Below are 114,865 nucleotides of genomic sequence, written 5' to 3'. Positions count from 1 at the left end.
GTCATCTTGAATGCCCAGGGAATGCCATGCAGAAGGTCCCACATATAGATACGACCCAACGTAATTCTCGGCAACTCCTGTAATAGTAAGCGTGCTTGGCTCACCTGAAGCGTTTCCAATTCTGTCTTGAGCATAGACCTGAATGGTATCTCCCACACCTACACCAAGTCGTTTTGCAAGCTTCTCTGTAATTACTACCGAGTCTTCTCCAAGCTCTATTGCCTGACCAGAAAGGCGATTACGCAGGGTTGCTAAACCGGTGAGGTCTTGAAGAGAATTGCTGGTCATAATAGTTGTTCTTGTCAGCGAGCCTGCCTTTTGTGTAGGTGACTCAAGAAGAACATTTTCTCTTGTTATGCGATGAATATTTGTGGCGCCCACTTGATTGAGCTCTGCATTAATCTGATCCGCTTCTTCGCTTGAAACATCGGAGGTCATTCCCACAATGTAGTCATAATGCGAGATAGCTGGCCATTGGTTATCAATGATGTCGCTAATGGAATCTCTAAGGCCAAAAGCCACTAATAAGAGTGCGGTACATCCAGCAATTCCCACCAGCGTCATAATCAAGCGTCGCTTATAGCGGACAAGGTTTCTGATTGTAACTTTCCACGAGAAAGACAATCTGGACCATAGAGGCTCAACGCGCTCAAGCAAAATCTTTGAGCCCGCTTTTGGAGCTTTTGGCAGCATAAGACTGGAAGGTTCTTCTTTTAGTGATGACAAGACGGCGGCCATTGTAGAGAGCAGCGTAATGCCTATACCGGAAAGTCCAGAGAGTAGCGCACTATCAAGCTGAATAGAATAAGGAGCTCCCCCATTTGGGATGGTATAAATTGACCCGTATGCAGAGATAATAACGCCTGGCAACACTTGACTTAAACATGCTATGCCAATAACGGCACCCAAAAGTGAGGCGAGCAAGGCATATAACAGGTACTTTGCCGCAATCTGAGCAGTTGAATAACCAAGCGCCTTATGAACACCAATAAGCGTACGCTCTTCAGAAACCATTCGCGTCATACTGGTAAGTGAAACCAGAGCTGCAACCAAGAAGAACATCAGTGGGAATACATTAGCAATATCATTGATACGCTCAGAGTCTGCTTGATAAGCTGCAACACCAATCTCTTTTGTGCGATCAAGTACATACACATCAGGTTCTTTAAGCTCATCAATCTTCTTTTGAGCTTCATCGAGCTCTTTCTGACCATCAGCAAGTTGTTTCTCAACCTTAGTGCGTTGCTCCTCAAGGCTTTGCCTTCCCTCAGTAGTCTGGGCTTCAGCGCTTTGAAGTGCTGTTTGTCCTGCGTTTAGGCGGCTAAGCGACGCGGCAAGTTTTTCCTGAGCTGCAGACAGCTGGTCTGCAGTAGCGCTTCTTGCTTCACTCAAGTCCTGGCGCGCCTGAGCTACCTGAGACTCTGCCTCATGCAGTTGAGCCGTACGCTGATCTAGCTCTTCTCGCGCTGCTGCTAAAGCCTGCTGCTGGGAAGCCAGCTCTGCCTCCGCAGCGCTAATCTGCGCCTGTGTGGCGAGAAGAGCGTCCGCTTGCGAGGTTGGTAGACCTAAAGCACTGAGCTGCTGCTGTGCTTCTTCTAGTGTAGAAGCCGTAATTCCTTGCGCAGCAAGTCCCGAAAGAAACGCATCTCTACCCGCTTCAAACGCACTCTTTTGCTGTGTAAACGTTGCTTGTCCTGCATTAAAAGCGGCAAGGCCAGCCTGATACTGAGCCTCTCCTGCACTAAGCTCAGCTGTTCCCTGGGCTATCTGAGCCTCTGAAGCTGCAATCTGAGCTTCCGCATGGGCAAATTGCTGCTCAGCACGGTAGCGCGAAGCAGTAAGCTGCTGACGTCCTGCATCATATTGGCGCTGACCATCAGCCAGCTTTTGCTGCTGAGCGGAAATCTGTGCCTCTGCATCGTCCAGCTTCTTCTGGGCATCCCCTAGTTTATCTGCGGCCTCTTGTCTTGATTGCTCCAGCTTTTGACGAGCCTCATCAACCTGTGCTTGCGCGTCATCTTTGAGCTCTTGCAAACGAAGAGCAGCAAGTGACGGATTCATCTGTGTAATGCGTTTTGCAACGCTATCAACTGCACTCTGATACGCCGATGAACCGCTCTTATACCTGGTAGCACCCTGAACCGTCAAATACACTTCGGTATAAGGGTCATCGTCTGCAAAAGCATCTTCAGTGACATACACAAACTGCTGCACAATGCCATTGCCTAACGATGTGGTGCCAAAATTGCTTACATACGGATAGGTTGGCGCATTTACAAAACCAACAACCGTGTACGAGCCGCCCTTTAAATGAACGCCGTTTGAAGTATCTGGCAGCTCAATCTGTTGGCCAAGGCTAATATCAGCACGTTTCTTGGGATCTGCGCTCATTACGCACTCGTAAGGCCCTTGAGGGAGCCTTCCCTCAACAACTATTGGCTGGTTCAGCTCACCGGGTCTAAAAGAACTCACACGAGCAGTAGATTGCGATGACGTCAACGTAGCCATAACGTCTACCGTGCGAGAAGGCATAACCGCCTCAACGCCCTCAACTGATGCAAGGGCGGAAACGTCCTTTTCGCTTAATCCAAGTGTTGAGATGACGCGAAGGTCATAAAGATGCTGGTTTGCGTAAAACGTATGAGCCGCTTCTTGCATGTCAGGGCTTGCCATTTTGAGTCCCGCAAAGAAGCCGCAGCCCAACGCCACAATTCCTGCAATTGCAAGAAATCTGGCGGGAGACCCTTTGATGGTCCGAGTAATCTCGGTGAAAAGAGCGTGGGGCATAACTACCACTCAACGGTAAGTGCGTCAGCTGGGTGCTGATTAATTTCTACCGATTGAGCCTGACCCTCTTTAACGTGGATTACCCTATCGGCAATTTGAGTGAACGCAAAGTTGTGCGTAACAATAGCCACGGTCTTATGCTGCTCTTTGCACATATCCTGCAAAAGCTTAAGAATTTGCTTTCCTGTTTTATAATCCAGCGCACCTGTTGGCTCATCGCAAAGCAAAAGACGCGGGTTCTTTGCCAAAGCACGCGCAATAGAAACACGCTGCTGCTCTCCACCAGAGAGCTGAGCTGGGAAGTTATCCATACGATGCTCAAGACCAACAGCTCGAAGTGCATCTTCTGGCTGCATGGGGTCAAGACAAATCTGAGAAGCAAGCTCAACGTTTTCTTTTGCAGTGAGATTAGGAACAAGATTGTAAAACTGGAAAACAAAGCCAATGTCGTGACGGCGATAGAGTGTTCTTTCTTTTTCTGAAAGCCTGCCAATTTCTTTTCCGTCTAAATAAATAGACCCGGAGGTACAGGTATCCATACCTCCGAGCATATTTAAGACAGTTGTTTTACCGGCGCCTGATGGGCCGACAATTACGCAAAGCTCGCCCTCTTCTATGGAGAAGTTCATGTCATGGACAGCGTGTACCTTGACGGAGCCCATGGTATACGTCTTTGTTACCTCTTTAAATTCAACAAAAGACATACGGTTCTCCTATAAGTAAGAATTCCTCCAAACAAGAAGAGAGTATGTGGGCAACTACTCCTGTGGAGCCTCAGGTGCTGCTGGAGCTTCTGGAGCTGCAGGAGCCTCAGGTGCGACGGTTGTGACAGTTGCTTCTGGAGCAGGTGCTGCTGTTGCCTCTGCAGTTACAGGGACAACAGGAGCAACTTCTGCGCCCTCAGTAGCAAGAGGCATTGGAGCAACAACAACCTCTTCCTCCTCAAGATCAGCCTGACGCTGGTCAAACTCTTTCTTAGCACGAACCCAAATGAGAAGCGCAAGAAGAGCGGTAAAGAGCAGGAAGGTAACAATCATGACGTTAAGAATAAGGGTGGTGAAGTTCACTGCCTGGCTGATAGAAATCATCACAGAGAGCTCTGTAAGTGCGGAAGTTAAACCAACTACAGAGAGAATGGAGAGACCCCACCTAAGACGAGGACGGAAGCCCCTCAGAAGACCTGAAACCGCAGCAAATAGGTAACACAGGAAAACAATGTAGGTGACACGTGCAAGTATCAGGGAAATTGGACTTGTCTGACGAGTTGCAAAGTTAAATACCGTGTGGAAATAGCTGAGATACTGAACTGGTGCAACAAAATCAATGACGATAAAAATGAGAGCCACAATTGCTGGGATGGCAATTTTTGCTTTGGGGTTCATGAAACCTCCTCGATTTCTTTATACGACCTGTCTATTTTATCGTATAAACCTATGACCAGTGTGGTAAGTCATGAAAGTCTTTTATATGGTCTTGAGCTTCTTGTTCTCTTTCTGCTAAAGCCTCTCTTAAACCCTTCAATGCATCAAAAGGCATGAATATTTTTGCTCTGTTTGCTCGTGACATGCGGGGGTGTCCGTAGTGCATCTGCGATGCAAACGCCTCCTCTTTTGCACCATCTTCCGCTGGCGAGAAATCCTGTCTAGGCTTCATTGGTTTCTTCTCCACTACGGTGTCCTCCAATCTGAGCATTTCTCTGTCGAGCAGTTGCTTCGGGAAGCAAGTCCATAGCTTTGAGCAAAGAGTTCTTTCCAAACTTCTTCTTTATGGCGTTGATGGTATCTTGGCGCTGGCGTTCTTTCTCTAAAACGGTAGTGTCCTGGAAAAGCGACGTCTGAATACCCGATCCCGTTTCTTCTTGAGTGTTTCCAAAGGTAAGGCCAACGCGATGCACGCTTTCTGAAGGTATTACTCGCTCGTCAAAGAAAGACAAAACCTCTGCCATAAGCTCATCTCTAGAGTTAGTAGGGTAAGAGAGTTTCCTAGTACCACTGCTGGAGGGAATATGTCTTCTCCAGTTTCTATAATCTCCGGTTTGCCTCAGCTCTTCCATCTGGCTCTCTGTTGCCGAGTAGCCAATATAGATACCAATAGAAGAGCAGACCAGCTTTTGCGTTACAAGCTCAAGCGTCAACGCCTCGACCATCTCTTTAAAGATGAGGCGTGCACCTTCTGTATCCCTGTTGTGATCAAAGACCTGTGCTGTTGAAACTGAATGGCTTTGAGACTTATAGGACTTAATGTCTGCAATGGTAGTTGGCTCAATGCCCCATGCATGATCAATAAGGATTTCTGCATCAACGCCAAATTCTTTATATAGAGGTTCTGTAGGAGCCATGGCAAGCTGTCCCATGGTGTGAATATTCATTGCCGCAAGACGCTTTTGAATACCAGCACCAATATGCCAAAAATCAGTCAAAGGTTTATGGTTCCAAAGTTTAAGTTTGTATGACTCTTCATCAAGCTCACCAAAGAAATTTGGGCTGTGCTTTGCCGTAATATCAAGCGCAATTTTTGCCAGATACAAATTTGGGCCCAAACCACACGTAGCAGGGATACCAGTGGTTTTTGCTACGTCTGCACGGATCTTCTCGCCTAGCTCTCTTGCTGTGCATCCGTAAAGCGATAAGTACGGTGTTACATCAATAAATGCCTCGTCAATGGAGTAAACGTGGATGTCTTCTGGGGCAATGTATTTGAGGTACACCGAATAAACGTCTGCAGAGCGCTCCACATACAAAGCCATGCGGGGAGAAGCCACCTCGTACGTAAGATTTTTGGGAATCTCAAAAACGCGACAACGTCCAGGAACACCCAACGCACGAAGCGCCGGTGAAACCGCCAAACAAATTGTCTTTTCTGTCCTGGTAAGATCTGCCACAACAAGCTTGGCCTTCATGGGATCAAGGCCCCGCTCAACACACTCAACCGATGCGTAGAAACTCTTTAAATCAATAACCAGGTACTGTTTTTGAGAAGGTGTCATGGCTTAGATAAGCACAATACCTTGAGAAACTTTTTCTGCCACGTCATTACCTACAAGATAACGGACAATCTCTAGGCCAAACTTAAGAGCGGTTCCTGCACCTTGGCTGGTAATGAAAGAACCATCAACACAAACCGCATCTTGCGAAAGATTGGCGCCATTCTCTGAGAGAAAATGCTGGAAACCTGGGTTGGAAGTGGCCTTCTTACCCGTAAGCAATCCGCGCTTTGCATAAATAGAAGGAGCGGCACAAATTGCGGCAAGTGCACGTCCATCTGCTGCAAACGCATCAACTGCCTGCATAAGTGGCTCACAAGCCTCAAGATTAGTGGTTCCGGGAAGACCACCAGGAAGCACCAACATGCTGTAATCATCAAACGAGACCTGACTGAGCAGCTTGTCTGTTAAAAAGGTAACCTGGTGAGAAGAAGTCACGCTCAAAGAATCAGATATAGACACTTTGTCACAGGGAATACCTGCACGATACAGGACGTCAACAACGCTCAGTCCCTCAATCTCTTCACAACCATCAGCAAAAAAGACAGCAACGCGCTTGTCAGTACATGGTGTAAACATCTGACTCCCTTCTCGACTAAAACTAGTACAAGTGTACGCCTTTTTACACAAAAATGGACACTCAAGTTTGTGCTTGAGTGTCCAAAATTTTACCCAGTTAAATTGTTACAGAAAGTACCCGTCAAGCCCCCTATAGCCTGGCGAGAAACCCTACTCCTCGTTAATGCCCTCGTTAATAGCCTGAGCGATAGCTTCCTGATCATTAGAGCCACGAAGTAGAGACTTAAACTCATCTCTCATCAGAAGAACAGCGGTCTTAGAAAGAAGCTTGATGTGAGTGGTGCCAGCCTCTCCGTCTGGAACAAGCAGAGCAATAGCTACATCAACGGGCTTCTCGTCAAAAGAAGGCCACTCAAGAGGGGTGCTGTTCTTGAAGACAAAGACAGCTGCGTCCTTGATAGCAGCATCTTTTGCGTGTGGAACTGCAAAACCGTCAGTCATGCCGGTCTCGCCCATTTCCTCACGAGCCAAAAAAGCATTGTAAACAGCGTCTGCATCGTCAGTTACGCCAGCTTCCAATGATTTATCGGCAATAAAACGCAGGACATCATTACGGCTCGCTGCGTTCTGGTTTACAAAAACATTGTCTGCCTTAACAAAACCGCTCATGAATCTTCCTTCCGTATGTTTGAGCTTTGTGGCTCAGTAACTTCGTATGTAGTAATAATACCCGCAATGAAACAAAATTTGCCTTGAAAAACTTTACTTTAGAGCCATCCTCAGAATCTGCTGAACATCTGCTGTTTTAAGTTGCATAAAGTTGCCTGCATGGTCTCCACCGCGAGCGTCAATAGTGCCCTCAGCCATCTGAAGAATATCCTCTTCAGAAGGGGCAACTCCAAGCTCAGCAAGGGAGGTTGGCATACCAATTGCATGACACCACTGGTTCCAAGCTTCAATTCCTGCAAGGCCTGTAGCGACAGGATTATGGAAATTGTTTTGAACTCCAAAAACATTGACGGCAAACTGCGCAAAGCGCTCTGGATCTTGGTCCATAACGTAGCGAGCCCAGCTTGCCCAAATAGCTGTGAGTCCAGCACCGTGAGCGACGTCATACTTTGCGCTGAGCTCATGCTCAATTGCATGAGAGGCAAAATCGCTTACGCGACCAGTACCGGTAAGTCCGCAGTGAGAAAGCGACGAGGCCCAGAGCAAATCTGCTCGTGCAGCGTAGTTCTCTGGCTCTTTGACAGCAACCAGAACAGCTTCTTTTACGGTACGCAAGAGTCCCTCAGCCAGCTCGTCAGTGAGCGCCACGTCCTTCTCGAGCGTAAAGTAGCGCTCCATGGTGTGCATCATGATATCTGCGCCCGTTGACGCCGTCTGATAAGCGCTTACAGAATAAGTGAGCTCTGGATTCATGATGGCAAAGCAAGGACGACCGCTCTGATGGTGATAAGAACGTTTAAGCACACGACCATCGGCCAGCGTAATGTTCATGACAGAAGAATCTGAGGTCTCAGAGCCAGTTCCTGCGATAGTAGAAATGACACCAATAGGAGCCGCCTTTGAAACACTGACCTTATGCAAATAGAGGTCTTCAAGAGAAACATCATTGGCTAAGCCGTATGCAATAGCTTTAGCAGAATCCATGACAGATCCGCCACCGATAGCCAAAATGAAGTCAACACCCTCGCGTTTACCCAGCTCTACAGCTTCTTCTGCAAGCTCTAAACGAGGGTTAGGAACAACTCCACCACAGTCAACATAAGTAATTCCGGCATCGCTTAAAAGCTGGTGAATCTGGTCAAGCAAGCCGCTCTTTACCACATGATTGCCACCAAAATGCACTAGCACCTTGCTGCCTCCGTGAGCAGAGACAAGCTCTGCCGCACGAAGCTGAGTATCTTTTCCAAAAACCACCTGAGTAGGTACAACGTACTCAAAATTAACCATAACTAAAGACCTTTCTTACCTACTCGAGCAACATCTTAAGCGCGAGGCTCTTCTCCCCACCAGAACGTTGCAACAGTTCCAGGACCAGTATGAACGCCAATTGTTGCACCAATAGTAAAGATGTTGATATCGCCTGTCTGAGGAAGCTTCTCTTTAATAAGCTCTTTAACAGCCTGAGCATCAGAAGCACACTCGGAGTTAGAGATAAACACCTTACGCGCGTAAGCATTTCCCTGCTCAGCGGTTTGAGTCATAATCTCAACAACGCGAGCAATTGCCTTCTTTTTGCCACGTGCCTTCTCTTTAACGGCCAAAGAACCGTCAGCCTCAATATCCATAACAGGACAAATGTTAAGCATGCCGCCAAGCAGGCCAGCTGTCTTAGAAATGCGACCACCACGAACAAAGAAGGTCAGATCTGTTGAGAAGAACCATCCATACACACGGTGACGAGCCTCTTTAGCCCATGCTACCGCCTCGTCAAAAGACAGACCCTCATCGCGCTTATCGGCAAGACCGTCTACCAGCAAACCATAGCCAGAAGATGCCTGAAGAGAATCGACAACCTCAATCTTTCTGTCAGGAAACTCCTGCTCAATTTCTACCTTTGCCTGGCAAGCAGACTCATACGTTCCAGAAACGCCAGAACTCAACGAAACATGAAGAACGTCTTTGCCCTCCTCAAGGAAAGGACGCCAGAAGGCCATGTACTCACCAATTGATACCTGTGAAGTACGGCACTCAGCGCCTGCAAGCATCTTTTTATAGAGGTCAGCTGGTGCATTAGTGCGACCAAAGTCATCCTTGCACTGGACACCATCAAGCTCGTAGTTGAAATATACGTATTTCACATCACGTGACTGAAGGTACTTCTCACTTACATCGGCCGTAGAGCAACAGGTCAGAACGTAGTTGGACATACGAGTCTCCTTGAAATATCTTCTTGCATATAACAAACGCACACACTTATTTTTCTTGCAGATGTGAGTATACTTCTAATCTCATTTTTATGCTGCTTGTGGGGCGCTTCAAGTGCAAAATCACGTATACTTGCACGCGTTTGATTTTCTCAAATCACTACCTATACCTTAACTTTTACCTTCGATGGGAATGGATAGCGCGTGGCATCATCAGATCTTTCTACTAGAAACTCTTCCGGACTCACACTAGATACTTCTTCTACGCTTGTATGGAAGTTTGCTCTTCTTATCTGCGCACTTATCTGGGGCGGGTCATTTGTCGTTATCAAAGATGCAATTAGTTATATCTCGGCAGCTTGGCTTATGACCTTACGTTTTGTCTTTGCCGTAGGTATTGTTGCCATCATCTTTAGAAAAAAACTTAAAGAACACTTGAATGTCACACATATCAAATACGGCGTGCTCTTAGGCGTTCTTAACGGTCTAGGATTTCTGTTCCAAAATGGAGCTCTTGCTTATACCACTGCAGGTAAAGCTGCTTTTATTGCATCAATTTATTGCGCGATGATTCCGTTTGTAAACTGGCTCATTGCAAAGAAAAAACCTCATGGAACCAGTATCTTTGCAGCCTTTTTATGCGTAGCTGGCATTGGTCTTATCTCACTGGGCACTGATTTTTCGTTCTCGTTTGGCTTGGGCGAGCAGATGACATTGCTCTCAGCCATTATTTTTGCCTTCGTTTTTGTGCTTACTGCCGAGCTTACTCACAAATACGACATCATCACACTTACGGTGGTGCAGCTTGGCGTGAGCGCCCTTCCCTGCCTTGCCTACGCGCTTTGCTTTGAAACGGTTCCCAATTTTGCGGCACTGCCCATAAATGCCTGGGTTGCCCTCGCCTACATCACTCTTATTGCAACCGCACTGACTGGTGTTTTGCAGAACCGCGCACAGAAGTCAGTTACTCCTGTTCAGGCCTCACTAATAATTTCTCTGGACAGTATTTTTGCAGCAGTTTTTGGCGTGATCTTCCTTGCCGAAGTTATTACCCCTACAATTTTCCTGGGCTTCATTGTTATCTTTGTTGCTATCTTTATCAGCGAGCTTGGCGAGAAACCCGCAGAGCCCCAAACTTCTTCAGAAAACTAAAGCTCTCTATACAACACGACCCTAAACAAAAAGCCCGCAGACGCGGGCTTTTTGAATGCGATAAGCAGCTTTTACATCTCTCGAGAGCTTAGCATTGGCCCATCGGACCAAAGGGTAACCTCTCCTGAAGCCAGTGTTTTAGGAACATCAATAAGACGCTGATTGGAAGAGCCTCTAAAACGCAAGGTAATATCGTGGAGACTCTGAACCCATGGACCGTCTACGAGAACATCAATATAAGACAGAATGCGGTCAGTGTACTCTGTGTGCCACTTTCCCTCGGTCAGCTGATCCCAAGTGTGACCCGAATACATCCAAATGCTCTTTTGTGGGTAGGTAGCTCTAACCTTCTCGATAAACTCAACAAGACCTTCTTGGTTTTCTGGCTCAAAAGGCTCTCCACCAAGGATGGAAAGACCGTTGATATAGACAGGTGCAAGAGAGTCAATAATCTCTTGCTCAACTTCTGGAGTAAACTCTCCGCCGCTCTTGAAGTCCCACGCCTCGTAATTAAAGCAGCCTTCACAGTGCAGACGGCAGCCTGAAACAAACAGGGTTGTTCTTACGCCAACACCATTTGCAATATCTGAAAACTTAATGTTTGAATAGTTCATACATAACCTTTGATGGGTAACTTCCACATATTGTGGATGTTACCTGATAGAGATAATAAAAACGAGCAGAAGGGCCAAGGCGCTCTTCTGCTCGTTTGTCTAGTACATAAATCTTAGAGGTGAAGGACGCGGTCCTTGATCTCCTGGGTACGGCCCTGGTTCCAGAACTGGGTACCAATGTAGCCGCAGGTACGACGAGCAACATTCATCTTGGTCTGGTCACGGTTGCCGCAGTGTGGGCACTCCCAAACCAGCTTACCGTCCTCCTCGACAATATGAATCTCACCGTCATAACCGCACTCCTGGCAGAAGTCAGACTTGGTGTTGAGCTCTGCATACATGATGTGGTCATAGATGAACTGCATGACGCTGAGAACAGCCTCGATGTTGTCCTGCATGTTAGGAACCTCAACGTAAGAGATTGCTCCACCTGGGGAAAGACGCTGGAACTCAGACTCAAACTGAAGCTTCTGGAATGCGTCAATCTCTTCTGCGACGTGGACGTGGTAGCTGTTGGTGATGTAGCCCTTGTCGGTGATGCCTGGGATAACACCAAAGCGACGCTGAAGTGCCTTAGCAAACTTGTAGGTAGTGGACTCAAGAGGAGTTCCGTAGAGGGAGTAATCGATATCCTCTGCTTCCTTCCACTCGGTGCACTTATCGTTCATGTGCTGCATAACCTGGAGTGCAAATGGAGTTGCCTCTTTGTCAGTGTGGCTGTGACCAGTCATAGCCTTAACGCACTCGTATAGGCCTGCATAACCAAGGGAGATAGTGGAATATCCGCCGTAAAGCAAAGGATCGATAACCTCACCTTTGTCCAGGCGAGCAAGTGCGCCGTACTGCCAAAGGATTGGAGCAGCATCGGACAGGGTGCCCTTCAGACGATCGTGACGAGCGCGGAGTGCACGGTGGCAAAGCTCAAGACGCTCATCAAAGATCTTCCAGAACTTGTCCATATCGCGACCAGCAGAAAGAGCAACGTCAGGAAGGTTGATAGTTACAACACCCTGGTTGAAGCGGCCATAGTACTTAGGCTTGTTTGGCTCATAGTTCTTAGCGCGAGCAACGTTGTTGAAGCCATTACCAGAACGGTCTGGAGTCAGGAAGGAACGGCAACCCATGCAGGTGAAGGTATCGCCCTCGCCTTCCTTCTCGCCCTTAGAAAGCTTGTACTCCTTCATCTTCTTCTCAGAGATGTAGTCAGGAACAAGGCGGCGAGCGGTGCACTTTGCAGCCATCTGAGTGAGGTAGTAGTACTTGGAATCCTCGTAAACGTTGTCCTCTTCAAGAACGTAGATGAGCTTAGGGAATGCAGGAGTAATCCAGACACCCTCCTCGTTCTTTACGCCCTGGTAACGCTGACGGAGCATCTCCTCAATGATGAGTGCAAGGTCCTGCTTCTCCTGCTCATTCTTTGCCTCGTTGAGATACATGAAGACGGTGATGAAAGGAGCCTGACCGTTGGTGGTCATCAAGGTGACAACCTGGTACTGAATGGTCTGAACGCCACGAGAAACCTCATCGCGAAGGCGCTTCTCAACCATCTCGTTGAGCTGCTCAGCAGAGAGCTCAACACCGACGGAGTTCATCTCCTCCATAACGGTCTTGCGAATCTTCTTACGAGAAACATCAACAAAAGGAGCAAGGTGAGCCAGAGAGATGGACTGACCACCGTACTGGCAGGATGCTACCTGAGCAATAATCTGAGTTGCAATGTTGCATGCAGTGGAGAAGCTGTGTGGACGCTCAATCAGAGTACCAGAGATAACAGTGCCGTTTTGCAGCATGTCATCAAGGTTGATGAGGTCACAGTTGTGCATGTGCTGTGCAAAGTAATCGGAATCGTGGAAGTGGATGAGACCCTCGTTGTGAGCAGCAACAATATCCTCTGGAAGGAGCTCACGCTGAACGAGGTCCTTAGAAACCTCACCAGCCATGTAGTCACGCTGAACAGAAACAACGGTAGGGTTCTTGTTGGAGTTCTCCTGCTTGACTTCCTCGTTGTTGCACTCAATCAGAGACAGAATCTTGTCATCGGTGGTGTTCTTGTGACGCTTCTGGTTCTGAATGTAGCGGTAAATGATGTACTTACGAGCAACCTCAAAGCGGTCAAGAGCCATGAGCTGATCCTCGACAAGGTCCTGGACCTCCTCGACGGTGACGGTGTGTCCAGCCTTCTCGCACTCATCGGTAACGTTGAGGGAAGCAAACTGAATCTCACGCTCAGTCAGGCGCTGATCCTCAGGGACCTCTGCGTTAGCCTTAGCGATTGCGTTAACAATCTTCTCTACCTCGAAGGTGACCTCTGAGCCATTGCGCTTGATAATCTTCATGTGCAAACTCCTTGAACAAACGTTGGTGAAAGCAACGCTTTCATGCGTGTTTAATTGGATTATCACTGCGGTTCCTAAGCTTTTGCCTAAGCGAAGTGGTTGGGAACCCGCTTGTGTGATGGGAACTACTATGCCACAACTTATAGTGTTTGAGTTCGAGAACTATAACAATATATTGTGAAATTTCCACACGAATACAAAATTATGTATTGACACGTTATGGCAATCAATATCTCTGCAGGTAGAAAATTAGCTAGAAAGTTCGCTAATTACAAAATTTATTAATGGTCAAAAAATAATTCGATTTTTTGTATGTAGGCATTCGTCGCCTTTCACAAATGCCCCACAATTCGTCCCTCAGCGCTCACTTTTGTTGAGCGTTTGGGGACTAAAAAAGCCGACACAAAATGTCGGCTTTGGTGGCTAGTCTAGTGGAGGTTGTGGACGCCAGGTTGCATCTTTATAGATAAGACGTGCATCCTTCCAACCCTTAATAAGGCGAGAAAGACCAGACGAGAAGTGCGCTCTATCTACCAAAATGAGTCGAATAATCTCTTTTGCAAAGGTGAGCGCAGTGCCAACACCAAAGAGTACGGGATTGTAATCACCGTGAACCTGGAAGTAACGAGCAATATAGCCGCGGTTACGTGTGATGTAATAGCGCGTCATATCAGAAGTTGAATTAAGCTGACGCACAGAACCAATGCTCTGACCAGGAACTTCTCGACATCTTGAGAGAACAAAGTCTGGAATCAAAATAGGCTGCGTCACCTTACTGGCCAAATAGCCGTACAGAGCATCGTCCCAGTAGATAAAGAAACGTGCATCAGGCAGGCCAATCTTCTGCACTACAGAGCGCTTAAAGCAGGCGCCCTCAAAGCACATAACATTGCACTCACGGTACGCAACGCCATCAAAACCGGCCTTTGCCAGCGGATTATAGATGCCCAAAGCGGTACTAAAACGATACTGCCAGAAGAAAGGACCGCCATCAAAGTCGTAGCGCTGGCCCTGGATGACCTCGGCCTTGTCTGACCATGCGTCAAGCTTATCAAGACCATCAGGCAGCACGGCAACATCATCGTCCATAACCCAGAACCACTCAGCGCCCAGCTCATAACCTACGTGCACACCCTCAGAGAAACCACCGGAACCGCCGGTATTTTGCTCCATAGGCACATAGCACACGCGATTAGTGCCCCCGTGGACATCAGGATCTGTAGTGGTTTCTCCCCACAAGGTTTTGACCTTCTCGGAAAAGTCAGACACAAGTGAGGCTGTTTCAGAGGAGTTCTCGTTGTCCACAACAATGATGCGCCATGGTGCCTGCGTAAGCTGCGTAATGGAATTAAGCAGGTTAGAGAGCAGTTCCTGGCGTTTGAAGGTAACTATGACAAGAGCAGTGCGCTTCATATTTCCCCAAAATGTGACTTCGTGAGTGGGTGAGTGCCTCTATAGTATAGAGCAGCAATCAAAAGGAGTTTAGATGAGTCACACGCAAAACCACCAACCCTTGGTTTCTCTTGTTGTGCCTATATATAACGTTCAGGATTATCTGGAGCAGTGCCTGGCAAGCATTCAATCGCAGAGCTATACCAACCTGGAGATTATCTGCTTAAACGACGGCTCAACTGACTCGTCTTTAGCTCTTTTAGAAGCATATGCTGCCCGCGATGGGCGCCTTGTCATCATAGATAAAGCAAACGAAGGTTACGGAAAAACATGTAATCGTGGTATTGCCGCAGCTCACGGCACATGGGTAGGAATTGTTGAGCCTGACGATTACCTTGAGCCAACTATGGTTCAAGAGCTTGTTGATCTTATCCAAGCAAACGGCGGAGAAGACCAGGTAGATATTGCACGTTCTGCGTATTGGCGTGTGTTTGGCAATCAGAAAAACGGTCGAGCAGGAGCAAAGTCGCAGGTAAAGAATGCTGCTGGTTCTGGCGAGCACAGGATTCCATGCGCTTATAAGGGCCGCGTCAAACCCAAGCATCAGCCCTGTTCTATTGACCAGATGGCTCAGCTTCTGTTGCACCATCCTGCCATTTGGACAGCACTCTATCGCAAAGAATTCTTGACCCAGAACAACATCAGCTTTAAAGAAGTCCCTGGTGCAGGCTGGGTTGACAACCCCTTCCTTATTGCCTCACATTGCTGCGAAGCTCGCATAGTGTACACAGACTCTGCGCTTTATAACTATCGCGAGAATGGCTATGCAGAAGCTGCCACCTTTGCGCAGCGTCAGCCCAAAATTCCGCTTGAGCGCTGGAATGACATGATGGACGTTGTGGATGCACGCAACATCACCTCAGACGTAGCGCTCAACGCGCTCACGCTGCGCGGCATCAACTACGCACTGCTTACAAAAGACGCACTTGTCTGGCGAGAAGAACATGATGCTGCAGGTCAGATTGACTCAGAAGTGCGCGATCTTCTCGCCAAGAGCTTTGAGCGCATGGATGCAAAGCACGTGTTTGAAAACCCAGCAATCTCAGGCTCTGGAAAAGCTTTCTTTGCACAAGTGCGAGGTATTGCTTTGCCTAAAGATGATAAGTTTGCTCGCTATGCTTATCTAGCCAAAGAGGGATTTTTCCGTGTCAAAAATGACGGCATTGCACAGACGTTTAAATCGCTCATGGACAGGCGTTAAAGCCGGCAACATCAAGCTGTCAAATACCGGCCAACCTTACACGAAGTTACTTACGCAAGTGGTATACGCATAAAGCGTGCGTACCATACAGCTCTTCGTGCATAGGCATAGCGTGCCTGTACTGTGGTAGACAAAATGGCACCAAGCAAAGCATGAGCAACCAATCGCGGAGAAGTTGCTTCAGTAACAATCAGATGAGCTACAGGATTAGAAAGAATCTTAACAATTAGATTTTCTTTTTCCTCATGGCTAAGCTGGGATTCTCCGTTAAAAACGGGATACATGTTTTTAAGAAGCTTGCTGATCAGATAACGACTAATCAACTTTTGAACTTTCTTGGAGTTTGCAAAGCCAAGATGCTTGGCAAGAGCACCAAGTGCCTGACGCTCTTGGGTAAGTTTATCCATAGCGGCAGTAATAGTTTCTTCTTTCTTAGAAGAATCTGCTGGTACATCAACAAAAATTGCTTCAGGAGCGTACGTGATGTTTTTTGCAATCTCAAAACAATAGCCTACAAAATTGCATTCACCATCAGTCTCTGGCTCATGTTTGATATCGGTCAAAATACGCGTTGAGCACAGCTTTCCGCTCATAGACGTCAAATAAGGAAGCTGTGACTCCTCAAATACCTGCGACAATGCAGAAGCCTTTGCACCAAAAGCCCTTTTGCATTCCATAGGTGAATTGGCAGTTTTCATGTGTGCAATAACAATATCTGCCGCTTTAGGTGAACCAACAGGACCGAGAGCAGTAGCTGCAGTATAGAGCTTCTGCAAAACATGGGGATTAAACCTATAAGAAGGCTCAGTAGTAAGCGTATAAGCTCCACGAGCTCGACCCTGAGCAATCTCAAGCGCAACAAAATGGCTAATGCCCGATTGGCACAGGACATCTAAGCGAGGCTCTTGATTAGCAAGGTTATCCAGCATGCGAGCAATCTGAGGGTCGGAGCTGTTATCAACAATGATGAGCTCCCAATGAGGGTATGTCTGCTCTTGAAGTTGCCTAATTACCGTTCTAATAGCATCAGCATCATTATCAGCGGCCATGAGAACCGAAATCATATGTGGATTGTATGAGCGCTCGTGCATTCCACATCCCCCAAACTGGTCCTAAATTTTAGATACCAGTTTACCCATAAAAAGTGAATTAAAAAGACATTTTTATTCTATCAAAATCTCTCCACACATCGTGTTTAACTGCTGTTATGTGGACATCTGACCTGTTTTGTAGGAGCGGCGCTACACACAACGCCCATAACGTCTATACGAGCATACCAACAAGCTTTCCTAAGGCCGTAGGGTCAACGGTAGTGCCACTTGAACCTTCAACAACAGGAGCTTCATCATGCTCAAGATTAGACACGCCAATTGGCTGCACAATCTCTACAAGCTCAAGAAGCTGATTGGGCTTCATATCGGTAATCATTGAAGACAACAAACTAGAAGCATTGCTTACCAGTGAACGAGCGCCCGAACCAGAAAGTGCCGAGATTTTCTCCCACACATCATCTGTGGCAATGATAACGTGCGTAATCTTAATGTTGGTGACAGAAGCAAGTGCGCTAACAAAAGCGATCTGACCGTCATCTTTGTAAATATCTGCCAGTGTTTTAGCGTTTGAGTCTACTTCTGCATACACATCAGTAGGAATAGACACTATATGGCCGGTTCCCTGCGTACGATCAATGACCAAAAGCCGTACAGACTGAAGCGTCGACTCCCCTGCCTTAAGCGAATTTGTGCTGATAACGGCATAGGTAAGAAAGTCATCATCAGATTGTGTAGTGCCATCCGGATTACCTGAAACACTTTGACTCTTTACAGCCTTGTTAAGCCCATGATCTCCCAAGTGAGACTCAAGCTGCGCGCGATCCCAAAGAGTTACAACAACAATGCCTACAAGAACAGCAACAATGGCAATTACGGCAAGGCCAATCACGTTGGTATAGGGATTCTCACGCGGAACATCGCTGCGCTCAAATCTTTCTCTTTTCCTAAACATACTGGCTCCTTGCCTCACTGTTCATCAGTTCTGCAAGAGCTCCTAAAAAGACGCTCTCTTCTATGATGCTATTTCTTTGCAAAGGAAACCACCGCACACAATACAAGTGGTAGAAAAGACTTCGTAAACGGCGCGAGAAGGACGATGAAGCCGCACTGCGCACAGAAACTGCGAGGCAATCAAAGAACCGAAAGCGCTACCAAGGTTGCAAAACACCCTCTGGATAGCGAACGCTCACAAACGTAAGGCCCTGAGCAGGCGCACAACTGCCAGCAGCAATTCTATTCTGGGCGGCTAGAACCTCGTCGATCCACTCAACAGGCCTGTGACCTCGGCCAATCTCAACCAGCGTACCCACAATCGTACGCACCATGTTATGCAAGAAGGCGTTGCCCGTAATATCAACTGCAATGAGTTTCTCGCCAGCCTCTTCAATTTCTTCAACGGTAAGGCACTCCACAAAACGATGCGTTGGCTTGCCCTCGGCAGAAATTGCCTTGCAGAAGCTCTTGAAATCGTGCTCCCCCACCAACGCCTGCGCCGCCTTGTCCATAAGCTCTGCGTCCAAGTGGCCGTTGTACCACCACACGTGGTCCCAGCCCAGCACGGGACGAGCGCTACCTGCACAAATGCGATAGCGATACGAGCGAGCCTGGGCATCAAAGCGTGCCGAGAAACCCTGTGGGGCACGGAAGAGTTGTCGGATAGAGATGTCATCGTCGGTCAGAGCGGTGAGCGAGCGGACGAGTTTCTCGCCAGACAGTGCCAGCTCAGCGCCGTATACGGGAAGGCTCACGTACTGGGCCTGGGCGTGCACGCCGGCGTCGGTTCTGCCCGCGCAGGTGAGCTCGACCTCTCTGCGCAAAACGGTCTGAAGCGCGCGGCGAAGGTCGCCTGCCACGGTGCGCTGGGTGGGTTGCTCGGCAAAGCCGCAGAATGCAGCGCCGCGATAACCTAGCTGGATAACAAGCGTGGCTTCAGGCTCAGAAGGAACTTCAGCGAGAGTCTCAGGAGCTGAAGGCTCAGCCGAAGACTCCTCGCATGCATCAAAACTGCAATTTGATGCAATATTTTGTGATGTTTCTGAGTTCATGAAGCTCCCTGAAATGACTTGTGCCCGCTAGAGTGATTGTATCGTAGGCTCAAAGTTGACGCACGTATTGTAGCTGCTGGACACAAGACCGCTACAGCAATGCAAGATCACTACAGCCTTGTAAGACCAAGGCACAGCGCAACCCACAGCAGCAACACTACCCAGTCAACAAGCTGCATTTTTGCAGAGATACGTGTACGTTTAGCTGCGCCAAGGCAGCGATCTGTCATTGTTTGCGCCATCTGATCTGCGCGCTGAAAGAGCGAGACGGTCAGCGGTACCAAAAGCGTAAACCACTTTTTGATGCGCTCAACAATACCGCCCGATTCAAAATTGAATCCACGCGCCCTCTGAGCTGCTCTAATTCTGTCGAGTTCTTCTAAGGTAAGCGGAATTGCCCTCAGAGCAATTGAGAGCACAATGCTCAAACCATCAACGTCAACACGAATAAGACGCAGAGGCAGCAACAGTACAGAAAAGCCATCAGCAAGCTGCGTAGGTGTAGTTGTTGACGCAACCGATAAAACCAGCGCCAAGGCAAGCAACACGCGGGCAATGGCTACGGTGCTTCTGTAAAAACCCGCCACAGATAGACCAACTGAGCCGGAGAAAATGATATCGGGATGTCCTATAAACACCAGCGTATTGGCCACAAATGATATAAGCAAAATGAACGCTGCAGGCTTTGCTACGCGCAAAAACTCTGGCAAGCTTACACGAGCACTCCACAAAAGGCTCACGCAAATCAAAGCAAATACCATAAAAGCGAGTGGCTGTTGTACTGAGAAGAGAGCAACAATACCCACAAAAGTGGCAACGATTTTTGTCTGCGCTGTCAATGAAGCAAGCGAGAAGTACTTAAGCAGAGCACAGGGGCACTTAGACATAGCAGGCCTCCAAAAGCTCATGCAATACGCTTACAAACAGCGGGCAATCAAGCTGCGCAACCTCGTATATCTCTGGGGTTGTCTGTGCTTCTTGCACGTTGACGTCTGCAACAACACAGCCCTTCTCGAGAAATACTACTCTGTCAGCAAAAGGAAGCCATTCGCTTACATCATGGGTGATTGCAAGAACCGCTTTGCCCTCGTTTGCCAGCTCGCGAGCAAGATGCAGCACCTGCGAGCGCGCCTCGCCATCAAGTCCAGACGTTGCCTCATCAAACACCACCGCGTACGTTGCGCAGGCCAGCGTTCCTGCAAGCGCTGCGCGACGAGCCTGGCCACCAGAAAGCGTTAGCGGAGACGCATCCATGACCTGCTGATCAAGCCCCACACGTGCTGCCGCATACGCGACAAGCGCCTCAACATCGTCTGGCGAGAAACCCTTGTTAGTTGGACCAAACGCGATATCTTCAGCAACACTTTGGGCAAAGAGTTGATCCTGAGGGCGCTGAAAACACATGCCGACATCTCCAGGGCACACCAGTCGCGCATCGATTGTTGCGTGCCCGGTATCAGCCTCTATGAGGCCAGCGGCTATGCGGGCGCAGGTTGTTTTTCCAGAGCCAGAAGCGCCTACCAGAACAACAAGCTCCCCTGTGGCAGATAGTGTTACGTCATGCAGAACGGGCCTGTCAAACGCGTGAGACACGCCACAAACTGCCAGCTCGTGTTCCTCGCCAAGCGCCTGGATCCCGTCATAGTTGTTTGCTCGCACCACCTCAAGGGCACGCTGATACACAAGGGTATCCAAAGCATCAAACGCAAGGTTGTTCTGAATAAGAAACGCAACAAACTCTGATGCGTTAAAAGGCACATCAAACTTATAGCCAGCCTGTGCAGCTATATGCGCTGTTGCTGTGAGTGCATCATCAAAACCAGCGTTTGCGATTGCATTTGCATCCAAGAGAAACTCTGTGGGAGTTCCCGACCAAACTAACTGGCCTTTCTCCAAAACAAGTACCTGGTCAGCCCCGGGAAGAGACTCAAACGAATGAGAAATCTCAAGCACACCCATCTCGTTTGTAACAAGGGTATTTACCAGGTTAGAAAGGTGATTTCTGAATCGAGTATCAAGCTGAGCAAATGCCTCATCAAGCACCAGATAACGTGGATGCACTGAAAGCGCTGCTGCAATAGAAACAAGCTGCTGTTGGCCTCCAGAAAGCGTATGGGTAGGCGCGTCAATCAAATCGGCAATGTCACAAAGCTCCAGTGTTTGAGTAACACGAGAAACAATCTCTTCTTTTGGCAGTCCAAGATTAGCAGGACCAAAGGCAACCTCGTCAAAGACAGTTGCACATACCAGCTGCGCTGTTGGATCTTGACGAACCATTCCCACAACGGAAGAAATCTGAGTAGACGGCACTACGGTCACTGATTTGCCGTCTACTAAAACCTCTCCGGATAGAGGAAAAAGTGATGCATTACAAAGATTTGCAAACGTTGACTTACCTGAACCATTATGGCCAAGCACAACCGTTCTAGAGCCCGGCTTTAGGGTGAATGAAACGTTATCAAGGGTTAGTGCCATTGTGTGCAGAGATTGGCTCTCAGTGGCTCCTACGGCATCTTTAGAAGCAGAGTCAGTCAAAGATTGTGCTGCAGCTGACGTACCGTATGCGAAAGATACGTTTTTGAACTCAATCATGACAACCCTCCTTTATTTGAAAAAGAGGTCCCAGCAAAAAGCCAGGACCTCTTCAGATTCACTTTGACAGAAGTTACTCTGCAACCTCTTCGGTCTGCTCGGTCTCCTCTGCTGGAGCCTCGGTCTCCTCTTCCTTTACAGGAGCAGGAGCAACCTTGGTAGCCTTAGCCTTCTTGTTAGAAGCCTTTGGCTGAACTGGCTCGGTAACAAGCTCAAGGATAACAACCTCAGAAGCATCGCCCTTACGAGGACCAAGCTTCATGATACGGGTGTAGCCGCCGTTGCGGTCAGCCCACATACCCTGAGCAGCCTTGTCAAATACCTCACGGACAAGCTCTGCGTTACCAACCTTGGCCATAGCAAGACGACGAGCGTGAAGGTCGCCGCGCTTTGCCCAAGTGATGACCTTGTCGACCTCGCCGCGAACTGCCTTAGCGCGGACGTCAAGAGTCTTAATACGATCGTTAGTGAAAAGGGCTTGGATCAGGCTCTTCTTGATGGCCTTGGTGTGGCTAGCATCAGTACCAAGCTTCATGCCCCTCTTCTTATTGTGCCTCATAATTTACATTCTCCTATGCGTGACAAGGCGCGACTAAGCCTTAAGGGACAGGCCCATGCTCTCGAGCTTTTCCTTGACTTCTTCAATAGACTTAACACCAAAGTTTCTGATGTTGAGAAGATCGTTCTCAGAGAAATCAACGAGCTGACGGACAGAGTGAATTCCTGCACGCTTGAGGCAGTTGTAAGAACGGACGGAAAGGTCCAAATCCTCAACCTGCTTCTCAAGCTCGGAATCGTCCTCGACGTCTGCCTTAGCAAAAATCGAAGCCTCTTCCTGAGTCTCGTCAAAATCAGTAAGTCCCATGAATGCGCTCATGTGCTGGTTAATGATGTTTGCAGCCTCAACGACAGCCTCGCGAGGGCTGATTGCACCATTGGTCTCAACCTCAAGCACCAGACGATCATAGTCGGTGTGACGGCCAACACGGCAAGGCTCAACAGCCTTAGCGCAGCGGCGAACTGGCGAGAAGATCGAGTCAACGTGAATGAATCCAATTGGATCGCTCTCACGCTCGTTATCCTCACCGGAAACATAACCGCGACCATTACCAAGGCGAAGTCTCATGGAAAGATGAGCTCCCTCAGCAAGAGTGCAAATGTGCTGAGCTGGGTTAACCAGCTCGTAGCCCATAGGAACATCAAGATCAGCACCAGAGACTTTGCAAGGACCATCAACAGAGATGGAAGCCTCAGCCTCATCAGAGTTGTTGGTGTTGCGGAAAACTAGGCCCTTAACGTTCAGAACGATGTCAGTAACGTCCTCATAGACGCCTTCAACCGTAGTGAACTCATGCTGAACGCCATCAATCTGGATGGCCTCAACCGCAGCTCCCTCAAGAGAGGAAAGCAGTACGCGGCGGAGGGAGTTGCCAAGCGTGTCACCATAGCCACGCTCAAGCGGCTCTACGCTCACACGAGCGACGTTTGCGCCGATTTCATCTACCGACACGTTTGGTCGGATAAATTCGGACATTGCTACCTCCAAAACGGGTCGGGCTTACTTGGAGTAGAGCTCGACGATCAGCTGTGCGTCAATCTCAAGGTCGATCTGATCGCGGGTTGGAAGCTGAAGAACAGTGCCCTGCAGCTTCTCAATGTCAACCTCAAGCCATGCAGGAACTGCCATGTGCTCGGAGGAAATGAGAGCTTCCTTGATTGGAAGAAGATCCTTTGCCTTGGAAGCAACAGCGATAACATCGCCGCTCTTTACGCGATAAGAAGGAATGTCAACACGCTGACCGTTAACGGTGATGTGACCGTGACGGACAGTCTGACGAGCCTCTTTACGTGTACGAGCAAAGCCAAGGCGGAAGATGACGTTGTCAAGACGAGTCTCAAGGATGCTCATCAGGTTGTCACCAGTAATGCCTGGGTTCTTCTTAGCCATCTCATAGTAGCCGTGGAACTGGTTCTCAAGGACGCCGTAAATGAACTTAGCCTTCTGCTTCTCACGGAGCTGCATACCGTACTCGCTCTCCTGGCGACGACGGCGACGTGGCTCACGGTTAGAAGTCTTATTGATCCCCATCACAACGGGATCGATGCCAAGCTGACGACATCTTTTAAGGACCGGGGTCCTATCAATTGCCATTTGCTTGTCCTTTCGTGCTAGTTGCGACGGCGCTTTTTAGGACGGCAGCCGTTGTGTGCAATAGGTGTCTTATCCTGAATACCCGAAACCTCGAGGCCTGCTGCCTGAAGGGAACGGATTGCGGTCTCGCGACCAGAGCCTGGGCCCTTAACAAAAACAGCTACCTTGTGGAGACCGTGCTCCATTGCTGCCTTTGCTGCTGCCTCTGCTGCAAGCTGTGCAGCAAAAGGAGTGGACTTACGAGAGCCCTTGAAGCCGACGGTACCACCGGACTGCCAGGAAATTACATTACCCTGGGGATCGGAAATAGAGACAATCGTGTTATTGAATGTGCTCTTGATGTGGGCCTGGCCCACTGCAATGTTTTTACGCTCGGAGCGGCGGACGCGTGTAGTGCGAGCGTTCTTTTTCTGTGCCATTAGCTACTCCTCGCCTACTTCTTCTTGCCGCCCACCTGACGCTTCTTACCCTTACGAGTACGAGCGTTAGTGTGGGTACGCTGACCGTGGACAGGGAGGCCCTTGCGGTGACGGAGGCCGCGGTAGCAGCCAATCTCCATCAGGCGGGCAACATTTTGACGCACCTCGCGGCGAAGATCGCCCTCGGTGGTGTAGTTAGCGTCAATAAAGTCACGAATCTTAGTGACTTCTTCCTCTGTGAGGTCCTTGACGCGAGTATTTACATCGATACCAGTCTCGTTGCAAATCTTGGTTGCACGAGTCTGACCAATGCCGTAAAGATAGGTGAGTCCGACCTCAACACGCTTATCGCGTGGCAGGTCGACGCCGTTAATACGGGCCAACTTGGTGCTCCTTCCTTAGCCCTGACGCTGCTTGTGGCGCGGGTTCTCGCAAATCACGTAAACCTTACCGTGGCGACGGATGACTTTGCACTTGTCGCACATCTTCTTTACCGAAGGACGTACCTTCATGTGTCTTCCTTTCGGTTCTGCTGATACGAACTATATACTCGCCCAGCCGCTGGCGTGAAATACCGACTGTACTTACGTACATGTGCCCTTGCGACGTGCACAAAGACACAGATAACCTCATGCATGGCACGAGGTTTTTGCATTACTTACTTATAACGGTAGGTAATGCGACCCCTGGTAAGATCGTAAGGAGAAATCTCTACTACAACCTTGTCACCAGGGAGAATTCGAATATAGTTCATTCGAATCTTACCTGAGATGGTGCAAAGGATGGTCTTGCCGTTCTCTAACTCAACGTTAAACATAGCGTTTGGCAGGGGTTCTAGTACCTTGCCTTCAAGCTCAATCGCGTCTTGTTTAGCCAACTTTCATCCTCTCGACACATCGACAGCGGTTATCAATAATACATAAAAATGTGCCACTCGTCTATCACTTATTTTTTCAACACAATTAGATAGCGAGAAGAACAATGTATGTGTTACTCAAGACCGCCTTGCATCTCGCACCATGGACCAACTTCATCTTCTGAAACGATAACGGGACCGTCGGCAGTAATAGCAACCGTGTTCTCATAATGTGCTGATGGCAGGCCATCATCTGTAACAACGGTCCAACCATTTTCAAGAACGGTGCAATCGTAGGTACCCATAGCAATCATAGGCTCAATTGCAATTACCATTCCCTCACGAAGAACAATGCCGTTACCTGCACGACCATAGTTTCTGACCTCGGGGTCCTCGTGAAGATTACGACCAATACCATGGCCAACAAAATCACGAATGACACCATAGCCGTTATCCTCGGCAAGTTTCTGAACTGCATGGCCAACGTCGCCAAGACGAGCACCAGGAACAGCAGCTGCAATACCTGCCTTAAGGCAATCGCGGGTAACCTCACAAAGTGCCTGGGTTTTCTCGTCAACTGTTCCGCAGTAGAACGTCCAAGCGTTATCTCCTGCCCAACCGTTAACGGTAGCACCCGTGTCAATGGTCAGAATATCGCCATCTTGCAAAATGACGTTAGCTGATGGAATACCGTGAACAATCTGCTCGTTAATAGAAGAGCAAACAGATCCAGGGAATCCACCGTAGCCTTTAAAGGTAGGGGTTCCGCCATGAAGTCTAATAAAAGCTTCAACAGCGCGGTCAATCTCGAGCGTTGAAACACCAGGTCTAATCATAGATCCAGCACGGCGAAGAGCTGCCTTTGAAAGGGCGCCCGACACCTTCATTGCCTCGATTTGTTCAGGTGTTTTTATCGTAATCATAGTGCGAGGAGTGTCTTTACGTCGGCGAATACCTCGTCAACAGGACGATCTCCGTTGACCTCCTTCAGAATTCCATGACCCTTGTAGTACTCAATCAAAGGAGAAGTCTGGTTCTCGTATACATCAAGACGCTTACGAATTGTCTCTGGCTTATCGTCATCACGCTGATACATCTCACCAGAACAATTTGGGCAAGTCTCTGTACCAGCAGGTGCAGTATAACCACACTCTTTGCACGTACGGCGAGAAGAAAGACGCTCAACAATAACCTCTGGCTCAACAGCAACAAGCAGAGCTGCATCAAGCTTGAGGCCCATATTCTGAAGCTCAAAATCAAGGGTTACTGCCTGAGCGGTGTTGCGTGGGAAGCCATCAAGAATAAAACCAGCCTTTGCATCGTCTGCAGAAAGGCGCTCTTTTACCAGGTCAATTACAAGCTGATCTGGAACAAGCTGACCAGCATCCATATACTCTTTAGCCTTAACGCCAAGCTCAGACTGAGCTTTAACAGCAGCACGAAGAAGGTCACCGGTTGAGATGTGAGCAAGTCCATACTCTGCAACGAGCTTCTGAGCCTGTGTACCCTTGCCAGCGCCAGGTGCGCCGAGAAGAACAATGTTCATGCTTCGCCTTCCTTTCAAATAATAAAAGGGGCCTGTTTCCAGGCCCCTTTATGCTACGTATTAAGAACTACTTAAAGAAGCCCTCATAGTTGTGCATCTTAAGGTGGGACTCAATGGAAGAGAGTGTATCCATTGCAACACCGACCATGATGAGGACGGAAGTTCCACCAAACGCCTGTATCAACGAATCGCCTGTGAACCAGAAAATAATGGTTGGAACGATTGCAAGAACTGCCATAAAGATAGCACCGGGGAGGGTGACTCTGTCAATAACAGTCTTGATATACGTTGAAGTAGCAGTACCTGGACGAACACCAGGAATAAAGCCTCCCTGCTTCTTAAGCTGGTCTGCTGTCTCCTCTGGATTGAACACCATTGAGGTGTAGAAGTATGCAAAGAAGACAATGAACATAACTGAGAGAACCCAGTTAACCCATCCAGAAGAAAGTGAAGTAGCAAGATTTTGAATCCACTCTACTCCTGGGAAGAACACAGCAACCTGAGCAGGAAGGTACAGGATTGCAGATGCAAAGATGATTGGTACAACGCCTGCAGTGTTTACCTTAATTGGAAGGTAAGTTGACTGACCACCCATCATACGACGACCAACAACGCGCTTGGCATAGTTGATAGGAATACGACGCTGACCACGCTCAATGTAAACAATGAGCGGAATAATAGCGAGCATAACCACAACAGTAACAACGGTAAGAACAATGTTTCCACGAGTAGCTACTGAAGAAATAAGGGCTGTTGGAAGTCCAGCCATGATGTTTGCAAAGATGATAAGACTCATTCCGTTGCCAACACCTTGCTGGGTAATAACCTCACCGAGCCACATAATAATGATGGCACCAACTAGCATGGTAAAGACTACCAGGAAGTTTTCAAGTGCCTCAGGCACGCCCTCCATAGATGCAAAAGATACACCATAGCTCTTAAACAAGAACAGGTAACCAACTGCATTGAGCAGAGCTAGGCCAACCGTAAGATAACGCGTGTACTGCGTAATCTTACGCTGGCCGCTCTCACCATCTTTAGCAAGCTCGCCAAGAGATGGAATAACGGACTGCATCATCTGGAAGATGATCTGAGCCGTAATGTAAGGCATGATGCCCAGACTGAAAACAGACATGCGAGAAAGAGCGCCACCCGAAAATAGGTTAAGCACGGCCATTGCGCCATTCTTAGAAAGACCATTCTGATAAACAGAAAGCATCTGCTGGAATGGAGCACCGGGCACAGGAAGATACGCACCAAAACGGTACAGAAGAAGAATCAGTACCGTAAGGAGAATCTTTCCCCTTAGTTCCGGAACACGAAATGCGTTGGCGATTCCTTTACTCACTACTCGGCCTCAACCTTTCCACCGGCCGCCTCGATCTTAGCCTTTGCGGAGGCGGAAACCTTGTCGACCTTAACAGTGAGCTTCTTAGAAAGCTCGCCATCACCCAGAACCTTGACTGGGATGAAGTTGTACTTAATAACTCCCTTAGCAACCAGAGCCTCTGCGTCTACGGTCTCGCCGTCTGCAAAGAGAGCGTTCAGACGAGCAACGTTGACTGGAGCGTACTCAACACGGTTGTGGTTAGTGAAACCAGGAAGCTTAGGAAGACGCATAGCCAGTGGCTGCTGTCCACCCTCGAAGCCAGCGCCCTTGCCGCCACCAGAGCGGGAGAGCTGACCATTCATACCGCGGCCGGCAAAAGTACCATTGCCTGAAGAATTACCGCGACCTACGCGCTTACGATTTTTGCGCGAACCCACTGCGGGGCGAAGATCATTGAGCTGCATTATTACTACCTCTAGTTCTCTTCAACCTCGACAAGGTGCTTAACCTTGAAGATCATTCCACGAATGCTTGGGTTGTCAGGCTGCTCGACGGTATCGCCGATCTTGTGGAGGCCGAGGGCCTTCACCGTAGCAGTCTGGTCCTTCTTGACGCCTGCAACGGCGCCACGGACAAGCTTGATGCTAAGGTTCTTAGCCATCGTTAGTTCTCCTTTCCGACGAACATATCGCCGACGGTTAGGCCACGACGCTCAGCTGCTTCTTCTGGGCTGGAAAGCTCCTTCAGACCCTCAGCTGCTGCCTTAATCATGTTCAGAGCGTTGTCGGTACCAAGGGACTTAGAAAGTACATTGGTGATACCTGCAAGCTCGAAGAGTGGACGAATAGGACCGCCAGCAATAACACCAGTACCCTCGAATGCAGGCTTAATAAGAACAGAACCTGCACCGTAGTGACCAGTGACTGCGTGTGGTACGGAACCAGTCTCGGTCAGTGGGACCTTGAACATGTTCCTCTTTGCGTCCTCGACGCCCTTCTGAATTGCCAGAGGTACCTCAGCGGAACGACCCTGGCCAATACCAACGTTACCCTTACCGTCGCCAACGACTACCAGAGCAACGAGTGACATACGGCGGCCACCCTTAACGGTCTTGGAAACGCGGTGAATATAAACGACGCGCTCCTGAAGATCCGTATCCTGCTGGCGCTTACGATCACGTGCCATTGAATCCTCCTAGAACTTCAGGCCCGCGTTGCGGGCGCCATCTGCCAAAGCCTTGACGCGGCCGTGATAGAGACGGCCACCACGGTCAAAAGTGACCTCAGTGACGTTCTTCTCGGCAGCGCGCTTACCGATAAGCTCACCTACGAACTCAGCTGCCTCCTTGTTGGAGCCAACCTTGCCAGTAGAACGGAACTCTGGGTCAAGCGTAGAGGCAGAGCAGAGAGTTCTTCCAGAAGCGTCGTCAATAAGCTGTGCATAAATGTTTGCGTTTGTGCGGTGAACTGCAAGACGCGGACGCTCAGGTGTACCAAAGACCTTGGCGCGTACGCGGCGCTTGCGGCGTTCAAGACCCGCCTTTTTCGCCTGCTGCTTGTTCATTCCTTCTCCTTAGAGACATGCCATCACCTAACGGGGTGATGGTCTTTTAGCCTAAAAGTAGGGTTGCTTTACTTAGCAGCCTTACCGAGCTTCCTGCGGATGTGCTCACCTTCGTAGTGAATGCCCTTGCCCTTGTAAGGCTCTGGTGGACGCTTCATACGAATCTCAGCTGCAACCTGGCCGACCTTCTCCTTAGAAATACCCTTAACGGTAAGGTGAGTGTTATCAGGTACCTCAAAGCTAATGCCCTCAGGTGCAACATAGAGAACTGGGTGAGAATAACCAAGGGAAAGGTCAAGATCCTTGCCCTTAAGTGCTACACGGTAACCAACGCCGGTGAGCTCGAGCTTCTTCTCGAAGCCCTCAGAGACACCAACAACCATGTTGTGGATAAGGGTACGGACAAGACCCTGCTGAGCATTGGACTCAGTGGACTCGTCAACGCGAGTAACGAGAATCTCCTCGCCCTCCTGAGCGATAGCAACCAGCTCAGAGAAAGTACGAGTCAGCTCGCCCTTAGAACCCTTAACGGTAACGGTGGTGTTATCAACTGTCACAGTGACTCCAGCAGGAATCTGGACAGGCTTCTTACCAATACGAGACACGGCTGTCTCCTTTCATTCCTGTCAGATTTACCAAACGTAAGCGATGACCTCGCCGCCAACGCCGTTCTTACGAGCGTCGCGGTCGCACATCATGCCCTTAGAAGTGGAAACCACTGCAGTACCAAGACCACCAAGAACGCGTGGAAGCTTCTCAGCGGTGGAGTAAATGCGCAGACCAGGCTTGGAAATACGACGAATGCCGCGGATAACCTTAGCGCGCTTCTTACCATACTTAAGGGTGATGTGAAGAGTCTTCTGAGGCTTAGTATCCTCAACGGTGTAACCCTCGACATAGCCCTCTTCGGTGATGACGCGAGCAATCTCAACGAGCACCTTGCTCGATGGCATGGATACGGAATCCTTGCCAGCTGAGTTTGCGTTACGAATACGCGTCAGCATGTCTGAAATGGGATCGGTAATTTTCATTTGATCCTTCTCCTTCGTTAATGATGAAACTGCGTGTCTGGTTCATCTACACCCGTGGCGCAGATGCCTTGACGCCAGAGCCCTGAGTCCTACCAGCTTGCCTTGCGGACACCAGGAAGCTCGCCCTTGCTCGCTAGCTCACGGAAGCACACACGGCACAGACCAAACTTGCGGTAAACGGAGTGGGGACGTCCACAACGCTGGCAACGGTTCTGTGTGCGCGTAGAGTACTTCGGCTCACGCGAGGCTTTGACGATCATCGAAGTCTTAGCCACAAATCCTCCTTCAAAATGCAACTTGGCGAACGCCAAGATGACTTCAAACAATAGTGCTGGTGACTATGTCACCCGGCATCGAAGATGCCAACAGGAATGCGCTTAATTTAAGCGCAGGTAAAAGTTAGTCCTGCTTGAATGGGAAGTGGAAGGCGTCGAGAAGTGCCTTACCCTCCTCGTTGGTGTTAGCAGTGGTGACAATGGTGATGTCCATACCGCGGGTGTGGTCCATCTTGTCAAAGTCAATCTCTGGGAAGATGAGCTGCTCGGTTACGCCCATGGAGAAGTTACCACGGCCGTCGAAGCTCTTAGCAGAGATACCACGGAAGTCGCGGATACGAGGAATTGCAACTGCGATCAGACGATCCAGGAACTCCCACATACGATCGCCACGAAGGGTAACTTTAGCGCCGATTGGCATACCCTGGCGAAGCTTAAAGGTTGCAATAGACTTGCGAGCGTGTGTAACAAGTGGCTGCTGACCAGTAATGGTACGGAGGTCGTTTACAGCGCCGTCGATTGCCTTGGCGTCTGTAGCTGCCTCGCCAACACCCATGTTGACAACGATCTTCTCAAACTTAGGAATCTGGTTAACGTTGGTGTAACCAAATTTCTCCTTCAGAGCATCACGCACGGATGCGTAGTAAAGCTCTTTAAGGCGAGGTGTGTACTTCTCGTCTGCCATGGTTTCTCCTTAACTCTTGGGGTTTTAAGTGCGGGGATCGCCTCGCACCTCCTAGTTTGGCGAACTAGGAGCCATCTGCATCCTCGAGACATACGTGTCCCATAGAAAGACGCAATGAACAATATTAGACCTTATTGAGCAAAAATGGGGCGAGAATTTCAAGCTAGCTGATATTTTTTCGTGTCATCACACGACTTACACAACACCGCACTTCTCGCCCAAAAAGAAAACCCCGCTATCTGATGATAACGGGGTTTGAAGTAGCTCTGAGATGTTTCTACAAAGCGAGAAACACGTATAACTTAGAGCTCAGCGCCTGACTTCTTGGAGACGCGGACCTTAGTGCCGTCCTCCTTGATCAGGTAGCCAACACGGGTTGGCTTGTCGGTCTTAGGGTCGATAAGAGCAACATTGGAAGCGTCGATTGCTGCCTCTGCCTCAACGATGCCACCCTGCTGGTTAGCTGCGTTTGGCTTGACATGGCGCTTTGCAATTGCAACGCCCTCAACGACAACCTTGTTCTTCTCTGGATATACGCGAAGTACCTCGCCGCGCTTACCCTTGTCCTTACCAGTGAGGACCTCGACCTTGTCGCCCTTCTTGATCTTCATCTTAGGCATGTCGTTCCTCCTTAAAGGGTCTCAGGTGCAAGTGAGACAATCTTCATGTACTTGTGGTCGCGCAGCTCGCGAGCGACTGGTCCAAAGATACGAGTACCCTTGGGCTCACCCTCTTTGTTAACAAGAACGCATGCGTTCTGGTCAAAGCGGATGTAGCTACCGTCCTTGCGACGGGTGTCCTTAGCGGTACGAACGATGACGCAGCGAACAATGTCGCCCTTCTTCACCGAACCACCTGGAGTAGCCTCCTGGACAGCGCCAATGATGACGTCGGCAAGGCCGGCGTAACGACGCTTGGAGCCACCAAGGACCTTGACGCACTTTACGCGCCTTGCGCCGCTGTTGTCAGCGACGTTGAGAATGGTCTCCATCTGAATCATGTGACGTTCCTCCGGAACCTAATTTCTCAGAGGTGCGCGTATTTGCGGACATGAGAAATAATGATAGATACAAAACTAGGTTGAGCTAAAAGCTGTTTCCTAGGTGCTAATTACTTAGCGCGCTCAACGATCTCTGCGAGACGCCAACGCTTGGTCTTGGAAAGAGGACGAGTCTCCATGACGCGGACGGTATCGCCCAGACCAGCCTCGTTGTTCTCATCGTGAACGTGAAGCTTCTTGCCGATGGTCATCATCTTGCCATACTTAGGGTGGTGCTTACGGTACGTAATCTCTACCGTAATCGTCTTCTCGCCAGAGATGGAGACGACGAGTCCGGTACGAACCTTACGCGCATTTCTGCTTTCGGTCTCTGCCATAACTTATCTCCTGCGATCTAGTTCTGCTCTGCGGATGCTTCCGCAGCAATTTGACGGGTGCGCATCTCGGTCTGAACGCGAGCGATGTCACGCTTAACAGCCTTGACACGAGCGGTGTTGTCCAGCTGGCTGGTTGCCATCTGGAAACGAAGATTAAAGAGCTCTGCGCGGCCTTCCTCGAGTTTCTTAGCGAGGTCTGCATCGCTCATAGCCTTGATTTCGGTGTACTTCATTAGTTCTCACCGTCCTGATCGGCCTTGGAGACAATCTTGGTCTTAATTGGAAGCTTGTGCTGAGCAAGACGGAGAGCCTCACGAGCAACTTCCTCTGGTACGCCATCAATCTCGAACATGATACGACCAGGCTTAACAACTGCTACCCACTCTTCTGGGTTACCCTTACCGGAACCCATGCGAGTCTCTGCAGGCTTCTTGGTGATTGGCTTATCTGGGAAGATAGTAATCCAAACCTTACCGCCACGCTTCATCTCACGGGTGAGAGCAATACGAGCAGCCTCAATCTGGCGGTTAGTAATCCAGTGAGCCTCCTCTGCACGGATGCCCCAGGAACCAAAATGCAGCTGGGTATTACCCTTTGCCTGGCCCTTCATGGAACCGCGCTGTACCTTACGGTGCAATACACGCTTTGGAGCAAGCATTAACGGCCCCTCCTCTCATTGCGAGCACGACGAGGACGAGCGGAGCCCTCAAGAGCTGGGTTAGGTGTTGGCTGTCCAGGCATCTTCTCGCCGTAATAAATCCAAACCTTGATACCAACAGCGCCCATGGTGGTGCGGCCTGTAGCGGTACCATAGCCGATTGCAGCACGAAGGGTGTGCAGAGGCACGCGACCCTCACGGTACCACTCACGGCGGCCCATCTCAGCACCGTTCAGACGACCGGAGCACTGGATACGAATACCCTTAGCGCCAGCCTTACGAGCGGACTGAACAGCCTTACGCATAGCGCGACGGAAAGCGACACGCTGCTCAAGCTGCTCTGCGATGGACTGAGCAACAAGGTTTGCGTCAAGCTCAGGACGCTTAACCTCGACAACATCAACGTTGACCTGACCCTTGCCGACCTTAGCAACACGCTCAAGATCTGCACGGAGGCCGTCAATCTCTGCACCCTTCTTGCCAATGACAATACCAGGACGTGCGGAGAAAATAGTTACCTTGACCTTATCGCCAGCGCGCTCGATATCAATACGAGCAACAGCTGCCTTCTCAAGGCGCTTCTCAAGATACTTGCGGATAGCAAGATCGTTGCCGAGCTGCTCGGCGTAGTCCTTATCGGCGTACCAACGAGAACGCCAGCTCTCGGTTACACCAAGACGGAAGCCTGTAGGCTGTACTTTCTGACCCATTCCTACGCCTCCTTTCGAGGTGCAACGACAACGGTAATGTGGCTCATGCGCTTGTTAATGCGGGAAGCCGAACCCTTTGCACGAGGGCGAATACGCTTAAGCGTTGGGCCTTCGTCAACAAAAGCGGTCTTGACTACCAGGTTGTTAGCGCGGAGACCATTGTTGTTCTCGGCGTTAGCAACTGCGGAGCGCAGAACCTTAGCAATATCAGTTGCGGCAGCGCGAGTCGAGAACTGAAGAACCTCAAGGGCCTTCTCGACAGACTTACCGCGGACAAGCGCGACAACTGCGCGAGCCTTACGAGGAGCAACGCGAACATACTTAGCTGTTGCGCGAACCTCAATAGAATCGGTGTTCTTAGCCATTTACTACACTCCCCCTATTTGGCCTTGTGACCGCGGAAGGTACGGGATGGGGAGAACTCGCCCAACTTGTGACCAACCATGGACTCAGTGACGTACACAGGTACATGCTTACGACCATCGTGAACAGCGATGGTGTGACCGACCATCTCAGGGAAGATGGTTGAGGAACGTGACCAAGTCTTGATAACGTCCTTCTTGCCAGCCTCGTTCATTGCAGCGACACGCGCAAGGAGGCGAGTCTCCACAAAGGGGCCTTTTTTGAGACTTCTGCTCATTTATCTACTCCTACTCGTGTCTTACTTGGACTTACGACGGCGAATGATCAGGCGGTTAGAAGCCTTCTTCGGGTCGCGGGTCTTATAACCCTTGGTTGGCTTACCCCATGGGGTGACGGAAGGACGACCAGAAGTGTGGTTCTTACCTTCACCACCGCCGTGTGGGTGGTCAACAGGGTTCATGACAGTACCACGGACGGTAGGACGGACGCCTGCCCAGCGGGAACGACCAGCCTTACCAACAACAATGTTGGAGTGCTCAGCGTTGCCAACCTCACCGATGGTTGCACGGCAGGTCAGAAGAACACGACGGAGCTCGGAGGAAGGCATACGCAGAACTGCATAGCCGTTGTCCTTACCCATGAGCTGGACGGAAGTACCAGCAGCACGTGCCATTGCAGCACCCTTGCCAGGCTGGAACTCAACTGCGTGAACAAGAGTACCTACTGGAATCTGCTCAAGAGTGGTGCAGTTACCAGGCTTGATGTCGACGTCCTTGGTACCAGAAAGAACAGTGTCACCGACGCTCAGGCCCTCTGGGCAAAGGATGTATGCCTTTGCACCGTCTGCATAGTGCAGAAGAGCAATACGAGCGGAACGGTTAGGATCGTACTCAACAGTAGCGACCTTAGCTGGGATGTCATCCTTGCGACGCTTGAAGTCGATACGACGGTACTGGCGCTTGTGGCCACCACCCTGGTGACGGGTAGTGATGCGGCCATTGTTGTTGCGGCCAGCCTTCTTTGGCAGAGGCTCGAGAAGGGACTTCTCGGGCTTATCAGTTGTAATCTCAGCAAAGTCTGAGATTGTCTGGAAGCGCCTGCCTGCGCTTGTTGGCTTTAGATGCCTAACTGCCATAAACAGTATCCCTTTCTTCTCCGTTGGCTAGCCCGCTTAAGGGAAAGTCGAGCTAACACCGGATTACCACGGTACCGCGCGTATCTACTATGCGCGGCATACGAACCCGTACCTCAAAAGAGGCACGGGAGAAAAACCTTACTCAGCAGAGTTATTACCGAAGATCTCGATAGTCTCACCAGCAGCGAGGGTAACAATAGCCTTCTTCCACTGGCGGGTCTTGCCTGCCTGCTGATAACGTACACGCTTGTTCTTTGGCTTAACAGAAAGTGTGTTTACCTTGGTGACGTGTACAGAGAAGAGCTTCTCTACAGCTGCAGCAATCTCTTCTTTACCTGCGTTACGAGCAACCTCAAAAGTGTACTTGCCCTGCTCCATCAGATCGAAAGCACGCTCTGAAACGATAGGACGAATGATGACCTCATAAGGAGAGTTCATTATGCGAGCACCTCCCCAAGCTGCTTAGCGACATCAGCGGACATAACAAGTGCGCCGTTGTCGATCAGGAAACGAGTAGTAACCTCAGAAACGCCGAAAATCGAAACCTTAGGAAGGTTGCGGAAAGAGAGGTAAGTGTTGACGTCGTCGTCTGGGACGATGACGGTAACGCGCTTACCCTCAACACCGAGGTTCTGAAGTACAGCCTTTGCCTGCTTGGTGGAAGGCTGAGCAAACTCGAGAGAGTCAACGAGGACAAGCTCGGAATCTGCAACCTTGCCGGAGAGGACGGACCTCATAGCAAGCTTGACCATCTTGTTGTTAATACGACGTGCGTGGGAACGAGGGGTAGGTCCAAAGATGACGCCACCACCAGTCCACTGACCAGCACGAATAGAACCCTGGCGAGCACGACCAGTACCCTTCTGACGGTAAGGCTTAACGCCACCGCCGGATACCTCGTGACGGTTCTTTGTAGAGTGGGTACCCTGACGTGCGGATGCGTCCTGGCAGACTACAACCTGGTGCACAACAGGGATGTTTGGCTCAATGCCATAGACGTCAGAGGAGAGCTCGGCGTCGCCGACCTTCTTTCCCTCTACGTTCTTAATCTCATACTTGGACATGTTGTCTCCTTGTTAGCCTAAGTGTTTGCCTAAAGGCCCTTAGGCCATGCGGACCTGGACGAGGGCATTCTTGCCGCCAGGAACAGCACCCTTGATAAGCATGAGGTTCTGCTCAGCATCAACGCGGACAAGCTTAAGGTTCTTGACCGTAACGCGCTCTGCGCCCATGTGACCATACATGTGAAGGCCCTTACGAACGCGTGCAGGGTATGCGCACTGACCAATGGAACCTGGACGACGCTGGTTACGAGAACCGTGAGTCATTGGACCGCGAGAGAAGTTCCAGCGCTTAACGGTACCCTGGAAACCCTTACCCTTAGAAGTGCCTGTTACGTCAACAGCGGTGACCTCGGAGAAGTCAGCAACTGTGACAACATCGCCGGTCTTGTGCTCAGAAGCATCCTCAACGCGAACCTCGCGGAGGTAACGCATTGGCTCGACGCCCTGTGCCTTGAAGTGACCAGCCATTGGCTTGTTGACATGCTTCTCAGAGATGTCGCCGAAGCCAATCTGTACGGCATTGTAGCCGTCCGTCTCAACAGTCTTTACCTGTGAAACGGTGCAGGGGCCAGCAAGAACGACGGTAACAGGAACGACGTTGTCGTTCTCGTCCCATACCTGGGTCATACCCAGCTTGCGGCCGAGGATGGTATTAACCATGCTCTTTCCTAACCTTCGGTGGTCATGGGACCTTGAGAGCACATCGGGTACTCTTCCCCAGCGGACCACGTCCTGTACATACTGCCTTTAGACATAATTGTCCTGTTTGAGCAGCCCGTCTACTTTACACTCATTTTTGACAAGAAACAAGCCTAAAATCTCTAAAAGATGAACGCTTTGTGAAGACCGTTTGATACCTTCTAGCTGCGAGATCTTTCTTCTCGCCTATTTTGCGAGGTCAAACCGCTGACCCGGGCGTATCCATTAGCGAGAAACCCGAAGAAATTTGAAAAATTTTTCCAAAAAATTTGTCGGAATGATTTGCCGGAACTAGTTACCGGGAAAATTGCGGTGAAGGCTATCTGGCTAAAATTTTCTTGAGCAACGCTTCGCAGCCTTCTGTAACGTCCTCGTACGTCAGGTCAAAATTACCCGAATACCACGGATCCGCAATGTCGCGAGGCTTCTCTGTCCAGTCAAGAAGCAACGAAACCTTTCCAAGCGGATCATCCTTGAGCATACGCATCATGTTGCGCAGGTTGTTGTGATCCATACCAATGAGGTAATCAAACTCCTCGTAATCTGCGCGAGTCATCTGCCTGGCACGATGATTGCCGCAATGAATCCCCTCTTGCTGCAGTTTTCTACGCGTGCGAGGGTCCACAGGATTGCCGATCTCTTCTGTGGATGTTGCGGCTGAGTCAATGAAGAACGATTCTGCCAGACCGTTTTTCTCGACAAGGTCTTGCATGACATATTGCGCCATAGTTGACCTGCAAATATTTCCATGACACACAAAGAGAATCTTAGTCACGTGGGAGTTTTCCGGTCGGTCAGTATTCTGCTGGTTGCTTGCGTTCAACTGGCTATGCTTCATCTTTTCTCCTGCGCTTTGTGCGAGTATTTGCCCTCTAATTCTACGGGTTTCTCGCCAAGTACGACATCTGCGCTATAAACCAACGTGCCCCTGTACTAAGAGCCTGAATAGTGTATCAAGTCTGAGTAAATTTACTCAGACTTGGCGAGAAAAACCGGCAAATAACTCAGACATGGTGCACTTTTCCGGCAAATCGTTCAGACATGGCGAGAGAATCAGGCGCGAACGGATTCAGCGCGAGCGGGTTGGGCACGATCGGGTTCAGCGCGAGCGGGTTCAGCGTAAACAGGTCAGACGTAAGCTGGTTCGGCGCAAGCGGAAGGCCCACGCAAAAACCCTCCCGCGCGAAGATGCACAGGAGGGTTTGCAAGTTGGATTAAGCCGTGTGCTTAGAGCTTGATCTCGATATCGACACCAGCTGGAAGGTCGAGACGCATAAGCGAATCAACGGTAGAAGCGCTTGGGTCGAGAATATCGATGAGACGCTTGTGAGTGCGCATCTCAAACTGATCACGGGAATCCTTATCCTTGTGTGGTGAGCGGATAACGGTGTAAAGGTTGCGCTCGGTTGGCAGAGGGATAGGACCGGAAACACGCGCACCTGTCTTCTGTGCGGTGTCAACAATCAGCTTAGCGGACTGATCAATGACCTCGTGATCATAGCCCTTGAGGCGAATCCTGATCTTCTGGCTTGACACTTTGGGTACCTCCATAAATGAGCTAGAGCTCGTGGTCGTTTACTTAGGATGCAGAGCCGCCGTTTTTGGCGACAATCTCTTCGCGTACAGCGTTTGGAACAGGCTCGTAAGAATCGAACTGCATGGTGTAGCTCGCACGGCCCTGGGTCTGGGAACGAAGGTCGGTTGCGTAACCGAACATCTCACCAAGAGGCACCTTAGCGCGGATGACCTTGGCGTCCATACGATCGTCCATACCCTCAATCTTGCCACGACGGGAAGAAAGGTTGCCCATAACGTCGCCCATGTACTGCTCAGGTGTCTCAACCTCAACAGACTCAACTGGCTCGAGAAGGACAGGGTTGGACTTCTTGAGAGCATCCTTAATTGCCATAGAACCAGCAATCTTAAATGCTGCCTCAGAAGAGTCGACCTCGTGGTAAGAACCGTCAACAAGGGTGACCTTGATGTCGACTACTGGGTAACCAGCAATGACACCGTTCTCAAGAGCCTCGCGGATGCCCTTATCGATAGATGGGATGTACTCCTTAGGAATGACACCACCAACGATAGCGTTGACAAACTCGTAACCCTTGCCCTCTTCCTGTGGCTCAAGGTCGATGACTGCGTGGCCATACTGACCCTTACCACCGGACTGACGGACAAACTTGCCCTCAGCGTGGCTTACTGCCTTACCAGCAGTCTCACGGTAAGCAACCTGTGGCTTACCAACGTTGCAGTCAACCTTAAACTCACGACGGAGACGGTCAACAATAATCTCAAGGTGAAGCTCGCCCATACCAGCAATGATGGTCTGGCCGGTCTCGTGATCAGTGTGAACCTGGAAGGTTGGGTCCTCTTCAGCCAGCTTAGAAAGGCCGATGGACATCTTCTCCTGCTCAGCCTTGGTCTTAGGCTCAACAGCAACGTCGATAACAGGATCTGCGAAGCTGATGGACTCAAGGATGATTGGGTTCTTCTCGTCACAAAGAGTGTCACCAGTAGTGGTGTTCTTCAGACCAACGCATGCAACGATGTCGCCTGCGGAGCACTCGTCACGGTCAACACGGTCGTTTGCGTTCATCTCAAGGATGCGGCCAAAGCGCTCACGGTTGTCCTTGACGGAGTTGTAGACGTAAGAACCTGCCTCTGCCTGACCAGAGTAAACACGAATGTAGGTAAGCTTACCAACATAAGGGTCAGTCATAATCTTGAATGCAAGAGCGGAGAATGGCTCCTTAACGTCTGCGTGACGGACAGCCTCGTCACCCTTAGGAGTGACACCGTCAATCTCTGGAACATCCAGAGGGCTTGGAAGGAAGTCGATGACTGCGTCCAGAAGCTCCTGGATACCCTTGTTCTTGTAAGCAGAGCCAACAAAGACAGGGTTAATCTGACCAGCAAGAACGCCAGCACGAAGAGCACCCTTAAGGGTCTCAACGTCAACCTCTTCACCCTCGAGAACAGCCATCATGACGTCCTCAGAGAAGTCAGAAGCTGCCTCAAGAAGCTCTTCACGCTTCTCAGCTGCAATCTCTGCAAACTCTGCAGGAATCTCGTCGAGTGGCTCAGGGTAAATCATGCCCTTTGCATCCTCTTTGAAGTCCCATGCAGTGTTAGTGACAAGGTCGATAAGACCCCAGAAGTTGGACTCAGCACCCATTGGGACCTGAGCTGCAATTGCGTTTGCGCCGAGGCGGTCACGCATGGTCTGGATTGCACGGAAGAAGTCTGCGCCTACGCGGTCAAACTTGTTGATGAATGCAATACGAGGTACGCCGTACTTGGTTGCCTGACGCCAAACGGTCTCGGACTGTGGCTGAACGCCTGCAACTGCGTCGAAGACTGCAACTGCGCCGTCCAGAACACGAAGAGAACGCTCAACCTCAGCGGTAAAGTCAACGTGACCTGGGGTGTCGATGATCTGGATGACGTGGTCTTTCCAGAAGCAAGTGGTAGCTGCGGAAGTAATGGTTACGCCGCGCTCCTGCTCCTGAACCATCCAGTCCATGGTTGCTGCACCGTCGTGGACCTCACCAATCTTGTGGGTCTTACCGGTGTAGTAAAGAATACGCTCCGTAGTGGTGGTCTTACCAGCATCGATGTGAGCCATGATGCCGATGTTGCGGAGGTCTTTAAGATTGTACTTAGTCTTAGCCATTTGTTTGCTACTCCTGAATTCCGACTAGAAGCGGTAGTGGGAGAAGGCGCGGTTGGCCTCAGCCATCTTGTACAGGTCCTCACGGCGCTTGACGGATGCACCTACGCCGTTAGTTGCGTCGATGATCTCGTTTGCAAGACGCTCTGCCATGGTCTTCTCTTTACGGCTACGGCTGAAAGTGACCATCCAGCGGATAGCAAGAGTAGTTGCACGACGGGAGTTGACCTCCATTGGGACCTGGTAAGTAGCGCCACCAACACGCTTAGGCTTAACCTCAAGTGTTGGGCGAATGTTATCCATAGCCTTCTTGAAGACAGTGAGAGCATCCTCGCCAGTCTTCTCTGCGACGATGTCAAATGCACCGTAGACAATGCGCTCTGCGGTTGCTTTCTTGCCGTCGAGAAGGACCTTGTTAATGAGCTGGGTTACCAGACGATTGTTGTAGACGGCGTCAGGCATAACCTCACGACGTACTGCTGCTGCGCGACGCGGCATATTAATCTCCTAAGAACTAGTTCGAGTAGTGGACGTGATTACTTAGCACGCTTAGTGCCGTAACGGGAACGGCCCTGAGCACGATTCTGAACTGCTGCGCAGTCGAATGCACCGCGAACAACCTTGTAACGAACACCAGGAAGGTCACGGACACGGCCGCCACGAACCAGAACAATGGAGTGCTCCTGGAGGTTGTGGCCCTCACCAGGAATGTAAGCGGTTACCTCAATGCCATTAACAAGACGAACACGAGCAACCTTACGGAGTGCTGAGTTAGGCTTCTTTGGCGTAGTGGTGAAAACGCGGGTGCAAACACCACGCTTCTGTGGGTTGTGCTGAAGAGCGGCGTTCTTGGACTTTGACTTGACGCTCACGCGGCCCTTACGTACGAGCTGGTTAATAGTAGGCAAGATCTTCTCCTTCTTATACCTATCTACCTGCAGTTTTACATATTCGAAAGGCGACACAGCACTGTCCCCTTGGAATTACGCAGGGAAGTACTTTACGCTGATGAAAGCCACATGTCAACAAGCCACTGTGCCGGGCGTATCCATACTTCATAGAAATTACAAATGCTAGGTAGCCTCAATCTCAGCAAGCTCAATTTCTAAACCTTGGATAAGTTCGGTTTTCTCGCTAGAACAGTAAGGGCATATGCGACCATACGTTACCGTGGCGTACGTTTTATTGCACGATAAACACTGTGTTAGAGCTGGTACTTCTTCAATTTCTAGCTGAGCTCCATGTAACAGCTCCGTGCGATCAGCTGCCCAGCGCCATACATCCAACAAGTACGTTGGAACAACTCCAGATACCTCCCCTAGCTGCAACTTTACGCGCGCAACGGAGGTAAGGTTGTTCTGTTTACCCAGGTCTTCCACCATGTCTATGAGGTAAAACGCAATTCCTAGCTCATGCATATCAGTTAGTTCCAGTGAGCACGCTAGCTTGAAATACCGGTACTGCCCGCAGGAACGGGATTGCCAAGTTCATCGGTTGTCACGTGTGACTGAGGCTTAGGAGTCTTTGTTTTTCTCGCGGGGTTCTTAATAATCTTTACCGCACGTTTTCCAACATACGAGAGAATCTTTCCTGCCTTATGCTCTGCGGCAACCATATCTGAACAGTGAGGATTGTCGCGGAACAGGTGAATTGCATCAAACTCACAGCGTGTAGTACAGAGACCACAACCAATACACTTATTTGCATCAACAATTGAAGCGCCGCACTTCAAGCAGCGAGCGGTCTCGATTCTGATTTGCTCTGGCGTAAAGGTATGGCTAGGGTCTGTCCAGTTGTGTCTAATGTTTTTGACCGTATCGCATGCGGGACGCTGACGACCTGCGTGATCGTATCCACAAGACTCAACTGCTGCGTCAGATTTATCAAGCTCAACATAATGGCGCTGGTTGCGGCCAATAGTCAAAGAAGAGCCTTTCTGCACAAAACGATGTAATGAAACAGCAGCTTCATGACCTGCGGCAATAGCATCGATAACAAAGCGAGGACCCGTGTACACGTCTCCACCCACAAAGACATCGGGCTGAGCAGTCTGATACGTCTGGGAATCAGCGCACGCAAGATTGCCTCGCGTAAGCTCAACCGCCTCTCCCTCCAAAAGACTTCCCCACTCAACGGTTTGTCCAATAGACAAGATTACTGCGTCTGCCTCAAGATACATTGTTTGCTCGTCATCAAAACAAGGCGAGAAACGCTTGTCATTGTCGAAAACACGAGTACAGCGTTTAAACGTCACGCCGCAAACGTGTCCTTGCTCATCTGTGGCAATAAAAGCAGGTCCCCAACCATTCTTGATTGACACACCATCTTCCTGCGCTTCTGTGATTTCTTCTGGTAGTGCAGGCATCTCTTCTGGCTGCTCTAGGCACACCATAGTAACTGACTCTGAGCCACAACGCGCAGAAACTCGAGCCGCATCAATAGCAACATTACCGCCGCCAATGACCACTGTCTTACCAGGTACTTCATGCAGAGGATGCTCGGTTACAAAATGCAAGAAATCAACAGCAGAAATAACCCCATCGGCGTCTTCTCCAGCAATATTGGCTTTTCTACCGCCCTGGCAACCAATGGCAACATAAAAACCAATAAAGCCTTGAGCGCGCAGTTCATCAAGGGTTATGTCTTTTCCTACCTCAATGCCACAGCGAATCTCAACACCCATTTCTTTAAGAATGTCGATCTCTGCGGCAACAACGTTTTTCTCGAGCTTGTAAGAAGGAATGCCATATACCATCATTCCGCCAGGAAGGAGGTTCTTCTCAAAAACGACGGGGTTGTAACCGTGTTCTGCCAGGTAATATGCACAGGACAGGCCGGCTGGACCTGCACCAATAATGGCAATTTTCTGGTTGAATCGGCCTCTATTTGACGGGATAACTGGCTCTGGAATAAAGCGATGCTCTGCCTCTAGATCTTTTTGAGCAATGAATTTCTTAACGTCATCAATGGCTACTGCCTGGTCAATAGTTCCTCGTGTACACGCTGCTTCGCAACGTTTATTGCACACGCGACCACAAACAGCTGGGAATGGATTTTCTTTTTTGATCAGCTCAAGCGCATCTCGATAGCGACCTTCAGCTGCCATACGCAGATAACCCTGAACAGAAATATGTGCTGGACAAGCAACTTTACAAGGAGCAGTACCGGTATCGTGACACTCAATACGGTTGTTGTTCTTATAATTCCAATCCCAATCAGCCTCTCCCCAAAACTTATCATCGGGAAGATCCTGCGTTGGATAGGAAATTTTGCCGGTCCTAGTAGGAAGCTTCTGACCTAATTGAGGGGCTCCAGCTGGGCAAACCTCAACACATCCACCACAAGCAACACATTTTTCTTCATCAACGTGAGCCACAAAAGCGGAACGAGACAAATTAGGCGTATTAAACAGCTGAGAAGTTCTGAGTGCATAGCAAACATTTACGTTGCAGTTGCAAATAGCAAAGATCTTATCTTCACCGTCAATGTTGGTAATCTGATGAACAAAACCGTTTTTCTCGGCCTTTGTACAGATATCGATAACCTCATCGTAGGTGATGTAGTGGCCTTTTCCTGTTTCTACGCAGTAATCAGCCATATCTCCAATGGCAAGACACCAATCTTCTGGATCGTCAGCACAGCCGTCGCCACGAACTCGCTCAGCAAGGCGACAAGAACAGGGAGTTGCAGCATATCTATCGTATTTCTTGAGCCAATGCGAAATATGCTCAACGGTAACGGTGTGATTGACCTGCTCAATAGAGCGCTCAACAGGAATGACGTGCATTCCAACACCCGCACCACCCTCAGGAACCAGCTTAGTGACATTTTTGAGCGGTAGATACGTCATGCGCTCAAACAAAGAAGCCATCTCGGGATGTTCTTCAAGTTGGCTCTCGTTCATCACGGTAAACTCTGCGGAGCCGGGAACAAACATGGGAAGAACATACTGCTTTTGCTTGCTCTTATTTTCCCAGTTGTACTCGATCATGCCCTTTACAGACAGGGTGTCTAGGATAGGTTGAAGCTCTTCTGCAGTTTTACCAGTACGCTTGCAAAGCTCCTCTAAAGTAACTGGCTGTCGCACCTTCATGTGTTTGGTTACCGAGGCCTCTTCCTCAGTCATAATTGCTGCAATTCCCCAATATTCTGGGTCATCTTTTACAATTTTATGACCGAGGCGACTGGTAATTTTTTGAACTTCATCTCTTACAAGAGGCTTAAATTGCTCAGAAGAAGCTGGTCCAGGCTCATTTGGATCTACGGTTTTGTAATGAACTACCTCGTCATTTTCAGTAATGTGATTTTGAGCGAGTATACGAATAGGACCACCAGCAGGGTTAGTAGTTGGCAATACATTTCTGCGTGCAATTTCTTCATCAGTAAGACTGCCACGCATGGCATTTCCATCTTTTGGGGTCTTACGTGCTGGTACTTCCTCTGCCATGACCTCTCCTATCAGGCATAAGACATTCTTTAAGCGATCATCATGAGTTACTGACTGCTTTTCCACTCAGCAACTTTGCGAGAAAGCCATTCAGTCCAAGCATCTAATCCTTCCCCAGTTTTGGCAGAGAAAGGAATAACAAGTGCCTTTGGATTTCTGAGGGCTACATTTTTCTTGAGTTTCTCTAGATCAAAGTCAAAATAAGGTGCTACGTCTATTTTGTTAACAAGCACCACATCACAGACCTGGTACATCAGTGGGTACTTCAGCGGCTTATCGTCACCTTCGGGAACAGAAAGAATAGTGACGTTTACTCCGGCACCGGTGTCAAACTCTGCTGGACATACCAAGTTTCCAACGTTCTCTAAAAAGATAAGGTCTACATCTCCTGCGTTGAGACCTTCAAGACCCTGAGCGCACATATGCGCATCAAGGTGACACATGCCGCCCGTATGCAGCTGAATGGCTTTTACTCCTGTTTCAGAAATAGCAGCAGCATCAACATCTGAATCAATATCAGCTTCCATAACAGCGAGTGAAAGCTTGCCATTCAGAGCAGCAATGGTCTTTTTAAGGGTAGTAGTTTTACCAGAACCAGGAGAAGACATAAGGTTTACCAGCAGGGTTCCCTTTTTCTTCATTTCTTCTCTTAGTTGATCGGCGCTTTTCTCGTTAGCTGCAAAAACGCTCTGCTTAACTTCAATGACGCGATACTCACCCATAAGTTCTCTCCACAGTTCCGATACGTACGTTAGTGTCCCAACAGATGCGCGGCATGTGCAAGGCCAACACGAATCAGCGTTGTGACGTGCTCATCTGCAAGTGAGTAGATAACTTTTCTGCCATCTCTTTTTGCATTGACAAGACCGCGATCTCGCAAAAGACGCAACTGATGAGAGGTAGCCGACTGTGAAACAGAAAGCATTTCCTGCAGCTCTGTCACGCTTTTCTCGCCATTTACCAGGGCACCCAAAATCTGGAATCGAGTGAAATCAGACAGTGCATCAAAAATCTGAGTTGCATCATAGATGATGTCATCGTTTACCAGGTATTCGTTCAGCTTCTGATCAGAAACGTAATCGCACGTAGAATGGGTGTGCTCGCACTGTTCAGAATCGTGGGAATGACTATCCATTGCTCTTCCTATCTTTTGAGAGTCGCAAAGTTCATGGCTACTTAACGGTAATCATAAAAGATTAGTATATACCGATACTCCCCCATCTACGCGCAACTAAAAGAGGACTCCAGCTAACGGCTGAAGTCCTCTTGTGTATCGGAGGCAATCTCCGAAAAAGTTTGATGTATCAGGCGAGATTACTTACTCGTCTTCACCGTCTGCCTCAGCGTCCATGCGGACAACCTGGTTAAGCAGGTCATCCAGAGAACCAAGGTCCTCGTTGATTACATCAGGGCTAACCTCGTCAGAAGAAGAGCCAATGAGTGTCTCGGTGTAATCAGAGTGAGTGGATGGAGCTGCGGAACCCAGCATCAGGCCACCGTCGCCTTCTGGCGAGAAGACCATGTTGAGCAGCTGTGAAAGATCCTCAGAATCAGCCTCATCCTCTTCTGGCTCAAGGATGTAGAGGAGGTTACGAGCCTCAAGGCCATCGCGGAGCTCCTCGATTGCCTTTGCACCAATACCATCGATGCGAAGAAGGTCTTCCTCGGTCTTACCAATAAGATCGCCTACGGTCTCAATGCCAACCTCGCTGAACTTGTTGGTCCAACGCTGTGACACGCCAAGATCGTCGAAGAGGTACAGCTTTGCGTCCTCGCTTGAAAGCGTGCGGCCATTCTTGGAGTAAACGCCACCGTTGTAATCCTCATTGACCCAGTCAAGCTGCTTAGGAAGCTGCTCCTCGATGTCCTTGAGCTCTGCTGGTGCCCAGTCTGGAAGAGACTTAGCAAGAGAAGAGGTTGGGCCATCAATCTTGGTACCGTGGTAGGTAAGCTCAACATCGTTGTATGCGGAGAGACCCGTACCTGCAGGAATCTGCTTACCAACAATAACGTTGGACTTGAGGTCAAGCAGGTGGTCAACATCGCCCTCGATAGCTGCAGAGGTAAGAACGCCTGCAGTACGAATGAACGATGCGCTGGAGAGCCAAGAATCGATAGAGCTTGCAACCTTCAGAGTACCAAGGATTGCTGGCTCTGCCTCTGGTGGAGTACCACCAGCAAGGGCAATGTTCTGGACAGTCTCTGCGAAGACATAGCGGTCCACATACTGACCAAGCAGGTACGAAGAGTCACCTGGGTTGGTAACCTGGACACGACGAAGCATCTGACGTGCGATAACCTCGATGTGCTTATCGTTGAGTTCTACACCCTGGGAGGTATAGACGTCCTTAACGGACTCAACGAAGGTGTGCATAGTGGACTTAATGTCAGTGAGTCGACGGAGCATACGGAAGTTGACGAAGCCGCGGGTAATCTGGTCACCAGCACGGACAACAACACCATCCTCAATGCCAGGCATGAAGCGGACAGATGCAGGTACACGCCACTCCTCGATGACACGGGAAGCATCGTCTGCATCAACAATACGCAGCAGGTACTCGGTGGTCTCTGGGGTAATGTGAAGAACACCAGAGACTGGAGCCAGGTCAGCCTCGCGACCAAGAATCTTCTCGTTGACGTTGCCGACGACGTCGAACATACGAGCAACGGTAGGAAGACCCTGCGTAATATCGTCTGCACCTGCAACACCACCGGAGTGAATGGTACGCATGGTCAACTGAGTACCAGGCTCACCAATGGACTGAGCTGCGATAATACCAACTGCAGTACCAATGTTGACAGGACGACGGGTGGAAAGATCCCAGCCGTAGCACTTCTGGCAGACGCCGTACTTAGACTTACAGGTCAGAAGCGCGCGGAGCTGAACCTTAGCAAGGCCGTGCTCAACAAGACGCTCAAGATCCTGCTTGGACTCAACATAGCCACCAGCAGGGATAAGAACCTCGCCAGTGTTTGGATCGCAGACATCCTCAAGGGTGCAGCGGCCAATCAGGTCAGTATCAACAGAAGTCTGACCAGGCTTAATCAGAGGATAGGTAACTGCCTCATCAGTGCCGCAGTCCTCCTCGCGGACAATGACGTCCTGTGCAACGTCAACAAGTCGACGAGTCAGGTAACCAGAGTCGGAGGTGTGGGATGCTGTATCTACCAGACCCTTACGAGCGCCGTAGGTAGAAATGAAGTACTCGAGAGGCTCAAGGCCCTCGCGGAAGTTTGCCTTAATTGGAAGGTCGATGGTTTCACCGGACATATCCGCCATCAGGCCTCGCATACCAGCAAGCTGGCGAAGCTGTGTCTTAGAACCACGAGCTCCAGAGTCAGCCATCATGTAAATTGGGTTGTTCTCTGCAAAGCCTGTAAGCATCTCAGAGCCGAGAAGATCGGTGCACTCGGTCCATGCGTTAACAACCTCAACGTGACGCTCTCGCTCGGAAAGGAAGCCGTCCTCGTAGTACTCGTTGATCTGGTCAACGCGGTCCTGTGCCTCCTGAAGCAGCTGTGGCTTGTGTGGAGGAATGACAGCGTCCCAAACAGAAACGGTCAGACCAGCAAGAGTTGCATAGTGGAAACCAGTCTTCTTGATGTTGTCCAGAATTGGTTCAACATCAGCCATTGGATAACGGTCGCAGCAATCGTTGACCAGAACACCAATGTCGGACTTAACCATCTTGTAGTTGATGTATGGGTAATCCTCTGGCAGGCACTGACGGTTGAAGATAATGCGACCAACAGTGGTCTCAAAACGCTTAGTACCTTCAGTAACGTCCAGGTCCTCGTACTGACCGCGGCCGGTCATAACGCGGAAGATAGCGCGATCGCTATCAGCAACGTTTGCATCCTTGGAGCTTACGCGGACAACAACCTTTGCCTGGATATCAAGGTCACGGTTGGCCTCAATAGCCAGAAGAGCATCCTCAAAGCTTGCGAAGGTAAGAGTCTTAGCGTCTTCACCGGTCTTCTCGGAAGTGAGGTAGTAGACACCAAAGACCATATCCTGAGAAGGAACGGTCAGAACCTTACCAGAAGCAGGGCTTCTGAGGTTATTGCTGGAGAGCATCAGAATGCGAGCCTCTGTCTGTGCCTGAGTAGAAAGTGGCACGTGGACAGACATCTGGTCGCCGTCGAAGTCTGCGTTGAATGGTGCGCAGACCAGTGGGTGCAGGTGGATTGCCTTACCCTCGATAAGGACTGGCTCAAATGCCTGAATGGACAGACGGTGAAGGGTAGGTGCGCGGTTGAGAAGAACGAGGCGGTCCTGAATGACCTCATCCAGAACGTCCCAAACAACTGGAGTACCACGGTCAATAGCGCGCTTTGCGCCCTTAATGTTTTCAACCTTGCGGAGCTCAACCAAACGACGCATGACAAATGGCTTGAAGAGCTCAAGTGCCATAGCGGATGGAAGACCGCACTGGTGCAGCTTCAGGTGTGGGTCAACAACAATGACGGAACGGCCAGAGTAGTCAACACGCTTACCCAGAAGGTTCTGACGGAAGCGACCCTGCTTACCCTTAAGGGCCTCAGCAAGAGACTTCAGAGGACGTCCACCACGGCCGGTAACAGGACGACCACGGCGACCGTTGTCAAACAGAGCGTCAACGGACTCCTGAAGCATGCGCTTCTCGTTGTTAACAATAATGGAAGGTGCGTCAAGGTCAAGCAGGCGCTTAAGACGATTGTTACGGTTAATAACACGACGATACAAATCGTTTAAGTCGGAAGCTGCAAAACGGCCACCATCAAGCTGAACCATTGGACGAAGATCAGGTGGAATAACTGGTACAACGTCAAGAATCATGTTAGCTGGATCGTTGCCACCCTTAAGGAAGGCGTCAACAATCTCAAGGCGCTTAATGGCCTTCTCGCGCTTCTGCTTCTGAGCATCCTCATTGGCGATAATAGCGCGGAGCTCCTTGGCCTCTTTCTCAAGGTCAATGTTGGAGAGAAGGTCGCGGACTGCCTCTGCGCCCATACCACCCTTGAAGTAGATGCCATAGTAGCGCTTAAGCTCGGAGAACAGACCCTCATCGGAGATGAGCTCTCTGGTCTCAAGCTGCATGAACTTCTCGAAAGCCTCACGACGAAGCGTCTTCTCTTCCTCGTACTCTTCCTCAAGATCAGCGACGCCTGCACGAATCTCGTCCTCAGAAAGAGGCTCAAAATCGCCAAACTCGTCATCCTGTGGCTGGCCCTGCTCGCGAAGACGTGCGATCTGATCGTCACGCTCTGCATCAAGCTCTTCGAGGTCTGCTGCAAGCTCCTCACGAAGATCGTCTACGTCAGCCTCACGTGCCTCAGTGTCAACACTGGTGATTACGTAAGATGCAAAGTAGAGGACTTTCTCGAGATCCTTGCTCTTGATATCAAGAAGACGTGCCAGAGGGAAGCTGGTTGGGCTCTTGAAGTACCAGATGTGGCTTACAGGAGCAGCAAGCTCGATGTGGCCCATGCGGTCACGACGAACCTTTGCGGTGGTTACTTCAACACCGCAGCGCTCGCAGGTAATGCCCTTGAAGCGAATGCCTTTGTACTTACCGCAGGCGCACTCCCAGTCCCTTACAGGTCCAAAGATCTTCTCGCAGAAAAGGCCATCCTTTTCTGGCTTAAGGGTACGGTAGTTGATGGTCTCAGGCTTCTTTACCTCGCCATAGGACCAACCGCGGATATCATCAGCAGACGCTAGAGAAATTTTAATAGCGTCAAATTCAGTGGAATCAAAATCTGCCACAGTCGCTACTCCTTATCGGTGGTCGCGTCGCCTACAAGTGCGGATGCACCCTCAGCGTCTTGGGACAGGTCGGAAGCGGTTACCTCAGTGAAGCCAAGGTCGTTGAGGATCTCAACAGCGTTCTTCTCCTCAGGATCTGTGACCTTTGCGGTATTTGCACGCTTACGATAGGAGATTGGCTCAATGTCAAGTGCCAGGGAGCGAATCTCTTTGACCAGAACCTTGAAGGACTCAGGAATTCCTGCAGTAGGAATGTTCTCGCCCTTAACAATGGACTCGTAGGTCTTAACACGGCCGTTGGTATCGTCAGACTTAACGGTGAGAATCTCCTGGAGGACGTTAGCAGCACCGTATGCATACAGTGCCCAAACCTCCATCTCACCAAAGCGCTGACCGCCGAACTGTGCCTTACCACCCAGAGGCTGCTGGGTAACAAGAGAGTAAGGACCAGTTGAACGTGCGTGGATCTTATCGTCAACCATGTGGCCGAGCTTCAAGATGTAAGAAACACCAACGGTAATTGGGCTCTTGAAAGCCTCACCGGTACGGCCATCGTAGAGGGTAGTCTTACCACGCTCGTTGAGCTGTGGAACAAACTCCTCACGCATGTCCTCGCCGTACTCCTTGAGAGCCTTATTGATCATGTTGATGTTGGTGCGGCGAACAATCTCTGCAACGGACTCATCAGTAGCACCGTCAAAGAGTGGTGTTGCAACAGGGATTGGACCCTCAACGTAACGCTTGGAATCTGCGTCGTCGTCATCCCAACCGTGTGCAGCGCCCCAGCCAAGGTGGCACTCAAGCAGCTGGCCAACGTTCATACGGGAAGGAACGCCCAGTGGGTCGAGAATAACGTCTACTGGGGTACCGTCTGCCATGTAAGGCATGTCCTCAACTGGGAGAACCTTACAAATAACACCCTTGTTACCGTGACGACCAGCGATCTTATCGCCCTGCTGGATCTTTCTGCGCTGAGCAACAAAGACGCGGACCAGGTCGTTTACTCCTGGAGGCAGGTCGTCTCCAGCCTCACGGCTGAAGCGGACAACGTCAACAACGCGGCCATAGGAGCCGTGTGGCATCTTGAGGGACGTATCACGAACATCGTGTGCCTTAGCACCGAAGATTGCGCGAAGCAGACGCTCTTCTGCGGTCAGAGCAGTCTCACCCTTAGGAGTGACCTTACCAACCAGAATATCGCCAGGGCCAACCTCAGCGCCGATGCGGATGATACCGTCATCGTCGAGGTTTGCGAGCATGTCCTCACCAAGGTTTGGAATCTCGCGGGTAATCTCCTCAGCACCAAGCTTGGTGTCACGAGCATCAATCTCGTGGCGGGAAATGTTAACAGAGGTCAGAAGGTCTTCCTGAACAACACGCTCGGAGACGATAATACCGTCCTCGTAGTTGTAGCCTTCCCATGGCATGTAAGCAACGGTAAGGTTTGCACCAAGTGCCAGCTCAGAGTGGTCAACAGATGGACCGTCTGCGATTGGCTGGCCCTTCTCGACCTGTTGTCCAACAGTGACGATTGGACGATGGTTGATGCAAGTGGACTGGTTGGAGCGCTCGTACTTAGGAAGATCGTAGCACTGAGAACCGTGCTCATCGGAGTAGATGACAACGTGAGCTGCATCAACCTCGGTGACCTCGCCGGCAAACTCTGCACAAATAAGCTCACCAGAGTCCTGAGCTGCGCGGCCCTCCATACCAGTTCCAACAAATGGAGCGTGGGACTGAATCAGAGGCACTGCCTGACGCTGCATGTTTGCACCCATGAGGGTACGCTTTGCATCGTCGTGCTCAAGGAATGGAATGAGGTTAGCTGCGACGGAGAGAAGCTGACGTGGAGAAACGTCCATGTAGTCAACGTCCTCAACAGGAACCTGTGCAGGTGCACCGAAGGAACCGTCGAAGTCGCGGGTACGTGCAATAACGCGGTCTGCATCAACAATCTTGCCGTCTGCGTCAACCTCAACAAACTTCTTAGACTTAGGGTCAATTGGGGTGTTAGCAGGAGCAATAATGTGATTCTCCTCCTCGTCTGCAGTCATCCAGACAATGTCGTCAGAGACAACACCGCCTGTGACCTTACGATAAGGAGCCTCGATAAAGCCGTACTCATTTACGTGAGCGTACAGTGCCAAGGAGCCGATAAGACCAATGTTTGGTCCCTCAGGAGTCTCGATTGGGCACATACGGGAGTAGTGCGAGTTGTGAACGTCACGGACTGCGGTAGGAACGTTGGTACGACGGCTGGAGCCGGACTTGTGTCCTGCAAGACCGCCAGGTCCCAGAGCAGAAAGACGACGCTTGTGAGTCAAACCAGCAAGTGGGTTTGCCTGGTCCATGAACTGCGAAAGCTGAGAAGAACCGAAGAACTCCTTGATTGCAGCAACAATTGGACGGATGTTGATCAAAGACTGTGGAGTGATGTCGTCTGCGTCCTGAGATGCCATGCGCTCACGAACAACGCGCTCCATGCGGCTCATACCAATGCGGAACTGGTTCTGGACCAGCTCGCCTACGGTACGAACACGGCGGTTACCAAAGTGGTCAATGTCATCAAGGTGCTTAGACTCATCACCTGCATGCACTGCAAGAAGGTACTGAAGAGCTGCGACAATGTCCTCTTTGGTAAGGACACGAACGTCTGCAGGAATCTCTTCCTCAAGCTTCTTGTTGATCTTGTAACGACCAACGCGAGCAAGGTCATAGCGCTGCTCGTTGAAGAAGAGGCCGTCAAGCAGAGAACGGGCGGAGTCAACAGTTGGTGGCTCGCCTGGACGCTGACGACGATAAATCTCGATAAGAGCCTCCTCACGCGTGGTTGCAACGTCACGCTCAAGTGTGTTGCGAACAACATCGGAATCACCAAGGAGCGAGAGAATCTCGTCATCGGTAACAGCAATGCCAAGTGCACGGAGGAAGACGGTAGCGCTCTGGCGACGCTTGCGGTCAATGGAGACGACCAGGTGGCCGCGCTTATCAACCTCAAACTCAAGCCATGCACCACGTGCAGGAATGAACTGAGACTTGTGGACCAGAACACCGTTGTCCATCTCTGACGAGAAATACACGCCAGGTGAACGAACGAGCTGTGAAACCACAACGCGCTCAGAACCGTTGATGATGAAGGTACCGCGCTCAGTCATCAGTGGGAAATCACCCATGAAGACAAGCTGCTCCTTCATCTCACCAGTCTCTTTGTTGACAAAACGGACGTCAACAAAAAGAGGTGCTTGATATGAAATGTCTTTTGCACGACACTCAGCCATTGAATTGGCAGGGTCGCCGAACTGATGGTCACCAAAGGTGACCTGCATGGTTCCAGCGCTGTTCTCAATTGGCGAGAACTCAGCGAAGGACTCTGCAAGGCCCTCTCCCATAAAGCGCTCAAATGATTCCTTCTGTACAGAAATCAGATTTGGCAGCTCCATAGCTGCGGGAATCTTACTGAACGTCCTGCGTCCAGTATGCGCCTGAGGCGTGGTGAGGGAAGTCTTTTTAGCGGTAGACACCAGGTTGTCCTCCTTCAAAAGGGTGGAAGGTGGCAATTGTCGCAACCTAGTAATTTAGTCAAGATTTTAATGCGCGTCAACAGAAAAACACTTGATTTTTTAAGACGTTTTGACTATATTATCGCGTTTATGTTTTTCAACTGCACAAACGTTATGTTGCAGGTAAATCCTTGACTAACTCGTCTTTTCTAGTTATGAAGATTTTGTGAAGAAGGTCCACGGAGACAGAAATCGCTTTCGGTGAGCGGCGCTCCCCCGCCACATCGCTTCGCATGGCGCTCCGAGCGCACGGGTTTCTCGCTAGGCGCGGGTGCGAGCGCACGGGTTTCTCGCCAGGCGCGCCGACCTTTTACTGCGTGCGCGCTGCGAGCGCCTGCCTTTTGCTGCACGCGCCTGAAAAGTGCAAAGAATCTGTATTTGAGCCACCGATTCTTTTGCAAAATCAGGCAAATCCACAGATTCTTTTGCATTTTTAGGCAAAAGTTACAGATTCTTTGCAGAAATCAGGCGCGAGAAAGCTGGGGTAAGTCACGCAGGAAGCTAGAGCAATCACGCAGGGTTTATGAGCCTGAAATGCACACCAAGTCTGAGCAAAAGTACTCAGATAAGGCGAGAAGAACAGGCAAATCGCTCAGACGTGGCGAGAAAATCCGGCAAAATCACTCAGACTTGATGCACTTTTCAGGCTGCAGCTAAAGCGCCCCAGCTTGATGCACATTTCGGGCTACTGCAAAAGCACCTCAGCTCCATGCGCCCCGAGCGCACGGATTTCTCGCCAGGCAAACAAAAAAGAGGCCAGACCGAAGTCTGACCTCTCCAGTAAGCAATGTAGAATGGACTTACTTAAGGGTGACGGTAGCGCCAGCCTCCTCGAGCTGAGCCTTAGCAGCCTCAGCGTCCTCCTTCTTAGCGCCCTCGAGGACAGCCTTAGGAGCACCCTCGACGACCTCCTTTGCCTCCTTGAGGCCAAGGTTGGTAAGAGCACGGACAACCTTGATGACGCCGATCTTGTTGTCGCCGAAGCCCTCGAGAACAACGTCAAAGTTGGTCTTCTCCTCTGCCTCCTCAGCAGCGCCACCAGCTGCAGGAGCAGCAGCGACAGCTACAGGAGCAGCAGCGGAAACGCCAAAGACGTCCTCAAGCTCGTGAACGAGCTCAGAAAGCTCGAGTGCTGGCATCTCTTTAAGGGCCTCAATGATCTCATCTTTAGTGACAGCCATGTCAATTCTCCTTTTTAAACGATGCAGCCTTTGTGCTGCATCTGGGCAAAAGCCCGGCTTGTATGTGTGCGTTTAAGTGCGTCTACACTCTCACGCGGTTTGCGCCAATGCGCGGGTACAACAAAACGTTGCTTATGCAGCGTTCTTCTGATCTGCGACTGCAGAAAGAGCGGTTGCGAGTCCACGAGCTGGACCAGCGCAAACCTGTGCAATACCGGTAAGTGGGCTTGCAACAACGAAGACAAGCTTTGCAATGAGCTCCTCGCGAGAAGGAAGGTCTGCGTAAGCCTTTGCCTCGTCAGCGGTAAGTGCCTGACCATCAGCGATACCACCAATGAACTCAACTTTCTTGAGCTTCTTGGCCTGATCCTTGATGACCTTAGCGGCCTCGACAGGATCATTCTCATAGAAAACGTATGCGCAGGTACCGGCGAGCATCTCGTCAATCTCTGGCATACCAGCGTTCTTAAGAGCAATCTTGACGATGTTGTTCTTATAGACCTTCATGTGAGCGCCTGCTGCGGTAAGTGCGCGGCGAAGCTCCTGAGTCTCCTTTACGGAGAGACCACGATAGTCGATAACAAACAGGCCCTTGGAGTTGTCGAGAGAAGCGGAAACCTTCTCGAGCAAATCAAGTTTAGACTGAGCTGGCATGTAGTACACCTCCTTTATCATGTCTCGGGCACGAGCGCCAACAGGTGCGGCCCTCACATGAAAAGACCCCACTTTGGCAACCAAAGCGGGGTCTGGATGTACTAATCTCAAGACCACCTCGGCAGGCGGGAATTCCCATTAAGCCTTGGATTCAAGGCGCCGGCTGTCTTTGGCAGCGAACGTGCAACTACAAGACGTCTGTCTTGCGTTGGATATTGTGCAGCAAAAAACTATCCAAGTCAAGGTTGAGCGCGCAATTTCTTTCTCTTCACAAAAATTTGACGAGAAGGGCGGCTAAGCAGCTACGCACAACTCAGCCACACACATCAGCCGCGTGCACGCTTCAAGAAAAATCCGGTACCTGCAAGCAGATACCGGATTAAACGTGCTAGGTACTTCTAAGCGATTAGCTTAGTCCTCCATGAGGTTACGAACCTTGGTTGGATCAACCTTGATGCCAGGGCCCATAGTAGAGGAAACAGCAACGGTCTTGACGTACTTACCCTTAGCGCTGGATGGCTTGACGCGGATGATCTCGGAGATCAGTGCGCCATAGTTCTCAACAAGCTGCTGGACCTCAAAAGAAGCCTTGCCGATTGCAACGTGGCAGATACCAAAACGGTCTGCACGATACTCAACACGACCAGCCTTGAGCTCGTTAACCATCTTTGCAACATCCATGGTAACGGTGCCAAGCTTAGGGTTAGGCATAAGGCCACGAGGACCAAGAACGCGACCAAGACGACCAACCTTACCCATCATCTGAGGGGTTGCGATTGCTGCGTCAAAGTCAAGCATGCCCTTCTCGACCTCTGCGATGAGCTCGTCGCCACCGACGATGTCAGCGCCAGCTGCCTCAGCCTCGCGGGCCTTCTCGCCCTCTGCGAAGACTGCAACGCGAACGGACTTACCAGTGCCGTGAGGCAGAGAGATAGAACCGCGAACGTTCTGGTCAGCCTTACGAGTATCGACACCAAGGCGAATTGCTACCTCAATGGTCTCGTCAAACTTAGCAGTTGCAAGCTCCTTAGACAGGGTTACTGCCTCTTTTGGGCTGTAGAGGTTTGCACCGTCTACCTTGGCAACTGCATTCTTGTAGTTCTTTCCGTGCTTAGGCATTATGTACCTCCTGTGGTTAGCGGGCGTCTGCCCTCCCACTCCTGCATCTTCCGTCCGCAGCTGCGCCCTCTTGGCGAGAAACCCAACTATGTGCACTAACGTCGGATGCTCTGACAAAAACAACCGTCAGCCACACTAATGGCTGACGGGAGTAAACACTACTCGGCGATGGTTACACCCATGGAACGAGCGGTACCAGCGACGATCTTCTTTGCAGCCTCAATGTCGTTTGCGTTGAGGTCAGGCATCTTGATCTCAGCAATCTTGGTGAGCTGCTCCTGGGAGAGCTGGCCAACCTTATCGCGCTGAGGAACACCGGAACCACCCTTGAGGTGAAGCTCCTTCTTGATGAGCTGAGCTGCTGGAGGAGTCTTGGTTACGAAGTCAAAGGAGCGATCCTCGTAAACAGAAATCTCGACTGGGATGATGTCGCCAGCCTTGTCCTGAGTTGCAGCGTTGAATGCCTGGCAGAACTGCATAATGTTGACCTGTGCAGCACCCAGAGCTGGTCCTACTGGAGGAGCTGGGTTTGCCTGGCCTGCAGGAATCTGCAGCTTAATAAAGTTAACAACCTTCTTTGCGGGCATGTTAAGCCTCCTGTTTGAATTCTTGTGAGTCTATTCTCGCGCACTCCCGAGAAGCAATCCACAAGGGACGAGAAGTGCGGGATAAGCCGTTAGTTACTAGTCTATCAGGGAAATCTGATCCATGGTGAGCTCAACCGGAGTCTCGCGACCAAAGATAGTGAGCATTACCTTGATCTTGCCGGACTCTGCGTTGACCTCAGAGACAGTACCGTCGAAGTCAGCGAGAGGACCAGAAAGAACGTGAATTGCCTGACCGACCTCAATATTGGTTGCTGTACGCTTAGGTACAGGGCTACCCGTCTTCATGCCGCCACGACGCATGATCTTATCGAACTCATCGCGACGCAGAGGAACTGGCTTGCCGTCAATGCCAACAAAACCAGTTACGCCTGGGGTGTTACGAACAACAGCCCAGGTATTGTCATCCAGCTCCATGCGAACAAGAACATAACCTGGGAAAACCTTGGACTCTTTGGTCTCGCGCTTACCGCCGTCCTTGACCTCAGTGACTTCCTCGGTAGGAATCTGAATATCAACAACAGCACGCTCAAGGCCATAGGTCTCAATACGGTGCTCAAGGTCTGTCTTTACCTTGTTCTCATAACCTGAATAGGTGTGAACTACATACCAGCGCTTAGCCATTGATTATCCCCTCAGTCCAGTAAAGGCGACGAGACCAGCAACAATGCCAGTATCAACCAGCCAAGTTACCAAGCCAAAGAAAATGATTGTTGCAATTACGGCTACAGAGAAACCAGCAAGCTCAGAGCTTGAAGGCCACACAACGCGGTGCATTTCTGTACGAACGCCTGCAAAATAAGCACCCAGGCGGCCAAAGAAGCCAGGGTTAGCGTTACGCTGAATGGACTTCTCCTGCTTCTTTGCCTCGACCTTAGTGGCCTTAGCAGAAGCTTCAGGAGTAGCTTCAGTCTGAAGGGCCTCACGCTGGGCGCGCTCTTCTGCGCGAGCCTTACGTGCGCTCCTCTTATTGCGCTCCTTATTTGCCATCCTACGCTCCCTTGGATGTTATACCTACATACAAACCGGCCAACCCTTATGGGAAGGCCGGTGAAGTTATCTGGCAGGCCAGGAAGGACTCGAACCCTCAACAAACGGTTTTGGAGACCGCCGCTCTACCATTGGAGCTACTGGCCTAGAACGAACCCACCTAGCCTAGCGGGTCTCGCGATGTACCGTGTGCTTGTGGCACCATGGGCAGTACTTCTTCAACTCCATACGATCTGGGTTGTTGGACTTATTCTTGTCCGTAGTGTAATTACGACGCTTGCACTCAGTGCAGGCGAGAGTAACGAGTGTACGCATTGATCCTCCTGAACACGGTCACGAGATGTATTCTCGAAATGTGACGCGGTTGCTTAGGTTAGCACCCACTACCCAGAGATGTCAATACTTTTCTCTAATTACTCTAGGCGTTCACATATTTTTTCTCGACAAAAAACCCGGCGCGCAAAAAGCACGCCGGGCAAGTTAGCAACTTTAAAAGAAGTTACTCGATGACGGTGGAAACACGGCCATCGCCGACGGTGTGGCCACCCTCGCGGATAGCGAACTTCAGACCCTGCTCAAGAGCGATTGGGTGAATGAGCTCGCAACCAACGGTGATGTGGTCGCCAGGCATAGCCATCTCTACCTTGCCACCGTTTGCATCGGTGAGCTCGTAGATGTCGCCGGTTACGTCAGTTGTACGGAAGTAGAACTGTGGACGGTAACCAGAGAAGAATGGGGTGTGACGGCCGCCCTCTTCCTTAGTAAGAACGTAAACCTCACCGGTGAACTTCTTGTGTGGAGTAACGGTACCAGGCTTGCAGAGAACCTGACCGCGCTCGATGTCCTCGCGCTTAACACCGCGAAGAAGAATACCAACGTTGTCGCCAGCCTCGCAGAAGTCCATGGTCTTACGGAACATCTCAATGCCGGTAGCAACAGAGTTCTGAGTTGGCTTAATACCAACGATCTCGACTGGATCGTTGAGCTTGAGCTCACCACGCTCAACACGGCCGGTAGCAACGGTACCACGACCAGAAATAGTCATGACGTCCTCGATTGCCATCAGGAATGGCTTCTCGTTGTCACGAGCTGGTGTTGGGATGTAGGAGTCAACAGTGTGCATGAGCTCACGGATGGACTCAACCCACTTCTCCTCGCCGTTAAGAGCGCCGAGAGCGGAACCACGGATGATTGGAAGGTCATCGCCTGGGAAGTCGTACTCGGAGAGAAGGTCACGGGTCTCCATCTCGACGAGGTCGATGAGCTCGTCATCGTCGACCATGTCGCACTTGTTCAGGAAGACGACGATGTAAGGAACGCCGACCTGACGTGCAAGAAGGATGTGCTCACGAGTCTGAGCCATAGGACCATCGGTTGCAGCAATAACGAGGATTGCGCCGTCCATCTGAGCTGCACCAGAAATCATGTTCTTGATGTAGTCTGCGTGGCCAGGGCAGTCGACGTGAGCGTAATGGCGCTCCCAAGTCTCGTACTCAACGTGAGCAACGGAAATGGTAATACCACGCTGACGCTCCTCTGGAGCCTTATCGATGTTCTCGAAGGCGGTATAGTCTGCCTTGCAGCCCTCGGTCTCAGAGAGAACCTTGGTGATTGCTGCGGTAAGGGTAGTCTTACCGTGGTCGACGTGACCAATGGTACCGATGTTTACGTGTGGCTTTGTGCGGTCAAACTTTTCCTTGGCCATTGCCAATCCTCCTTCTGGAACTAACCCTCGGGCTAGACCGTGGTGAAAAAACGTCTGTTTATACTCAACGGCGCAAATGTCTAGGACATGTACGCCGTAAAGAGTCTGGTACCGGCGACTGGATTCGAACCAGTGACGTCACGGGTATGAGCCGTGTGCTCTAACCAGCTGAGCTACGCCGGCATAAATGCCGCTTGAAACATGGAGCCCGCGACCGGATTTGAACCGGTGACCTCTTCGTTACCAACGAAGTGCTCTACCTACTGAGCTACACGGGCGTGGTGGGGATACTTGGACTCGAACCAAGGAACTCAGAGAGAGCGGATTTACAGTCCGCCGCAGTTGCCGCTGTGCCATATCCCCAAATGCCGTTTTCAAGCACTCTTGAAGTAATTAATACGCTGTACCTTGTGGTTTAACGTACGCAGAAAGTCTTATTGAACTTCTGTATTACCTCGTAAGCGGGAAAATATTACGATTGAATAAAAATCTTGTCAACGTAATCCACCCAACCGGGCGTATCTTATCAAATTTTTTCCACAATTCCAAGCGATTTTCTCGCCACGATTCCATGCAGTTTTCTGGCCACAACTTCAAGCGGGTTTGTTGCCGCAACTCCACCGATTTTCTCGTCACAACTCCAAGCGGGTTTCTTGCCACAACTTCAAGCGAGTTTCTGGCCAGACGCATACGGGCTTTTACGGTTATCTATAAAAGCCATACGCGATACGTCGCGAATGCCCAAAATTCGCACGAAAAAAGCCAGGCAATGCCTGGCTGAAAATTCAAGTGGTGCCGCCACCAGGCTTCGAACCCGGGACCTACTGATTACAAGTCAGTTGCTCTACCAGCTGAGCTATAGCGGCATCAAGTGCAGAGGATATTCTATAGACTTTTCTGGCTTTGGTCTAGTCTCAATTTTCGAGAAATTTTTCTCCACAAACTGGTCAATGTGGCTCGTAGGAGCGCTGCCCTTCTGTGGGGGTGAACTTGGTACAAATGCGCTGTCTGGTTAAGTTTAGTCAGCCTGAAAAGTACATCATGTCTGAGTAAAACAGCTCAGACATGACGAGAAAAACCGGCAAAACACTCAGACTTGGCGCACTTTTCCGGCAAATCGTTCAGACTTGGCGAGAAAATCAGGCTCGATGAAAGCGCCCATGAACCACACCAGATTCAAAAGTCACGTCACGAAATGCCCGCCTGAAAAGTGCAAAGATTCTGTATTTAAGCCACCGATTCTTTAACAAAATCAGGCAAATCCACAGATTCTTTGCTGTTATCAGGCAGAATTTACAGATTCTTTGCAGAAATCAGGCGCGTCAGTCAAATTGGCGCGTCGGGCGCATTAGCGCGTAAGGCGCGTGAGACGCTGACCTGGTCACCTATTTGCCCAGAAGCTTCCAGAGTTTCTCGCGCTGTTCTGGAGAAATGCGGTCTTCAAGCGTCATGCGCGTACTGACCTGATTGCGACGCATCTCTTCGACAACGTTATCTGCTTGGGAAATCTCATGGACCAGAGATGCGCTTGCAATGCGCGTGACCTCGCCGGGGCCAAAGCCGGCCGTAGCGCGGATGTCCCTGTCCGACGTAACCAGAAATACCTTGCGACCAGCTTCTCGCGCGTCCGTGACCAGGCGCTCAATAACGCTATCCGCGGACTCCCCAGTCTCGGAAAAAACCAGTTGCACGCCAGCGTGGGTGCGCTCCGGGCGCTCGTCGTTTACGTTTCCCTTGCCGTCAAACACAATAACGGCCTCGTAGGTGCCCTGCGCAAACGTGGCAACGTCAGAAATGAGCGCCAAACGGGCGCGATAAAACGGATCGGTGTTGAGGTGATAGGCTCTCTCAGCAGCGGTTTCTTGTGCAGAAGAGCCGCGTTCATCCAGCAACGCCTCATAGCGAGGAGTTGCCAACATGACGTTATAGCCATCGACTACAAGCAGCGATTTTTTCTGAGCCATACCTTACGCTTCCTGGGCTTACGCGTCCTGGGTCCTGCGGAGCCACTCGTAGCACATAACCGTCGTTGCCTGAGCAACGTTCAGGGATTCTACCTGGCCAAACTGAGGAAGCTTGCACGTAAAATCGCACTTCTCGAGCATAAGGCGAGAAATTCCTGAGCCTTCAGAGCCCATTACAAGTGCAAGGCGGCCTCCCATAGGAGCCTCCCACACGGACTGAGTGGCATGCTCGGTGGAGCCACATGTCCAAAAACCTACGGCTTTAAGCTCTTCAAGAGCGCGTGGCAAGTTAGAGACCTGAGCGATTGGCAGGTGAAGCACGGCTCCTGCGGACGTCTTGTATGCTCCAACGCCAACTCGGGCGGCGCGAGCGTTTGCAATAATGACGCCGGCTGCGCCAACTACCTCGGCACTTCTTACGATTGCGCCAAAGTTTCCCTCGTCGGTGACGTGATCCAAGACCACAACCAGCGCGTTTTCAGAACCGGCGCGCTGAATGATTTCAGAGAGGTCGGCGTAGGCAAACGGCTGTGTACGGACAATAACGCCCTGGTGAGCGCCGTGACTTGAAAGCGAGTCAAGCACTGGCTTTGCAACACGCTCGACAGGAATGCCCTCCTGCTCAAGCTGGCGTGCAAGAGCCTCAATCTCCTGGTCCTTCTGTCCGCTAGCGGCCTGTACCAGCGCATTCTTCAAAGGAATACCCACGGTCAGCGCCTCAGCTACTGCGCGACGACCCTCGATAAGATCGGTTGCAGGCTTCTTGTTGCCGGGACGTCCAGCACCAGCACTTCGCTGTGTGCCAGCGCCTTTCTGTCCGCGAGTGCCCTGAGCTGCGCGTGCGCCTTGTGCGGAGCGGCCGCCCTTTGAGCCCTGGCCATTCTTGGCGCCGAAATAACCGCCCCAGTCGGCAGCCTTCTTGGAGCCGCGACCTGCGCCACCACGACCTGCAGCTCCACCGCGACCCGCAGCTCCGCCGCGTCCGGCTGCGCCGCGGCCTGCAGCGCCCTCGGAGCGTGTATTTTTAGAGGTAGAACGCTGATTTCTTGCCATAGTTAGTCTGCCTTACGCTTAAGTCGAGCGCCTGCGGCGGTATCTTCAATCAAAAGCCCAAGCTCGGCAATGCCGTCTCTAATTTGATCAGCAACTGCCCAGTTTTTCTGGGAACGAGCCTCCTGACGAGCAGCAAGCAAAGCCTCTGCAGCCTCGTCAGCTGAAGAGCCCTCATAGCCTGCCACCTGGGCAGCAAGCGTCACAAGCTCCTCTGGCAAATCAGAGGTAGACGCTGCCTGAGTCAAATCGATTCCCAAAGCGCCCGTGAGCTCGCACAACATATCTGCTGCACGAAGAACAGGACTTGCGCCAACGTTCTGGCCAACCTCTGCAAGATACGTATTTGCAGCAGTTACCAGAGCAAAGATAGCAGCGAGTGCTCCTGCGGTGTTGAAATCATCATCCATCTGAGCGTCAAACTCGCTCTGAGCTGTATTGATTGCCTCAGCAAGCGTGCTATCAGCGTCGGAAAGTTCGTGCTGAGCAGAAGACTGCTTGAAAGCCCATCGGAGATTTGCAACGCAGGTCTTCATGCGCTCAAGCGTACCAACAGTGCCCTCAAGGCGCTCAAACGAGAAATCAAGTGGTGCGCGATAGTGCGTTTGAAGCATCAAAAGTCTTACTGCATCTGCAGGGTACTTGTCCAAAACTTCCTTGAGTGTGTAGAAGTTGCCCAAAGACTTGGACATCTTCTCGCCATCAACGCGAAGCATTCCGGTGTGCATCCAATAATTGGCGAGAGGAGCGTGCCAGGCGCAGGATGCCTGCGCAGTCTCGTTCTCATGGTGAGGGAATACCAGGTCAGAGCCACCGCCGTGAATGTCAATTGGAGTGCCCAGGTAGCGATGAATCATTGCGCAGCACTCACTGTGCCAACCTGGACGACCTTCTCCCCAAGGGCTTGGCCAGCTAGGCTCACCAGGCTTAGCAGCCTTCCAGAGTGCAAAGTCAAATGGATCGCGTTTCTCGTCATTAACCTCAACGCGCTCACCTGCGCGAAGCTGATCAAGATCGCGACCAGAAAGCACACCATAGCCGTGGTCAGAACGAACCGAGAAGTACACGTCGCCCGAAGGCACCGCGTAAGCGTGACCCTGCTCAATCAAAGATTGAATCATCTGGAGCATGGCTTCAATCTCGTGCGTTGCGCGAGGACGAATATCTGGATCCAGAATATTGAACCGATGCATCTGCTCAATGAACGCCTGAGAAAACTCTTCAGAAACCTCTTGAGCAGTCCTTCCCTGCTCAATGGCGCGCTGAATAATCTTGTCGTCAACATCGGTCAGGTTTTGAGCAAAGGTGACCTCAAAACCCTTATGCATCAGATAACGGCGAATAACGTCAAACGAGAGGAAGGTACGGGCGTTTCCGATGTGAATCTGATCGTAAACCGTAGGACCGCACACGTACATGCGGATTTTGCCCTCGTCGATTGGCTTGAACTCTTCTTTTTTATGCGTCTGAGTGTTATAGACAAGCATGCATACTCCTCGCAACCATTGTGTATTGGTGTAAGTATAAACGGTTTGTGGAAAACCTTTAAGTTCCATACCTTACTAATCAAGATTCAATTTTGTTACCATTTACGGATTAGTACTGGATTGTTTTTTTTGTTTTACTAAACTTGACGAATAAAAATTTTAAGAATTTATATTTGAATCAAAACTGCAAAGAACTAGAAGACAAGAAATCTTACTCTTAACAACTTCAGAAGGTGATTCGAATGAGTAAGTTTTTTAACATTATCCGCTACTGTATATCTACCATTCTGGATAAGGGCAGTCTTGCAGTTTTTCTCTTTCTGTCATTCTTTGTCACAGCACTTATGGTGATCCAACCTCTTCTTGTTGGATTTGTAATTAATCTTTTTATTACGGGAACTACTTGGAGCGAGATACTTTTCTATTGCGCTGTAGTTGCCGCACTAGGAATCCTTATTGCCGGCTGTTCCTATCTTGCTAAAACGCGCTATTGTCAATTGCAGATTGATTCTGCGTTTACTATTGAGCGACAGCTAATTGACAAGATTCAACATGCAGATTCATCGTTTTTCTCGTCATATGATTCTGGACATTACCGCCAGACAGTAAATAACGATTCTAATGACGTTTCAATTTTTATACTTACACAATGTGTGAGCTTTGTAACAACTATGGTCTCTGTCTTAGGCACACTGGCAATTATTTTATATTTGAACCCATTAACCGCCCTTGTAACGGTTGTTCTGTTGCTAGTGAGTTTTATTATCTATAAGCAAATCCAAGCTTCGGCCTATAAAAGATACAAAGAATCTAAAGAACTGCGGTCCCAGTATGGATCTATTGAGCTCTCCCAATTCACAGACGTAGATTTTATCAGGCGTCATTCTCTCTTTGAGCGTTTCTTTAATCAGCACTATGCCGTCAATCAAAAAGTTCGTAGTGCCATTCATGAGCAGTACAAGCTTGAGTTTGGCGTACAAGAATTAAACAATGCTGTGATTGCCGTATTCCAAGCCATTGTCTTTATTACCTGTGCATATCAAATTTTCCTTGGAGCACTGCAGCCTGGCTATATTGCAACCATTTCAAGCTATTTTGTATCGCTCTTAGGTTCTATTACGCTTCTTATGGAATTTGGTATGGCTTATCAGAGCATTACGGTAAGCCTTAATCGAATTGAGCAGATTCTAGATTTATCTCAAGAATCCGTTGGAACTATCGTTCCATCAGACGATGTCAATCAAATTACCTGCACAAATGTGTCTTTCTCTTATCCACATACCAATAAAGTACTGATGAACAACTTGTCTTGTAGTTTTGCAAAAGGAAATATATATGCCATTACCGGTGGAAACGGTACAGGCAAATCAACATTTCTGAAGCTCATTAACGGAGAGTGGTCTTCTCACCTATCAGGCACTATTGCTATTAATGAGGATTTGTTAACTCAAATTAATCAGTATGAACTTCGAAAAAATACGCTTGGATTTACCGAGCAAGAGCCAAGCATTGTTGACGATACGGTAAGAAATAATCTGACACTGCTGTGCAAAAACCAACCAACAGATGAAGAGATAATCAGCTATATCAAGCTATTCAACCTGGAAAAATTGCTGCTTGGTGACGATCAAAATCTTGATGTTCGCCTGGCTGAACGAAGCTCTGCTATCTCTGGTGGAGAAAAGCAAAAGATTGCAATTATCCGCATGATGCTTATGAATCCAAGTGTCATGTTGCTTGACGAGCCAACTTCTGCGTTAGATCAAAACAGTGTTGATGTCCTTCTTACTCTTCTCAAGAAGGTCAAGCAGGACCACATAATACTTCTCATATCTCATGACCCTAAAGTGGTGGAGGCAGCCGACCATATCGTAGAGCTGTAATTTATTGCGCGCTACGTCCCAACAGTACAACTGCCCAGGCAGCAATGCCTTCTTGAGTGCCTACAAAGCCAAGGCCTTCGGTAGTGGTTGCTTTTACGCCAACTTTATCTGGCGAAACACCCATGACCTCAGCCATGCGGTTTCTCATAGCATCGCGATGAGGGAGCAACTTAGGCGCCTGAGCTGCAACGGTGCAATCACAATCCAGAAGCTCAAAGCCCTCATTACGAACAAGCTGCATAACATGGGACAGGAGCACCATAGAATCAGCACCCTCATAAGCAGGGTCTGTATCAGGAAAAAGCTGACCAATGTCGCCTGCTCGCATAGCTCCTAGCAGGGCATCCATAAGCGCATGAGCTAAAACATCGGCATCGGAGTGGCCGAGAAGACCTTTGGTGTGCTCAATTTTGATGCCACCTAAGATAAGATCTCTGCCCTCTACCAGGCGATGAACATCGTATCCGTGGCCAATTTTAAGCTCTGGCATGCTCACTCTACAGCCCCACTTCCGGTTGCGCCTTCTACCAGGCGACGGCTGAGCGTAGCCTCAACAATTGCAAGGTCAGACGGGTACGTGACCTTCACGTTTTCTCGTCGCGACTCAACGCACAGCACGGTAAGACCAAGTCGCTCAACTAACGACGAGTCATCGGTTCCCTGGTAGCCTTCCTGGCGAGCTACTTCGTGGGCTTCAAGAAGTGTACGTGTCTTGAACACCTGAGGGGTTTGAGCAGCCCAGAACGTTGAGCGGTCAGGCGTATCTACAATGGTTGCACCATCTACGCGCTTTAGCGTATCAGTTGCGCGGTGAGCCAAAATTGCTCCCGCAATCTTAGGCGACTTGCGAACTGTACCAATGACCTGCTCAATAGTCTCTACCTCAATGAGCGGACGAACCGCATCATGAACAGAAACAAAATCATATCCAGCAGGCACTACCTGGAGCGCGTTGTAAACCGATTCCTGTCTGGTAGCACCAGACGTTGCAAAGTGAACAGGCTTGTGGAGTACAAGCTTGCCCACAACACCCTCTTGAACTGCAGCGCGTTTCTCGTCAGAGCAAGCAATCACAATGTGAGCCACACTTGGCGCGTGATCAAACGCAAGGATTGACCAGCTCATCAGCGGAAGACCGCAGACAGAAATAAACTGCTTGCCATCAGGATACCCAAAGCGCTCGCCAATGCCACCGGCCACAATGACGGCAACGGTATCGGCTTTTGCTCCATGTGTAGAAAAGCGAGAAGGACGTGGCTTTGACACGACCTTTGCACAGGTGCTGCTTGCAGCCATTATTCCGACTTACCCCACATTCTGCGGAGACTGTTAGCAAGTGCACCGGGGTTCTCGACACCCAGAGATTTGAGGCTTGATGTATCGTTTTCTGCAACGTGAAGCAGCTGTTGCAGGTTATCGTAAGCGTCAACAATTCTGGCCGCAATCTCATCGTTGACCACGTGAACGCGGGAAAGCGTGCGCAGGCCCAGAGGCTCCATGGATGCATCTTCTCCGCGGCCATCGGAGTAGCCAAGAATCTGGCCAACGCTTTCTGCGGAGCGGAGCTCGGTGTTAGCCGTCTCGTGGAAGCGGCGGCGAATGGCGCGCGCCTCTTCAGCGGAAGAATCTACAGCGTAATCGCGAATCATCAGGTTATAGGCCTCGTCGATACCGCCCAAATATTCCTCGCGCTGCATAGCGGTGGTTTTGCCCTCGCTACCTAGCTCCAAAAGACAAGAATCAAGCTGATCAGCGGCACTCAAAAGAACCTCAAACAGGTAGAAAATGCCTGCTACATCGCCCAGGGTGACGTAGTTATCAAGCTCAAGAGCGGTTAGGCGTAAAAGCGCGCGATCAAGCTGCTGGCGCGTATTTTGCATAGCAACCGAGAGCTGATTGACGGTAGACATAATGGCTGGTACCGACTTTAGCGGAATAACGTGACCATCAACGTAGACCGTAATCAACGAACGGCGAGAAGACACTGCAATCACAATAGACTTGGTGAGCAAGCTCATGCGAGCGGCAGTACGGTGGCGAGTGCCTGTTTCTGCAGTTGGAAGCGTTGCATCAGGATTGAGGTGGAAGTTGGCGCGCAGAATTCTGGTGAGATCTTTGTCCACCACCACAGCGCCATCCATCTTGCAGAGCTCAAACAATCGATTTGCTGTGAAAGAAACATCAAGTTTGAAACCATCTCCGCCCGCAGCAAGGACGTTTTCTGTATCTCCCACGCAAATGAGGGCGCCCAGACGGCCAGCGATAATCATGTCCAGTGCAACGCGGAGCGCTGTGCCAGGGGCAGTCATCTTCAGAGCGGTGGCAATACGGTCCTCGTTTTCTGTTGCGCTTGGATCAAGTTGCGTTGGCTCCATGGCTCTCCCTCAATTACTTGCAGCTTACAGGCTGCGTTTTGCGATCTGGTACGTTTACGGCTTCAATTTGTTTCAACATTTCAAGTATACGGTTTTGTTGCCGGCGCGTGTAGTGACGGTTTGAAGAAGACGGGTTTCTCGCCAAGAGCTTCTGCCAAGAGAACTGTGCGTTTAGCTGCGATACAAAAAGACCCGAGGCAGAACCTCGGGTCGGAGTGTCTTACTCGGCGGAGGACATCAGGTCGGACGAACCGCCTGCACTACCCTGCGGCAGCGAGGATGGTCCCATGCTGACATCCATCTGATCAAGCTGCGCCATTGTCTCTTTCTTGCGAGGCTCAGGGATAACGCCCGTGGTCTTGGTGAACACAAGCTTCTTGCCCTCAGCGTCAACATCAACAGCAACAATGTCGCCTGCGGTCCACTGGCCAGAGAGAAGCTCCTCAGACAGTGGGTCTTCAATCATAGACTGAATGGTGCGGCGCAGCGGACGAGCACCGTAGACAGGGTCGGTTCCGTCTTTGGCAATCAGGTCCTTTGCGGCCTCGGTGAGCTCAATGGACATGCCGTTGGCAATCAGGCGATCGCGCAGCTCAAGAACCATGAGGTCAACGATGCCACGAAGCTGCTCGGTAGAGAGCGACTTGAAAACAACAATCTCGTCCACGCGGTTCAAGAATTCTGGACGGAATCCACGCTTGAGCTCGGACATAACACGGCTGGTAATCTCTTTGTCAGACAGACCCTTAGAACCCTCTGACGAGAAGCCCATAGTATTGGTGCGGGCGATCTCGCGAGCGCCAATGTTGGATGTCATGATGACAACCGTATTGGAGAAGTCCACGTGACGGCCTTGACCGTCAGTCAAGCGGCCCTCGTCCAGAATCTGCAACAAGATGTTGAAGACGTCTGGATGTGCTTTCTCAATCTCATCAAAGAGCAGAACAGAGTATGGACGCCTACGAACAGCTTTAGTGAGCTCGCCGCCCTCATCGTAGCCCACGTATCCTGGAGGTGCGCCAACCAGCTTAGCTACAGTGTGACGCTCCATGTACTCGGACATGTCATAGGATAGCAGGGCGTCTTCAGAGCCAAACAGGAACTCTGCCAGGGCCTTTGCAAGCTCAGTCTTACCTACGCCGGAAGGTCCTAAGAAGATGAAGGAGCCGCCAGGACGCTTAGGGTCTTTGAGAGGACTACGGCTTCTGCGGATTGCCTTTGCAACCTTAACAACAGCCTCATCCTGACCAACAACGCGCTGGTGAAGGATATCTTCTGTACGAAGCAGCCTTGAAGCCTCAGTCTCGGTGAGGTTGGAAACAGGAACACCAGTGATGCCAGAGACAACCTTTGCAATATCGTCCTCGTCAACGGTAACAATGTTCTTGTCTAGCTGCTCACGCCACTCAGTCTCTAAGCGATCCCTCTCTGCTACCAGGGATTTCTCCTGATCACGCAGACGAGCTGCCTGCTCAAACTCCTGAGCGCTTGCTGCCTCAGACTTCTGGGTACGAACGCGGAGAAGATCTGCGTCTACCTGGGCAATCTCTGGAGGAAGGCTCATCTTGTGGATGCGTGCACGAGCGCCAGCCTCATCGAGGACGTCAATGGCCTTGTCTGGCAAGAAGCGGTCCTGGATGTAGCGGCTCGAAAGCGCAACGGCAGCCTTGATGGCAGCCTCTGTATAGTGAACGTGGTGATGCTTCTCATAGCGGTCCTGTAGACCGTGAATGATAGAAATGGTGTCATCGTTGTTTGGCTCACCGATATTGACAGGTTGGAAACGCCTCTCAAATGCAGCGTCCTTCTCGACATGTTTACGGTACTCTTCTGCCGTGGTTGCGCCGATGACCTGGATTTCTCCACGAGACAGCGGTGGCTTAAGGATGGACGCAGCATCAATAGAACCTTCTGCGGAGCCGGCACCAATGACGGTATGAATCTCGTCGATGAAGAGGATGTCATTCTTGGATTTCTCCAGTTCAGCAACAACCTTCTTCATGCGGTCCTCAAATTCGCCGCGATACTTAGAGCCAGCTACCAAGCTTGCCAGGTCAAGCGTCCAAACCTGCTTTCCGCGCAGAATGTCAGGAACATTGCCGGAAGCAATGAGCTGAGCCAAGCCCTCAACAATGGCTGTCTTACCAACGCCAGGGTCTCCCAGGATAAGTGGGTTGTTCTTCTGACGACGCGCAAGAACCTGCATGACACGCTCAATCTCGCGGTCACGGCCAATGACGGGGTCAAGCTTCTTATCTGCGGCAAGCTTGGTAAGGTTACGGCCAAACTGCTCCAGCATGGAGGCGTCATCGTTTGTGTTAGGACGCATCTGACCAGCACCGACGGGCATGCCAAAGATGCCACCTTCAATGCGAGGCTCTGCCATGCGAGGACCAGCAGGCGCGTCTTCTGGAGTCTGAGCAACCAGCTCATCAACGGCGTTTCTTACTGCGTCGCCCGAAACACCCATGGTACGCAGGGCATCCATAGCGCGACCATTGCCCTCAGACACAATGCCTAAAAGCAGATGCTCTGTTGCAATATAGCTCTGACCGTGGGTCATGGTCTCTCTATACGCGTCCTCTAGCACGCGTTTTGCGCGAGGAGTAAACGGAATGTGGCCGCCAGGAATAGGATCTCCTGCGCCTGTAGTGAGCTCTTTTACGGTTGCTAGGGCCTCATCATACGAGACCTCCAGCTTAGCCAAAGCCTGAGCAGCAATGCCCTCCCCCTCTTTGATGAGAGCAAGTAGCAGGTGCTCGGTACCAACATACATCTGGCCAAGACCGCGAGCCTCGTCCTGAGCCAGGCTCATGACTTTACGCGCTCTGTCAGTGAATTTATCAAACATGTGCTGAAACCTCTCAAAACTATCTTGATTTGGATAGGTATGTACCCAAAAGGTAACGTCCACAATCACAAGAAACCGGTACCCGTAAAAGTGCAGGTACCGGCTTTAATTGATGTGACTATCGTGTGAATGCAAAGGATTTTAAGACAGGCGTGTCACAAGCTTTTAAGTCTCATTGTGGATATGTCGCGGGCGTTGAATTCGCAGTGCGCTCAAGCTCTTAGCGCTTCTCGGGCTTGAGCTGTGGGAAGAGAAGAACGTCGCGGATAGAAGGCTGATCGCAGAAGAGCATCATCATGCGGTCGATGCCGTAGCCTATGCCGCCCGCTGGTGGCATACCGTACTCAAGTGCGCGGATGAAGTCGTAATCGTACTCCATAGCCTCTTCGTCACCCTGGCGCTTGGCCTCCATCTGGGCGGCAAAGCGCTCCTCCTGGTCAACAGGATCGTTGAGCTCGGAGTATGCGTTTGCGTACTCGGCGCCGCAGATAATGAGCTCAAAGCGGTCGGTCAGACGAGGATCATCTGCCTTGCGCTTGGTGAGCGGAGAAACCTCTGCAGGATAATCGCAGACAAAGGTTGGGTTTACGATGCTCTTCTCGCCAAGCTCGTCGTAGATCTCAAACAGAAGCTTGCCGGCCTGCCACTCTGGGTTCCACTCAATCTCGTAGCGATCCAGGACTGCACGGAGTTTCTCGACAGGGGTGTCAATGGAGAGCTCCTCGCCGGTGACCTCGGACGCAATCTCTGCGAGGGACGCAACGCGCCAGTTGCCGGAGAGGTCAACCTCGGTGCCCTGGTACGTGATAACCTCGTGGCCCTCCTCGCAGCCGCAAGCCTTGCGGGCAATCTCCTGGAAGAGGTTCTGGGACAGCTCGCGCATGCCGGCCAGGTCAGAGTAGGCGGCGTATGCCTCCATGGAAGTGAACTCTGGGTTGTGCGTGAGGTCGGTACCCTCATTTCTGAACTGGCGACCAAGCTCGTAGACGCGCTCAAGTCCGCCGACAAGCAGGCGTTTCAGCGGGAGCTCGGTTGCAATGCGCAGGTAATTCTCGGTGTTCAGAGCGTTGTAGTGCGTAATGAATGGCTTTGCATTTGCGCCGCCAAGAATCTCCTGGAGAACAGGGGTCTCAACCTCCATGTAGCCGTCTGCCTCCATGAACTGGCGGATAATGGAGATGATCTGGGAACGCTTGCGGAATACGTCGCGGACCTCCGGGTTCATGATGAGGTCAACGTAGCGCTGGCGATAACGGACCTCGCGGTCGGTGAGGCCGTGGAACTTCTCTGGCAGAGGACGCAGCGACTTGGAGAGGACCTCCAGCGAGGTCACTGCCAGGGAAAGCTGGCCGCGGCGCGTACGCATGATAGCGCCGGTTGCGCCGATGATGTCGCCAAGGTCGAGAAGACCCAGGAGCTCCCAGTTCTTCTCGTCAAGGTTGTTGATGCGGCAGAAAAGCTGAATCTGGCCGGTGTAGTCCTCTACCACGACAAACGCGATCTTGCCCTGGTTGCGGATGGCACGGACGCGGCCGGCCACGGAATAGACTTCCTCGCCAGTCTGGCCATCCTCGAGGTCAGCGTAGCGTTCCTCCAGCTCAGCGACGTGAGCGGTGACAGTTGACTTGATTGGGTATGGGTCAACGCCGGCGTCAAGCAGTGCCTGGCGACGAGCTTTGCGCTGGGCGCGCTCGTCGTTGATGGAAGCCTCTGGGGTGGCTTCGGTTGCGTCGGCGCCGGTTGCAGCAGCGTTCTCTGCGCTGGTTGCGGCAGCGTTCTCTGCGGCGACCGAGCTACCAGCGATGTTGTTCTCTACTTCGGACATGTATCCTCCACGTAAAAACGCCCCGCGCCAGACGGACACGGGGCGACCAAATATCTTTTGTGCCAGTCTAGCGAGTAATAGAGGTAATGGTGTACTTCTTCACCTTGCCGTTTGGCGTGGTGAACTCAACCTCGTCGCCCTTCTTGTGACCAATAAGAGCCTCGCCAGCTGGGGACTCGTTAGAGATCTTGTGCTCAAGGGAGTTAGTCTCAGTAGTACCAACAATTACATATTTAGTTGTCTTGCCTTTTGCATCAGCAAGCTCGACGGTTGTGCCGATTGCAACGGTGACGTTGCGCTTGCTGCCGCCCTCGACAACCTTTGCGACAGAGAGAATCTGGCGAATCTCGTTGATGCGGGACTCGTTGTGAGACTGCTCTTCTTTTGCAGCGTCATACTCGGAGTTCTCAGAAAGGTCACCAAAACCACGTGCCTCTTTGATGCGCTCAACAATCTCGTCGTGTTTCTCGCCCTCACGATAAGCCAGCTCATCGACAAGCTTCTGACGGCCTTCTGGGGTAAGTACAATCTCTTTAGTAGTGTCCATCGTGTTCTTTCTGTTGATGGGTCAGTCGGTCTATACGTGTGAGATGGGGTTACTCAGCCTTTTTGGACTCTTCGTCCTCAACGACCTCAGCCTCTGGCTCCTTGGCTTCTTCCTTGGTCTCAGACTCCATGCCCTCGCGAACGCTCTTAACGGTCTCGCCGACAGCCTTGCCGAGCTTTGGAAGGTTCTTAGGTCCAAAGAGAACCATGACGATAACAACAATAATCAGAAGCTCAGGAATACCAAGTCCTAAAATCATATAAACCCCCAGAAAATCTTTTCCTGTAAAAGCGTTCAGAAAAAACGCCGTATCGGCTAGTATAACCGAGGGAAACCTTACTAACAAGGAATTAACATGGTCTTACATGATTTTTGGACATTTTTTATCTGGTCGACCGTAGCGGGGCTTGCCATTATTGGCATTTACCAGCTATTTCTGTTAATTCTGCGTGCTCGAGGCGTTTTTGTGACGCGTACAAAATTTGGCCTCACGATGATTTTTGACTCCGAGGACGCCGACGGTACGCCCATTAGGCTGCTCAACGTTAATGGCACCTTCCAGTCCGTGAGCTACATTGCGCCTGAACTGCGCTTCGAGCTCTGCGTCCACTATCACCGCATGATGGCGAAGGTCATCCAGCAGGTATCTGCTCGGGGTCACGTTGTAGTCATGGGCGGCGGAGGTTTCTCGCTGCCAAAACACCTGGCTACGCACATGAGCGGCGGCGTAATTGACGCGATTGAGATTGATCCGAAAATTGTCTCGCTTGCGCGCGAGCATTTCTTTCTGGACGAAGCGCTGGGTGCAGCTTCAAGCGAGCTACGAGTCATCGAAGATGATGCGTGGAAGGTGTTGCAGGACGCAGAAGATGGCAGCATTGACGTGCTGGTAAACGAAGTGTTTGCTGGTCGAAAATCACTTGGGCCTCTGGGAACAGCGGCTGGCGCGCAAGTGGTTAAAGAAAAACTTGCAGATGGCGGTGTGTATCTGGCCGATGTTCGCTGTCCGCTCGAAGGCCACGGGTCTACGATACTTCCCCAGGTGGCAAACGTCTTTGCGCAGGAGTTTACGCATATCGCTTACGTGCCCGAGTGGCCTGATACTCCTAAAACACCAGGTAACAACCTTTTAATTGCAACCGACGCGGATATCGCACTTCCCGAAGGAGCTGTTGTAGTGAAATAACGTCACTTTGAGGGCTGGCCGCTATCCAATTTACCGAGCAACATCCAATCACCCGAGAAAATTGCATATTCCACCTTGTTTATACGGAGTTTTGTATCAACAATTTGACTCACCAAAATTAGACCCCTCTTTTGGGTAAAAAATCCGTTTAGTTGGAAGTCAAATCACGATCACGGAAATTCCTAACTTGCGTTTGCGCAGGTGACAAAAAGTGTCCATATTTTGCTATTTTTATCCGTAACAAAACCGCAGTTAAATGGCTTGCATAAAAACTAATCGCTACTGCATATTCCAACTAAACGCATTTTTTACCACTTGCATGACAAGCGCTCAGCAAAACCGCAGTTGGCATTAATTCTGTCTTACATTTCTCCGTTAAAACGATTCTTTCAAAAGGATTAGAAAACATCACCTTGGGATTTGAAAACATCACCTTGTCAGTTTAACCAAATTTATATATGCACAGGTGAACATATATGTTTAGTAAGAAAATCTTTTCAAAAAAAGAAGGAGATTTCTTCTAATTCTCGTAAATACGTAACAGAATATGGGTATTGTTATCGCAGATAGAAAACATATTCTATCTGCGCCAAATACGGCAATTATTACAGCTGATGCACTAAGGAGGCATCATGAAGACGGGTTTTGAACTACTGAATGATCCATTTTTGAACAAGGGAACCGCTTTTACGCAGGAGGAGCGTCAGAAGTATGGCTTAGTAGGACTTCTACCTCCAAACATTCAGACCATCGAGGAGCAAGCTGAGCAGGCATACGTGCTTTTCCAGCAATATCCTGACCTCGAGACAAAGCGTCACTATCTCATGAGGCTTTTCTCTGAGAACCGCACGCTGTTCTATAACCTGTTCTCCAAGCACGTTGAAGAGTTCATGCCTATCGTCTACGATCCAACCATCGCACCAGATATTGAGCAGTATTCTCAGCGCTATGTCGATCCACAGTATGCATGCTTCCTGTCAGTTGATCGTCCTGAGGACCTTGAAACCTCGCTGAAGAACGCAGCCGCAGGTAGAGACATCGACCTGATTGTCGTCACCGACGCAGAAGCAATCCTGGGTATTGGCGACTGGGGCACTAACGGTGTCGAAATTTCCGTTGGCAAGCTCATGGTTTACACTGCCGCAGCTGGTGTTGACCCTAATCGCATCATGCCTGTTGTCATTGACGCTGGCACCAACCGCCAGGAACTTCTCGATGACCCGCTATACCTGGGCGAACGTCACAAGCGCGTTGATGAAGACCGCTATAACGCATTCATTGACAACTTTGTAACCACCGTCGAGAAGCTCTTCCCTAATCTCTACCTGCACTTCGAGGACTTCGGCCGCTCGCACGCTGCAGCAATCCTGGACCGCTACAAGAACACCTACCCTGTCTTCAACGACGACGTCGAGGGCACTGGTATTGTTACCCTTGCAGGCATCCTCGGCGGCCTCAATATTTCTGGCGAGAAACTCGTCGACCAGGTATATCTCTGCTTTGGCGCAGGAACTGCTGGTTGTGGCATCGCTGAGCGTGTACTTCAGGAATTTGTGGACCAGGGAATGGACCGTGAAGAGGCTCGAAAGCGCTTCTACCTGGTAGATCGTCAGGGCCTACTCTTCGACGATATGGACAACCTCACTCCACAGCAGAAGCCATTTGCTCGCAAGCGCTCTGAGTTCGCAAACGCTGACGACCTCACCAACCTAGCGGCCGTTGTAAAGACGGTTCACCCAACAATCATGGTTGGAACCTCTACCGTTTATGGAGCGTTCACTGAAGAGATTATTCGCGAAATGGCAGCTCATTGCGAGCGCCCCATGGTCTTCCCTCTGTCCAACCCAACTAAGCTTGCGGAGGCAACCGCCCAGGACCTGCTTACCTGGACTGATGGTCGCGCACTTGTGGCCTGCGGCGTTCCATCCGATGACGTAGAGCTGAACGGCGTAACCTACCAAATCGGTCAGGCTAACAACGCTCTGATTTACCCAGGCCTTGGACTTGGTGCACTTGCATCAAAGGCTCGCCTGCTCACAGACCAGATGATTTCCCTCGCAGCTCACTCGCTTGGCGGAATCGTCGACACCACAAAGCCTGGTGCGGCAATTCTTCCTCCAGTCTCCAAGATTACTGAGTTCTCCGAGCGTATTGCTGTTGGCGTTGCAGAGGAGGCAATTAGGCAGGGTCTGAACCGCGAGCCAATTGCCGATGCAAAAGAGGCAGTTGACGCCCTTAAGTGGTTCCCTGTCTACAAGGAGTTAGAGGCATAGTATGTCTGTCTTTTTGACATCATTACAGAATGTGCTGCCTATCATTTTGATTATTGTGCTTGGCTATATTCTTAGGAAGATCAACTGGCTCAATGAAACATTTGCTGGTCAGGCGTCAAAGCTCATCATGAATGTGGCACTTCCTGCATCAATTTTTGTAGCGGTCCTAAAAAACTTGTCTCTCAATCAGCTGCTCCAGCTTGGTCCCTCGGTGCTTATTGCAGCGATTAGCTTTGCTTTGTCTTATGTCGTAGGATTTTTGGTTATCAACGTTTTCCGCGTCCAACCAGGTCGCCGAGGCTTGATGCTCAATACCTTTGCAAATGCCAACACCATCTTCATTGGTATGCCGCTTAATCTTGCGCTCTTTGGCGAGCATGCCGTACCGTACTTCTTGGTGTACTACATCATGAACACTATTTCTACCTGGGCAATTGGAATCTTCTTCATTTACGGTGATCCAATGCCAACAGAAAATGATGGCGAGAAAACCAACGCCGCTGAGCACAAATTCAATATCAGCAAGTTGTTACCACCACCATTGCTTGGTTTCTTAGTAGCCCTCGTTTTTCTCGTGTTCAACATCCCTGTTCCAGCAGTTGTAAACACTGGTCTTACGTATTTAGGCAACCTAGTAACGCCACTTTCACTGATTTACATTGGCATTATTTTGCAGGAGACGGGACTCTCGAGCATTCGAATTGACCGTGACACGGCAATTGCGCTTATTGGTAAATTTGTTATTGCCCCGCTTATTATGGTCGGCGTAATCATGGCATTTACCGGCGTGTTTGGTACACAGAACGTACTTGAAACTAGAACGTTTATCATCCAGGCCGCAGTTCCAGCGCTAACCGTTCTGCCAATTCTGGCAAACGAGGGTAAAGCTGACGTCAAATTTGCAACTAACGTTGTTGCGACTTCAACGGTGCTCTTTGCGATTGTCATTCCTATCGTAATGACCATCATTGGCTAATTAACGTTACCAACCAGCACTTTTACGCACAACAAAGCCTCTTCTCAATGGCGAGAAGAGGCTTTTTTCTTGTAGGTTTTGGAGCGACGATCTTAGTTCAGCAGCATCTAGTCCAACAGCACACTGCCCTTGCAATACCCTAGTCCAGTAGCACGCCTTCGACCGCGAGGGCGGAGCCGTCGAGGACGTTGCACTTTTGGATCTGGTGGACAAACCAAGTGCGGAATGCCTTTTGGTCGACGCCCACGCATACGGTTGCATTGGGTTTCTCGCCAAGATATCCGGCCAGGTCAACGACGGTGCAGCCAGCGGTTAAGCCTCCAGCGCATTCGACGTCCACAAACACGTCTTTGGTCTCAAACATCTGAGGTGCCAGCAGGTAGGCCACGGCCGTTGGGTCGTACATGCTGAATCCCTCCTCCTGGTAGTGAACGCGGTAGTTGAGAAGCAGCTTGACCAGCATGTCTCCGCTCTTGCCGGAGTTCTGGATGCTCTCGATGTCCTCAGGCATGACGCGAGCGGCGTCGCCCACCTCAAGGCCAACCATGGCCACGTGAACGCCGGATGCGAAGACAATTTTTGCTGCCTCAGGGTCAACACCCACGTTAAACTCGGACATGACGCCAAGGTTTCCACGGGTCAGAGCGCCGCCCATCATAACAATGCGCTCGATATGCTCTTTGACCTGTGGATATGCTTTCAGCAGCAGTGCGATGTTTGTCAGCGGACCAAGCGTCACCAACGTGGTTTTCTCGCCAGCCGAAGCACCCTCCATAATGACGCGACGCTGCGCTTCAAGTGCAGTTTCTTCGAGCAGACAGTCTGGCTGAATGCCGTCAAATTCGTAGCCCCTCATGCCCGAAGCGCCGTGGACGTCGCTTGCGTCCATCGGTTTTCTGAGCAGAGGCTCGGCAGCACCACGCGCAACAGGCACATGCTGATTCCAGAATTTGAGCAGCTTGAGAGCGTTATTGGTGACGTTCTCGATGCCAACATTTCCGCTAACGGTAGTAATAAGCTTGATATCCAGCGCCTTTGCGGCCAGGGCAAATCCCAGCGCAATGGCATCGTCAATGCCGGGATCCGTGTCAATGATGACGCGCGTCTTAGTTGAAAGCGTTGTCATAAGTCTCCTTTGTGCGTTTGAACTGCGTGTACGTTACGTTTGAACTGCGTGTAGACTGCGTTTGGACTTAGTTGGAGCCATTTGAACTGCGTGTAAGCTGCAAATTATGGAGCAACGATCACTGCAATTTTAACCTAAAACTCAACTACCTGCCGATACGTTGGAATTGATTGCTGAGCGCCAACCTTAGTGGTAGCGAGCGCTGCGGCCTTCGCGGCCACGTCAAGCGCCCGCTTGATGTCGTGCCCCTCTAGCTGCCCCGATGCCTGGAACGCAGCAAGCGTACCCATAAACGTGTCGCCCGCACAGGTAGTGTCCACGGTGTCCACGTGGTAGCATTCCTGCTGGTACACGCCGTGCGAGTCAGCAGCAATGGAGCCCTTGAACCCCAGCGTCAACACCGCAGTAGCCACGCCACTTGCAAGCACCTTCTGCACCGCAGCCTCGGGATCTGCCAGCGGGCTAATCTTGCCCTCGCCAAACAAATCTGCAAACTCAATCTCGTTCAGGCAAAGCACGTCCACGCTGGCGAGAAGACCGGTGGTCATGGTGGCCGATGGCGATGGGTTCACCATCGTATAGAGTCCCAGCTCATGTGCGTATCTGATAAGCTCAAACGTAGTCGACAACTCGCACTCAAACTGCGTCAAGAACACATCTCCTGGCTCTGCAATGCGATCGAGCACCGCTTTCACGTCGTCGGTTGTGCGAACGTAATTAGCGCCGTGGTCCAAAATGATACGGTTATCGCCGCCCACGCGCACGATCACAGCAACACCCGTGGAGACTCCAGACAGCTCATCTACCTGCTCTGCATTGACCCCGTAGCCAATAAGCGACTGCTTGAGGTCTTGTCCGAACGAGTCAGCGCCAACCGCGCCAATCATGTGAACGTCCGCGCCCATTCGAGCCGCAGCAACTGCCTGATTAGCGCCCTTTCCGCCTGGGCTGGTGACAAGATTTTTGCCGCCAATAGTCTCGCCCTGCTGAGGCATCTTATCGGCCTCGATGGAGATATCCATGTTCAAGCTTCCAAATACAATTACTTTGCCCATGAGATGCTCCTTCTTAGCAAGAGTGCTGTGTACGGCGTTTGGTCGTTCTGCTTGTCGTTTCTTCTCTGCGTTACTGCTCGACAGGGTTTCTCGCCATATCGCGGCAAATAAATACGCAGATTAAACACGTTATTTATAAGATATATAGTAATAGGTTGACCAAAGTCGTCAACCCAACTACTCTTAGAGATGTCTGAATAGACGTGACGTCCGTCCATCGCAAGATGCCACGCTTTACTGGACGTCCCTTGCAGAACTCCAATATAAGGAGGTGCTTTATATGCCTAGTCGAAGTAGCAGCTTACGTCTGACAGCAGATGCTGACCCTGTTCATTTATGTGTGACGGATATAAAGAAACCTCTTATTCAAAAGCTTTAATTTTTACTGCACCGCAAGCCTATAGGGATATAAATTTGCAGGTTTATAGAGCAATCCTGTAGATATATGAATCTATGTGCCCGGTTTCGGATCATCCGGTTTCAAGTCCCGCACATAACAGAACGCTTTCAGTTTGCGTCATACACCAACCAGTTAGTCATTCGTTTTCGCTAATCATCGGAGGTGCACATGGCAATCATGAAGCGCACAACTCAAACAAAGACAACCCAAACAAAGACAGCTCAGACCACCTCGGGAGAGCTTGGACAGTCATTGACCTTTGCCGCAACACACTCGGTAAAGAGCGTCTGTAGAAAGTTCCATACCACCCCGGACGGCCTTGCCATTGACATTGCGCAGGCAAAATACGACCTCGACGGCCCAAACGTTATCACCAGTGCCGCTGAGGAGCCCTTTATCATCCGCCTGCTCAAAAGCTTTGCAAGCCCCTTCACCTTCATTTTGATTGCGCTCGCAGGCATTTCTTACGTCACTAACGTGGCCCTTGCCGCAGATGGCGAGAAGGACCCGTCAACCGTCGTCATCATCACCGCAATGGTGCTTATCTCCGGCATCATCGACTTTGTCCAGAGCTCCAAGGGAGCCTCGGCAGCGGCCGCGCTCTCCAAAATGGTAACCTCAACGACAAGAGTAATCCGTCGTCCCATCGACTTTAATGACTCGGGTGTGGACCAGGGCGTTGAACAGGGCTCGAATGACGCCGTAAATGCCGCCGTGGACTTCGAGGATGACGCTGCTGATGAATACGCCGCAGATGAAGCTGCCGACTACGCCGAAGACGCTGCCGATGAAGAGGAAGCTCCTGAAGAGCCCAAGCTTGCTTCTGCTCTGGGAGAAGAGATCCCCTTTGAACAGGTAGTCGTTGGCGATATCATCCGCCTTGCCTCGGGAGACATGATTCCTGCAGACTGCCGCGTTCTGGACGCCAAGGACCTCTTTGTCAACGAGACTGCGCTCACCGGAGAATCAGAGTCCGTCGAGAAAACTGCTGGTGTAGTGCACGCTCGCCGTCGCGCGGATGGTACACGCTATCCCCTCTCGCTCTCTGAGTGCACAAACCTGCTGTTTGCCGGTACTACCGTTCAGTCGGGAAGTGCAACGGTAGTGGTAATTACAACAGGCAATAAAACCTACGTAGGCACTATGTCCGAGCTGCTTCAGCAACCTTCTGGCGAGACCAGCTTTGACGAGGGTCTCAAATCCGTCTCTAAGGTACTTGTCTCGTTCATGCTAATCATGTGCCCTATTGTGTTCTTTGCAAACGGTTTCCTTAAGGGTGACTGGTTTGACGCGCTGCTCTTCAGCGTTTCTGTTGCCGTTGGCATTACCCCTCAGATGTTGCCTGTTATTGTTACCACTTGCCTTTCTCGCGGTGGAACACAGATGGCCAAGCAGGACGTTATTGTCAAGAACCCGGCGGCAATCCAGAACCTGGGCGCTATGGACATCCTGTGCACCGACAAGACCGGCACCATCACCGCAGACGAGGTTGTGCTTGAGCGCCACCTCAACATTCTGGGCGAAGAGGATCCTCGCGTGCTCCGCCATGCGTACCTGAACAGCTATTTCCAGACGGGCCTTCGAAACCTCATTGACAAGGCAATTATCAAGACTTCAAACGATGAGCTGCCCACTAACCTGCTGAGCATTGAGTATGAAAAAATCGACGAGGTTCCATTTGACTTTGAGCGTCGCCGCATGAGCGTTGTAGTGAGAAATACAAAAACTAACAAAACGCATATGATCACCAAGGGCGCCGTTGAAGAAGTCCTCAACGCATGCTCCTTTGTTGACCTGGACTCTGAAATCAAACCGCTGACTCCCGCTCAGCGCAAGAACGTTATGGACCGCGTCTACCAGCTCAATCAGGAAGGCATGCGCGTAGTTGGCGTTGCTCAGAAGAGTGACCCTCGTGGTGTCGGCGAGTTTGGTGTAGACGATGAGCGCGACATGGTACTCATTGGCTACCTTGCCTTTTTGGACCCACCAAAAGAAAGCGCTCGCGAGGCAATTGCCAAGCTCAACCAGAGAGGCGTGCAGGTCAAGGTACTTACCGGCGATAACGAAGGCGTTGCCGCTGCCGTCTGCAAGAAGGTGGGTATCCACGTTGACGAGCTCTTGCTTGGTAGCGACGTAGAGAACCTTAACGATGAGCAGCTCAAAGAGCGTGTCGAGAAGACCCAGCTCTTTGCAAAGCTTTCCCCTATGCAAAAGGCTCGTGTTGTCTCTGCACTCAGGTCCAACAACCACGTGGTCGGCTTCATGGGTGACGGCATCAACGATGCTGCTGCAATGCGCTCCTCCGACGTAGGAATCTCCGTTGACACCGCTGTTGACGTGGCAAAAGAGTCCGCTGATATCATTTTGCTGCAGAAGGATCTGCTGGTACTTGAGCACGGCGTTGAAGAGGGTCGCAGAACCTATGGCAACACCATCAAGTACATCAAAGCAACCGCAAGCTCCAATTTTGGTAACGTGCTGTCCGTTTTGGTGGCCAGCTTCTTCCTACCATTCTTGCCAATGAGCGCGCTTCAGCTGCTTCTCTTGGGTCTTGCATATACCGTTACCTGCATTGCGATTCCTTGGGACAACGTTGACGATTCGTTCCTCTCAAGCCCTCGCTCTTGGGATGCACATTCAATTACAAACTTTATGCTTTGGATTGGTCCTATCAGTTCAATCTTTGATGTGCTGACCTTTGCCCTCATGTTCTTTGTAGTCTCTCCCGCACTTGCCGGAGGAACCTGGGCAGAACTTGCTGCAGCTGGAAACACCTCTGCTCAAGCACTCTTTATTCTGTCTTTCCAAACAGGCTGGTTCATCGAATCCATGTGGACCCAGACCTTTGTTCTCCACGCGCTCAGAACCAATAAGATTCCGTTTATTCAGAGCATGCCATCGGCATCGCTGCTTGCTCTAACCACTGCGGGAATCATTGTGGTCAGCGCTCTTCCGTATCTGCCGGTGTTCGCCCAGCCCTTGAGTCTTGTTGCGCTACCTTTATCATTCTTTGGATGGCTAACTGCACTCATGAGCGGGTATATGGTTCTTATCACCATAATTAAGAGCCTCTACGTCAAGCGATTTGGCTCGCTGCTTTAACCTTGCTCTAGGAAGGACCACGATGGACGTAAAAGAAGCTATGGACCAGCGCATATCTCTGCGCGCGTACGACCAAAAGCCTATTGAGCAAGAGAAACTTTCTCAGCTCCAGGAGGCCATTGACGTCGCAAACGCCCAGATGGCAGAGGTAGCACCTGATCACCCCGCAATCCTTACCATCGAGGGTCCTCACCTCGAGGATGGCACTTCCGTTCACATGAAGAACAGGTCTATTGTCGGTCCCATTTACCACTACGTAGCAGGTTATTGTGAAGACGCAATTGCCCGTGAACTCATCGGCTACTATGGCGAGAAGATCGTACTTCTCGCCACCCAGCTGGGCATTGGTTCATGCTGGATTGCTGAGACCATGGACTGGAAGACCCTGGCTCGCGACGAGTACAACGGCCTTAAGCTGGGCATTATTATTTCTATCGGATACGCTCCGGAGAAGATTCCGCTCAAGCAGGAGGGCATTCGTACCGCAATTCGTCTGCGTACCAAAAAGCCCGCGCAGATTATGACGGCAAACGGTACTCCAACTGAGCCGAAGCAGATGCCCGAGTGGTTTAACCGCGGCATTGATGCGGTTTTGGCATGCCCAACCGCCATCAACAAGCTGCCAGTTGTATTTGACCTGACAGATGGTGTGGTAAGCGCGTCTATGCCTAACCAGCGCCACCTCATCCAAGACTATGACCTGGGTATCTCCAAGCTGCACTTTGAGCTTGCCGCTGACCTCAAGGGCACGTGGGAACTTGGACAGCCTGGTCGTTTTATCGTTTCTGAGTAGCCTTCCACGCGTAGCGCCCCAGCTTACAAACGTTATGTTCCCGAGCGGCGCATTCCTGGATGACACTCCCAGCTCAGCGCACCCAGCGCGCCTCTTAGCTCAGCGCAACCAGCTCAGCGCCACACCTCTAACAAGAAAGGACCTCACATGGCCTGTTCCGCACAGTACGTTGCAAACAAAGTTCTCTCATCCTACCAGTGGAGACTTGCAACCAAGAAGTTCGATCCAACCAAAAACGTCTCTAACGAGGACCTTGAGGTAATCCTTGAGGCTGGTCGTCTGGCACCAAGTTCCTACGGTTTGGAGCCTTGGCGCTTCCTGGTTGTTAATTTACGAGAGGATCAGGCTTCTGAGCAGTCACTTCGCCTTAAAGAGAAACTTTATGAGCCATGCTATGGTGCTCGCGCGTCCCTTAACGGTGCTCATTACCTGGTTATTCTTCTTGCTCGCAAGAACGTCAACGCAGAGTCTGCTTACGTCAAGCACATGATGCACGACATCAAGCAGCTTCCTGCAGACTTTGAGCCAACTTACGCTGCAGCCTTCAAGAACTTCCAGGAGAACATGTTTGACCTGGTAGGCAATGAGCGCGCAACCTTTGATTGGGCTTGCAAGCAGACCTACATTGCGCTTTCAAACATGCTCACTATGGCCGCTATGATTGGTGTTGATAGCTGCCCAATCGAGGGCTTCAACCGTGAGGCTGTCGATAAGATTTTGGAAGAAGAAGGTCTTCTCGACGGCGGCCAGTACAACGACTTTGGCGTTTCCTGCATGCTTAGCCTGGGCTATCGCGATATGGATCCTGTCCAGAAGCGTCGCCAGCCAGCTGAGGATGTTATCGTCAAGCTGTAAAGAGCTATTACACTGACTTTTGAGCTGCCTCCTATTTCCCGACACCGAGGAAATGGGAGGCAGTTTGTTAGCAGGCAATTCTTTGCTGAGAGAGAAAGTCTTTGCTTTGTAAGAGCTTATTGCTCATGCGAAACTCGGTCACACACAGCTTGATCGCACACCATTTTGTCGCCAACTGGTCTTTTGTGGCGCGAAGTAGCTTATTCTGATTCAAAAATAGTTTATTTCGGTGCGAAGTGGTAAAAAATGCGTTTAGTTGGAAAATACAGGATTGGCTAATTTCTATGCAAGCGATTTACCAGCGCTTTTTATTGGACGAATTTTTCGTACACATTCACATTATTTCTGAACTGCTCAAACGCAAATGCCAAAATGACAAAACTAAAAAATTATCCCCAACTAAACGGGTTTTTTACCCAAAACAGCACCCTCTGAATGACATATCAATTTCTTGATTAGTTTTTGTGCATATTAGGCGGTCTTTATGCACGCAAGGTGACTTCGTACGTTTTCTAGCGCCTCGCACACCCTGTACACCCCCCCCGAGATCCGGCGCACCAAACACGCCGCGTAACTACGACGCGTATGGTGCGCTCGCGTGATCAGCCAGCAAGAAAACCGCTGGCTACCTGCGGATAAACCTAAAGCCTCGGCCGGAGTGAATGTACGGCAAGAATGCGCGATCTTCTTCGCAGACACTACCTGCAACGTTGTCGCGAGCATCAAGCTCCAAAAGACCTCGAGCAATCGAAAGCTCGCCCGCATAACGGCCATACGCCTTGCTACTCACCAAGATGGCGCCAGTAGCAACAGTTTCCCAGGTAGAAGGCTTTGCGTCGTAAACGGGAGCGTCTTTCCACAGCCTGGACTCCTGCGAGCGGATAATGTACGAGCTGGAATCAGGTCGATCGGTCTGAAGTCTATCGTACAGATACTCAAAATCAGGCTTGAGTTCCGTCTTTAGCTCAATGCAGTTTTGCTCAAGCTGGCCGATGCGCTTCCACGTAGCCTCAGTAACATCTGGGTCGCCAATAAGCACCACGTCAGAGTCAGCGTCGTAAAGCGAAAGCATTGCCTGAATAAGCGCATCACCAGAAAGTCCACGATGTTCCTCGACAGTTGGCAGTCCCTCGTAGAGAGGACCGCGGAAAATCTCGCCAGGAACAAACGAGAAAATCTGGAATCCAAGCGCCGAAAGGCGTGCGTTAATCTGTGCGACGCGCTCCAGCGAAAGGCCCGTGTAACTCTTGGGATAGTAATTGTGGCAGGCAGCAAAACGAGTGAAGTCGGCACCAGCCGCTTGCCATGCGGAAATGTCGTCCTTGGTAATGGTCGAAGCGTTAAAGACCACGTGGAACTTGCGAGAGAGCTCTACGGTCTCCGTCGCATCAAACCCAAAGTCAAGACGCACATACGTAATGCCCAGCTCCGCAAGCTCGTCAAACTTCTGAACGCCAAGTTTAGAAAGAGTAGCAGGAGAAACATCGGCAATGAGGTTGATCTCAGCCTTTTTGCACAGCTCTAAAAGTCGGCGAGCCTCAGTGCGATAATCAATCCCCTCTTCCTCGGGAATCTGTAAAGACGTAAAGGCGTAGTGGCATCCGGCTGCCTGTGCTTTTGCCACAACCTCAGCATTAGCCTCATATCCACTGGCAAAATACAGTGAAATTCCGGTGCGCATAAATCCTCCAAGCAATTGCAAAACGCTTTCTAAAAGACGGGTTTCTCGTCAGGCGAGAAAACCGACGGGCAGCCGGTCGGGTGCCGGGCGAGAAGAAAAATCCCTCTTCCTAGGATACCTAAGAAGAGGGATAAACGTTTCTAAAACGTGTGGTTTTTACTCGCCGAAGACGTCGTTAATACGATCCTCGTCAACGCCGAAGAACCAAGTAAGTGCAAAGCCTGCAGCGTAAGCAAGAAGCATTGCAAGCAGGTAGAAGACCTGGTTACCAGGCTGGACAATCAGCAGACCAAAGAGGCCGGAGACGCCCTGGGAAACGGTACCAAGGTGGAAGAGGTAAGCAATTACGGAGCCAATACCGGAGCCAAGGCATGCGGTGATGAATGGCTTACCAAGAGGCAGGGTAACTGCGTACATAAGAGGCTCGCCGATGCCGAGCATACCAACTGGGATGGACTCGGTCAGGTACTTCTTGACGCGCTTGTTCTTGGTCTTGAAGAGGATTGCAAGACCAGCACCAACCTGGCCGCCGCCTGCCATCATCAGCAGAGGAAGCAGGTAGTTGATGCCCTGAGTTGGGCCCTCTGGGTTGTTAAGCATAACGTGGATTGGGGTAAGTGCCTGGTGAAGACCAACGGAAACCAGTGGTAAGAAGGTAGAACCAAGCAGGTAAGCACCAAAGACGCCAAGCTTGTCATAGAAGAACTGAAGGACAAAGAAGATTGCCTGGGTGAGCCATGCGCCTGCAGGCTGAAGAATCAGGACAGAACCAATAACACCGATGATGACGGTGCAAAGTGGAGTCAGGAAGGTGTCAAGAACGCTTGGCATAACCTTGTGCAGGTTCTTCTCCAGGAATGCGAAGAAGATTGCGCAGATGATTGCACCAATCATGCCGCCTGCTGCTGCGTTGAACAGGTCAGAGGAAGCGACGATAAATGCGCCCTCCTTGAAAGCAACAGTTGGAAGGCTGAATGGAAGGTGAACCAGACGAGTTGCAACGCCGTCAACAGTCTTGGAAGCAAGAAGAGGCATACCAGCGTTAGCAATGGAAAGTGCACCAGCCATAGCACCAAGAACGCGAGAACCGCCAAACTCCTTGGCAGCGTTCTCGCCAGCAAGAACTGGCAGGTAAGCGAAAAGCGCCCAACCCATGGTCCAGATAGCTGCGAACCACCACTCGTTAGCAAAAGCCTTACCAGTGGAGAAGTTGATAACGTTGATGATACCGTTGATCAGACCTGCAGAAATGATGCCAGGAAGCAGTGGAACAAAGATGTTAGCAATCTTCTTGAGGAAGCGCTGAACAGGCTTGTTCTCGTACTTAGCCTTCTGAGCTGCCTTGTTGTCCTTAGCTGCGGAAACAACGTCGTCCTCAGATGCGTCACCAGCAGCAACGCCGGTAAGCTTGGAGAACTCAACAATAACCTTGTTGACAACGCCAGGACCAAGAACAACCTCAAGGTACTCTGCATCCTCGACCAGACCCATGACACCGTCGATAGCCTTGATGTCCTCGGAGTCAACCTTTGAAGGATCTGCGGTCTTAATGCGGAGCCTGGTCATGCAGACCATGTTGCTCTGAACATTTTCTTTGCCACCGACGGCAGCAAGAATCTGTTCTGAAAGCTTGGTGTAATCCATACTTTCCTTCTTTCTCTCGTTGCGATGTTGCAACAAATACCTATCAAGAATACATAAAAAATGAACTTATCGGTACAACAATCCATACCTGTGGTTCATTGTTTCATGTTTTGACCTAATTTGAACGCCTCGTTACTGCAGGTAAATTGAGCGTTTTTCAAAACTTACCGTACGCTTAAGCGTCATGCTGATACCACTGACCGATGCAGTTGAAACAAAATGCTCACGCGTGTGTCATTTGTTACAACTGCGGTTACTGCAGTGCACCTCTGACATGACCATGAGCTGCCTCAAGCTTAGCTTTAGCCTCGTCAACAGGCATCTGAGTCAGCAGCATAACAATAGCAAGCTTTGCGTTACCGTCAGCCTGCTCAAGCGCCTGAGCTGCCTCTTCGCGGGTGCAACCAGTTGCTGCCATGGTAATGTTCTGTGCACGAACTACCAGCTTCTTGTTGGTCTGCTGCACGTCAACCATAAGATTCTGATATGCCTTGCCCACGCCAACCATAGAACCGGTTGAAATCATGTTCAGAATCATCTTCTGAGCGGTACCAGACTTAAGGCGTGTGGAACCTGTAAGAACCTCAGGGCCACAGGAAGGCTCAATAGCAAGCTCTGCCTCTTTGCCCACTTCAGAACCCTTATTGCAGGCAATAGCAACAGTCTTGCAGCCCAGAGAACGAGCATAGCGCAGTCCGCCAATAACGTAAGGTGTGCGACCACTAGCTGCAATTCCAATAGCAATGTCGTTCTTGTTCAGGCCAATCTTCTTGAACTCTTCTTCGCAAAGCTCAAGAGAATCTTCCGCGCCTTCAACTGCACGTACAAAGGCCTTCTCGCCACCGGCGATAAGACCAACAACCACGTCAGGAGAAACGCCAAAAGTAGGCGGACACTCAACCGCGTCTAAAACACCCAGACGGCCTGAGGTTCCAGCGCCAAAATAGACGATTCTGCCGCCAGCTTCTAGCGAGGAAACTGCCCACTCAACTGCCTGTGCTACCTGCGGAAGAACCTCTTTGACGCCAGCTACCACGTTGAGGTCTTCTTGATTCATAACGCTAACCAGCTCAAGCGGGGTCATCTGATCCAGGTCCATGGTGTTGGGGTTTCTTGTCTCGGTGACAAGTTTTGTTAAATCAATCACGTTTTCACCTTCTGTGTTGTGATTTTTACGCAATAACATCGTTGGCTGTACCAGGCAAATCTTGGTCAGAAGAAAGCGTATTGACACGCTCGGCTGAATCTAACTTGCCAATATAGTTTGTCGAGAAACGCTTAACGCTCTTCTCGTAATTTCTATTTACATAGGCTGCAAAGAGCGCATCTACAACGTTGAGCTGGGCAATTCTTGAAGACATGGCGCCACTTCTCATGATGTGCTCTGTTTCTGCAACGCCCAAAACGTAATCGGAGCGGTGAATCAATTCCGAATCAATGCCACCGCGGGTAATGGCAACCACCTTGGCGCCATTTGCTTTTGCAATCCAGGCACACTCAATGGCTTCTCGCGTGAGGCCCGAGTAGCTGATCACAATGGCAAGATCTTCTCGCCCCATGTTTTTGGCGTAGAGCATCTGAGAGTGGTAATCGTCGCTCAAGTTGCAGGTAATGTTGAGGCGCATGAGTTTGAGCTGCAGATCTCTTGCAACCAGAAGCGAAGCTCCCATGCCAAAGAGGCAGATGGAATGAGCTTGCATCATGAGTGAAACAACTGAGTCAACAACCTGAGCGTCAAGCAATTGCCTGGTAAGCTCCAGCGAAGAAATGTTCTTTGCCGTAACTTTTTCGATGATCACATCAGTGGTGTCACCTGCGATAACGCCGCCGACAGCAATATCGTTGCTTTTGTTACTTACTGCCAGCTCGTAAATGAGCGCCTGCTGGAACTCTTTATAGCCACCGCAGCCAAGCTTCTTGCAAAGCCTGACAACCGTTGATGCAGATGTATACGTTTGAGCTGCTAGTTTATGGATTGATTGACCAACTGCTGCCTCTGGATCAGACAGAATATAGTCGACAATATCGCGTTCAGCTGAACTAGCATTCTTGCGATACTCTTCCAGACGTAGACGAACACCTCTCACGCAATCACCTCCGGCCGTCCAGTTGACTAAAACGTTTGACTATATTGTTTCACGATGCCATAAAAATTTCATCTGTAAAGTAGGCAGTGCCGTAAACGGTAGTATTGCATGCGCAAGTGTAAGCGCGCTCCCTGTGCGTTGCATGCGCGACTACTCATGTTTTCCCAGCATAATGCGGGGACAATTGTCGCAAAAACTGAGCCTTGATTTGGGTACGTTACTATCACTTCATAAAAACTTTTACTACCTATTAGACATTTGACCACGTAAAACCTGATTAAAATATTTCATCTTTGCCTAAAAAATTCAAATTTAGATACCATTGACAGCTTTTTTGATACCACTCGCAGTACGTTAACGTACCCATTATTTCATCTTGAGCAAACTAGCTGCAATTTTGATGAAACGCACGTCATCATAAGCGCAAATTATCTCAGCCAATTGAGATACCAGGTGTTTCACCTAAGGCAAAACCGAAGGAGACGATATGCGCACCAACGAAGATTTGCACCAGAATCAAAACGCTCACTCTGAGCACTCATCTAACGCAGGCTCCCCTGCTGGACAGACCAGAAGGCAATTCCTCAGCAGAAGTGCTCTTGGTCTAGCCGCTCTAGCAGGTCTTGGCCTTACCGCCTGCCAGACAAAGGGTGGCGCAACTGCTGCTAAGGGAACCGCAAAGAAAGTTGACTCCGTAGACGGAACCTTCCAGTACGAGAAGGTCTTCCCTGTTCTCAACGACAACGAGGCATTTGACGACTCTCTTGTTACCAACCAGCTCAACAGCTTTGTTTGCTTTGCTGGTCAGGGCACCGTCTATGTAAAGAGCTCCGAGCCTCAGAGCTTTGCGCTCTTTGTAAACGGTCACCAGGTTCCAACCGACAAGCTTGACGGCTCTTCCTGGAACCAGATTGACATCTCTGACGTAACCGTCAACGGCGATAACCGCCTGCAGGTCAGCACCGTTAAAGAGACTCAGGCAACCTTTGAGGTCAAGATTGGCTACCCAACCCTTATTGACGGCACCAAGGATTACGCTGACAACGACAACTTCAAGCTGATTGACCAGATTATCAACGCAGAGATTGCCAACGGCTTTACCTCTGCTCAGCTGGTTGTTACCAGGTACGGCAAGATTATCAAGAAGACTAACTACGGCAACGTCAATTCTTACAACAAGGACGGCTCTCGCATCAAAGACGGCAAGGCTGTTGACGACAACACCCTCTACGACCTGGCTTCTAACACAAAGATGTATGCCACTAACCTGGCAATTGAGAAGCTGGTTACCGACGGTCAGCTGGACGTTTCCAAGAAGGTTCAGGAGTACATTCCAGACTTCAAGGACCAGGAGGGCGATAAGATCCTGGGCAAGAATGACCTTACCGTTCGTGAGATTCTTGAGCACCAGGCTGGATTCCCACCAGATCCTCAGTACCACAACCGCAACTACAACCCAGAGAAGCCTGACGATCCTCAGCCAGACGCAAACCAGAAGCTGTACTCTCAGAATCGCGACGAGATTCTGCAGAAGATCATTGAGACTCCTCTGCAGTACGTCCCAGGTACCAAGACTGCCTATTCCGACGTAGACTACATGCTCCTTGGTTTTATCATCGAGAAGATCACCAATAAGCGCCTTGACCAGTACGTTAAGGAAGCTCTCTACGAGCCACTGGGACTCAAGAACGTCACGTTCAACCCACTGGACAACGGCTTCAAGGCTGACGGAATCGCAGCTACCGAGCTTAACGGCAACACTCGCGACGGCCTGATTACCTTTGACAACATGCGTACCGACACCATTCAGGGTACCGTTCATGACGAGAAGGCCTATTACGCCATGGGTGGTATCTCTGGTCACGCTGGTCTATTTGCCAACGCTTCCGACCTGGCTGTACTTGTCCAGACCGTTATGAACCGTGGTGGTTACGGCAACACCATGCTCTTCAGCGAGGACGTTCACGACCAGTTCATCAAGCCAAAGGACACCAGCGTCACCTACGGCCTGGGCTGGAGGCGTAAGGGTCACATTGGCTACCAGTGGGCCTTCTCGCCAATTGCAAACGCTGCAACCGTTGGTCACACCGGCTGGACCGGCACGCTTACTGTCATTGACGTCTACAACAACACCAGCTTGGTGCTGCTCACTAATACCAAGAACTCGCCTGTCATTGACAACAAGGTCAATCCTAACGACTTTGTGGGCAACCACTTCCTGACCGGCGGCTACGGAGTTGTTTCTACGCTGGCATTTGATGGCCTTGACGACGCAAACGCTGAGGGCAACAACGCCAAGCTCATGGACATGGTCATTGCCAAGTACAAGCTCATTCAGGCCGAGGCAGATTATCAGACTGACCCCGATAAGGCTTCCCTGAAGGCATTGCTTGAGGTCTGCGACCAGAGGAAAGATTCCAAGGTTATCAAGGACTTCCAGGCAAGCGATCTGTACAAGACCATCTCGGAGTTTGTTGGTAAGTAAAGCTCGTGTAAACAACCCGTGTGGCGGGAATAAACGCAGTACACGAACAAGGTACGATACACATCTTGTCTAGCAACGGCCCTCTCCTCCGTCTAGACACACCAAAGCCCGGATGCTATTGCGCGGCATCCGGGCTCTTTTTGTGAGTGCGCGCACGCTGGGCTTTCGAGTGCGTGGGTTTCTCGCCAGGTGCGCCGCGAGCCTGAAAAGTGCAAAGAATCTGTATTTGAGACACAGACTCTTTGATGAAATCAGGCAAATCCACAGTTTCTTTAACGTTTTCAGGCAGAATTTACAGATTCTTTGCAGAAATCAGGCACGCTTTGCGGTCACGAGCTTGCAGGTGCGTTCGCCGGGCGCGCAACTTACAGTGCGGCGAGAAAATCCTCTGCTTGCTGAGCAATTGCCTCGTGAACCTCGGACTCTGGCTCCCAAGTTCCCTCAGTCCAAGCAGTAACAGGAAGCGAGAAGCCATTGAACGGCTCAACTGGCTTAGTGCGCAGAGCCAGGAACTGCTGCTTTACCACGGCGAGCGATCCTGCAGTCTTGTTTCGGCCACCAACACCGCTTGCAGTAACAACCTTGCCAGCAATGGCAGTCTCTGACTTCTTCTCATAATCGGAGGTGAGCGGACGGCTCAGCCAGTCCAAGATGTTCTTAACGGTGCCGGGAATGCTGTAGTTGTACTCCGGAGTAAAGAGCCATACGCCATCGGCGGCCATAACCGCGTCCCTGACTTTTTGGACACCTTCAGGAGCTGGGAATTCTTCATCCTGGTTAAGCAGAGGGACGTCCAAAACGTCAACAATCTTAATCTCTGCCTTGCCCTCGAGCGCCTTTGCCGCAACCTGGCTCAATGTTTTGTTAAACGAGTTCTTTCGGCCAGAACCGATGATAAATACAATTTTCTTCATAAGCAGACCTCTCCGCGAATGCTGTATAAATAAAAATCATGCACGAGCAAATCTGCCCGTACATGATTTGTGTACCCAAACGTTAGCTCTGTAGTCGTATTTAACAGAAGTCCGAGAAATTCACACAGCTCTCAAGCGCTTTTACCACCTGCTCAAGACCTGCGAGGTCTTCCTGGGTAAACCGCGCTACGCTCGGACTATCAATATCCAACACGCCAACTACCTGGTTATCCTTGACGATAGGAACGACCACCTCAGAGTTTGATGCAGAGTCGCATGCAATATGTCCCGGGAACTGATGCACGTCCTCTACCAGTTGACTTGTCTTTGTTTCCGCAGCCGCGCCACACACTCCCCGACCAAAGGGAATACGCACGCAAGCAACTTTGCCCTGGAACGGTCCCAGGCGCAGCTCGGGAGCGCACGGCTCGTGGTCGCTCGGAGCCGCACCCGGGGCCGCGCCCGGCTCCACGCCCGAACCCGCGCCCGGCTCCACACCCAAACCCGCGCCCAGCTCCACACCCGGGGCCGCGTCCAGTTCCGCGACCGCGCCCGAACCTGCGCCCAGCTCCGCTCCTGACACCGTCACAGGATCTACCAGGTAGAACCCTGCCCAGTTGATGTCGTCAAGCGCGTCCCACACAAGAGCTGCGGCGTTAGACAACACCGGCAGCCAGTGCGCGTCAATCTCGGCAAGCGAGACTATCTGTTTTGCGAGTAAACCGTAGTCAGTCATGTTTACTTCTCTGGCAGAATCTCAATCCAGCAGCCATCAGGGTCTGCGATAAAGTAGAGACCCATCTTTGGGTTCTCTTTAACAATACAGCCCATCTCCTCGTGAAGTGCGTGGAACGCATCAAAATCGTCAACACGGAACGCAATGTGAGTGTCTTTTCCGCCGTTATCGTAGGGCTCCACCCAACCGCGGTTCCACGTGAGTTCCAGCTCAAAAGGAGACCAGTCGTTTACCAAAAACGTGTTGGTCCAAGAACCGTCCTCTGGTCCCTTAACGCGATCAACACGGAATCCCAGAGCCTTCTTGTAGAACTCGACGGTTTTCTCGTTATCCAAAACATGAGTGCAGCGATGAACAAAACGTGCCTGCATAAATCCTCCTTTGATATCGAGAAACCCCGCTACTAGACGGGGTTTCTCGCCATATGAACTACATGCTGGTAGATGGACTGCCAGCGGAAATCGTGCTCGGTTACGCGCTTAGTTGAGCTCCTGCTCAAGCTGATCGACAAGCTCGCCAAAGTACTTGAGCGCAGCGTTAACGGGGTCTGGAGTAGCCATGTCAACGCCAGCGCCGCGAAGCAGCTCGATTGGAGTCTTGGAGCAACCGCCGGACAGGTAGCCGATGTAATCCTTGACCGCAGGCTCGCCCTCGGAAAGGATGCGCTGCGACAGGGCAATAGCCGCCGAAAAACCAATGCAGTACTGATAGACGTAGAAGTTGTAGTAGAAGTGAGGGATGCGCGACCACTCTAGCTTGATCTCTTCGTCCAGCTCAATGCCAGGTCCAAAATACTCTGCGCAAAGCTTGCCATAGCGCTCAGAGAGAACCTCGGCGTTCAGCGCCACACCGTCAGCGTTCATCTGGCTGATATCGCGCTCAAACTCGGCAAACATGCACTGGCGATAGATGGTGCCACGGAAGCCCTCAAGGAAGTGGTTAAGGATGTACGCGTGGCGAGCGGGATCAGTCTCGTGCTCAAGCAGGTAGTGCGAGAGCAGCGCCTCGTTGCAGGTAGATGCAACCTCTGCAACAAAGATGGAGTAATCAGAGTAGGTAATCTCCTGGTTGTGGGACGAGAAATACGTGTGCAGGGAGTGGCCCATCTCGTGAATAAGGGTGTAAACGTCGTCAAGACCGCCCTGGAAGTTGAGGAGCATAACAGGGTTCATGCCCTTACCACCTGCGGAATAAGCGCCGGAGCGCTTACCTGGGGTTTCGTACACGTCAACCCAACGGCTCTCCAGGCCCTTCTTGACCAGGTTAACGTACTCCTCACCCATAGGTGCCAGCGCCTTAACAATAAGGTCGCAAGCCTCCTCGTAGGTGAACTTCATGTCAACGTCGTCAACTAGAGGAGTGTAAACGTCCCAGAAGTGCAGCTCATCCAAGCCCATGACACGCTTGCGCAGGTCAACGTACTTGTAGAACGCTGGAAAGTTCTGGTGAACGGCATCGATGAGGTTGTTGTAGACCTCAACAGGAATCTCGTTCTCTGCAAGAGCGGCCTCAAGGGAGCTTGCATATTTTCTAGATGACGAGAAGAACTGCAGGTTCTTAACCTGGCTGGTCAGAATTGCAGCGGAAGTGTTGCGGAACTCACCAAAACGGCTGTAAAGCTGCTTGAATGCAGACTCACGCAGGACGCGGTCTCCATCCATCAGCAGAGGAACAAATGAGCCGCTGGTCAGCTTATGAGTCTTGCCCTCGGAATCAATTGCGTCATCGAAGGTAAGGTCCGCGTCATCAAACATGGAGAAGATGTTGGTTGGCTGAACAGCAAGCTCTTCAGCGCGCGCCAAAAGAGCCTCTTCCTCAGCAGAAAGGGTGTGCTCACGCTGGTTCAAGATCTTGTTGAGCTTACGACGATAAAACTCAAGAGCTGGAACCTCTGCATAGAACTTCTCGACAGATTCTGCTGGAATGGCCAGAAGCTCTGCGGCAAACCAAGATGTTGCCTCGCCAACCTGAGTATATGCGCTGGTAGCGTTTGCGACGTATGCCTGATACTTAGCAACGCGGGTGTCCTCGTCACTCTTGCGCTCGGCGTAGTTGATAATCTTGTAGAGCAGAAGGGTCATCTTGTCCTCAAGCTGCAGGAACTCCAGAAGATCCTGTGCGGAGGTGGAAATCTTGCCCTTGAATGCAAGCAGCTTTGGGCAATAAGCCTTGAGCTCCTCAAGTCCAGCCTCAAATGCCTCATCACTAGGGAACATTGAGGACAGATCCCACTTATATTTGCTGTCTATTTCTTCGCGAGACTCGTATGCCATGAGCCGTCCTTTCTTGACCGGGTCAGTATTCACTGGTATTTAGTGTCCCACATACACGCTGATTTCATGCTGATAACAACAAAAAATGAACCCATTTGATACAAATCATCAAACGGACGTGTTGCAATGCCTGAACTTCCCTGACGGCCTGCGACTATCCTATCTTCCACCCTTCCGCCTCGGCACGTGCCTCAACAAAGCGCCGGTACACACCTTCTTGCGCGAGAAGCTCCTCATGGGTCCCCCTCTGAACGACGGTACCATCCTCTACCACAAGGATCTGGTCGGCATGTTCGATAGTCGCAAGCCTGTGTGCTATGACCACCACGGTCTTCTCGCGCGTAAGTTCCGTAAGTGCCTGTTGGATAAGCTGTTCGTTCTCCGGATCGATTGAAGCCGTCGCCTCATCAAGCACCACGATAGGGGCATCCTTGAGCAACGCCCGGGCAATCGAGATGCGCTGGCGCTCTCCCCCGGAAAGGCTTGCGCCTCCCTCGCCCACAATCGTGTCATAACCGTTGGGCAGGGCGCTGATAAAATCGTGACACCGTGCGCGTTTGGCAGCTTCGACCACCTGCTCATGCGTTGCGCCGGCAGTCCCAAACGCAATGTTGGCCTCCAGGGTGTCATTGAACAGGTAGACATCTTGGAACACCATCGAGAAATTCCTCAACAGGCTGTCCACCGTGAATTCACGGACGTCGTGGCCGCCGACACGCACCGCCCCGCTATCGACGTCGTAGAAGCGCGCCATAAGGCTGGATATCGTGGTCTTCCCTGAACCGCTTGGACCCACGATGGCGCAGGTCGTCCCCTGGGGTATGTCAAACGTGACGTCGTGGAGGACCTCTCGCTCCCCGTAGGAAAAGCAGACCTTGTCGAATCCGATGCCGTATGAGTCCAGTTTGACATCGCTGCCGTCGGCATCGATAAACTCGGCATCCTCAATGGCTTCGATGCGGTCAAGGGAATCACTGAGGTCGGCAAATATGTGGGCGGAGTCGGTCAGGCGCTCAATGGAGCCAAAGATTGTTGCCGAGAAGAGCGCGATACCGAAAAACTCCCACAACTGGAGACTCCCTGCGACAAGCGCAGAGACCGCCGCAACGACAAGGGTGACGGACGCCACCTCAAGTATGAGCTTATGGGTGACGTTAGGGGGCGTGTACCCAAGCTCGATGTCAATGCGAGCACGGCGAAGATCGTCAACCGAGGATGTATAAGGTCGCAGTACAGACCTATTCGTCCCGTATGATTTTGCCGTCCCAAGGCCACGGTACAGTTCGACGACTGCACCAGACAGGCGCTCTGTCGCCGTCTTGGCAGCAGGTGTGAGACGGGCTGCGGCCCGGTTCACGGCAATCAGGGTAAATGAGACCAGAAGGATCGCAAAGAGCGAGATCGCCCCACAAAGAGGGCTCGCCCTAAAAAGCCAGAGTGTGATGATGGCGGCCGAGACATACCCTTCCAGAGCCCCGTCGATCCGCCGTACTCCCTCAAGTTCGAGCATGTTGAGGTTGGTGGTGACGCCGGTAAGGATGTCGCCAATCTTCATCTGCTGGAAATACCCGAGGGGCACACGCTTGAGCACATCGCCGACGGCGAGGCGCTCGTCCGCCGCAGTCTCGTAGCCGACACTCTCTTGAATATGGGATTTGAGCACGGTAAATATGAACCTGATGACAACACAGGCCGCTATGGCGAGAAGAGAGACCCATATGAGCTGGGAGTCTATGGGCGCCTCCCCGCGTGCGTCTGCGACAAGGCTGCCAAGGACCCAAGCCGCTATGAACGTCGGTGAGGCGGTGGCAACGGCAATGACGACAGAAAGTAGAAAGCCTGCATAGACACGGCCTTTTCGACTGCCGACCCATGCCATGATACGTTTGAACGACCTGATCATCGTACGTCACCTTCCCTCTGGGACTCCCCGTGGGATTCCCCGTGAGATCTTCCATAAAGCTCCTCAGGAGATCCCTCGCTGGATTCCCCGTGAGATCCAGCCGCCCATGTACCGGCACCGATATGGGCACTCCACATCCGTGCATAGAGGGGGCACCTCTCGAGAAGTTCTTCATGGGTCCCCTGCGCAACGATGCGCCCATCATCAACTACACAGATGTTGTCCGCCGAGACGATCGTCGACAGGCGGTGTGCAATGACAATGAGCGTCTTTCCTTCCGCGAGACGGGCGACAGAACGCTGGATGTGTGCTTCGTTCTCGGGGTCTGCAAAGGCCGTGGCCTCGTCGAACACCACAACGGGTGCGTCCTTCAAGATCGCACGGGCGATGCAGATGCGTTGACGCTCCCCGCCGGAAAGTGCGTGACCCGCCTCTCCCGCAGGCGTATCCCAACCGTAAGGCAGGCGGTTGACGAACTCGTCGCAGCTTGCCGCGGCCGCCGCCGCGCCCACCTCATCGTCAGAAGCACCGGGCTTACCTAAGGCAACGTTCTCGCGCAGGGTCCCGTCAAGCAGGAAGTCGTCTTGAGACACGTAACTCACCAGCGAGGAGAGCTGGGAGAGAGGCATGTCCCTCACGTCTGTGCCACCGATGGAGACGCCGCCCTCCCCGACATCCCAATGGCGGGCGATAAGCCGTGCCATCGTGGACTTGCCTGAACCGCTGGGGCCGACAAGTGCCGTAAACGTCCCGGCGGGCGCATCGAAGGAGATATCGTGGAGTACCTCGGTCTTCCCGTCGTAGGAGAAACGGACGTGGGAGAGGCGCACGCCATACCCATGTACCACAACGGCTTCGGTGGGTTGGGAGAGCTCGGGGAGCTTGAGAAAGGCCTGTGCATCGGCAATGACATACGACATGAGGTTCATCTCGTTGAAACTCGTCCCCAAATAGGTGACGGGCATCACGATTGCCATTGCGAGGACACATGCAAGTGCAAACTGCGCCACAGTAAGGGACCCTCCCAGATAAAGCGCGATACCCACAGGCACCACACCTAAAAGCGTCGTCGGCAGGAGCGAGAGGGCAAGCCCCATCGACACCCTCGATGTCCTCATCCATGCCACCGTATAATCGCAAAAGCCCCGAACGGCCTGTGCGAACTTCTCGTAGGAACTTGTAGCTTGGTTGAATGCCTTGACCACACGGATGCCCTCGATATATTCGACCACAACGGAGTTGACGTGATCCTGCTCGGCCATATAGCCGCCGTACATCTTGTAATAGCTCTGCATGCTAAGGGTCATCACCAGAAGGGTGATCGGCACGGTGGCAACGGCCGCCAGTGCAAGGCGCCAGTCGATAAGGACAAGCCAGACGGCAATGGCGACGGCCAAAAGCATGTTGGCGGAGAGCTCCGGGACCATATGCGCAAGGGGGACTTCAATCTGCTCGATACGGTCGACGATGACGTCCTTGAGTTCACCGACGGAGGTCGCCTGTGCCGTTCCCAGCGAGGCGCCCATGAGTCTCTCTGCAATATCATCGCGTAACCCGGCCAGGATTGTATAGGCGGCGATATGCGAGTTCATAGTGGAGACGGCAAAGAGGAGCTGTTTGGCTAGATATCCTATGCCTGCAAGCGCGGCCCATCCAAACACGGCATCCCATGCAAATGTGCCCCCGACACTCACGACGACAAGATCGATGATCCGATAGACGGCATAAAACGGGACGAGGCCCGAGAAGACACTTATGACCGATGCAGCCTCCGCGACTATCATGCGTCCCCGACAGCGCGATACATAGGAGAGCAAAGTCTTAAGCCAACCGGACGTATCTTTGTGCGTATGGTCGACAGACCTCGGGTTACCGCCTGTCTGGCCCTTTTGGCCCATCCGGCCCTTCTCGCCCGTCTGGCCGATTTGGCCCTTCGCGGCTACCTGGGTTTTCTTGTCTGCCATGACATCACCCTCTCTTTCCCTCATGGAGCCTGTAGGCTGTTGGTGTCAGCCCCATGGACTCCTTGAATGCCGCCGTAAACTTGGACGGACTGTCATACCCGACTATGCCGGCAATGTCTGCAATGGGGAGGTCTCCCGAAAGGAGCAGTTCGGAAGCCCTCTCCATCCGGCATGACTTAAGATAGCCATACGGCGGCATACCATAGACCCCCTTGAAGCAATCCTTGAACCCGGTCAGGGAGAGCCCCACTTCCTGCGCTAGTTCACGTACGGTATGCGCGACCGAAAGGTCGGCGATCATGATGTCGCGCGCCCTCTTGACCTTCTCGACCCGGACGCTCTCAAAATAGTCGATGTGCTGGGAACCCTCGCTATAGTCGACATCTGCAAGGAGCAGGAGCAACTCAAGGGCTTTGATTTGGGCATAAGGTCTGAGAAACGCAGGTTTGGTCCCATAGAGGCTTGCGAGGAGCCTCTCGGCAGGCTGGAAATCGTGCAGCACGTAAGGAGGATGCTTCCGACAGAACTTCTCGCGAAGCATACGGGGACTCCCCGGGAACCCGTCAAGCAAGCGCGGAAGAGAATCCTCACAGATCTCTATATCAAAGTTGAAAGTAACTCCACGGTAGTGCTCGGTCGGGAAGACATAGATGCCGGCATGGTTCGCGAAGTCGGAGATCTTAAGGTCGCCCGTCGAGATATATGAGAATACGCCGCCCGGCATCCTCTGCTCAATGCGTCCCGCAGAGCAATGATTGATGCCCAGATAACGGCCTTCCGGAGCTGCAAAGTCCGTGGTGCACCCCGCCATATCGAAATCGTTGTACGTAAAGTAGACCCCAGGGAGAACGCTTGTGAACAGCATCCTGCCCTCTCCAGTCTCATTTCTGACATCGACAACCTGCCAGCCGTCCTCAGTTGAGACGGAGATGTCGGCATCGTGCTCAACACCGCGTAAAAACCGCTTCATATCGTCCGACATGATGCCTCGCTTTACGAATTCGATTCTTGCTCGAGGCTGTATACGCGATCGCAGGTCCGCACCAAGAACTCGACATCATGCGTGGTCACGATGACGCAGGCTCCTTGGGCGGCGATTCCTTTGATCAGCACACCTGCCTCGATCATGTGCCTAAGATCCAGGCCGCTTGTCGGCTCGTCGAGCAAGACGACGGGTCGACCGGCAAGTATGGCATCTGCCATGGCAAGCCGCTGCCTCTGCCCTCCCGAAAGCGACATGGGATGTCTGTCGGAGAGGGCGAGAAGGTCGAGGGCTCCCAAAACCTCCCCGATCTTCCCCGCATCGGGACACGACAGCTCGCAATCTCCCCACACGCTGTCGCTAAAGAGCTGGTGGTTGACGTCTTGCATGACCATCGAACAGACCTTGCGCCTTTGACGGCGGGGCACTTCGGCGGCATCTAAAAAGAACCCCCCGCCCGTCCTGCGCTCAAGGCCCGCCAAGCCCCGCAGGAGCGTTGACTTGCCAGAACCGTTGGCACCGACAAGACCTACAATCTCACCAGGACAGATATCGAGGTTAAGGGGGCTGAATACAGGCTCGCCATGACGGAGGACCGTGAAGTTGCGGAGGGACACCCCGCGCTTTTTAGGCGCGGCGGAAAAACTGACCGGCCGCTCAACGGAAAAGGCCGGGAGGGAGGCCGGATTGACGATCCTGAGACCAAGCGAGGCGCGCTCTTTCTCCGATAGCCCCATGAGCTCTCTAGAAGACATACTCCGCTTTATGCGGCCATCCTCAAGAAGCACGGCCCTGTCGATGATGCCGTGCAAGAACGCCAGGCGATGCTCGGCGACGATGACGGTCTTCCCCAATGCGACCACGCCGGCAATCTGACGCCGGAGCACGTCGATGGCGGCAGCATCGAGGTTGGCGGTCGGCTCGTCGAGTACATAGACATCTGGGTCCGCCACGGCAACCGATGCAAAGGCCAATGCCTGTTTCTCTCCCCCACTCATCTTTGAGACATCCCTGTGAAGGAGCCTTTGAATGCCCATCTCCGAGACCACCTCTGAACGACGCCTCTCAATGCGTCCCACATCGGCGCCGGCATTCTCAAGACCGAAGACAAGCTCGTCGTCCGAAGTCAAGTGATAGAACTGCGATTTGGGGTTTTGAAATACCGAACCCACACGTTTTGCGAGTTCATACGTTTCACAGGTTCCGGGCACAAGGCCGCAGACCCTCACCGCCCCAACGAGCCCTATCCCCAACTCAAAGGATGGAATGAGCCCGTTGATGCATTTTGTCAGTGTCGTCTTGCCCATACCCGAAGGCCCGCACAGAAGCACGCATTCTCCCTGGCGGACGTCAAGGGAGACATCATCCAAGATCTTCTCGCCTTGCGGGATGCATCGTACGGTACCTTGCGCCGTGGTTTGCGGCATATCCTGAGGCGTGGCTTGCGGCTCGCCCTGAGCCATGCAGGTCACACGGTCCATCTCAATGATGTTCATCGTGCGCCTCCGAAAAGTGTGTATAGACAGACTGCAAGCCCTACGGTAAGCACAGCCCAATCCGCAATCCCCATATGCAATCGCTCGGTATCGGCACGTGGGGCGGGATTCTCAATGCCGCGGCAGACTGCCGCACGAGAGAGCTCGTCCGCCGTAGTCGTCGCCGACATCATGAGCGGCACTACAAATGCCTCTGCCTTCTCAGACAGAGGAACATCCCTGAGACGCATGGCGTCACGGATATGGCTTGCCTCCTGTCGAAACGTGGGAAGATAGCGAAGCCCCGTCGCAAAGGGAACCAACACGGCTTCGGGAACGGAAAGCCTTCTCATCGCCGCAACTATACGATGGACGGAATTCTCCCTCGCAAGCAGCGAAGCCGCCATGACCGCCGCAAACGTCCTTCTCCAGAGAGTGAAACAGAAGGCGAACATGCCGAGAAATGCCGCGGCCTCAAAGGCAAACGCATAGTCGAGCAGCCAGATTACCGCAGCAAAACCCGCAAGATAGCCGACGGCCATCCAAGGATGCCCACAGAGCGCCTGCAACAGTGCCAGCCAAACCACAGTAGCGGCCTCAAGCCAAAATGGCTTGGGAACAAACGCGACGAGCGTCGTCGTGATGACAAGCCCCATCTGGGTCCGAGGATCGAGGGCAAGAAGCCCTTCTCCCTTCCGCTTCATCAGGCAAGACCTGCTTTGAGAAAGTGCTTCTTGAAAAGGGCCCTGGTGAGAAATACCCCGATAACTGCGCCAACAAGGGTGAAACCGATGCACAGCACCATGAAGGGCGGAGCGGCCACCGCCTCGCATGCCGCGACATATTCTGCCTGCATACCCATGCCGCTGATCTTGACCATGAACTGGTCGTGGAAGAGCCACATCGGCAGAGGCGATGACATCCATCCAAGCGAGAAAAACATGAAGGCCACGGCATTGCCCCACCAACTCCTGTATCCGGTGGCCCAACGGATGGCTTCTGCAACAAGTGCGCCACCGAAGAACAGGCCGAACGCCAGGATGAAATAGCCCATCATGGCACAGAAGATCGCCATGACCGTACCCATGATGAGAATGGCTCCCGGCTTCTGTACGCGGGCGCAGAGCAGCATAAACGGAATGCTGCCGAGAATCGCCGCGAGGCCGGGGAAGAGCACCCAGATGAATGGTGAGATACCCGAAATGAACATCGGAATCATCGTGAGGATGAAGTACAGGGCGAAGAAGATGCCCGTGGTGATGAGGTCGCGGCCCTTGAGCATCTTTCCGGTGTTTCGATCGGCGTTTTGTCCGGCATCTTGTTTGACATTGCCGCGGACGGGAGTGGTATCCGCATTGCCGTTAGAAACGTGAGACATGGAGATATCCTTTCCGAACACGTCAACTCACGTGTTCTTTACGACATGAACCTGTAGCGGAATCTATAGCAGGGTCTATAGTCCCTATAGCTCTATAACCCTAATGTTAGATACAACTAACTTCACTCCATGCTAAAACAAATCCTGAACCTTAGATACTCTATTCGGCCGGAATTGCTCCATTTGGCCATCAATGTTTCATCGGATACTCGCGGCAGAAGTCAGTATTTGCTCTCAAAGGCTGCTAGAAGGTGGCAACTACCCAAGACTGCTAAAGAATCATGACCATTAGGTATCCGCCGCTAGGAAATGCCGACCATTAGGTAGATTTGGCCCCTTTCGAGGCACTTCTCGCCGTGAAAATACCTAATGGTCGCGGTATTTTAGCGGATTTCGGAAAACCTTTGGCGAGAAGAGGAATTAGACACCAAGTACAACTTACTTCTTGAGGCCCTCCAGTCGGATAGGTCGTACAACTAGCCAGTGTTGGTGCCTGTGGTGCCTGTCTTCGGACTTCTTCTTCGAACCTCTTCTTCGGACTTGTCTTCGGACTTGTCTTCGGACTTCTCTTCGGCCCCTTAGACACATCCCTCGTCACAAGGACCCCTCTTGTTGGTTGCGATAAGAAGAGACCGAGATAAGCACTGCCGGCACGATAATCATTACAGACATCAACAGTAAGGCGGCATGCCCTCTCAGAAAGCCGGTGCCACAGAACAGAAGGATCGTCGCTCCCGCCAGAATAAGGAGGCCCTTGGCATAGGCACTGTTGAGTCGCCTTAATCTAGAAGACGCGTTCACGGAACCTATCGGAAAAACAACTCCCAATAGAATAAAAACTAAGCCGTCTATGATGTAAAAGAGAGTCATCCCGTAGGATTGGAGTGTTATGGGTTCTCCTGCCTGCAATGACAGGTAGGTATGCACAAGGGACAGGGCAGAGAACGAGAACAGGGCGATTGTCAAAAAAGCGATCGCAAGTCTTCTGTTCCTTACGATAAAGTGAGAGTTTGCTCCATCTGTGTTATTTGCGCCGTTCATATCATCTGAATCCCGCTTAAACGCGTAGACTGCCAACATAAGACCAGATATCAGGCATATTGTAGGAACAATAAGAAGCTCCCATTTCTGTCCCCATCGGTCAATAGAGTCCGCCGACCAATGGGCCGGTATCAACTGGGGAATCGAATTCCACATGACAGACAGAACGACCGTAGGCACCAACGAGAGAAGAACCGCCAATGAGCCCATGGCTTTATCGAAATACCTTTTATCTGCCCGCATGAGTCTTGCCATCTCCTCTTTTGCCACATAGATTACGGTGACTAGTCCGTTTCTCTCGTTCTGGTTGCATATCTGTCGCCGTAGGCAAGATGCGCAAGATCGGTACAGCGCTTGATGAAGTCGCCTTTCGCATCCGTGTAGGCATCCCTGTTGTACTCAAACTTCTTCCAGAGTGAGAGCTTCAGGAGCTGGTAATTCTCGGCATCTTCAGGATGATCGCACAGGTAATCGCGGAAATAGAGCTCATCGTTATCCCCGGTAAGACGCAGATGAAGGTGGAAGACCCTATCGGCAAACCCCTCTTCGGTATACTTCAAGCTTTTTTGGCATGTCTCTCCCCCTCTGTTATAAAAGTACCCCTTGGTGATCGTAACGAAGATGCCCTGACCTTAAAAGCCCTGACTTTACCTTAACTCCCTACTCACCCCAATAGCCCACATGGGCCGCAGCCGCCTCTTCAATCAGCTCTGGAAATGGTCCTATAACCTCGATATTCTTTTGACTTGAGGCAAAGATGCTCCGAGCGGGCATATCCATAGTGGGGTTTTGCTCGCTGCTTCCCGTCATGGCAAGAAGGTCACGCTCCGTCATGGCAAAGACCACACGACCGATGTTTGCCCAGTAAATAGCACCCACACACATAGCACAAGGTTCGGCCGTTGTATAAAGCATGCACTGCCAAAGATAGTCGCGGTCAAATTCGTGCGAAGCCCAATCTGCCAGCATGGTCTCGGCATGTGCAATGCAGCGATGCTCGGTAATTTTGACGTTCTCCTGTTCAAGCACGATATTCTTGTGTTCGTCTACCAGGATGTCGCCAAACAGAGTGTTCCCGTGTGAGCGGGAATCTCTTGAAACCTTGATTGTCCTGCGGAGAAATGCCACGTCCTCTTCATGGGTAAAGTGAGCCCTGCGAGGAGTCTCCCAAGACGGTTCCTTATCCATACATGTCTCCCCCTCGAAAGGACGACCAAACCCAATACCGTATATCTTGTCGCCCCTATATCTCGATGCCTCATACCTCATGCCATGAAGTTCTGATGCCACGCTTTCCGATGGCATCCCGATGGCATCCCTATACGCCAGTCTACACTAGTCAATTTGCGAAATATCTTGTTCATGTAATGGAACGTTTCCCTCTTTTCGCGCATATTAAAGGTGAGGGGAGGCGATTATCATCGAGACTCGAAAGCAAGGCGGAGGCAATAGGGCAAGAAAGGACGGCCACACCATCGACAGTCTTCATGCCGACAGCAACCTTCGCAATGACAGCAGCAGCGAGGAGTTCATCCGACAGGCGATGGACAGATGGGGCGGGACCGTCTATCTCGTGGCGCTCAACCAGACCCGCTCGGTCGCAGACGCACAAGACGTCGCACAGGATGTATTCATCAGGCTACTTACCAGCAACACGGTCTTCTCGAGTGAAGAACATCTCAAGGCGTGGCTGCTGCGGGTGACCATCAACAGATGTCACGAGCTGCATCGGGCACCCTGGAACAGCCGGGTCGAGGCCATAGATGCAACAGACACGCTAGAGACCTCACAAAATGGGCCGTCACCCCAGATGACAGATGCCCGGGCGGTATATCCCGCAAACGAGGTAATGGACGAGGTGCTCGGAAGGCTTGAGGCAAATGCCTTGTGGCAGGCCATCGGGCAGTTGCCCGAAAAACTGAGGGAAGTCGTGCTTCTCCACTATATCGAGGATTATCCGACACATGAGATCGCCCACATCTTGGGGTGCTCGCCGACGACCGTCCGCACAAGGCTGTATCGCGCCCGCAGGCAGATACGGTCGCTACTTGAAGAAACTTCCAACTTGAGACAGGAGGATAGCTATGCATAAGCCGACTCATACCAGTTCACACCACAGCCCCAACCCAATGGATGAGCTTAAAATGATTTCCAAGGAAGCCAAGCTCCCCTACACCGTAAGAGAAAAGGTATTGCGAGAAGCTCGTGCAATTGATGCCAAGGTCTCTGCCGAGACAGATGCTTCTCGCCACGTACCACAGCACGGGCTATCAATGCAGGCTGATTCCCCACCACAGCACAAACTGACGATGACCCGACGCAGATTTTTCTATGTCGGCGGCATAGCCGCAGCAGCGGGAGCAGTCTTTGTGGGGCTTGGGATCTTTGGGGGTTCCTCAGGCGGGAATTTCTTCACCCTCAAGGCTTTCGCCCAAGAAACACCGGACGAGAGCGGGGCAGTGGTGCCCCTGCCGACAGAAACCCTCAGCGCACTAGGGTCTTTCAGTGGCGGGGACCATTCAGTATGGTCAGTTACCCATGATATCGACCTCTCGTGCTCAACAAGAAACGTTGCAAGTCTCACCTATTCTCTTGAGGGAGACTACGCCAGTCTGCCCAACGACAACACGTATACCGATACTCATATCTACTTCGATTCCCTCGTAAAGGACCAGGCAGAAGACGGTCCCGCAGGCGAAAGCGGCTTGGATTTCACCGTGGGGGACTTTCAGCAGAATGACGAGAAGAACCTGACCCGCAGCATAAGGGCTTCATTTGTCGATGACGGCACAATCCAAGCCCTCAGCGATTGGCTTTTTCAGGTCACCGACACATCGTCCGACGAAGAACTATGGCAATACGAGAAGGACCATAACCGTTTGCAAGTCGCCCTTGAGAAGCGCTTCTCTGAGACCCTCGCTAAGACGGCCTTCGTGGCAACTGTTACATTTGCGGATGGAAGTACCCAGACAAAATCCTATGTCATCACGCCCGTTGACAACTTTGAGCAGCTCTATACAGAGTGGCTTGACTCGTCCATCCGAGCAAATGTTACTCTCGCCAAAAACCCGAATAACCAGGAGGCAAAAGCTCAACTGGAAGGGCTTCTCGAAAGCGCGCCACATCTTTATGCCATCGCTGAAGTGAAATAGAGACCACAAATTGGTTCTTGGTCAGCCAGTTCCTGCGTCAGCCCAGTGCCATACCCATCATATAAATAGGGAGATACGTAACACCTTCGAAAGCTCCTGGAGTATCCACATTGCCGTCATGAAATACGTAGACATGTTCGAAGCTGTAGTTTTTTGTTGTTAGGAGATTGTCAAGCGCACTGTGGCGTCGATAGTTCTTACCACTCTTTATCTCACAGAGGTCGATGCCTCCTTGTTGCCCCTGAAGCACAAAATCAACCTCGCCTATCTTGGAGGAATTATAGTAGCGCAGTTCCCTTCCACACGCCCTGAATTCCTGGGCTGCCACATTCTCAAATATCGACCCAAAGTTTATGCTTGACCTTCTATTGAGGATATCGATATCGACATCCCCCATCATTTGGGCGGTAAGCAGGCCGACGTCATTTGCGTAAAGCTTCAGCATGTTTCGGTCCTCATGGGCGGCAAGGGGAAACGTCGGCTCATTGACTCGGAATGCCGGAAGAGCGACCCCTACGTGCTCAAGCCAGTCGAACGCGAACTCAAGGTTGGCAAACCTCAGACTCTTCCCCAGCCTTGCATATTTGAATCGCTTGTTCTCAGAATTCAACTGAGAAGGTATGGACTCGTATACCATTTGTACCTGGCGCGCCTCAAGCGTATCCGATACATACTTGGCCATGTCCATCTTGTACATGTTCACAATTCCCCTCTGCAGATTACGGGCTCGCAAGAGGTCGTTGTTGTCCACAAAGGCCTGCACAACGTCAGGCATACCGCCTACCAAAAGATACCGGTAAAAGGTATCCGTAAGCTTATCATGCAGATAATCAGGCACAGGGGTAAGGGATTCCATACAGGCAGAAACAGCTTCCAATGCCGTCTTGCCTATCCCACTTGCCCAGCAAAACTCCTCAAAATCAAGGGGATACAAGGTTACTTCCTGCAAAAAACCAACGGGAAGGGAGGAAATATTGGATACCTCAATCCCCAGCAGAGAGCCCGAAAGAATGTAATCGTAGTCGGTCCGTTCAAGGAGCATCTTGATCCAGGTGAGCAGGTCCGCACCACACTCCTGGATCTCGTCGAGGAAGACGAGGGTCTTTCCGGCCTCCAGTTCTTTCCCGCTGAGCACGGAAAGACGTAGAAGCAGGTCATCAGCATCAATCGCCCTCATGACCGTCTCTTTGGCAGTCTTGTTGTCGAAGAAGTTCACCTCGGCGAGGATCCCATAGTTGTCTGCGGCAAACTGCCTGACAAGGGTCGTCTTTCCTACCTGTCGGGCTCCTTTGACGAGAAGTGCCTGCTTCGTCTTGTATCGTTTCCAATCCTCCAGCCTTTGGTATGCCTTGCGTTTGAGCATGATTTCATCTCCCCATAGTAATTAACAAGTGAAATGCGTTTTTCACACTCTATGATACGCTTTCAGTTGCGTTTTTTACATCATTTTATAGTGGTTTTATTGCGTTTTTCGCACGCTAGGACAGTCTCTCGGTCGCGTTTTTTACACCCTGCACCCCTAGTCCACGTCCTCCCGGTGGTCCGCGATGTTGTCTCACCACGGGGCGTAATCAGGGTCAGAGTGACCTGTATCGTTTTTTTCGGACACGGGCATCCCAGATTCAAAACCCAGGAATCGTATATGCCCAGACAACCGAGAAAGCGAGGCAAGGCATGGGCAACAACAAGTACACCGACGAGTTTAGGCGCGAGAGGTCACACTATGCATCGACTAAGGCCGAGGGGACTTCCTCATAAACGGTCTCGGTCTGCGCCGTATCGCTCGCGCCCAGAAGGTAGGTTGTGCCGCTCCTCGTCCGCACGAGGAGCCAGGGGCCGACCTCGGGGTTCAGGCATACCTTGAGCGATCCGTACGCGTCACTTGAGAAGTTACCTTCGAGGAAGGTTTCACTCGCGCCACCAAACGTGCGCGTCATCTGGGGAAGTTGGTCAACCAGCTCCACAGACACCACGTCGGCCATGTCAATCTCATAGGTTGTGAGCAAGTGGTGTGCCCGAATCGTCTGCTCGCTCAACTCAAGCGTCACAGGAGTTCCAAATTCCTCCGCCATGAACGCTCCCGTCACGGGCAGGCAGAGCAGCGAGCAAGCGAGGGCCACTACAATCGCCTTTCCCGCCGGCCGTGCCAGGTTGATCGACGTGTTGATGCCCACGCGCTCGTTCACTATGAGCTCAGCATCGTCGGGGTTATAGTAGAAGATGCCAAAGATCCAGTGATCGTCCTCGTCCACGTAGAAGCCCTCGCCGCTGGCCTTTGTAAGACGCTCCTGCAGGCTGCGCACGCGCATCTCGGTTGCAAACGCCACGATTCCAAGGACCGTGCAGGGAAGCATCATACCGATAAAGTACAGATTGGTTGAACCCTGGAAGAGGAGCTGCGCCCAGCTCATGAATGCAAAAGACGCAGCCGCGACGAGGAACACCCTCGCCCAGGCGCGCCGGCGTATGCGCGTGAGCGTCTGCGTGAGGGCGGTGTTGTCGTCCACCACCTCGCTGCGATTGCGGTAACACCAACGGAAGATTGCCCACATCATGAGCACACATACGGCAAACAGCAGGTAGATTACTACGTTGTCACGGTCGAGCAGGACGGGGAGCAGGCTCGCCGCGCAGATGAGGACAAACCATATGCTCGAGACGCGCGGGTACGACTGCGCGGCCGCCCCAATATCGGCCACCGTCACGCGCTGGGCCGCGGCGCCTCTGGGCCGCCAGCCGCGCTCGTCCTTCAGGGCCGCGAGCCTGCGGTTGGTGAGCGCGTAGATTACCTCGGGCACGATACAGACCACAAGTATCCAGACGCTCCAGCAGAACATGCTCGACCCAGCCCACGCTCGTACCGTTCCTGTCGCCGCACCGCCAAGTGCCGCAGCCACGAGCACGATAGCGCACGCGAGCTGCAGGTGACGGTAGCTGGTAAGAAACGCCTTTACCTGCACGTCTTCCCGCGCCTCGCGCGGGAAAGTGACGCCGACGACAATGTTCTTCTTGAAGCGCGCGCTGTTCCTGAGCGTCCACCATATGAGGAGTGGAGTCCAGCTGCAGGAGAGCCATAGGATAGTCGCAGTGCTCATCATAAACTTCCTTACTTCTAGCGATACGCAATCTCATCCAGCAGGTGCTCGCAGAGCGCGAGAACCTCTTTGCCTGACATCCCACCGGCCACCAGCTCAGCCAGGCGCATCCGCAGCGCGTCCATGATGCCGGAATCGGGGTCCGAGCTGCCATCGGGCTCGCACACGAAGGTGCCACCCCTCCGGTCGCCGAGCACGTGTCCCTCCTGCTTGAGAAGCTGATAGGCCTTGCTCACCGTCATGGCGTTGACGCCGCACTCCGATGCGAGCGCCCGCACGGTCGGCAGGCGCTCGCCAGGCGCAAGCTCGCCTTCGGCGATGCCTCGCACAATCTGATCGCGGATCTGCTGGTAGATGGGTGCCGCGGTTGAGAAGTCCAGCTGCAGGAGCATGGTGTGAGCCTCCAACGATGTCTGTATCGTATGTATTACTCACAATAATACATACGATACAGACAAAGCTGCAAGCGCAGAGGAAAGCACAGTCCAAGCCGCTTCCGTCATCGCATCATTTCCCATTGTATGATCTGTACCTACAGTAGATCTGCCTTGGTAGAATCGGGGTCCGGCCATGCCCTCCCATTAAGAGCTCGTCTTCGACACGAGCGCTCAACTCCTCGGCGCAGAAATTGACCGGATAGCGAGAAGCAAGAGATCGCCGAGAAGGGCGGACTCCTGGGTGGCGGACATCCGCGCCCGCATCCGCGTTGCGCGCTCCGTCACGAAACTCTAAACAAACAAAATGAAAAACGTTACCTCAGGCTACTCATAGATCTCGCTTTAGACAAAGTCTGATCGCGAACGTACGCAAGTAACCGTACAAGCACAACAATGCAAAGCCCTGCTGCAAGCACAGTTTCAACAGTAGCTATTCCGTCGAGCCATTGAAGAGGCTGGCCGAGTCCAGCTAGGTATGCCGACGTCTGCGTACGCGCAACAACACAAATTACAAAGGGAAAAGTAAATGCGGCATGACTGGGAAAGAACGGTTTTGTAAGACACCTGATGCACCACACAAAAGAAACCACATAAATAATTGAAGCGATTGCCAGCATAACCAAAAGAAACGGTACAGACTTTGACGAAATAGATTGAATATATCCCGCAATGCAAAGACTTGTTGGAGCTGCATAAATACAAGCGAGCGACTCAGCAG

General features: G+C 51.3%; 113 protein-coding genes, 5 tRNA genes and 1 other annotated feature (1 of these 119 cut by a window edge). Of the genes, 13 read left to right on the top strand and 105 right to left on the bottom strand.

What is annotated here, in order from left to right; all coding sequences use genetic code 11:
- From HMPREF1492_RS03545 to HMPREF1492_RS03505, 9 genes are all read right to left on the bottom strand, one after another.
- A protein-coding gene (locus HMPREF1492_RS03545) for an FtsX-like permease family protein (protein WP_035435931.1) crosses the window boundary here: on the bottom strand, window positions 1-2,787 show its 5' portion. 546 nt of this gene lie to the left of the window's left edge; only the first 2,787 of its 3,333 coding nucleotides appear in the window; its start codon is at window positions 2,785-2,787; the stop codon falls past the left edge of the window.
- Window positions 2,788-2,789: 2 nt separating this feature from the next.
- Complete coding sequence (locus HMPREF1492_RS03540; protein WP_035435928.1) at window positions 2,790-3,491, bottom strand: ABC transporter ATP-binding protein; 702 nt, start codon at window positions 3,489-3,491, stop codon at window positions 2,790-2,792.
- Between the two features lie 54 nt (window positions 3,492-3,545).
- Entirely contained in the window at window positions 3,546-4,169 is a 624-nt protein-coding gene (locus HMPREF1492_RS07695; protein ID WP_035435925.1) for a hypothetical protein, read from the bottom strand.
- A gap of 49 nt (window positions 4,170-4,218) precedes the next feature.
- On the bottom strand, window positions 4,219-4,455 hold the full coding sequence (locus HMPREF1492_RS03530) for a hypothetical protein (protein ID WP_156924096.1): 237 nt from the start codon (window positions 4,453-4,455) through the stop codon (window positions 4,219-4,221).
- Window positions 4,430-5,773 (bottom strand): Y-family DNA polymerase, encoded by a 1,344-nt coding sequence (locus HMPREF1492_RS03525; protein WP_035435920.1) that lies wholly within the window; start codon window positions 5,771-5,773, stop codon window positions 4,430-4,432. The genes HMPREF1492_RS03530 and HMPREF1492_RS03525 overlap by 26 nt, the downstream gene beginning before the upstream one ends.
- A 3-nt stretch (window positions 5,774-5,776) precedes the next feature.
- Window positions 5,777-6,349: a DJ-1 family glyoxalase III gene (locus HMPREF1492_RS03520; RefSeq protein WP_035435917.1), complete on the bottom strand. Its 573-nt coding sequence runs from the start codon at window positions 6,347-6,349 to the stop codon at window positions 5,777-5,779.
- A gap of 150 nt (window positions 6,350-6,499) precedes the next feature.
- Window positions 6,500-6,958 (bottom strand): PTS sugar transporter subunit IIA, encoded by a 459-nt coding sequence (locus HMPREF1492_RS03515; RefSeq protein ID WP_035435914.1) that lies wholly within the window; start codon window positions 6,956-6,958, stop codon window positions 6,500-6,502.
- A gap of 93 nt (window positions 6,959-7,051) precedes the next feature.
- Window positions 7,052-8,245, bottom strand: coding sequence for an iron-containing alcohol dehydrogenase (locus HMPREF1492_RS03510; protein ID WP_035435911.1), 1,194 nt, complete (start codon window positions 8,243-8,245; stop codon window positions 7,052-7,054).
- Between the two features lie 35 nt (window positions 8,246-8,280).
- The gene (locus HMPREF1492_RS03505) at window positions 8,281-9,165 is read right to left on the bottom strand and encodes a DegV family protein (protein WP_035435908.1); all 885 of its coding nucleotides are present in this window, start codon (window positions 9,163-9,165) and stop codon (window positions 8,281-8,283) included.
- Window positions 9,166-9,366: 201 nt separating this feature from the next.
- On the opposite strand from HMPREF1492_RS03505, the gene HMPREF1492_RS03500 reads away from it, so the two are divergent.
- Complete coding sequence (locus HMPREF1492_RS03500) at window positions 9,367-10,314, top strand: DMT family transporter (protein ID WP_035435904.1); 948 nt, start codon at window positions 9,367-9,369, stop codon at window positions 10,312-10,314.
- Window positions 10,315-10,385: 71 nt separating this feature from the next.
- Here the strand turns inward: HMPREF1492_RS03500 and nrdG are convergent, their stop codons facing one another.
- The 3 genes from nrdG to HMPREF1492_RS03480 form a co-directional block, all read right to left on the bottom strand.
- Entirely contained in the window at window positions 10,386-10,928 is a 543-nt protein-coding gene (nrdG, locus tag HMPREF1492_RS03495; protein ID WP_035435901.1) for an anaerobic ribonucleoside-triphosphate reductase activating protein, read from the bottom strand.
- A 113-nt stretch (window positions 10,929-11,041) separates the two neighbouring features.
- A complete protein-coding gene (nrdD, locus tag HMPREF1492_RS03490; protein WP_035435898.1) occupies window positions 11,042-13,264 on the bottom strand; it encodes an anaerobic ribonucleoside-triphosphate reductase in 2,223 nt (740 codons plus the stop codon).
- Window positions 13,265-13,687: 423 nt separating this feature from the next.
- Window positions 13,688-14,677 carry a glycosyltransferase gene (locus HMPREF1492_RS03480; RefSeq protein WP_035435894.1) on the bottom strand — a complete coding sequence of 330 codons (990 nt, stop codon included), beginning with the start codon at window positions 14,675-14,677 and terminating at the stop codon, window positions 13,688-13,690.
- Window positions 14,678-14,750: 73 nt separating this feature from the next.
- Here HMPREF1492_RS03480 and HMPREF1492_RS03475 point away from each other — a divergent pair, with 73 nt between their 5' ends.
- The gene (locus tag HMPREF1492_RS03475) at window positions 14,751-15,917 is read left to right on the top strand and encodes a glycosyltransferase family 2 protein (protein WP_035435891.1); all 1,167 of its coding nucleotides are present in this window, start codon (window positions 14,751-14,753) and stop codon (window positions 15,915-15,917) included.
- A gap of 50 nt (window positions 15,918-15,967) precedes the next feature.
- On the opposite strand, the gene HMPREF1492_RS03470 is transcribed toward HMPREF1492_RS03475, so the two are convergent.
- The 49 genes from HMPREF1492_RS03470 to rplJ all read right to left on the bottom strand — a co-directional run bounded on the left by HMPREF1492_RS03470 (window position 15,968) and on the right by rplJ (window position 56,733).
- Entirely contained in the window at window positions 15,968-17,008 is a 1,041-nt protein-coding gene (locus HMPREF1492_RS03470) for a glycosyltransferase family 2 protein (RefSeq protein WP_035435889.1), read from the bottom strand.
- Between the two features lie 172 nt (window positions 17,009-17,180).
- Window positions 17,181-17,921: a hypothetical protein gene (locus HMPREF1492_RS03465; protein ID WP_035426918.1), complete on the bottom strand. Its 741-nt coding sequence runs from the start codon at window positions 17,919-17,921 to the stop codon at window positions 17,181-17,183.
- A 196-nt stretch (window positions 17,922-18,117) separates the two neighbouring features.
- Window positions 18,118-19,014: a tRNA pseudouridine(38-40) synthase TruA gene (gene truA / locus HMPREF1492_RS03460; RefSeq protein WP_035435885.1), complete on the bottom strand. Its 897-nt coding sequence runs from the start codon at window positions 19,012-19,014 to the stop codon at window positions 18,118-18,120.
- A 110-nt stretch (window positions 19,015-19,124) separates the two neighbouring features.
- Window positions 19,125-19,901, bottom strand: a complete 777-nt coding sequence (locus tag HMPREF1492_RS03455) for an energy-coupling factor transporter transmembrane component T family protein (RefSeq protein ID WP_035435883.1) — start codon at window positions 19,899-19,901, stop codon at window positions 19,125-19,127.
- Complete coding sequence (locus tag HMPREF1492_RS03450) at window positions 19,894-21,606, bottom strand: ABC transporter ATP-binding protein (RefSeq protein WP_051479377.1); 1,713 nt, start codon at window positions 21,604-21,606, stop codon at window positions 19,894-19,896. Before HMPREF1492_RS03450 ends, HMPREF1492_RS03455 begins: the two co-directional genes overlap by 8 nt.
- A gap of 73 nt (window positions 21,607-21,679) precedes the next feature.
- Window positions 21,680-22,165 carry a 50S ribosomal protein L17 gene (gene rplQ / locus HMPREF1492_RS03445; protein WP_035435881.1) on the bottom strand — a complete coding sequence of 162 codons (486 nt, stop codon included), beginning with the start codon at window positions 22,163-22,165 and terminating at the stop codon, window positions 21,680-21,682.
- Between the two features lie 33 nt (window positions 22,166-22,198).
- On the bottom strand, window positions 22,199-23,140 hold the full coding sequence (locus tag HMPREF1492_RS03440) for a DNA-directed RNA polymerase subunit alpha (RefSeq protein WP_035435877.1): 942 nt from the start codon (window positions 23,138-23,140) through the stop codon (window positions 22,199-22,201).
- Between the two features lie 24 nt (window positions 23,141-23,164).
- The gene (gene rpsD, locus HMPREF1492_RS03435; protein ID WP_012809219.1) at window positions 23,165-23,758 is read right to left on the bottom strand and encodes a 30S ribosomal protein S4; all 594 of its coding nucleotides are present in this window, start codon (window positions 23,756-23,758) and stop codon (window positions 23,165-23,167) included.
- A 17-nt stretch (window positions 23,759-23,775) separates the two neighbouring features.
- The gene (gene rpsK / locus HMPREF1492_RS03430) at window positions 23,776-24,177 is read right to left on the bottom strand and encodes a 30S ribosomal protein S11 (RefSeq protein WP_012809220.1); all 402 of its coding nucleotides are present in this window, start codon (window positions 24,175-24,177) and stop codon (window positions 23,776-23,778) included.
- Between the two features lie 14 nt (window positions 24,178-24,191).
- Window positions 24,192-24,560, bottom strand: coding sequence for a 30S ribosomal protein S13 (rpsM, locus tag HMPREF1492_RS03425; protein ID WP_035426925.1), 369 nt, complete (start codon window positions 24,558-24,560; stop codon window positions 24,192-24,194).
- Between the two features lie 15 nt (window positions 24,561-24,575).
- Window positions 24,576-24,689 carry a 50S ribosomal protein L36 gene (gene rpmJ / locus HMPREF1492_RS03420; protein ID WP_002563183.1) on the bottom strand — a complete coding sequence of 38 codons (114 nt, stop codon included), beginning with the start codon at window positions 24,687-24,689 and terminating at the stop codon, window positions 24,576-24,578.
- A gap of 146 nt (window positions 24,690-24,835) precedes the next feature.
- A complete protein-coding gene (gene infA / locus HMPREF1492_RS03415) occupies window positions 24,836-25,054 on the bottom strand; it encodes a translation initiation factor IF-1 (protein WP_012809222.1) in 219 nt (72 codons plus the stop codon).
- A gap of 113 nt (window positions 25,055-25,167) precedes the next feature.
- Complete coding sequence (map, locus tag HMPREF1492_RS03410) at window positions 25,168-25,956, bottom strand: type I methionyl aminopeptidase (RefSeq protein ID WP_035432042.1); 789 nt, start codon at window positions 25,954-25,956, stop codon at window positions 25,168-25,170.
- Window positions 25,953-26,579 carry an adenylate kinase gene (locus HMPREF1492_RS03405; RefSeq protein ID WP_035432044.1) on the bottom strand — a complete coding sequence of 209 codons (627 nt, stop codon included), beginning with the start codon at window positions 26,577-26,579 and terminating at the stop codon, window positions 25,953-25,955. Before HMPREF1492_RS03405 ends, map begins: the two co-directional genes overlap by 4 nt.
- Window positions 26,580-26,646: 67 nt before the next feature.
- Window positions 26,647-27,927 carry a preprotein translocase subunit SecY gene (gene secY, locus HMPREF1492_RS03400; RefSeq protein WP_035432046.1) on the bottom strand — a complete coding sequence of 427 codons (1,281 nt, stop codon included), beginning with the start codon at window positions 27,925-27,927 and terminating at the stop codon, window positions 26,647-26,649.
- Window positions 27,927-28,373 carry a 50S ribosomal protein L15 gene (gene rplO, locus HMPREF1492_RS03395; RefSeq protein WP_035426932.1) on the bottom strand — a complete coding sequence of 149 codons (447 nt, stop codon included), beginning with the start codon at window positions 28,371-28,373 and terminating at the stop codon, window positions 27,927-27,929. Before rplO ends, secY begins: the two co-directional genes overlap by 1 nt.
- 11 nt (window positions 28,374-28,384) lie before the next feature.
- The gene (rpmD, locus tag HMPREF1492_RS03390; protein WP_012809227.1) at window positions 28,385-28,570 is read right to left on the bottom strand and encodes a 50S ribosomal protein L30; all 186 of its coding nucleotides are present in this window, start codon (window positions 28,568-28,570) and stop codon (window positions 28,385-28,387) included.
- 2 nt (window positions 28,571-28,572) lie between these two features.
- Window positions 28,573-29,094, bottom strand: a complete 522-nt coding sequence (gene rpsE / locus HMPREF1492_RS03385; RefSeq protein ID WP_035426935.1) for a 30S ribosomal protein S5 — start codon at window positions 29,092-29,094, stop codon at window positions 28,573-28,575.
- 9 nt (window positions 29,095-29,103) lie between these two features.
- Entirely contained in the window at window positions 29,104-29,472 is a 369-nt protein-coding gene (gene rplR, locus HMPREF1492_RS03380) for a 50S ribosomal protein L18 (protein WP_035426936.1), read from the bottom strand.
- Window positions 29,473-29,540: 68 nt separating this feature from the next.
- The gene (gene rplF / locus HMPREF1492_RS03375) at window positions 29,541-30,077 is read right to left on the bottom strand and encodes a 50S ribosomal protein L6 (protein ID WP_035432048.1); all 537 of its coding nucleotides are present in this window, start codon (window positions 30,075-30,077) and stop codon (window positions 29,541-29,543) included.
- A gap of 27 nt (window positions 30,078-30,104) precedes the next feature.
- On the bottom strand, window positions 30,105-30,503 hold the full coding sequence (rpsH, locus tag HMPREF1492_RS03370) for a 30S ribosomal protein S8 (RefSeq protein ID WP_035426940.1): 399 nt from the start codon (window positions 30,501-30,503) through the stop codon (window positions 30,105-30,107).
- Window positions 30,504-30,592: 89 nt separating this feature from the next.
- Window positions 30,593-30,778 carry a type Z 30S ribosomal protein S14 gene (locus tag HMPREF1492_RS03365; RefSeq protein WP_012809232.1) on the bottom strand — a complete coding sequence of 62 codons (186 nt, stop codon included), beginning with the start codon at window positions 30,776-30,778 and terminating at the stop codon, window positions 30,593-30,595.
- A 124-nt stretch (window positions 30,779-30,902) separates the two neighbouring features.
- Window positions 30,903-31,463 (bottom strand): 50S ribosomal protein L5, encoded by a 561-nt coding sequence (gene rplE, locus HMPREF1492_RS03360; RefSeq protein WP_035432050.1) that lies wholly within the window; start codon window positions 31,461-31,463, stop codon window positions 30,903-30,905.
- 302 nt (window positions 31,464-31,765) lie between these two features.
- On the bottom strand, window positions 31,766-32,083 hold the full coding sequence (gene rplX / locus HMPREF1492_RS03355; protein ID WP_035426943.1) for a 50S ribosomal protein L24: 318 nt from the start codon (window positions 32,081-32,083) through the stop codon (window positions 31,766-31,768).
- Between the two features lie 11 nt (window positions 32,084-32,094).
- Entirely contained in the window at window positions 32,095-32,463 is a 369-nt protein-coding gene (gene rplN, locus HMPREF1492_RS03350) for a 50S ribosomal protein L14 (protein WP_012809235.1), read from the bottom strand.
- Between the two features lie 110 nt (window positions 32,464-32,573).
- Entirely contained in the window at window positions 32,574-32,840 is a 267-nt protein-coding gene (rpsQ, locus tag HMPREF1492_RS03345) for a 30S ribosomal protein S17 (RefSeq protein ID WP_012809236.1), read from the bottom strand.
- Between the two features lie 17 nt (window positions 32,841-32,857).
- Window positions 32,858-33,073 carry a 50S ribosomal protein L29 gene (rpmC, locus tag HMPREF1492_RS03340; protein WP_035426945.1) on the bottom strand — a complete coding sequence of 72 codons (216 nt, stop codon included), beginning with the start codon at window positions 33,071-33,073 and terminating at the stop codon, window positions 32,858-32,860.
- Window positions 33,073-33,498, bottom strand: a complete 426-nt coding sequence (gene rplP / locus HMPREF1492_RS03335) for a 50S ribosomal protein L16 (RefSeq protein ID WP_035426946.1) — start codon at window positions 33,496-33,498, stop codon at window positions 33,073-33,075. The genes rpmC and rplP overlap by 1 nt, the downstream gene beginning before the upstream one ends.
- Window positions 33,498-34,208 carry a 30S ribosomal protein S3 gene (rpsC, locus tag HMPREF1492_RS03330; protein WP_035426947.1) on the bottom strand — a complete coding sequence of 237 codons (711 nt, stop codon included), beginning with the start codon at window positions 34,206-34,208 and terminating at the stop codon, window positions 33,498-33,500. Before rpsC ends, rplP begins: the two co-directional genes overlap by 1 nt.
- Window positions 34,209-34,210: 2 nt before the next feature.
- Window positions 34,211-34,573, bottom strand: a complete 363-nt coding sequence (gene rplV / locus HMPREF1492_RS03325; RefSeq protein ID WP_035435875.1) for a 50S ribosomal protein L22 — start codon at window positions 34,571-34,573, stop codon at window positions 34,211-34,213.
- A 14-nt stretch (window positions 34,574-34,587) separates the two neighbouring features.
- A complete protein-coding gene (rpsS, locus tag HMPREF1492_RS03320; protein WP_035426948.1) occupies window positions 34,588-34,848 on the bottom strand; it encodes a 30S ribosomal protein S19 in 261 nt (86 codons plus the stop codon).
- A 21-nt stretch (window positions 34,849-34,869) separates the two neighbouring features.
- The gene (gene rplB / locus HMPREF1492_RS03315; RefSeq protein ID WP_035435872.1) at window positions 34,870-35,706 is read right to left on the bottom strand and encodes a 50S ribosomal protein L2; all 837 of its coding nucleotides are present in this window, start codon (window positions 35,704-35,706) and stop codon (window positions 34,870-34,872) included.
- Window positions 35,707-35,844: 138 nt separating this feature from the next.
- Window positions 35,845-36,144 (bottom strand): 50S ribosomal protein L23, encoded by a 300-nt coding sequence (rplW, locus tag HMPREF1492_RS03310; RefSeq protein WP_035426953.1) that lies wholly within the window; start codon window positions 36,142-36,144, stop codon window positions 35,845-35,847.
- Window positions 36,144-36,770, bottom strand: coding sequence for a 50S ribosomal protein L4 (gene rplD / locus HMPREF1492_RS03305; RefSeq protein ID WP_035435869.1), 627 nt, complete (start codon window positions 36,768-36,770; stop codon window positions 36,144-36,146). The genes rplW and rplD overlap by 1 nt, the downstream gene beginning before the upstream one ends.
- A 39-nt stretch (window positions 36,771-36,809) precedes the next feature.
- Window positions 36,810-37,430 carry a 50S ribosomal protein L3 gene (gene rplC, locus HMPREF1492_RS03300; protein WP_035426957.1) on the bottom strand — a complete coding sequence of 207 codons (621 nt, stop codon included), beginning with the start codon at window positions 37,428-37,430 and terminating at the stop codon, window positions 36,810-36,812.
- Window positions 37,431-37,788: 358 nt separating this feature from the next.
- A complete protein-coding gene (locus tag HMPREF1492_RS03295) occupies window positions 37,789-38,307 on the bottom strand; it encodes a low molecular weight protein-tyrosine-phosphatase (protein ID WP_084054971.1) in 519 nt (172 codons plus the stop codon).
- A 166-nt stretch (window positions 38,308-38,473) separates the two neighbouring features.
- Window positions 38,474-38,635: a hypothetical protein gene (locus HMPREF1492_RS07620; protein WP_156924095.1), complete on the bottom strand. Its 162-nt coding sequence runs from the start codon at window positions 38,633-38,635 to the stop codon at window positions 38,474-38,476.
- Between the two features lie 61 nt (window positions 38,636-38,696).
- Window positions 38,697-39,005 (bottom strand): 30S ribosomal protein S10, encoded by a 309-nt coding sequence (gene rpsJ / locus HMPREF1492_RS03290; protein ID WP_012809247.1) that lies wholly within the window; start codon window positions 39,003-39,005, stop codon window positions 38,697-38,699.
- A 43-nt stretch (window positions 39,006-39,048) separates the two neighbouring features.
- Window positions 39,049-41,145: an elongation factor G gene (gene fusA, locus HMPREF1492_RS03285; protein WP_035435866.1), complete on the bottom strand. Its 2,097-nt coding sequence runs from the start codon at window positions 41,143-41,145 to the stop codon at window positions 39,049-39,051.
- A 24-nt stretch (window positions 41,146-41,169) separates the two neighbouring features.
- Entirely contained in the window at window positions 41,170-41,640 is a 471-nt protein-coding gene (gene rpsG / locus HMPREF1492_RS03280) for a 30S ribosomal protein S7 (protein ID WP_012809249.1), read from the bottom strand.
- Between the two features lie 38 nt (window positions 41,641-41,678).
- Window positions 41,679-42,050, bottom strand: a complete 372-nt coding sequence (gene rpsL / locus HMPREF1492_RS03275; protein WP_035427082.1) for a 30S ribosomal protein S12 — start codon at window positions 42,048-42,050, stop codon at window positions 41,679-41,681.
- A gap of 165 nt (window positions 42,051-42,215) precedes the next feature.
- Window positions 42,216-42,560 (bottom strand): hydrogenase maturation nickel metallochaperone HypA, encoded by a 345-nt coding sequence (locus HMPREF1492_RS03270; protein ID WP_035435864.1) that lies wholly within the window; start codon window positions 42,558-42,560, stop codon window positions 42,216-42,218.
- 23 nt (window positions 42,561-42,583) lie between these two features.
- Window positions 42,584-45,589 carry an FAD-dependent oxidoreductase gene (locus HMPREF1492_RS03265; RefSeq protein WP_035435861.1) on the bottom strand — a complete coding sequence of 1,002 codons (3,006 nt, stop codon included), beginning with the start codon at window positions 45,587-45,589 and terminating at the stop codon, window positions 42,584-42,586.
- Window positions 45,590-45,636: 47 nt separating this feature from the next.
- Complete coding sequence (gene hypB, locus HMPREF1492_RS03260; RefSeq protein WP_035435858.1) at window positions 45,637-46,311, bottom strand: hydrogenase nickel incorporation protein HypB; 675 nt, start codon at window positions 46,309-46,311, stop codon at window positions 45,637-45,639.
- Between the two features lie 29 nt (window positions 46,312-46,340).
- Entirely contained in the window at window positions 46,341-46,724 is a 384-nt protein-coding gene (locus HMPREF1492_RS03255) for an ArsR/SmtB family transcription factor (RefSeq protein WP_035435856.1), read from the bottom strand.
- 183 nt (window positions 46,725-46,907) lie between these two features.
- Entirely contained in the window at window positions 46,908-51,338 is a 4,431-nt protein-coding gene (locus tag HMPREF1492_RS03250) for a DNA-directed RNA polymerase subunit beta' (RefSeq protein ID WP_035435853.1), read from the bottom strand.
- Between the two features lie 5 nt (window positions 51,339-51,343).
- Window positions 51,344-54,859, bottom strand: coding sequence for a DNA-directed RNA polymerase subunit beta (gene rpoB / locus HMPREF1492_RS03245; RefSeq protein WP_035435851.1), 3,516 nt, complete (start codon window positions 54,857-54,859; stop codon window positions 51,344-51,346).
- 839 nt (window positions 54,860-55,698) lie between these two features.
- On the bottom strand, window positions 55,699-56,079 hold the full coding sequence (gene rplL / locus HMPREF1492_RS03240; RefSeq protein ID WP_035426972.1) for a 50S ribosomal protein L7/L12: 381 nt from the start codon (window positions 56,077-56,079) through the stop codon (window positions 55,699-55,701).
- Window positions 56,080-56,211: 132 nt separating this feature from the next.
- A complete protein-coding gene (gene rplJ, locus HMPREF1492_RS03235) occupies window positions 56,212-56,733 on the bottom strand; it encodes a 50S ribosomal protein L10 (RefSeq protein ID WP_035426975.1) in 522 nt (173 codons plus the stop codon).
- Window positions 56,734-56,784: 51 nt separating this feature from the next.
- Window positions 56,785-56,924: a sequence feature (ribosomal protein L10 leader region), on the bottom strand.
- Between rplJ and HMPREF1492_RS07820 the strand changes: the two genes are divergently transcribed.
- Window positions 56,903-57,031: a hypothetical protein gene (locus HMPREF1492_RS07820; protein WP_286128080.1), complete on the top strand. Its 129-nt coding sequence runs from the start codon at window positions 56,903-56,905 to the stop codon at window positions 57,029-57,031. Its footprint overlaps the feature before it by 22 nt.
- Before the next feature lie 113 nt (window positions 57,032-57,144).
- On the opposite strand, the gene rplA is transcribed toward HMPREF1492_RS07820, so the two are convergent.
- The 14 genes from rplA to cysS form a co-directional block, all read right to left on the bottom strand.
- A complete protein-coding gene (gene rplA, locus HMPREF1492_RS03230; protein WP_035432065.1) occupies window positions 57,145-57,852 on the bottom strand; it encodes a 50S ribosomal protein L1 in 708 nt (235 codons plus the stop codon).
- 158 nt (window positions 57,853-58,010) lie between these two features.
- On the bottom strand, window positions 58,011-58,439 hold the full coding sequence (gene rplK, locus HMPREF1492_RS03225) for a 50S ribosomal protein L11 (protein ID WP_012809258.1): 429 nt from the start codon (window positions 58,437-58,439) through the stop codon (window positions 58,011-58,013).
- 96 nt (window positions 58,440-58,535) lie between these two features.
- On the bottom strand, window positions 58,536-59,081 hold the full coding sequence (gene nusG, locus HMPREF1492_RS03220) for a transcription termination/antitermination protein NusG (RefSeq protein WP_012809259.1): 546 nt from the start codon (window positions 59,079-59,081) through the stop codon (window positions 58,536-58,538).
- A gap of 3 nt (window positions 59,082-59,084) precedes the next feature.
- A complete protein-coding gene (secE, locus tag HMPREF1492_RS03215; protein ID WP_035435849.1) occupies window positions 59,085-59,447 on the bottom strand; it encodes a preprotein translocase subunit SecE in 363 nt (120 codons plus the stop codon).
- 71 nt (window positions 59,448-59,518) lie between these two features.
- A tRNA-Trp gene (locus tag HMPREF1492_RS03210) sits at window positions 59,519-59,594 on the bottom strand.
- Between the two features lie 18 nt (window positions 59,595-59,612).
- A complete protein-coding gene (gene rpmG / locus HMPREF1492_RS07405) occupies window positions 59,613-59,762 on the bottom strand; it encodes a 50S ribosomal protein L33 (RefSeq protein ID WP_012809261.1) in 150 nt (49 codons plus the stop codon).
- Window positions 59,763-59,946: 184 nt separating this feature from the next.
- Window positions 59,947-61,152: an elongation factor Tu gene (gene tuf / locus HMPREF1492_RS03205; RefSeq protein WP_035426981.1), complete on the bottom strand. Its 1,206-nt coding sequence runs from the start codon at window positions 61,150-61,152 to the stop codon at window positions 59,947-59,949.
- Window positions 61,153-61,258: 106 nt separating this feature from the next.
- Window positions 61,259-61,335: transfer RNA gene (locus HMPREF1492_RS03200), tRNA-Met, on the bottom strand.
- Window positions 61,336-61,354: 19 nt separating this feature from the next.
- Window positions 61,355-61,430: transfer RNA gene (locus tag HMPREF1492_RS03195), tRNA-Thr, on the bottom strand.
- 1 nt (window position 61,431) lies between these two features.
- A tRNA-Tyr gene (locus HMPREF1492_RS03190) sits at window positions 61,432-61,515 on the bottom strand.
- 427 nt (window positions 61,516-61,942) lie between these two features.
- A tRNA-Thr gene (locus HMPREF1492_RS03185) sits at window positions 61,943-62,018 on the bottom strand.
- A 519-nt stretch (window positions 62,019-62,537) separates the two neighbouring features.
- On the bottom strand, window positions 62,538-63,116 hold the full coding sequence (locus HMPREF1492_RS03180) for an NYN domain-containing protein (protein WP_035435847.1): 579 nt from the start codon (window positions 63,114-63,116) through the stop codon (window positions 62,538-62,540).
- 18 nt (window positions 63,117-63,134) lie between these two features.
- Complete coding sequence (gene rlmB, locus HMPREF1492_RS03175; protein WP_035435844.1) at window positions 63,135-64,169, bottom strand: 23S rRNA (guanosine(2251)-2'-O)-methyltransferase RlmB; 1,035 nt, start codon at window positions 64,167-64,169, stop codon at window positions 63,135-63,137.
- 2 nt (window positions 64,170-64,171) lie between these two features.
- Window positions 64,172-65,653 carry a cysteine--tRNA ligase gene (cysS, locus tag HMPREF1492_RS03170; protein ID WP_035435841.1) on the bottom strand — a complete coding sequence of 494 codons (1,482 nt, stop codon included), beginning with the start codon at window positions 65,651-65,653 and terminating at the stop codon, window positions 64,172-64,174.
- Window positions 65,654-65,895: 242 nt separating this feature from the next.
- On the opposite strand from cysS, the gene HMPREF1492_RS03165 reads away from it, so the two are divergent.
- Window positions 65,896-67,536 carry an ATP-binding cassette domain-containing protein gene (locus HMPREF1492_RS03165; RefSeq protein WP_035435839.1) on the top strand — a complete coding sequence of 547 codons (1,641 nt, stop codon included), beginning with the start codon at window positions 65,896-65,898 and terminating at the stop codon, window positions 67,534-67,536.
- Window position 67,537: 1 nt separating this feature from the next.
- On the opposite strand, the gene ispF is transcribed toward HMPREF1492_RS03165, so the two are convergent.
- The 7 genes from ispF to tatA form a co-directional block, all read right to left on the bottom strand.
- Window positions 67,538-68,026 carry a 2-C-methyl-D-erythritol 2,4-cyclodiphosphate synthase gene (gene ispF / locus HMPREF1492_RS03160; protein ID WP_035435836.1) on the bottom strand — a complete coding sequence of 163 codons (489 nt, stop codon included), beginning with the start codon at window positions 68,024-68,026 and terminating at the stop codon, window positions 67,538-67,540.
- Between the two features lie 2 nt (window positions 68,027-68,028).
- Window positions 68,029-68,832, bottom strand: a complete 804-nt coding sequence (ispD, locus tag HMPREF1492_RS03155) for a 2-C-methyl-D-erythritol 4-phosphate cytidylyltransferase (RefSeq protein WP_232215603.1) — start codon at window positions 68,830-68,832, stop codon at window positions 68,029-68,031.
- Window positions 68,832-69,911, bottom strand: a complete 1,080-nt coding sequence (gene disA, locus HMPREF1492_RS03150; protein WP_035432082.1) for a DNA integrity scanning diadenylate cyclase DisA — start codon at window positions 69,909-69,911, stop codon at window positions 68,832-68,834. The genes ispD and disA overlap by 1 nt, the downstream gene beginning before the upstream one ends.
- A 220-nt stretch (window positions 69,912-70,131) precedes the next feature.
- Window positions 70,132-72,762, bottom strand: coding sequence for an ATP-dependent Clp protease ATP-binding subunit (locus HMPREF1492_RS03145; RefSeq protein WP_035435832.1), 2,631 nt, complete (start codon window positions 72,760-72,762; stop codon window positions 70,132-70,134).
- Between the two features lie 220 nt (window positions 72,763-72,982).
- A complete protein-coding gene (gene lysS, locus HMPREF1492_RS03140; protein ID WP_035435830.1) occupies window positions 72,983-74,587 on the bottom strand; it encodes a lysine--tRNA ligase in 1,605 nt (534 codons plus the stop codon).
- 67 nt (window positions 74,588-74,654) lie between these two features.
- Window positions 74,655-75,134: a transcription elongation factor GreA gene (gene greA / locus HMPREF1492_RS03135; protein ID WP_035426995.1), complete on the bottom strand. Its 480-nt coding sequence runs from the start codon at window positions 75,132-75,134 to the stop codon at window positions 74,655-74,657.
- Between the two features lie 49 nt (window positions 75,135-75,183).
- On the bottom strand, window positions 75,184-75,393 hold the full coding sequence (gene tatA, locus HMPREF1492_RS03130) for a twin-arginine translocase TatA/TatE family subunit (RefSeq protein ID WP_035435828.1): 210 nt from the start codon (window positions 75,391-75,393) through the stop codon (window positions 75,184-75,186).
- A gap of 96 nt (window positions 75,394-75,489) precedes the next feature.
- Between tatA and HMPREF1492_RS03125 the strand changes: the two genes are divergently transcribed.
- The 3 genes from HMPREF1492_RS03125 (at window position 75,490) to HMPREF1492_RS03115 (ending at window position 79,569) form a co-directional block, all read left to right on the top strand.
- Window positions 75,490-76,320: a spermidine synthase gene (locus HMPREF1492_RS03125; protein WP_035435826.1), complete on the top strand. Its 831-nt coding sequence runs from the start codon at window positions 75,490-75,492 to the stop codon at window positions 76,318-76,320.
- Window positions 76,321-76,952: 632 nt separating this feature from the next.
- Window positions 76,953-78,593: a malolactic enzyme gene (locus HMPREF1492_RS03120; RefSeq protein WP_035435824.1), complete on the top strand. Its 1,641-nt coding sequence runs from the start codon at window positions 76,953-76,955 to the stop codon at window positions 78,591-78,593.
- Window position 78,594: 1 nt separating this feature from the next.
- Window positions 78,595-79,569: an AEC family transporter gene (locus tag HMPREF1492_RS03115; protein WP_035435821.1), complete on the top strand. Its 975-nt coding sequence runs from the start codon at window positions 78,595-78,597 to the stop codon at window positions 79,567-79,569.
- A gap of 139 nt (window positions 79,570-79,708) precedes the next feature.
- Here HMPREF1492_RS03115 and rihC read toward each other — a convergent pair whose 3' ends face one another.
- Both rihC and HMPREF1492_RS03105 read right to left on the bottom strand, forming a co-directional pair.
- Window positions 79,709-80,695: a ribonucleoside hydrolase RihC gene (gene rihC / locus HMPREF1492_RS03110; protein ID WP_035435819.1), complete on the bottom strand. Its 987-nt coding sequence runs from the start codon at window positions 80,693-80,695 to the stop codon at window positions 79,709-79,711.
- A 134-nt stretch (window positions 80,696-80,829) separates the two neighbouring features.
- On the bottom strand, window positions 80,830-81,750 hold the full coding sequence (locus tag HMPREF1492_RS03105; RefSeq protein ID WP_035435816.1) for a ribokinase: 921 nt from the start codon (window positions 81,748-81,750) through the stop codon (window positions 80,830-80,832).
- 568 nt (window positions 81,751-82,318) lie between these two features.
- On the opposite strand from HMPREF1492_RS03105, the gene mgtA reads away from it, so the two are divergent.
- From mgtA to HMPREF1492_RS03090, 3 genes are all read left to right on the top strand, one after another.
- Window positions 82,319-85,252: a magnesium-translocating P-type ATPase gene (gene mgtA, locus HMPREF1492_RS03100; protein ID WP_035435813.1), complete on the top strand. Its 2,934-nt coding sequence runs from the start codon at window positions 82,319-82,321 to the stop codon at window positions 85,250-85,252.
- A 22-nt stretch (window positions 85,253-85,274) separates the two neighbouring features.
- Window positions 85,275-86,045 (top strand): nitroreductase family protein, encoded by a 771-nt coding sequence (locus HMPREF1492_RS03095; RefSeq protein WP_035435810.1) that lies wholly within the window; start codon window positions 85,275-85,277, stop codon window positions 86,043-86,045.
- A 147-nt stretch (window positions 86,046-86,192) separates the two neighbouring features.
- Window positions 86,193-86,900: an NAD(P)H-dependent oxidoreductase gene (locus tag HMPREF1492_RS03090; protein ID WP_035435806.1), complete on the top strand. Its 708-nt coding sequence runs from the start codon at window positions 86,193-86,195 to the stop codon at window positions 86,898-86,900.
- A gap of 625 nt (window positions 86,901-87,525) precedes the next feature.
- Here the strand turns inward: HMPREF1492_RS03090 and HMPREF1492_RS03085 are convergent.
- The 4 genes from HMPREF1492_RS03085 to HMPREF1492_RS03070 all read right to left on the bottom strand — a co-directional run bounded on the left by HMPREF1492_RS03085 (window position 87,526) and on the right by HMPREF1492_RS03070 (window position 92,312).
- Window positions 87,526-88,581, bottom strand: coding sequence for a MupG family TIM beta-alpha barrel fold protein (locus HMPREF1492_RS03085; protein WP_035435804.1), 1,056 nt, complete (start codon window positions 88,579-88,581; stop codon window positions 87,526-87,528).
- A 156-nt stretch (window positions 88,582-88,737) separates the two neighbouring features.
- Window positions 88,738-90,225: a PTS transporter subunit EIIC gene (locus HMPREF1492_RS03080; protein WP_035435801.1), complete on the bottom strand. Its 1,488-nt coding sequence runs from the start codon at window positions 90,223-90,225 to the stop codon at window positions 88,738-88,740.
- Window positions 90,226-90,478: 253 nt separating this feature from the next.
- On the bottom strand, window positions 90,479-91,372 hold the full coding sequence (murQ, locus tag HMPREF1492_RS03075) for an N-acetylmuramic acid 6-phosphate etherase (RefSeq protein WP_035435798.1): 894 nt from the start codon (window positions 91,370-91,372) through the stop codon (window positions 90,479-90,481).
- Window positions 91,373-91,397: 25 nt separating this feature from the next.
- Window positions 91,398-92,312 (bottom strand): MurR/RpiR family transcriptional regulator, encoded by a 915-nt coding sequence (locus HMPREF1492_RS03070; protein ID WP_035435795.1) that lies wholly within the window; start codon window positions 92,310-92,312, stop codon window positions 91,398-91,400.
- Window positions 92,313-92,799: 487 nt separating this feature from the next.
- Between HMPREF1492_RS03070 and pbp4b the strand changes: the two genes are divergently transcribed.
- Entirely contained in the window at window positions 92,800-94,797 is a 1,998-nt protein-coding gene (gene pbp4b, locus HMPREF1492_RS03065) for a penicillin binding protein PBP4B (RefSeq protein WP_035435792.1), read from the top strand.
- A 365-nt stretch (window positions 94,798-95,162) separates the two neighbouring features.
- Here pbp4b and HMPREF1492_RS03060 read toward each other — a convergent pair whose 3' ends face one another.
- The 13 genes from HMPREF1492_RS03060 to HMPREF1492_RS03000 all read right to left on the bottom strand — a co-directional run bounded on the left by HMPREF1492_RS03060 (window position 95,163) and on the right by HMPREF1492_RS03000 (window position 108,651).
- Window positions 95,163-95,711, bottom strand: a complete 549-nt coding sequence (locus tag HMPREF1492_RS03060; RefSeq protein ID WP_035435790.1) for an NADPH-dependent FMN reductase — start codon at window positions 95,709-95,711, stop codon at window positions 95,163-95,165.
- 100 nt (window positions 95,712-95,811) lie between these two features.
- Entirely contained in the window at window positions 95,812-96,447 is a 636-nt protein-coding gene (gene msrC, locus HMPREF1492_RS07875) for a free L-methionine (R)-S-oxide reductase MsrC (protein ID WP_035435788.1), read from the bottom strand.
- Window positions 96,448-96,449: 2 nt separating this feature from the next.
- Entirely contained in the window at window positions 96,450-96,818 is a 369-nt protein-coding gene (locus HMPREF1492_RS03050; protein ID WP_012809288.1) for a VOC family protein, read from the bottom strand.
- Between the two features lie 108 nt (window positions 96,819-96,926).
- Window positions 96,927-98,720: an oligoendopeptidase F gene (gene pepF, locus HMPREF1492_RS03045; RefSeq protein WP_035435786.1), complete on the bottom strand. Its 1,794-nt coding sequence runs from the start codon at window positions 98,718-98,720 to the stop codon at window positions 96,927-96,929.
- 154 nt (window positions 98,721-98,874) lie between these two features.
- On the bottom strand, window positions 98,875-100,623 hold the full coding sequence (locus HMPREF1492_RS03040; protein ID WP_035435784.1) for an ABC transporter ATP-binding protein: 1,749 nt from the start codon (window positions 100,621-100,623) through the stop codon (window positions 98,875-98,877).
- A complete protein-coding gene (locus HMPREF1492_RS03035) occupies window positions 100,620-102,587 on the bottom strand; it encodes an ABC transporter ATP-binding protein (RefSeq protein WP_232215601.1) in 1,968 nt (655 codons plus the stop codon). The genes HMPREF1492_RS03040 and HMPREF1492_RS03035 overlap by 4 nt, the downstream gene beginning before the upstream one ends.
- 4 nt (window positions 102,588-102,591) lie before the next feature.
- Complete coding sequence (locus HMPREF1492_RS03030; RefSeq protein ID WP_035435782.1) at window positions 102,592-103,569, bottom strand: helix-turn-helix domain-containing protein; 978 nt, start codon at window positions 103,567-103,569, stop codon at window positions 102,592-102,594.
- 11 nt (window positions 103,570-103,580) lie between these two features.
- Complete coding sequence (locus HMPREF1492_RS03025) at window positions 103,581-105,065, bottom strand: ABC transporter ATP-binding protein (RefSeq protein WP_232215600.1); 1,485 nt, start codon at window positions 105,063-105,065, stop codon at window positions 103,581-103,583.
- Window positions 105,062-105,748 carry an energy-coupling factor transporter transmembrane component T gene (locus HMPREF1492_RS03020; protein ID WP_051479376.1) on the bottom strand — a complete coding sequence of 229 codons (687 nt, stop codon included), beginning with the start codon at window positions 105,746-105,748 and terminating at the stop codon, window positions 105,062-105,064. The genes HMPREF1492_RS03025 and HMPREF1492_RS03020 overlap by 4 nt, the downstream gene beginning before the upstream one ends.
- Window positions 105,748-106,422, bottom strand: a complete 675-nt coding sequence (locus HMPREF1492_RS03015; protein ID WP_084054970.1) for an MptD family putative ECF transporter S component — start codon at window positions 106,420-106,422, stop codon at window positions 105,748-105,750. The genes HMPREF1492_RS03020 and HMPREF1492_RS03015 overlap by 1 nt, the downstream gene beginning before the upstream one ends.
- A 594-nt stretch (window positions 106,423-107,016) precedes the next feature.
- On the bottom strand, window positions 107,017-107,718 hold the full coding sequence (locus HMPREF1492_RS03010; protein WP_035435781.1) for a DUF1648 domain-containing protein: 702 nt from the start codon (window positions 107,716-107,718) through the stop codon (window positions 107,017-107,019).
- Between the two features lie 29 nt (window positions 107,719-107,747).
- Window positions 107,748-108,023: a GrpB family protein gene (locus HMPREF1492_RS03005; protein WP_232215599.1), complete on the bottom strand. Its 276-nt coding sequence runs from the start codon at window positions 108,021-108,023 to the stop codon at window positions 107,748-107,750.
- Window positions 108,024-108,123: 100 nt separating this feature from the next.
- Window positions 108,124-108,651 (bottom strand): nucleoside deaminase, encoded by a 528-nt coding sequence (locus HMPREF1492_RS03000; protein ID WP_051479375.1) that lies wholly within the window; start codon window positions 108,649-108,651, stop codon window positions 108,124-108,126.
- Window positions 108,652-109,006: 355 nt separating this feature from the next.
- Here HMPREF1492_RS03000 and HMPREF1492_RS02995 point away from each other — a divergent pair, with 355 nt between their 5' ends.
- Window positions 109,007-109,555 (top strand): RNA polymerase sigma factor, encoded by a 549-nt coding sequence (locus HMPREF1492_RS02995; RefSeq protein WP_051479374.1) that lies wholly within the window; start codon window positions 109,007-109,009, stop codon window positions 109,553-109,555.
- The gene (locus HMPREF1492_RS02990) at window positions 109,548-110,615 is read left to right on the top strand and encodes a hypothetical protein (RefSeq protein WP_035435779.1); all 1,068 of its coding nucleotides are present in this window, start codon (window positions 109,548-109,550) and stop codon (window positions 110,613-110,615) included. Before HMPREF1492_RS02995 ends, HMPREF1492_RS02990 begins: the two co-directional genes overlap by 8 nt.
- Window positions 110,616-110,652: 37 nt before the next feature.
- Here HMPREF1492_RS02990 and HMPREF1492_RS02985 read toward each other — a convergent pair whose 3' ends face one another.
- The 4 genes from HMPREF1492_RS02985 to HMPREF1492_RS07755 form a co-directional block, all read right to left on the bottom strand.
- Window positions 110,653-111,978: an ATP-binding protein gene (locus HMPREF1492_RS02985; RefSeq protein WP_035435777.1), complete on the bottom strand. Its 1,326-nt coding sequence runs from the start codon at window positions 111,976-111,978 to the stop codon at window positions 110,653-110,655.
- Between the two features lie 358 nt (window positions 111,979-112,336).
- The gene (locus HMPREF1492_RS02980; protein WP_035435774.1) at window positions 112,337-113,713 is read right to left on the bottom strand and encodes a hypothetical protein; all 1,377 of its coding nucleotides are present in this window, start codon (window positions 113,711-113,713) and stop codon (window positions 112,337-112,339) included.
- 14 nt (window positions 113,714-113,727) lie between these two features.
- Complete coding sequence (locus tag HMPREF1492_RS02975; RefSeq protein ID WP_035435772.1) at window positions 113,728-114,102, bottom strand: GntR family transcriptional regulator; 375 nt, start codon at window positions 114,100-114,102, stop codon at window positions 113,728-113,730.
- Between the two features lie 553 nt (window positions 114,103-114,655).
- Window positions 114,656-114,865: hypothetical protein (locus HMPREF1492_RS07755; RefSeq protein WP_232215598.1), on the bottom strand; the 210-nt coding region annotated here is incomplete at its 5' end.

This window comes from Atopobium sp. BS2, assembly GCF_000565075.1.
Lineage (GTDB): Bacteria > Actinomycetota > Coriobacteriia > Coriobacteriales > Atopobiaceae > Lancefieldella.
This window is presented reverse-complemented; position numbering and strand designations above follow the sequence as displayed.

Excerpts from the sequence above, each read along its gene's own strand:
- HMPREF1492_RS03540 (WP_035435928.1), bottom strand. The coding sequence starts at position 3,491 with ATGTCTTTTGTTGAATTTAAAGAGGTAACAAAGACGTATACCATGGGC.
- HMPREF1492_RS07695 (WP_035435925.1), bottom strand. The coding sequence starts at position 4,169 with ATGAACCCCAAAGCAAAAATTGCCATCCCAGCAATTGTGGCTCTCATT.
- HMPREF1492_RS03525 (WP_035435920.1), bottom strand. The coding sequence starts at position 5,773 with ATGACACCTTCTCAAAAACAGTACCTGGTTATTGATTTAAAGAGTTTC.
- HMPREF1492_RS03520 (WP_035435917.1), bottom strand. The coding sequence starts at position 6,349 with ATGTTTACACCATGTACTGACAAGCGCGTTGCTGTCTTTTTTGCTGAT.
- HMPREF1492_RS03515 (WP_035435914.1), bottom strand. The coding sequence starts at position 6,958 with ATGAGCGGTTTTGTTAAGGCAGACAATGTTTTTGTAAACCAGAACGCA.
- HMPREF1492_RS03510 (WP_035435911.1), bottom strand. The coding sequence starts at position 8,245 with ATGGTTAATTTTGAGTACGTTGTACCTACTCAGGTGGTTTTTGGAAAA.
- HMPREF1492_RS03505 (WP_035435908.1), bottom strand. The coding sequence starts at position 9,165 with ATGTCCAACTACGTTCTGACCTGTTGCTCTACGGCCGATGTAAGTGAG.
- nrdG (WP_035435901.1), bottom strand. The coding sequence starts at position 10,928 with ATGAACTATTCAAACATTAAGTTTTCAGATATTGCAAATGGTGTTGGC.
- nrdD (WP_035435898.1), bottom strand. The coding sequence starts at position 13,264 with ATGAAGATTATCAAGCGCAATGGCTCAGAGGTCACCTTCGAGGTAGAG.
- HMPREF1492_RS03480 (WP_035435894.1), bottom strand. The coding sequence starts at position 14,677 with ATGAAGCGCACTGCTCTTGTCATAGTTACCTTCAAACGCCAGGAACTG.
- HMPREF1492_RS03475 (WP_035435891.1), top strand. The coding sequence starts at position 14,751 with ATGAGTCACACGCAAAACCACCAACCCTTGGTTTCTCTTGTTGTGCCT.
- HMPREF1492_RS03470 (WP_035435889.1), bottom strand. The coding sequence starts at position 17,008 with ATGCACGAGCGCTCATACAATCCACATATGATTTCGGTTCTCATGGCC.
- HMPREF1492_RS03465 (WP_035426918.1), bottom strand. The coding sequence starts at position 17,921 with ATGTTTAGGAAAAGAGAAAGATTTGAGCGCAGCGATGTTCCGCGTGAG.
- truA (WP_035435885.1), bottom strand. The coding sequence starts at position 19,014 with ATGAACTCAGAAACATCACAAAATATTGCATCAAATTGCAGTTTTGAT.
- HMPREF1492_RS03455 (WP_035435883.1), bottom strand. The coding sequence starts at position 19,901 with ATGTCTAAGTGCCCCTGTGCTCTGCTTAAGTACTTCTCGCTTGCTTCA.
- HMPREF1492_RS03450 (WP_051479377.1), bottom strand. The coding sequence starts at position 21,606 with ATGATTGAGTTCAAAAACGTATCTTTCGCATACGGTACGTCAGCTGCA.
- rplQ (WP_035435881.1), bottom strand. The coding sequence starts at position 22,165 with ATGAGGCACAATAAGAAGAGGGGCATGAAGCTTGGTACTGATGCTAGC.
- HMPREF1492_RS03440 (WP_035435877.1), bottom strand. The coding sequence starts at position 23,140 with ATGTCCGAATTTATCCGACCAAACGTGTCGGTAGATGAAATCGGCGCA.
- rpsD (WP_012809219.1), bottom strand. The coding sequence starts at position 23,758 with ATGGCAATTGATAGGACCCCGGTCCTTAAAAGATGTCGTCAGCTTGGC.
- rpsK (WP_012809220.1), bottom strand. The coding sequence starts at position 24,177 with ATGGCACAGAAAAAGAACGCTCGCACTACACGCGTCCGCCGCTCCGAG.
- rpmJ (WP_002563183.1), bottom strand. The coding sequence starts at position 24,689 with ATGAAGGTACGTCCTTCGGTAAAGAAGATGTGCGACAAGTGCAAAGTC.
- map (WP_035432042.1), bottom strand. The coding sequence starts at position 25,956 with ATGATTACGATAAAAACACCTGAACAAATCGAGGCAATGAAGGTGTCG.
- HMPREF1492_RS03405 (WP_035432044.1), bottom strand. The coding sequence starts at position 26,579 with ATGAACATTGTTCTTCTCGGCGCACCTGGCGCTGGCAAGGGTACACAG.
- rplO (WP_035426932.1), bottom strand. The coding sequence starts at position 28,373 with ATGCAGCTCAATGATCTTCGCCCCGCAGTGGGTTCGCGCAAAAATCGT.
- rpmD (WP_012809227.1), bottom strand. The coding sequence starts at position 28,570 with ATGGCTAAGAACCTTAGCATCAAGCTTGTCCGTGGCGCCGTTGCAGGC.
- rpsE (WP_035426935.1), bottom strand. The coding sequence starts at position 29,094 with ATGGCACGTGATCGTAAGCGCCAGCAGGATACGGATCTTCAGGAGCGC.
- rplR (WP_035426936.1), bottom strand. The coding sequence starts at position 29,472 with ATGAACAAGCAGCAGGCGAAAAAGGCGGGTCTTGAACGCCGCAAGCGC.
- rpsH (WP_035426940.1), bottom strand. The coding sequence starts at position 30,503 with ATGAAAATTACCGATCCCATTTCAGACATGCTGACGCGTATTCGTAAC.
- rplE (WP_035432050.1), bottom strand. The coding sequence starts at position 31,463 with ATGGCAGACGAGAAGTACACACCTCGCCTTAAAGAGCTTTACTACGCA.
- rplX (WP_035426943.1), bottom strand. The coding sequence starts at position 32,083 with ATGCCTAAGATGAAGATCAAGAAGGGCGACAAGGTCGAGGTCCTCACT.
- rplN (WP_012809235.1), bottom strand. The coding sequence starts at position 32,463 with ATGATTCAGATGGAGACCATTCTCAACGTCGCTGACAACAGCGGCGCA.
- rpsQ (WP_012809236.1), bottom strand. The coding sequence starts at position 32,840 with ATGGCAGAGACCGAAAGCAGAAATGCGCGTAAGGTTCGTACCGGACTC.
- rpmC (WP_035426945.1), bottom strand. The coding sequence starts at position 33,073 with ATGAAGTACACCGAAATCAAGGCTATGAGCGATGCAGACCTCGCTAAG.
- rplP (WP_035426946.1), bottom strand. The coding sequence starts at position 33,498 with ATGCTTGCTCCAAAGCGTGTATTGCACCGTAAGGTACAGCGCGGTTCC.
- rpsC (WP_035426947.1), bottom strand. The coding sequence starts at position 34,208 with ATGGGTCAGAAAGTACAGCCTACAGGCTTCCGTCTTGGTGTAACCGAG.
- rplV (WP_035435875.1), bottom strand. The coding sequence starts at position 34,573 with ATGGCTAAGAACACCGATTCTATTGAGGTTCGCGCAACAGCTAAGTAT.
- rpsS (WP_035426948.1), bottom strand. The coding sequence starts at position 34,848 with ATGAGCAGAAGTCTCAAAAAAGGCCCCTTTGTGGAGACTCGCCTCCTT.
- rplB (WP_035435872.1), bottom strand. The coding sequence starts at position 35,706 with ATGGCAGTTAGGCATCTAAAGCCAACAAGCGCAGGCAGGCGCTTCCAG.
- rplW (WP_035426953.1), bottom strand. The coding sequence starts at position 36,144 with ATGAACTCTCCTTATGAGGTCATCATTCGTCCTATCGTTTCAGAGCGT.
- rplD (WP_035435869.1), bottom strand. The coding sequence starts at position 36,770 with ATGTCCAAGTATGAGATTAAGAACGTAGAGGGAAAGAAGGTCGGCGAC.
- rplC (WP_035426957.1), bottom strand. The coding sequence starts at position 37,430 with ATGGTTAATACCATCCTCGGCCGCAAGCTGGGTATGACCCAGGTATGG.
- HMPREF1492_RS03295 (WP_084054971.1), bottom strand. The coding sequence starts at position 38,307 with ATGAAGCATAGCCAGTTGAACGCAAGCAACCAGCAGAATACTGACCGA.
- fusA (WP_035435866.1), bottom strand. The coding sequence starts at position 41,145 with ATGGCTAAGACTAAGTACAATCTTAAAGACCTCCGCAACATCGGCATC.
- rpsG (WP_012809249.1), bottom strand. The coding sequence starts at position 41,640 with ATGCCGCGTCGCGCAGCAGCAGTACGTCGTGAGGTTATGCCTGACGCC.
- HMPREF1492_RS03270 (WP_035435864.1), bottom strand. The coding sequence starts at position 42,560 with ATGCATGAGCTAGGAATTGCGTTTTACCTCATAGACATGGTGGAAGAC.
- HMPREF1492_RS03265 (WP_035435861.1), bottom strand. The coding sequence starts at position 45,589 with ATGGCAGAGGAAGTACCAGCACGTAAGACCCCAAAAGATGGAAATGCC.
- hypB (WP_035435858.1), bottom strand. The coding sequence starts at position 46,311 with ATGGGTGAGTATCGCGTCATTGAAGTTAAGCAGAGCGTTTTTGCAGCT.
- HMPREF1492_RS03255 (WP_035435856.1), bottom strand. The coding sequence starts at position 46,724 with ATGGATAGTCATTCCCACGATTCTGAACAGTGCGAGCACACCCATTCT.
- rplL (WP_035426972.1), bottom strand. The coding sequence starts at position 56,079 with ATGGCTGTCACTAAAGATGAGATCATTGAGGCCCTTAAAGAGATGCCA.
- rplJ (WP_035426975.1), bottom strand. The coding sequence starts at position 56,733 with ATGCCAGCTCAGTCTAAACTTGATTTGCTCGAGAAGGTTTCCGCTTCT.
- rplA (WP_035432065.1), bottom strand. The coding sequence starts at position 57,852 with ATGCCTAAGCACGGAAAGAACTACAAGAATGCAGTTGCCAAGGTAGAC.
- rplK (WP_012809258.1), bottom strand. The coding sequence starts at position 58,439 with ATGCCCGCAAAGAAGGTTGTTAACTTTATTAAGCTGCAGATTCCTGCA.
- nusG (WP_012809259.1), bottom strand. The coding sequence starts at position 59,081 with ATGGCTAAGCGCTGGTATGTAGTTCACACCTATTCAGGTTATGAGAAC.
- secE (WP_035435849.1), bottom strand. The coding sequence starts at position 59,447 with ATGGCAAATAAGGAGCGCAATAAGAGGAGCGCACGTAAGGCTCGCGCA.
- rpmG (WP_012809261.1), bottom strand. The coding sequence starts at position 59,762 with ATGCGTACACTCGTTACTCTCGCCTGCACTGAGTGCAAGCGTCGTAAT.
- tuf (WP_035426981.1), bottom strand. The coding sequence starts at position 61,152 with ATGGCCAAGGAAAAGTTTGACCGCACAAAGCCACACGTAAACATCGGT.
- HMPREF1492_RS03180 (WP_035435847.1), bottom strand. The coding sequence starts at position 63,116 with ATGGCTCAGAAAAAATCGCTGCTTGTAGTCGATGGCTATAACGTCATG.
- rlmB (WP_035435844.1), bottom strand. The coding sequence starts at position 64,169 with ATGGCAAGAAATCAGCGTTCTACCTCTAAAAATACACGCTCCGAGGGC.
- cysS (WP_035435841.1), bottom strand. The coding sequence starts at position 65,653 with ATGCTTGTCTATAACACTCAGACGCATAAAAAAGAAGAGTTCAAGCCA.
- HMPREF1492_RS03165 (WP_035435839.1), top strand. The coding sequence starts at position 65,896 with ATGAGTAAGTTTTTTAACATTATCCGCTACTGTATATCTACCATTCTG.
- ispF (WP_035435836.1), bottom strand. The coding sequence starts at position 68,026 with ATGCCAGAGCTTAAAATTGGCCACGGATACGATGTTCATCGCCTGGTA.
- ispD (WP_232215603.1), bottom strand. The coding sequence starts at position 68,832 with ATGGCTGCAAGCAGCACCTGTGCAAAGGTCGTGTCAAAGCCACGTCCT.
- disA (WP_035432082.1), bottom strand. The coding sequence starts at position 69,911 with ATGGAGCCAACGCAACTTGATCCAAGCGCAACAGAAAACGAGGACCGT.
- HMPREF1492_RS03145 (WP_035435832.1), bottom strand. The coding sequence starts at position 72,762 with ATGTTTGATAAATTCACTGACAGAGCGCGTAAAGTCATGAGCCTGGCT.
- lysS (WP_035435830.1), bottom strand. The coding sequence starts at position 74,587 with ATGTCCGAAGTAGAGAACAACATCGCTGGTAGCTCGGTCGCCGCAGAG.
- greA (WP_035426995.1), bottom strand. The coding sequence starts at position 75,134 with ATGGACACTACTAAAGAGATTGTACTTACCCCAGAAGGCCGTCAGAAG.
- tatA (WP_035435828.1), bottom strand. The coding sequence starts at position 75,393 with ATGATTTTAGGACTTGGTATTCCTGAGCTTCTGATTATTGTTGTTATC.
- HMPREF1492_RS03125 (WP_035435826.1), top strand. The coding sequence starts at position 75,490 with ATGGTCTTACATGATTTTTGGACATTTTTTATCTGGTCGACCGTAGCG.
- HMPREF1492_RS03120 (WP_035435824.1), top strand. The coding sequence starts at position 76,953 with ATGAAGACGGGTTTTGAACTACTGAATGATCCATTTTTGAACAAGGGA.
- HMPREF1492_RS03115 (WP_035435821.1), top strand. The coding sequence starts at position 78,595 with ATGTCTGTCTTTTTGACATCATTACAGAATGTGCTGCCTATCATTTTG.
- rihC (WP_035435819.1), bottom strand. The coding sequence starts at position 80,695 with ATGACAACGCTTTCAACTAAGACGCGCGTCATCATTGACACGGATCCC.
- HMPREF1492_RS03105 (WP_035435816.1), bottom strand. The coding sequence starts at position 81,750 with ATGGGCAAAGTAATTGTATTTGGAAGCTTGAACATGGATATCTCCATC.
- mgtA (WP_035435813.1), top strand. The coding sequence starts at position 82,319 with ATGGCAATCATGAAGCGCACAACTCAAACAAAGACAACCCAAACAAAG.
- HMPREF1492_RS03095 (WP_035435810.1), top strand. The coding sequence starts at position 85,275 with ATGGACGTAAAAGAAGCTATGGACCAGCGCATATCTCTGCGCGCGTAC.
- HMPREF1492_RS03090 (WP_035435806.1), top strand. The coding sequence starts at position 86,193 with ATGGCCTGTTCCGCACAGTACGTTGCAAACAAAGTTCTCTCATCCTAC.
- HMPREF1492_RS03085 (WP_035435804.1), bottom strand. The coding sequence starts at position 88,581 with ATGCGCACCGGAATTTCACTGTATTTTGCCAGTGGATATGAGGCTAAT.
- HMPREF1492_RS03080 (WP_035435801.1), bottom strand. The coding sequence starts at position 90,225 with ATGGATTACACCAAGCTTTCAGAACAGATTCTTGCTGCCGTCGGTGGC.
- pbp4b (WP_035435792.1), top strand. The coding sequence starts at position 92,800 with ATGCGCACCAACGAAGATTTGCACCAGAATCAAAACGCTCACTCTGAG.
- HMPREF1492_RS03060 (WP_035435790.1), bottom strand. The coding sequence starts at position 95,711 with ATGAAGAAAATTGTATTTATCATCGGTTCTGGCCGAAAGAACTCGTTT.
- msrC (WP_035435788.1), bottom strand. The coding sequence starts at position 96,447 with ATGACTGACTACGGTTTACTCGCAAAACAGATAGTCTCGCTTGCCGAG.
- HMPREF1492_RS03050 (WP_012809288.1), bottom strand. The coding sequence starts at position 96,818 with ATGCAGGCACGTTTTGTTCATCGCTGCACTCATGTTTTGGATAACGAG.
- pepF (WP_035435786.1), bottom strand. The coding sequence starts at position 98,720 with ATGGCATACGAGTCTCGCGAAGAAATAGACAGCAAATATAAGTGGGAT.
- HMPREF1492_RS03040 (WP_035435784.1), bottom strand. The coding sequence starts at position 100,623 with ATGATCAGGTCGTTCAAACGTATCATGGCATGGGTCGGCAGTCGAAAA.
- HMPREF1492_RS03035 (WP_232215601.1), bottom strand. The coding sequence starts at position 102,587 with ATGGCAGACAAGAAAACCCAGGTAGCCGCGAAGGGCCAAATCGGCCAG.
- HMPREF1492_RS03030 (WP_035435782.1), bottom strand. The coding sequence starts at position 103,569 with ATGTCGGACGATATGAAGCGGTTTTTACGCGGTGTTGAGCACGATGCC.
- HMPREF1492_RS03025 (WP_232215600.1), bottom strand. The coding sequence starts at position 105,065 with ATGAACATCATTGAGATGGACCGTGTGACCTGCATGGCTCAGGGCGAG.
- HMPREF1492_RS03020 (WP_051479376.1), bottom strand. The coding sequence starts at position 105,748 with ATGAAGCGGAAGGGAGAAGGGCTTCTTGCCCTCGATCCTCGGACCCAG.
- HMPREF1492_RS03015 (WP_084054970.1), bottom strand. The coding sequence starts at position 106,422 with ATGTCTCACGTTTCTAACGGCAATGCGGATACCACTCCCGTCCGCGGC.
- HMPREF1492_RS03010 (WP_035435781.1), bottom strand. The coding sequence starts at position 107,718 with ATGGCAAGACTCATGCGGGCAGATAAAAGGTATTTCGATAAAGCCATG.
- HMPREF1492_RS03000 (WP_051479375.1), bottom strand. The coding sequence starts at position 108,651 with ATGGATAAGGAACCGTCTTGGGAGACTCCTCGCAGGGCTCACTTTACC.
- HMPREF1492_RS02995 (WP_051479374.1), top strand. The coding sequence starts at position 109,007 with ATGGACAGATGGGGCGGGACCGTCTATCTCGTGGCGCTCAACCAGACC.
- HMPREF1492_RS02990 (WP_035435779.1), top strand. The coding sequence starts at position 109,548 with ATGCATAAGCCGACTCATACCAGTTCACACCACAGCCCCAACCCAATG.
- HMPREF1492_RS02985 (WP_035435777.1), bottom strand. The coding sequence starts at position 111,978 with ATGCTCAAACGCAAGGCATACCAAAGGCTGGAGGATTGGAAACGATAC.
- HMPREF1492_RS02980 (WP_035435774.1), bottom strand. The coding sequence starts at position 113,713 with ATGATGAGCACTGCGACTATCCTATGGCTCTCCTGCAGCTGGACTCCA.
- HMPREF1492_RS02975 (WP_035435772.1), bottom strand. The coding sequence starts at position 114,102 with ATGCTCCTGCAGCTGGACTTCTCAACCGCGGCACCCATCTACCAGCAG.